The following is an 87,274-nucleotide window of genomic DNA, read 5'->3' as shown; positions in this document are numbered from 1 at the left end:
CATCCCACATCAAACATCTAACATATTACAGGTACTTCGTACTTCAAACTTCGTACTTGCTTTTTGGGGGTGTCCCCAAGCTGCGCAAGGGGTCGGGCTTTCCGCTCATACTCCGGCACAAAGCCCTGCTGCGATGGCCTCACCGGGGTAACCGCTTCAATCCCTCACCCGAAGACCAGTTGCAGGTTACCGGTTGCTGGTCGCCGGTCTGTTGAATTTTAAAAGGCTTATAATTTGGTTGAATGATGAAGTGCAGAAGCTCTTCAATACCCCCTACTGCCATTAAACTTTAAACAAATGAACATTGAACGGCAGATGTTGCCGGTTGCTGGTCTGTTGAACCGCTAACATGGAGCGTTGAACAAATGAACATTAAAAAGCAAAGCCTCGTAGAGGCGGCATGTCAGTAGATAAGAAAAGAGACGATTTGCAAGAGCACCGTAGGTGCGATATGTTCACAGGTTGTTTTTAATAAGGCTGTGTGCGTGCAAAAATTACCCGCTGGCTCATCAATGTTCATTATTTCTTGTTCTAAAGGGTTGCGTTGCAATGGTGCACCTATTGCTGCGCTCAACAGCCGGTACGCTTCCCAACCGGTTTTGTTTATCTTTATTTCCGGCACAAAACATGCAGTTGAAAAGCAGGCGGTTGCAAAATAGAATTGCTGGTGATTTTGTAATCCCTCTTTCGGCTCAATGCTTACAGCCTGTATGCTCCTCTTCACTTAAATTGCTCCATATGAAAAAGAACATCGGTTTGTTCATCATCCTTGTTTTACTGGTATCCTTTGCACATGCCCAGCCCGCCGTTTATGGCGCCTGGCACAAAAAAGAAGGAGATATAGAAAAAATAATCTGTGTATTGCCGGGTTATTTTTCTTATGCTGAATTTGATAAGGCTGCCAAAAAGTTTGTAAAGGCCTGGGGCGGTATTTGCGAGGCCGGCAATGAAAATCTTACTATTACCATTGAGTACAATACGCTGGAGAAAAATACCGGTAGCCAGAAAAAAATAGCTTATAAACCAGGCAAAGACCAACTTGCTACAAACGTGGATGGCATCAACGGCCAATGGAAAAAGCTGGATGATGCAGCAGCCGGGCTGGCTGGTGTTTGGCGCATTACCGCCCGTGAAAGCAACGGGGTGATGAGCCCTATGCAACGCACGGCAAGAAAAACAATTAAGATAATGTCGGGTACGCGGTTTCAGTGGGTGGCAATTAATACAGGTACAGGCGAGTTTTTTGGTACCGGTGGCGGTACTTACACTTTTAACAACGGCGTTTATACAGAGCATATTGAATTTTTTCCCCGCGATAACAGCCGCGTTGGTGCATCCCTGGAGTTTAAAGGAAAGGTAACCGGCAACCAGTGGGACCATAGCGGGCTAAGCTCCAAAGGCGAACCCATACATGAAACCTGGACAAAAGAATCTTACTGATTTACTGGACTTTGCACAAAAGCACCCGGTAGCCAATGTTTTCGCGGTTGCCGCAATTCCTTAAGCATTTCTTCACATTTTACGGTGCAACGTGGGCAGGGTAAAGCATGTCTTTACCCGCACAAGAGATTCATCATCCTTAAATGAGAATTTTGGAAAACACGCCAAACGCCGGGAAAGCTGCTTATTTGTTGCCCCATAAGTCACATGCCACCAGCCAGGGTTTCATATTCGTGAAATCTGAATACAAGCTTATTAAAACGAATATTGCGGATATACTGTATGCCGAAGGCATGAAGGATTACATCAAATTCCACCTGCAGGATGGCAGCTTTTACACTACCCTGCAAAGCCTTAATTATTATGAACAAAGATTACAGCATTCAGGGTTTTTCAGGGTTCACCGTTCGTTTTTAGTCAATATTTTCCATATCAGTTGTATCAGCAAGAATGAGGTACAAATAGGAAAGCTGTTCATACCCGTAGGCACAGCTTACCGCAAGCAATTTTTAGATGCCCTGGAAGGCTACCAGTAACTCCACTCTGCCAATCTCATATTAACGTGAGTTTAGTATATCGCATTTACCTGTATGGAATAACGTTATTTACTTTTTTGTCTTGACACAAAAAAGTAACAAAAAAAGTCAAGGAAGAAACGATATACAGCACGTTTCTTCCACTCGCCCTGATTAAGCTTTTGTACTACTGTGATTTCAGCAGCAGAATTTTCTTGTACAAGGTATACTAAGCTTGATGATATTAGTAAAATGAAGATCCTGTCTGATTTTATTTGTATATAGCTGAATATCATGTGAAAGATTCAAAACTCACGTTATATTACCTCTGGTTAAATTGTACAAGCTCTACCACCATTTTTTCAGGAGTTTAGTTGAAAAATCAGCCTGTGTCACCCCGCGCCAGGGATTGAAACGGATACCCCGCTGAAGGCTATGTGCCCGGCTTTGTGGCGGAGTAGCAGTGGAAAGCCCGGCCCGCCCTGTATTTTGGCGGGGGCGCCCTAACAATTCCCATTTGGATGGGGGAAGAAAAAAATAAATCCACAAAGTCTACTAATTTAATAGGTTTTATATACTTTTGCTGCAAATGCAACGCAACTTCAACAACACATCCATCTCAGTACTGTTCCAAAACAGTCATTCCGCCAGCCTGGCACAAGGCTGTACAGTTAAGCATTCCGGCACTCTTTCATGTGCCTGTTGCTGTCCCGCCGGGGCATAATATCTTTTACCGCGAACCAGCGCTTTTTGGCGCAACTACTTTATAACAATCATTAATTTTTTATCACAGCTATTTTACCACCATGATAGCAACAAGCACAATAGAAGCTTCACAGGAAGGCTTTCCTTATCAAAAAAAGCGGATTAACTACAGCATTATCAAGGCATTTTTTACAGCTACATTTTTATTGGTATCTATTCTCTTGTATTCCCAGGAAAGCCAGTTAATAGAAATTTCGGGCAAAGTACTTGACCAGGAAAAGAATGAGCCACTGCAGGGCGTAAGCATACAGATTGCCGGCACTGTTGCAGGCACCATCAGCAACAGCCAGGGTGAGTTTAAGCTTAAAACAAAATTGAAATTTCCTTTCACCCTGCATTTTTCTTCTGTAGGCTACCAACCGCAGGATTTTGAAGTGAAAGACCTTAACTCAAAGCCCAATATAGCCATGGTTACCCAAACCTTTCTGGGTAAAGAAGTGGTGGTAACCGCATCCCGTGTTGCCGAGAGCATACTTAAATCGCCGGTGGCTATTGAAAAACTGGACATCCGTGCCATTAAGGAATCGCCGGCGCCCAGTTTTTATGACGCCCTGGAAAACGTAAAAGGCGTACAGATGACAACCAGCAGCCTTACGTTTAAAGTGCCTAATACCCGCGGCTTCAACATACCCAACAACTTTCGTTTTATGCAATTGGTGGATGGTGTTGACATGCAGGCAGCCACGCTGGGCGTTCCGCTGGGTAACGCCATTGGCCCCACAGAGCTGGATATTGCCAGCGTGGAAATTACGCCTGGCGCTGCCTCAGCCTTGTACGGCATGAACGCCATTAACGGCATGGCCAATCTTATTACCAAAAGCCCGTTTTTGTACCAGGGTTTGAGCATTTATCAAAAAACAGGCCTTAACCATGTGGGTGGCACCGGCAGAGACCTCAGCAACCTTACAGAAACCGCCTTCCGTTACGCCAAGGCCTTTAATAACAAGTTCGCCTTTAAAATAAATGGCAGCTACATGCGGGGTACAGACTGGTTAAGCGATACCCGCAAAGACCAGAACCCCAATAACCTTAAAACTGCCAACCCCACTTTTCCGGAGCTGAATGGCGACAATAATATTGTTTACGACGGCTGGAACAAATACGGCGATGATGCCCTGGCTGGCAGCAACACAGTATCGCTTACCGGCCTTACCATTAATGGCCAGGGTAACCAAACACTTACCGTAGCCCGTACCGGCTATTGGGAAAAAGACCTGGTTAGCCCTACCGTTGACAACCTGAAATTTGATGCGGCCCTGCACTACAGGTTAACCGATCACCTGGAGGTTTCTTACGCTTACCGCTATGGCAAAATGGACGGCGTTTTTCAGCGCGGCAACAAAATACAGTTGGATAATGTAGTTGTACAAAACCATAAGATTGAGGTTAAGGGCAGCGAGTTTTCAGTGAAGGCTTATATATCAACAGAAAATACCGGCGATTCTTATAACGTAAAGCCCCTGGCCGACAATATGGATTTGTACAGCGGCGGCAGCGGCAGCGTATGGGGTGCCAAATACAAAAACGCACTGCTGGAATACGCGGCGGCAAATGGCGGCGAATTAAACTCAGCCAACCTGGCCGCAGCCAACCAATATGCCCGTGCCAGGGCTGATGCCGGCCGTGCAGAACCCGGTACTGCCCGTTTTGACTCCATAAAAAATGTTATCCGCGGCATTAATAACTGGGATATTAAATCAAACGCCATCCAGGATGCGCCGGTAACAGGTGGTGCGGCACTGGTACAAAAAAGCCGTATGTACCATGCGGAAGCCCAGTGGGACCTTTCCCGCCGCATAAAAATATTCGACCTGCTGGTTGGTGGCGATGCCCGTGTGTACGAAGTAATTCCCGATGGAAACAACTTTGTTGATTTTAGCCGCCCCATAGATGAGCGCAATAAGCCGGCAAAAGACGGCAGCTTTGGTAAAAACATCCACTACAAAAAATATGGCGGCTTTGTGCAGGCCACTAAAACTGTGCTGGATGACAGGCTGAAATTTTTCGCATCGCTACGCTACGATAATAACCCGGAGTTTGAAGGCAAATTCACCCCACGCCTTGCCGCCGTTTACACTTTTAAAAGAAACCACAACTTCAGGTTTACTTATCAGCAGGGTTACCGCTTTCCATCATTGTTCGAGGCATTGTCTTACGTAAACAACGGAAGGGTAAAGCGTGTGGGCAGCCTGTCGTACATAAACGAGGGCCTGGGTTATCTTGATAACAGCTACACACAGGCTTCGGTGGTAAACTTTAACGCCGCTGTTAAGGCCGCCGGCAACACCGATGCTGCCGCTTTGGCCAACCGCAGCCTGCTGCAGGTGGCCAACCTGCCCAAGGCAAGGCCGGAGCGTATACAGTCCTTTGAATTTGGTTATAAAAGTGTAGTTGCCAATAACAAGCTGGTGCTGGATATTGATGCTTATACCAATACATACGATGGCTTTTTAGGCCAGGTGCAGGTATTTGTGCCTAAGGGCGAAACCGTAGGCTCCGATGCCGCTGTAATTGCCATGATTGACCGCAACAGGGATGCACAACCCGCCAGCGGTGGCAATGCTGCCAGTAAGGGGCAGGATCGTTACCGGGTGTACACCAACGCCAAAAACAAGTACACCAATTATGGTTTCGCGTTTGGCGCCACTTACAACTTCTACAAAAAATTCACCATCGGCGGCAACGTAAGCCATAACAAAATAAAATCCAACGAGGTGAACGATATATTTGTTACCGGTTTTAATACGCCTGCATGGAACACCAATATATCTTTTGGTAATAGGGAAATTGTAAAGAACCTGGGCTTTAGTGTGGTATTTAAATGGCAGCAAAGCTTTTTGTGGGAGAGCCCGCTGGTTACCGCCCAGATACCGGCCTACAGTACGGTGGATGCGCAGGTTACCTACCGTGTTCCCGAAGCAAAGGCAAGTATTAAAATTGGCGGCGCCAACCTGTTTAACAAAAAATATTTGCAGTATGCAGGTGGCCCCACCATTGGCGGCCTGTATTATGCAACCATTACTTTTGACGGGTTGTTGGATAAGTAAGGAAATAAAACCGCTATTGTCCGGTCAAGGGGTTAGCAGTCTCGTTGAAACCGTTCAGCAACGGGGTTCTGGCCCCTCTCTTTCGGAGAGGGGTTGGGGTGAGGTAGGACAATACAGAAGCAAGAATACTTTTTTTGGGACGAGCAGTATTGCTGCTATGAGGCTTTGGTTGTGTCACTCACTTGTACTGCTGTAATTCTATTCAGCAGTTGCAGCAGTAGCCAGCCCTGAGCAAAGCGAAGGGTTCTGTTCTTTACGCAGCAATGTGCAGCAGGTCTCGAAGTCATTAAGTTAAGCTGTGAATGTCAGGTTGAGCTTGTCGAAACCGGGTTATGCAAGTCGTTTTTTCATGAATCCGCCTTCGACAGGCTCAGGCCGACAGCTTAACTTAATGACAATGTGCAGCAGGTTCGTAATAAACCATTCACTGCTGGTGTAGCAACCGGGCAGTATTTAATTTACATCCACCATAAAGAAAACCAAAAACATTGGGCACAGAAACCATAACAAAACCAGCCAGGGTTCTCCCGCTTTTCGTAAAGCTGGAGAACCTTCGCGTATTAATAGTGGGTGGCGGAGAAAGCAGTGCCCGGCGCCTGCAAAACCTGTTGCAGCTATCGCCCGGGGCCACAATAACAATAGTGTACCCCGTTATCAGCGAGCCTGTTAAGCAACTGGCGGCAGCAAATACGGGCGTTGAAATTAAGGAGAAGCCATACAGTTCATCAGACCTTCAGCAGGCTGATGTAGTAATCATTGCCGTACAGGATGCGGAACTTGCCGCGGCTATTGGCCGCGACGCTGTGCGCCATGGTATGTTGTTTCATGCCGGCGAGCAGGGCGGAAATGCTTTTTATACCACGGAAACCAGCGACAACCTTTTAACCGCTGCCGGAGGTAATGGCGGCAATGGTAAAAATTATACAGACATCAACGACAAGGAAGGTGAGAAGCGCTGGAAGAAAGTGGCGTCCTGGTTTGTATTTGCCTTCTTCTTTATGATTTTTGGCCACTGGCTGCTGAGTTATATTGAGTTTGACAGGTTCTGGATTACTATACTTGACGAACTGAAACAGTTAGACACCCGGTTTATGTGGATGATAGCCACCGGTTTTTTTGCGCAGTTGGTAGATGGCGCCCTTGGCATGGGGTATGGCGTAACCTGTACCACGGTGTTATTGTCGTTGGGCGTTAACCTGTCTGCCATCAGCGGCAGTATACATACCGCGGAAATGTTCAGCAGCGGCGCTTCCGGTTACAGCCATTACCGCTTTGGAAATGTAAATAAGAAACTGTTTAAAGTATTGTTGATACCAGGTATTGCCGGCGCGGTTATCGGCGCTGTGCTGCTCTCCAGGTTTGGCGACAAATATGCCGATTATGTAAGGCCACTGCTGGCAACTTATACGTTGATACTCGGCATCAGGATTATTGTAGTGGCCCTTCGTAAAAAAAGAAAACCGGGCAAGGTAAAGAATGCCGGCTGGCTGGCCGGGGCTGGCGGCTTCCTGGATTCGTTTGGCGGCGGTGGCTGGGGCCCACTGGTTACCAGCACCCTAATAGCCAAAGGGCGTACGCCGCGCTTTGTTATTGGCACCGTTAGCGTTACAGAGTTCTTTGTAACCTTTTCCGCGGCCTTAACTTTTTTTACCCAAATAGGCATTAGCCATTGGCAGGTAATAGCCGGCCTTATATTGGGCGGTTTAATAGCCGCCCCGCTGGCGGCCCGGCTATCGGGCAAATTACCGGTAAAAACATCATTTGTAGCGGTTGGGGCTATGGTCATTTTCTGGAGCTCCCGCATACTGGTAAAAGCTATTGCCGGGTTATTTTAGTTATTCGTCTTTGGCAAACCTTATTGCCAAAGACGTAAAATCACTGAGCCGATGCCGGCTACCGGATTGTTGCGCAAAAGAGCATTGATAGTTTTAGACGACTTACTGCAGGCGATAATCTTTAACAATGCCGCAGCCAACGAATCCTAAATTTAGAAATCCACGATCGCAAGTCCTTGCCACCTCCGCCAACATTGAACATTAAACAGACAAACATTAAACAATTACGCCCTTTCCTACAAGTGCAGTTTACCAGTTTCTCTCTCCAGAAACTCCGCAAAGCGTTGCCGCAGGTTTTTATGGTAGCTAATCAGTTGCCTGGCTTCATCAGTTATTACAGAGCCGCCACCTTTTTCGCCGCCGGTTTGCGTAATAACAAACGGCGCTGCTGCCTGGCTGTTTAAAGCATTAATCATTTCCCAGGCTTTTTTGTAAGACATGTTCATCAGCTTGGCGGCTTTATTTATAGAGCCTGTCTCATCAATCCTTTGTAAAAGCTCAACCCTGCCCAGGCCAAAAAAACGTTCGCCTTCGCACTCAATCCACAAGCTGCCGTTTACCTTGTAGGAAGATTTTTTACTGAGTATTGATTTAACGGAGGCTGTAACCATATAGCGTATTTTGTGGTAAAGACAAATGTAAACAACAGCGGCAAGCCATAAAACGTGGAGCCTGTATTTATTGCTGTAAAAAAGCATTTTAATTTGGAATAAAAATCTTTTTGCAATTACCTTCGCCGCCGTAGATGCAAAACCTGCTCAACTATATCTGCGCTTCTTTATTGCTCGGTTTAATACTGCTTAAAACAATGGCTATGCCCATAGCCTGCCTGCAGTACAACATTAACCAGGAATACATTGCTGAAAACCTTTGCGAAAACAAAAGCAGGCCGGAGATGCATTGTAACGGCCAGTGCCAGCTAAAAAAACAACTGGACCATGCCAACGACAGTAATGAATCAACTGCTGAAAAAGGTATAGCTAAATCCGTTAGTGCAGAATATTTTGAACCTGTTGTTAGCCACAGCTTTGCTATTGAAACCCGCATACTAAACTTTAATTTACCCAGCAATATTCACAGTCAACTACTGGCGGGCCATAAAGAAAACATCTTTCATCCACCGCTCTGCTGCTGATATTCTTCTAATGCAAAACTCATCATTTCTTTACCTGGCTTTATGCTATATGCGTAAAGCGTAATGCGCTGCATACAATACAATCCATTTTTCTGTATCAACAATGCCGGTAATACCGCAGAGCTTAAGCCTGTGATAGTGTATCGTGTGTTGCTATCTGCCACTAAGTGCAGGTAACAACATTAAATGCTTTTGCCATCAGCATGTTGACGGACTGGAGTGATGGCGCAATCAGCCCGCTATTACACGCAATAGTCCGTACTCAAAAATTAAAAAGTAAACTGTTATGACTATCCACAAAATCATCATTATAGTACTATTCGTTGCACCTCTTTTTACTTCCTGCTCAAAAGATGCCCAGCCGCCTTCTTCAACAGAAGAACGGTCATCCCTGTCAATAGAATTTGACAATATTGTTGGCGGGCAAAACCTGCAACTGAATACAGGTTCTTATACCAATGCCGCAGGTGAAACTTTTTCGGTTGACAGGCTGCAGTATTTTGTAAGCAACATCAGCCTTAACAAAACAGACGGTACTGTGTACACCGTACCGCAGGACAGCAGTTATTTCCTTGTAAAAGAGGGCGAAGAAGATGCAGACCATGTAACGTTAAGTGTTCCCACAGGCGAGTACAGTTCCCTCTCTTTTGTATTAGGCGTTGACAGCCTGCGCAGTACCATGGACATTGCGAAACGTACCGGTGCGTTAGACCCCAGCGGCGGCATGGACGATGGCATGTACTGGGGCTGGAACAGCGGCTATATTTTCTTCAAAATGGAAGGCTTATCCCCTGAGGCGCCGGTTGACCCCACAGGTAAGCACAAGTTCCGTTACCATATAGGCGGCTTTGGCGGCTACTCAGCGCCTACCATCAACAACATTAAAACCGTAACGCTCAATCTTACGCCCGGTGGGGTTGCCAAAGTACGCCAGGGCCGCAACAGCAACATACACCTGATGGTGGATGTGCTAAAAGTTTTCAACGGCAGCACTACTGTTAGCCTGGCAGCCAACCCGCAGGTAATGTTCAGCGATTACAGCGTAAACATCGCCAACAATTATGCAACCATGTTCAGGCATGATCATACAGAAAATTAAGCTGCTATGCGCACCAGGATATATGTAATTGTAATGTTGATAACAGCGGCTTTTGCTGCCTGCCACAAAGAAGTGGCCTCGCTGTTCCGCGGTTTTGAAAAGCCCGCCAATTTTAACACACCTGCTTATAAGCTGGAGAACAACCCGGTTACCGAAGCCGGTTTTGTGCTGGGCAGAAAACTGTTTTACGAGCCCCGCCTTTCCAGGAACAACACCATTAGTTGTGGAAGCTGCCATATACAGTCTTCCGCGTTTACGCAGCATGGCCACGATGTAAGCCACGGTATTGATGACAGGCTGGGCAGCCGCAACTCGCCACCAATTATGAACCTGGCATGGAGCCCGTTACTCATGTGGGATGGCGGCGTGTTCGACCTGGACCTGCAGCCCATTGTGCCCATTACCAATCACGTAGAAATGGATGAAACGGTGGAGAATGTTATCAGCAAACTGCAGCAGCACCCGGATTATCCCGGCATGTTCCGGCAGGCTTTTGGCTCCCCGGAAATTACCACAGCCAGGCTTCTGAAAGCACTGTCCCAGTTTATGGTTATGTGCATCAGCAGCAATTCCAAATACGATAGTGTGGTGCGTGGCCAAGGCACAGTGTTTACCAGCGATGAACAGGCTGGTTACGAAATATTCAAAACCAAATGTTCAGCCTGCCATGCCGAGCCCTTGTTTACCGATAACAGTTTTCGCAACAATGGTTTAAGCATTGCCAACAACAATGACGAAGGCCGTTATACCGTAACGCTCAATGCGGCAGACCGCTACCGGTTTAAAGTGCCAAGCCTGCGCAACCTGGCCTATACCGCGCCTTATATGCACGATGGCCGTTTTTATACGCTGGATGCTGTATTTGACCATTACAGCAGGCAGGTAAAAAATACGCCTAACCTGGATGCTTTGTTGCAGCGTAACGGCGTTCTGGGCATTACGTTAACTACTGCAGAGCGGGTTCAATTACTTGCGTTTTTGCAAACACTTAACGACAGGCAGTTTATTACCGACCCGAGGTTTTCGGAACAGTAAACAAGAATAAAATTTATTGCGTAGACAGACAATCAGGAAAAGGCAGGAATAATATGTATGATACCGGCGATATCATTTCATGGCATCGGCTGTTGCGTCGCAATCACTTTATCGTTCTGTTCTCTGGGCGGCTTTTCAGACCCGGATGGGCTCCCGTCTCTGCCGCAGGCGGCAGAGACATTAACAAAAATCCATAGTATAGAAAGCATATAAATTCTATCATCAAAGCATACAATCAAGATGAAAAAACTATTAGTGGCAACCATTACTGTATTGGTTACATTTTCCGCAACAGCTTGCGATATCTGCGGTTGCGGGGTAGGCAGCTACTATATTGGCATACTGCCCGATTTTAACCAAAAGATATTGGGCTTGCGCTACCGCTACAACACCCTGCGTACACACATAGGCGCCGGCGGTACCACCACCTATCTTACAACAGAAGAAACCTACCGCACCGCCGAACTCTGGGGCGGCTGGACAATCCATCAGAAATTCCGCATAATGGGTTACCTGCCGGTTAACTTTAACCAAAAGCATAACCAGGGTACAACCTATAACAAAAGCGGTATTGGCGATGCAGGCGTTCAGGGTTTTTACCAGTTGCTCAACACAAGAAAAACTGTCGGCCATAAACTGGTAGTGCAATCCCTGTGGGTGGGGGCGGGTGTAAAGCTGCCAACGGGCAGCTACGACAACCTTGAAAAAAGCGATACAGAAACCGCCAATACTTTTCAACTGGGTACCGGCAGTACAGATGTTACGTTAAACGCCATGTACGATTTGCGCATACAGGATGCCGGCATCAATACCTCCGCCAGTTACAAGGTTAATACAGCCAACAAATACGATTACCGTTATGGCAACAAACTAAGCTTTAACCTGCAGGCCTATTACAAGTTAAGGGTAAAAGATTTGTTTACCGTAGCACCCAATGCAGGGCTACAGTATGAAAAGGCCGCGCTGGATGATGATGCCGGCGTTAAAATGGATGTATCCGGCGGAAGGCTGTTGCTGGGCACACTGGGTGCGGAACTGTTGTTTAAGAAAGTAGCGGCCGGCGCTAATTTTCAAACGCCTTTATCGCAAAACCTGGCCAACGGCTTTGTAAAAGCCAATAACCGGGCCATGCTGCATGTATCGTTTGTATTGTAGTTTTTGTGCCGGTAAAAAAGTGAAATCATTACCAGGTGTTTGGCGGACATATACTGGCAAGGGTAAAACCGCATTGGCCTAAGGGCGTACCTTACAATACCCATGCGTGAAACCCGTTGATAGAGAACAAATGCCAAACATCCTGTTGGGGGCGAATAGATTGTATTTTCCCCAAAAACAGCGACTGGCAGTAAAATGGGGTAGTGTAAGTACATCCTGCAACCTGTGTTCCGGAGGAACACCTTGTGGGTAGAACATTACGGGATAGCACCTGCGTTCCAGGGGAACGCTTTGTGCATGCATCTACGGGAATAAGGACAAAATGTTCCTCCGGAACATAAAAGAACGTAAATGGCTATTCTACCCACAACATGTTCCGGAGGAACATAGTAAGTTCCTGTACTTATTTCACCCAATGATAAATAACGGAATGATATGTTCAATCTACCCCTTCACCCCAGGGATGTGTACTATGTGCGTGAGGGATTGAAACGGATACCCCGCTGAAGCTTTGTGTGCCTGCCCTGTGGCGGAGTAGCAGTGGAAAGCCCGGCCCCTTGCGCAGCTTGGGGACACGCCCTGAAACCCTTTCTCTGCAAATATCAAAACACCGTTTTTCGCTTTTTGTGCGAGAACCTTACATTTGCCAGCTATGACACAGGAACAAATTAAAGTTTTACGGGACCGCGTTAGTGTTCTAAGGAGGTTTCTTTGACTACGATAACCGTACGCAAAAAGTAGATAATGACCGCCAGCTTTCACTATCGCCCGGCTTTTGGGACGATAATGAACGGGCTACCGGCATTATGAAGGATATTAAAACCAACGAATACTGGCTGAAGCTGTACAAGCAGGTAGAAACTGCCGTTGAAGACTTTGCCGTGTTGTTTGAATTCTGGAAAGGCGGCGACGCTACGGAAGAAGAAACAAGGCAGGCCTACGAGGCTGCGCTGGCTGCCATTGAAGATGCGGAGTTTAAAAGCACCCTTAACCAGCCGGAAGATGAACTGCCTGCCGTATTGCAGATAAACCCGGGCGCTGGCGGCACCGAAAGCCAGGACTGGGCAGAAATGTTGCTGCGCATGTACCGCATGTATGGTGAAAAGCAAGGCATGAAAGTTACTGAGCTGGACTATCAGGAAGGTGATGGCGCCGGTATTAAAACCGCTACGCTTCAATTTGACGGGCCTTTTGCCTATGGCTTTCTGAAAGCCGAAAGCGGTGTGCACCGGCTGGTGCGCATTTCTCCGTTTGACAGCAATGCCCGGCGGCATACTTCTTTTGCCAGCGTATTTGTATATCCGCTGATTGATGACAGCATTGAAATTGAAGTAAACCCGGCCGACCTGGAATGGGAGTTTTACCGCAGCGGCGGCAAGGGTGGCCAAAACGTAAACAAGGTAGAAACGGCTGTGCGGCTTAAACATGCGCCCAGCGGTATTATTGTGGAATGCCAGCAAAGCCGTACCCAGGGCGAAAACCGTGAGCTGGCGCTGAAAATGCTGAAAAGCCGCCTGTACGAGGAAGAGCTGAGAAGAAGGGAAGAGGCAAAAAATGCCGCCAACGCCAGCAAGAAAAAAATTGAATGGGGCAGCCAGATACGCAGCTACGTGTTTCACCCCTACAAAATGATTAAAGACCACCGTACCGATTACGAGGTGGGCAATGTGCAGCCTGTTATGGATGGCGAACTGGATGGCTTTATAAAAGCTTACCTGATGATGGAAAAAGAGCAGGATGCATAGCCTGCTGCGGTAGCAAAAGAAAAATCTGTTGAATACTGTACAGGCCTGCTATATTTGTTTTATGCCTGTTAAACAGGCAGGCCTGCACTTTGAAACAAAACTAAAAACTACAAACTGTTTTTATGTCTTACAACTTACTAAAAGGAAAGAAAGGTATCATCTTTGGTGCGCTGGATGAAAAATCGCTTGCATGGAAAACTGCTTTGCGCTGCCATGAAGAAGGCGCCCAACTGGTGCTTACCAATGCGCCGGTAGCCCTGCGTATGGGCGAAATAAATAAACTGGCCGATGCCGTACAGGCCCCGGTAGTAGGCGCCGATGTTACCAACATGGACGACCTGAAGAAACTGTTTGAAGAAAGCCTGAAGCATTTTAATGGCGGTATTGATTTTATACTGCACTCAATAGGCATGAGCCTTAATGTGCGCAAGGGCAAGCATTATACAGAAATTGATTACGGATTTAACCAGAAAACGCTGGATATCTCGGCCATGAGCTTTCACCGGGTGCTGCGTACTGCCTGGGATATGGATGCTATTAATGAGTGGGGCAGCGTGGTAGGCCTTACCTACATCGCCGCTCAAAGGGTGTTTCCAGACTACAACGAAATGGCCGACGCCAAAGCCCTGCTGGAAAGCGTGGCACGCAGTTTCGGGTATCATTATGGTGTTCGTAAAAAAGTGCGGGTAAATACGGTATCTCAGTCGCCCACCCGCACAACGGCGGGCAGCGGCGTTAAAGGCTTTGATGGCTTTATAAGCTATGCTGAAAATATGAGCCCGCTGGGTAATGCCACACAGGAAGACTGCGCCAACTACTGCGTATCGCTGTTCAGCGATTTAACCCGGTACGTAACCATGCAAAACCTGTTTCACGATGGCGGCTTCAGCTTTACCGGCGTTACCGCTAAAGTAATAGAGCAAATGGAAAAATAAGTTTAGCTTACACGTAGTTATAAGGCCCCGGCAAAATAGCCGGGGTTTTTTATACACGGTTGCCCTGAGAAATAACATCCATTCGTAATTGCCTGTTGGCGATGATGATACCAGCATTCGCTATTTCATGGCATCGTCCCTTGCGTCGCAATCCGTTCATCGTTCGGTTCATTGGGCGGCTTTTCAGACCCGGGTAGTGCTGGTGCGTGAAGACACGCACCAGGGCGGCGTAGTGTCTGCCGCCTTTGGCGCCAGACACGTTGCATAAGAGGTAAGAGGTTCCAGCTAATCGAATATTTAAAATAGGGTTCTCTGTAACCGGCAGCACAATGTCATTAAGTTAAGAAGAAAGACTTTGTTCTTTGCGCGGTAGGTGCTACATGTTTGTAGAAATAGCATAAAACAAGGGAATTATGCCGCATAGCGGCTACCCTTAAGCGACGATTGGGTAGCCACTCTGTGGCATCCGTTCATGTAAATGATTTTGTTTCTACAAACAGCAAGCCCCGATGGGGCTTAACTTAATGACATTGACCGGCAGCACCCTGAAATTGTCAACTACATATAAAGCATTTTGCCGGAGCACAGTTGTATAATGCGCTTATTCCGCTGTTTCAGAAAAATAAATTTAAAAAACCTCCAAAATAATTGTCATTGTTACAATTCTTTTTTTACATTTGGTTCCTAACAGTTTTTGACTTGTCTTATGGAAGAAGCTTACGTAATAGGGGTTGACTACGGTTCAGACTCTGTCCGCTCAGTTATACTGGATGCCGCCAATGGCGCGGAAATAGCCGCCTCCGTGTTTTATTATCCCCGCTGGAAAGAAGGCCTTTATTGCGAACCGCAGAAAAACCAGTTCAGGCAACACCCGCTGGATTATACCGAAGGGCTTGAAGCCACCATAAAAGGCTGCCTTCAAAAAGCTGGTAAAACTGTGGCGGCAAAGGTTAAAGCCATTTCTATAGATACAACCGGCTCAACACCGGTGGCTGTTGACAAAACAGGAACCCCACTGGCTTTGTTACCCGCTTATGCAGAGAACCCCAATGCCATGTTTGTGCTGTGGAAAGACCACACCGCTACCAAAGAGGCGGCGGAAATAAATGCCCATGCCGAAAAGTTTGATGTTAACTACCTGCAGTTTGTGGGCGGCATCTACTCATCGGAATGGTTTTGGGCCAAGCTGCTGCGCATATTAAGGGCGGATGAAGGGGTAAGGAATGATTGTTACTCCTGGGTAGAACATTGCGACTGGATACCCTTTCTGCTTACCGGCGGCGCCGATGTAAGCCAGCTAAAAAGGGGCGTTTGCTCCGCAGGACATAAAGCATTATGGGCAAAAGAATACGACGGCCTGCCGCCCAATGATTTTTTTGCATCGCTTGACCCGCTGCTGGATGGCTTTACCTCAAAATTGTTTACTGAAACATATACGGCTGACAAAGCGGCCGGCAACCTTTGCCCGGAATGGGCTGAGCGTCTTGGCCTTTCCACAGAAGTTGCGGTAGGTGTTGGCGCTTTTGATGCGCACATGGGTGCTGTGGGTGGCCAGATTGAGCCTTATCATTTAAGCAAAGTAATGGGTACTTCCACCTGCGATATGCTGGTAGCGCCCATTGAAGAAGTGCAGGACAAACTGGTAAAAGGCATTTGCGGCCAGGTGCCAGGCTCTGTTATACCGGGCATGATGGGCCTTGAAGCCGGGCAAAGTGGTTTTGGAGATTGCTATGCCTGGTTTAAAAATATTATCTCCTGGCCGTTGAACAACCTGCTGAAAAACTCCGCTGTAATAGATGCAGCCACCGCGGATGCACTGAAAAAAGAAATTGGCGACAGTATAATAACTGAGCTTTCCAAAGAAGCGGCAAAACTGCCGCTGGATGAAAAAGACGAGTTGGCTATTGACTGGTTTAATGGCCGCAGAACGCCGGATGCCAACCAGTTGCTGAAGGGGGCACTTACAGGATTAAGCCTGGGCACGGATGCGCCCCGCATTTTTAAAGCCATTGTTGAAGCTACCTGTTTTGGTGCCAAAGCCATAGTTGACAGGTTTAACAACGAAGGTGTTGCGGTAAAAGGTTTGATAGGCCTGGGTGGTGTTGCACGTAAATCGCCCTACATTATGCAAATGATGGCCGATGTAATCAATATGCCCATACGCATCCATAAGTCAGAACAAACCTGTGCCGCCGGCGCCGCTATGTTTGCAGCTACCGCAGCGGGTTTATATGAAAAGGTGGAGGATGCTATGGCTGCTATGGGACAGGGTTTTGATATGGAGTATCATCCTGATGAAGAGAAAGCAGCGGTATATGCAAAACGCTATGAGCAGTATATGAAGCTCGGCGGATTTTTGGAAAAAACGGTAGATGAGTAAGGATGATGAATGGTGAATAGTCAATGGTGAATAGGGCAAAACGTATTCCAATCATTGGCCATTACCTATAGCCTATTCTTACATAGAAAAATACTAAGCTGGGCTATAAGAACCGCCAGGGTTAATAACTCAACTTTTTAACCACTTTCTGCCAAATGAAGCTGAAGTGTTGAAGCAACCATATTCACCATTCACCATTGACCATTCACTACATGAGCTATACACACATACAACAGGCGGCCTACGAAGCCAATATGCAGCTACCTAAGCTTGGCCTGGTATTATTCACATTTGGAAATGTAAGCGCTGCCGACAGGGGCCTTGGCGTATTTGCCATTAAGCCCAGCGGTGTGCCTTACGATGAATTGTCGCCGGATAAGATGGTGATTGTTGACTTTGACGGTAATACGGTACAGGGAAGCCTTAGGCCTTCATCTGATACCAAAACCCATGCTGTTTTGTACAAGTATTGGGAAGGTATTGGCGGCATTGTGCATAGCCATTCCACCTACGCAACCGCCTGGGCGCAGTCGCAAAGGGATATACCTATTTTCGGCACCACACATGCCGACCATAATACGGTTGATATACCCTGTGCCCCGCCTATGAGCGATGAAATGATTAAAGGGAATTATGAATATGAAACCGGTTTCCAGATAATGAACTGCTTTAATGAGCGTAAGCTGGATTACAGGGAAGTGGAGATGGTGCTGGTGGGCAATCATGCGCCATTTACCTGGGGCAAAACACCGGAAAAAGCAGTGTATAACAGCGCCGTGCTGGAATCGGTAGCGCAGATGGCCTACTTAACAGAACAGATAAATGGTAATGCGCCACGCTTAAAAGATGCATTGATAAAGAAGCATTATGAGCGTAAGCATGGGCCGGATAGCTATTATGGGCAGTAGGGGGGAGTGGTGAATGGTGAGTAGTGAGTGGTGAGTAGTGAGTGGTGAGTGGTGAGTGGTGAGTGGTGAGTAGGGGGAGCATTCCACTCTTTATTCAACATTCCTTGTTCCTTGTTCGGTAATTGTTTCGCAAGCGAACATGAGTAATCTTGAAACGCAAGTTGGCTTTCCTTATTCAACATTCCTTGTTCCTTGTTCGATATTCTCTACCCGGGTCTGAAAAGCTGCCCAATGAGCCGGACGATGAACGGATTGCGACGCAACAGGCGATGCCATGAAACTATGTAGCTGGTATCATAATAATTACGGGGGGCGTAGTAAATAGTGAGTTAGAGAAGTACATTTTAAATGAACTATTCGCCATTACCCATTCACTAAATCAGTTTAATTAAATAAATCAGAATAAAATCCCGGTCTTGGTATGAAACATATAATAACGTCCGCAGGAGCGGCGCTGGAAGTTTGGTTTGTAACGGGCAGCCAGCATTTGTACGGAGAGGAGACATTAAAACAGGTAGCGGAACATTCCAGGCAGATAGCCGCCTCTTTACACGAGGCAGCAGCTATACCCGTAAATGTGGTGTTTAAACCAACGGTAAAAACGCCGGATGAAATTTACCAGGTTTGTGTGGATGCCAATACAACCAAAAACTGCATAGGCGTTATCACCTGGATGCACACGTTTTCGCCTGCTAAAATGTGGATTGGCGGTTTGAAGGTTTTGCAGAAACCATTGTGCCATTTGCATACCCAGTTTAACAGGGATATACCCTGGGGCGATATTGACATGGATTTTATGAACCTGAACCAGAGCGCCCACGGCGACAGGGAATATGGTTTTATAATGAGCCGTATGCGCCTGCGCAGAAAAGTGGTGGTAGGCCACTGGCAGGATGAGCAGGTAGTGGCGGGCATTGCCTCGTGGGTACGGGCTGCGGCTGGCTGGAACGACTGGCAGGGCGCCCGGTTTGTACGCTTTGGCGATAACATGCGCCAGGTGGCTGTAACCGAAGGCGATAAGGTAGAAGCTGAACTGCAGTTTGGCTACTCCGTAAATACCCATGGCATTGGCGACCTGGTAAAAGTGATTAACGAGGTAACAGACGCTGACGTTGACAAGCTTTGCGCCAACTATGACGAACAATACAAACTGGTGGCCAGCCTTAAAAAAGGCGGCGATCAACATGAATCATTAAAAGATGCGGCAAGGATTGAGCTTGGCCTGCGCTACTTTCTGGAACAGGGTAACTTTAAAGGTTTTACCGATACGTTTGAAGACCTGCATGGCATGAAGCAACTGCCCGGCATTGCCACCCAACGGCTGATGGCCGATGGCTATGGCTTTGGCGGCGAGGGCGACTGGAAAACATCTGCCCTGGTACGTGCCATGAAAGTGATGGGCAGCGGCCTGCAGGGCGGCAACTCTTTTATGGAAGATTATACGTATCATTTTGAGCCGGGTAATAACCTGGTGCTGGGCTCGCACATGCTGGAGATATGCCCATCCATAGCGGATGGCAAACCTTCCTGCGAAATACACCCGCTGGGCATTGGAGGCAAAGCGGACCCGGTAAGGCTGGTGTTTAATGTAGCGGCCGGCCCTGCCATTAACGCTTCAGTTATTGATATGGGCAACCGTTTTCGCCTGCTGGTAAACGAGGTAGAAGCTGTGGCGCCCCTGCATGATTTGCCCAGGTTGCCTGTGGCAAGGGTATTGTGGAAACCACTGCCCGATATGCAAACGGCCCTGGCTGCATGGATATTGGCAGGTGGCGCACACCATACCGGCTACAGCCAAAACCTTACGGCCGAACACCTGGAAGACTTCGCCGATATCGCTAAGATTGAGTTTGTGCTGATAGGCAAAAACACCAATCTTTATCAACTGAAGAATGAGTTGAGGTGGAGCGAAATAGCTTATAAATAAGAAGACTGGTAAATAGGGAGTGGGTAGAGGGATAGATTGTATCCTGTTCACCATTCACTATTCACCACTCACCACAGTTATCCCCATTAAAAAGTTATATAACCTTCTTGCTTATGAATAAGAATCTTGCCTTTGCAGATTACGCGGTTTTTATCTTCTACTTTATTATTGTAGCGGGCTATGGGTACATTATCTACCACAAGCGAAAAAGGAATGAGCATGATGCCAAAGCCTTCTTTTTAGCCGAAGGAACCCTTACCTGGTGGGCTATAGGCGCTTCCTTAATCGCCTCGAATATTTCCGCTGAACAGTTTATAGGTATGAGTGGTGAAGGCTTTTTCCTGGGGGTTGCCGTTGCCGCTTACGAATGGATAGCCGCCATTGCACTGATTATTGTGGCCGTATGGTTTATACCGGTGTATCTCAAGAATAAGATATATACCATGCCACAATTCTTAAAAACCAGGTATAACGAAACTGTGGCATTAATCATGGCGGTATTCTGGTTGTTCCTTTATGTGTTTGTAAACCTTACTTCCATTTTATACCTGGGTGCGGTAGCCATCAATGGTATTTCGGGTGGCGAATATTTGCATGTTATCATGGTGGGGCTGGCAGTTTTTGCACTCTTTATATCGCTGGGCGGTATGAAAGTGGTGGCTTATACCGATGTTATACAGGTAGCTGTTTTAATAATCGGTGGTTTAATAACTACTTATATCGCACTTACCGTTGTAAGTGAAAAATTTGGTTTGGGTACCAATGCAATCGCAGGTTTTAAAGCCCTCATGCAAAATGCGCCTGAGCATTTCAAGGTAATTATCCCCAAGCCCAATGCGGCTTCCACACAAAACGATATTGACAAATACATCACTTTCCCTGGCCTGGCATCTTACCTGGCCGGTATATGGATCATCAATTTAAATTACTGGGGTTGCAACCAGTATATTACACAAAGGGCGCTGGGAGCAGATTTGCACACGGCACGTACGGGCATCCTGTTCGCCGGTTTGCTAAAGCTGCTTATGCCGCTGATTGTAATGCTGCCGGGTATAGCCGCTTTTGTGTTGTACACACATGGAGATTTGCCACAATTAATCGGCGGTAAAGACGGGGCTTATTCAGCCGTGCTTACATTTTTGCCCACTGGTCTCAAAGGGCTTTCTGTAGCGGCTTTAACGGCAGCCATTGTTGCATCGCTGGCGGGTAAAGTAAACAGTATCTCCACCATTTTTACGCTGGATATTTACAAAAAATATATTGGCAAAGAAGCTACCGAAAAGAAACAGGTTATTACCGGGCGTATAACAGTAATCGTATCGCTGATAGTAGCGGTTATTTTTACCTGGAGCGACATATTAGGCATCGGTGGCAAAGGTGGGTTTACGTTTATACAGCAGTACACCGGTTACATAAGTCCTGGTATATTGGCCATGTTCCTGTTAGGTATGTTCTGGAAAAGAACAACCGGTGCAGCGGCTGTAGCGGGTGTTATTACAGGGTTTGTGCTTTCCGTTTTGTTCAATGAGTTTGCACCACAGCTTTTCGGTAACGAAACATTCCTGTATACTGCTTATCATACCCTTAAAGATGGTAAGGATGTGTATGTTATACCTTTCCATATATGCATGGGGCTGTCCTTTATGTTTACTGTACTATTAATGGTGGTTATAAGCCTTGGCGGGCCAAAAATTAATCCAAAAGCGTTCGAGCTGGATAAATCCATGTTTAAAGTAGCGCCCTCTACCATGGCCTTAATCGTCCTTACATTATTGCTTATTTCGGCATTGTACGTTAAATTCTGGTAGTGTAGTCCTGAGTTTGGCTTTTTGGTGGCAGGCGCCCGGGTTACTATGGCATCGTCCACTGCTTTTTCTTTGTATGTGAGGCAAATTACTTGTAAATTGTACATTTATAGAGATTGCTTTTGCGCCATAACAAAACGTACCCGGAATAAAACAATTAAACATTTCAAATCCGGTTAAGTAAATGATAGAGAGCAGGCAATCCCAACTTAAGGTATCACTAATATCGGACGACATGAAAAGGTACACGCATCAGACCAGGTTTCTTTTCGCGGTGGATTGCATCATATTTGGTTTTGACGGGCAGGAATTAAAATTGCTGGTAATTCAAAGGGGTTTTGAACCGTTTAAAGGGCAGTGGAGCCTGGTGGGTGGTTTTGTGCAGGAAGAAGAAAGTGCGGAGGAAGCCGCCCAGCGTGTATTGAAAAAACTTACCGGCCTTGATGGAGTATACATGGATCAATTGCATGCCTTTACTGAAAAAGACCGCGATACTGTAGAGCGCACCGTTTCCATCGCCTATTCAGCTTTAATAGACATTCAAAAATACAAGCAACAGTTAAGTGATGATTATCACCCTGTTTGGTTTCCCATCAACCACCTGCCAGATCTCATCTTCGACCATAGCAGGATGGTAGAACTTGCCAAGGAAAAGCTGCGCTACAAAGCGGCCCTGCACCCCTTGCTTTTTGAATTATTGCCTGTAAAGTTTACCATTCCGCAGTTGCAAAGCCTGTACGAAAGCGTATATGATGTGGTGTTTGATAAAGGTAACTTCAGCAGGAAAGTATTATCAACCGGGCTGCTGGTAAAACAAAAAGACAAAGACAAGCTTAACTCAAAAAAAGGGGCATTTTATTTTAAGCTGGATGCCAAAAAGTACAATGCCAATTTTAATGCCTTCCTCAATTTTGTACCAAAGCCAGATGCTTTAAAGAGCGTTAAACAATAGAATACCCTGGGTAGCATAAGTGCTACCCGGCATGGAAAAACTTTTTAATTAATAATTGTTTTTATGACAATTAAAGAGTACTTTTATAGCCTTCAAAGCAGGGGTACGGGCAACCGTTAAAAGATTGCGCCTGGAAGAAACGCTGCAGCCATGTGAACAGAGATTGCATAACAATTCCACGGCCCCCGGGCTTTAAGTAATTGCCATTAAAAAGTCCTTGCCTTACGGGCAAAGGGTTCTTAAACGGAATATTATCTTTTATAACTATCAGCTATGCAAAAATTTGCCTTTTCTCTTTTGTTGCTCTGCAGCGTTAACTGCTTCAGCCAGAATGTAGCATCATTCAATGCGGCTCCCGCCAAACCGGTTAAGATAAGCAGGCATATTTACGGCCATTTTGCCGAACACCTGGGGCGCTGTATTTATGGTGGCTTTTACGTAGGCGATACCTCCAAAGTGCCTAATACCAATGGTGTGCGCAACGATGTGGTGGATGCGTTGAAAAAATTGAAAGTACCCAACCTGCGCTGGCCGGGTGGTTGCTTTGCCGATACTTACCACTGGAAAGATGGTATTGGGCCAAAAGACAAAAGGCCGGCAATCGTTAACAGCTGGTGGGGCGGCGTTACCGAAGATAACAGCTTTGGAACGCACGACTTTTTAAATATGTGTGAGCTGATTGGCACCGAACCGTACCTGGCCGGTAATGTGGGCAGCGGTACCGTGCAGGAGCTTGCCGACTGGGTGCAGTACGTAAATTTTGATGGTAAAAGCCCTATGAGCGACCTGCGCCGCAACAATGGCCGCGAAAAATCCTGGGGCGTGAAGTTCTGGGGTGTGGGCAATGAAGCATGGGGCTGTGGCGGCAATATGCGGCCCGAATACTATGCTGATGTGTACCGCAAGTACAGCACCTTCATGAGCGACTGGACAAATGGCAACCTGATGCGTATAGCTTCTGGCGCCAGCTCTGACGATTATAAATGGACTGAAACACTAATGAAAAATATCCCGCTTGGCTTGCTGGGTGGTGTAGCCCTGCACCACTACACAGTTATTGACTGGAGCAAAAAAGGCCCTTCGGTTGATTTTCTGGAGGATCATTATGTAAAATCCATGAAGGCCGCGTTGCAGATGGATTCCTTGATTATTAAGCATTCAGCCATCATGGACAAATACGACCCCAAAAACAGGGTTGCTCTTGTTGTTGATGAATGGGGCGGCTGGTACGATGTAGAGCCCGGCACAAACCCCGGTTTTCTTTTCCAGCAAAACACCATGAGGGATGCGATGATTGCCGGTGTTACACTTAATATCTTTAACAACCATGCCAATCGTGTGCGCATGGCCAACCTTGCACAGGCTATTAATGTATTGCAGGCTGTAATACTTACAGACGGTCCGCAAATGATTTTAACGCCCACTTACCATGTTATGGAAATGTACAATGTGCACCAGGACGCTACCCTGTTACCGCTGAAGCTGAAAACTAATAATTATGTATCCGAAGGCATCAAACTGCCGGCTGTGTCCGCTTCTGCTTCAAAAGATTCAACCGGTACAGTGCATGTGTCACTGGTAAATATTGATTTGCATAAAGAGCAGAAGATTGAAGTAAACCTTACGGGTGCAAACTTTACTTCCGCTTCAGGCAGGATCATCAGTTCCCCAAAAATTAATGATTACAACAGTTTCGATAATCCTTCCAAAGTACAACCGGCGGCATTTGATGGCGCCTCCGTTAAAGGCAATTCGTTGTCTGTTACACTGCCGCCCTTTTCAGTTGTGGTACTTACGCTGAAATAGTTCGTCAACAATTTTAGGCCTGAAATTATTTGTATACGCATACAGGTATTACAGCGTCTGTGTTCTTACATTATTTTGGGGGTGCCCCCAAGCTGCGCAAGGGGTCGGGCTTTCCGCTATTACTCCGGCACAACGCCCGGCTGCGAAGGCTTCACCGGGGTAACCGCTTCAATCCCTCACCCGGTGGTGTAACCTGTTACTTTTTTCGCAGGCATGCCACTGTTTAAAAATACTGGCCTGATGCACAGGAATGTGCGTTTCAAACTGAACCAATAGGCAGCAGCAATTAGATTGATTGACCTTACATATCTCTAACAATGAAGAAAAGCACACTTGTTACTTATGCTTTTGCAGCGGGTTTGTTTTGTTCGTCCGCTATGGCGCAGAAAGTATTAACGGTTAAAGCCAATGAGCCCAAAGCAGGTATACAGCCTACCATGTGGGGTGTATTTTTTGAAGACATCAATTTTGGCGCTGACGGTGGCCTTTACGCGGAGATGATAAAGAACCGTTCTTTTGAATTCGCGAAACCATTAATGGGCTGGACGGTACAGCACAAAAAATTTAAAGAAGGCGTAGTGCTGGTGCTTAACCGCAAAGAAGAGAATTCTGCCAATCCCCGGTTTATAAGGGTTACGGCTGATAAAGTTGCTAAAGGCGATCTGGGGCTTACCAATGCCGGCTTCAGGGGTATGGGTATAAAGAAAGGATTGCGTTATGATTTTTCCGTTATGTACCGCCAGCAATCCGCAGGGCTGCAGTTGCATGTGGAGTTGGTTGACTCAACAGGCAAAAACCTGGGGGGCGCTACCCTTTCTCCTGCTGAAGCTGGTAATGGCTGGCACAAGCAGCAGGTAAGTTTTACAGCTAACGAAACAGCACCCAATGGCAAGTTGAATATATGGTTTGAAGGCAATGGTGTTATAGACCTGGATATGATTTCCCTTTTTCCCGGCGATACGTGGAAAAACAGACCCGGGGGCATGCGTGCTGATATGGTACAAATGCTGGCCGATATGAAGCCGGGTTTTGTACGTTTTCCCGGCGGCTGTATTGTAGAGGGCTCTGAATTAGCAACCCGCTATCAATGGAAAAAAACCATTGGCCCGCTGGAAGAACGCCAGTTGATTATTAACCGCTGGAATTATGAATACGCTAACCGCCCCTTCCCGGATTATTTTCAGTCTTTCGGGCTGGGCTTCTTTGAATATTTTCAGCTTTGTGAGGATATAGGAGCTGAGCCGGTTCCGATATTGAACTGCGGGATGGCCTGCCAGTTTAACAGCAGTGAAGTGGCGCAACTCAGCGAACTGGACCCCTATGTGCAGGATGCACTGGACCTGGTAGAATTCGCCAATGGCCCCGTAACCAGCAAATGGGGTAAAGTACGTGCCGATATGGGCCACCCTGCTCCGTTTAACCTTAAAATGATGGGCATTGGCAATGAAAACTGGGGGCCTCAATACATTGAACGTTTACAGGTTTTCACCAAAGCCATTAAGGCTAAATATCCTGACGTTAAAATTGTAAACAGCTCCGGCACTGACCCTGATTCGGAGAGGTACCATTACCTGGATGATGAACTGCGTAAAATGAACGCTGATATTATTGATGAGCATTACTACCGGCCGCCATCCTGGTTTTTGAGCAACGCTAAACGTTACGATACTTTTCCCCGCAACAATGTAAAGGTATTTGCCGGCGAGTATGCTGCGCATGTTGACTGGAGCATCAGGGGCGAAAAAAGGAACAACCTGCAGGGCGCCATTGCTGAAGCTGCTTATATGACTGGCCTGGAGCGCAATGCCGATGTGGTTACCATGGCCTCTTATGCGCCCTTATTCGCCCATATTGATGCCTGGCAATGGACACCGGACCTTATCTGGACCAGCAACCTGAACATATACGGCTCCCCGAGTTACTATGTACAGAAATTATACTCTCTTAACAAGGGCACCCATACAGTACCCATTACATTAAATAATGAAGTGGTTGCGGGGCAGGATAGCCTTTACGCTTCAGCAGCCATTGATAAAAACAGCAATGAGTTGATTGTAAAAATTGTAAATGCGTCAGACAAAGCACAAACCAATACCCTTCAGTTGGACGGCATTAAAAAGCTGGCTAAACAGGCTTCGCTTATCGTATTAAGCGGTGCTGAACTGACCGCATCCAATTCTTTTGCAGAACCCTTGAGTGTAGCCCCTAAAGAATCTGTTATTGACTTAAAGGGAAAGAAGGTAGAGATTGCATCCGCCCCCTATTCATTTACCGTTGTAAGGGTGAAAATGATGTAGTGAGCAGGGGCTGATAAGTGTGAATCAATGTTGTTTTAGTTTAGGATGTCAGCCTGAATTCCGGTACTTTGGAATCGAAGGCGGATGTATGAAAAGCAAAGGGAATAAAAAAGTTTCTATACGCTTAACGTAACATTGGTTTCTAAACTAAGCAACATTGAATACGCAATGCCCAGCCACGATGTAGCCAAAATACAGTCTTTTACATATCAGCAGACCGGTAACCTGCAACTTGTAAATCTGCAGCCGTCTTTCGGGTGAGGGATTGAAGAGGCTACCCCGATGAGGCCATCGTGGTTGGGCCTTGTGCCGGAGTAGTAGCACAAGCGGGGAAAAGCAACTGAATGTTGCTTTGACGAAGGTTGCGAACGCAGTTCTGCCCGACCCTTGCGCTGCTTAGGGGCACCCCCTGAAAAATGTCAGATGTATGATGGGGTATGTACGATGTAAACAAGAACCTTTATTTATCAGACATTAGATGACTTTATGTCTCCATGCCTTACTGACTTTATCTCTCCACACCCTTACCACTTGCTCTAAAGACTTCATACCTTCCTTACTTTTCTTTGCCATATCCATAATTTCTGTATTTTCAGCCGCCGCAAAGGCATAACCTCCAATTATAAACGAAAATCTGCTGTACATGAACCAAGCCTCCGTACAAAAGGGCCATCCCAAAGGTTTGTATATACTGTTCGCGACTGAAATGTGGGAACGGTTTAACTATTATGGCATGAGGGCCATACTGATATTGTTTATGACCAAGGCCCTGCTGTTCGATACTGTTTTCGCCTCTAACCTCTACGGCAGTTATATCAGCCTTATCTATCTTTCGGGCCTGGTGGGCGGGTACGTGGCAGACCGTTACTGGGGCTGCCAGCGGTCTATAATTGCGGGTGGTATTGTAATGGCCATATCGGAGTTTATTTTATTTTTCTGCGGTTCCCTGTACCAAACTGCGCCGGATGTTTCTGCTTTGCTGTTTTATACCGGCCTGGGGCTAATGATTACTGGCAATGGTTTTTTTAAGCCCAATATATCTTCCATGGTAGGCCATTTGTACCCGGCCCACGATAACAGGAAAGATGCGGCATACACCATTTTTTACATGGGCATAAATACCGGCGGTGCATTGGGGCCGCTTGTTTGCGGCCTGGTGGGCGATACCGGTAACCCGGCTGACTTTAAATGGGCTTTCCTGGCAGCGGGCATAGGTATGATTATCAGCGTAATTGTGCAGGTGGTGTTTCACAAAAAATACGTGGTAAACCCGGAAAATAAAGTGCTGGGTATGATACCGGATAACAGCCCCAAACAGGCGCTGTCGCCGGCGGTAACCATTGGCGGGCTGCTGGCCCTTTCTGTTGTTACCATCGGCCTGTTTTACATTGATGCCAAAGTATTCAGCTACCTGTTTTACCTGTTGCTGGCCTGTTTTGTAATTATTCCTGCCATTATTTATACAGACAAATCTTTAACCGGCCCCGAAAAAAGTAAAGTGGCTGTAATTATCATCGTTTGCTTTTTCGTTATTTTCTTCTGGAGCGCCTTTGAACAAACAGGCGCTTCGTTAACCCTGTTTGCCGATAAACAAACAGACAGGAAGCTGGATTTAAAAGTGCCTGTCTGGTTAATCACTGCACTGTCTGCGGCGCTGGTTTACTATACCATTACGCTATATAAAAAAACCGCTAAAGGCCTTGCATCCGCCTACCATAACCAGCTAAGGGGTACTGTATATTTCCTGCTTTTTTTGCTGGCAGCCTCTCTTGCAGGTGCTAATATTTACTTATATGCCACCGGTAAAAGCCAGGTATTGCTGTATGAAGTGCCTACAAGCTGGTTTCAATCACTCAACTCTACTTTTATTATTTTGTTTGCTCCCTTCTTTGCCTGGTTTTGGCTGCAGTTAAAAAAGCATGAGCCATCTTCTCCCACCAAAATGGCTATTGGCTTGTTAGTGGTTGGCCTGGGGTATTTATGGATAGCCTGGGGCGTAAGCAGCGGGTCATCGGGCGGCAAAGCAAGTATGATGTGGCTGGTTATTCTGTACGCCTTACATACCTGTGGCGAGTTATGCCTGTCGCCCATCGGGCTTTCACTGGTCAATAAGTTGTCTCCCATAAAATTCGCTTCGCTGTTAATGGCGGTGTGGTTTACTGCCAATGCTTTTGGCAATAAAGTAGCAGGCTCTCTCAGCGCTCTTTACCCCGATGGCAGAACCACCAACTTTTTGGGCTATCAAATGGCAAACCTGTACGACTTCTTTATGCTGTTTGTATTCATGTGCGGCATAGCGGCGCTGATATTGTTCTTACTTACAAAAAAGTTGCAGCGCATGATGGTGTAAGGCGCTAAGTTCGGTCACTGTGTTTCCTGATAACGGTAAATCGTATAACTCACATAATTACATTGTACATAACACATCAAACATCTTACATTTTCTTTACATCGTACATCCCACATCGTACATCTAACATATTTAAGTGCTTCATACTTCTTGCTTCGTACTTGGGGGTGCCCCCAAGCTGCGCAAGGGGTCGGGCTTTCCGCTATTACTCCGGCACAAAGCCCGGCTGCCCAGGCCTCACCGGGGTAACCGCTGCAATCCCTCACCCTTAGGTGAAACAGGCTGTTTTATTTGCAGGCTGGTTGTATGTTTAAATGCAAAGAGATGCGATGGATCGCATCTCTTTGCCTCATGGTTGTTTAGAAGTTTACTTCTTACAAAATCACTGTCATTAATTATTCCCGTAGGCTTTATCAAGAAAAATATAGCGGGCTTCGTTAGCAGCCTTTACTGCTTTGGATTGTGTGTCTATTACCATTATATAGGGGCTGGCATCACCTTTTGCCGCGGCAGGCCACTCAGCCAGGTTTTTGCCATTGGGGTTGCCTGTTTTAGTAAAGTTGGCAAAGTAATCCTGCATGGTGGCTGAAACTTTGTAGTCCTCATCCGTCCAGGCGTAATCTTTAACAAGGTACAGGTTGCCCATGCAATATTCTATTTCACAGGCGTGCGGTGCACCTACCGGCTCAGGCATTTTAATAGCGTTGGCTTCCTTTTTTACAGTGCCCCCTGCAAGACCGGGTGCCAGGCTGTTATCCGCAAGTGGTGGCCTTAGTTTAGAGTAGAGATAACGATACACAGGCTGGCTGCTGTGCTGCCGCTGAAGGTCGAACCACTTCCAGGTGCTGTAAGCAATAAACCTGTCTGATGCAAGCGCCGTTGCGGATAATTCAATTTCTTTAGCATTGCTGTGGGGGTAAAGTTTAAACACTTCTTCAAAATCTTTGGGATAAGCTTCCTTAACCTTTTTGGTATATGCTTCTTCTGAATAGGGCCCCTGTGTAAACGCCATGCCCGGTATTTCTGCCGAGTTCCAACCCAACAGCAATGGCACCTGCGCCTGTTCACCAGCCTTAAAAGTTTCGGGGATGGTTTTGGTGTAGAAATAACCATCTATTACTGCAGGAAAGCCAAAGCGTTTAGAAGCAGTATAATACTCATATATCTCCTGGGTGGTCATCGTCCTAAGCTGTGCCAGGGTGGATGCATTGATTTTTGTAGCAAAATCAAGCCCCTCTTTCTCTGCCTGTGCCAGCGGTACAGGTGAAAGCGTAGGGTTTATACCTGCGCCGCTTTCGCCAATGGCGCCAGCAATAAGCCCTTTGGACAATGGGGAAGCCATTTGGGCACTAACCGAGATGGAGCCTGCGGATTCCCCGGCAATGGTTACTTTTTTCGGGTCGCCTCCAAATGCTGCAATATTTTTTTGCACCCATATAAGGGCTGCATGCTGGTCTAACAGGCCGTAGTTGCCCGAACCTTTGTAAGAAGCTTCTTTACTAAGTTCAGGATGCGCAAAAAAGCCAAAAATATTAAGCCGGTAGTTAACGGTAACTACCACGATATCTTTTTTTGCCATGCTGGCGCCATCATAGCGTGGTTCGGATGCGTCGCCTGCTACAAAGCCGCCGCCATAAAAGTATACCAGCACCGGAAGATTTTTAGCGTCGTGCCGTGCAGGCGCCCATACATTCAGGTACAGGCAATCTTCGCTAAGGCCTGCGGAGCGGGAACTCATGTCGCCAAACACAATGCTTTGTATAGGGCGTGGGGCAAATTTTTTTGTAGCTAATACACCTGTCCAGTTGTCTGCCGGCTGCGGGGCTTTCCATCTTAAATCGCCAACAGGTGGTTTGGCGAAAGGTATACCAAAGAACAGGCGCAGGTTTTGTTTGGTATCGTAGTTGCCTTCAATAATGCCGTTTTCAATTTTTACCTGTACGGGAAAATTATAGTCAGTTTGGGCTATGGCTATCAGGCCGGCGCATAGTCCGCAGAGTAGCATGGCAATCTTTTTCATGTGCAGTGGTGTTTATTGTCTCAAAGTGAGACAATAATAAAACTTTTTTTTAAATCCTGCTTTTTTATTTTTGAAACAGAAAACAACAGGCATGGCTACAACAAAAAAGAATGTGGCGGAAGATACCAGTGGGGATGGGTACCTTACGCATATTGCTTACGACTCGGTAGTATTTGGTTTTAGCGGGGAGAAGCTTAAGATATTGCTGATGGAATACCATAACACTGGCTTTTTTGCACTGCCGGGCGGTTTTGTGATGCAGGAAGAAAATTTAAACGATGCGGTACGCCGTGGTTTAAAGGAGCGTACCGGGCTTGACAATATTTACCTGGAACAATGTTATGTATTTGGAGATGTAAGCCGGTTTAAACCGGAAGTGATGAAAACCATTCTGTATGCCAATGGCCATAATGTACCGGATAACCACTGGCTGCTGGGCAGGTTTATAACCATAGCCTATTATGCGCTTATTAATTATGAGCACGTTAAACCAACACCTGATGCCCTATCAGACTCCTGCACCTGGTACGATGTAGATGATCTGCCTGCGCTGATGCTTGACCACAAAGACATTGTTACCAAAGCATTACAAACCCTGCAGGCCAACCTTGACAGGAAGCTGGTGGGTATGAATCTTCTGCCGGCCCGCTTTACTATGAAGGCATTGCAGCAGGTATATGAAGCCATACTGGGAGAGCCGATACGCCGCACCACATTCCAGCGCAAAATGCTAAGCCTGGGCATATTAAAAAGGCATGGAAAACATTTTTCCGGCAGCGCCAACAAAGCGCCGTATTTGTATAGTTTTAAGAAGTAATGCTTGTTGTGTAAACTTTAGTTTTGCAAATAAGTTATGAAAACCTTATCACGTGAAATAACTTTGCGAATATTGGAGGCTTTAAAAGTAAGCCCTGATGTATTTTTAAATGGAGCCAGGCAGGAAAAAGTACATTAGTTCAACATCTCTCGCCCGAACTTACGAATAACAATCAGCCGGCAAGATATATTTCTTTTGACCGTCCAACTCAAATGGCGGCTGCCTCTACATGGCCAGAAACATTCCTTACTTCTTACGGGGGAGCTTAATAGTAGATGAAGTACGAGAGGCTACAAATAAAAAAGGTCACTCAAAATTGAGCAACCTTTTAAAAAATGCGTGATTTTACGCCATGTGCCCCAGGCGGGAGTTGAACCCGCACGGCCATTGCTGACCACAGGATTTTAAGTCCTGCGTGTCTACCAGTTCCACCACCAGGGCCTGTTCTTTTGCTTCGGGAACAACCGAAAAAAAATGCCGCTTACGCGGCATCTTTTTGAGCGGAAGACCGGGCTCGAACCGGCCACCCCGACCTTGGCAAGGTCGTGCTCTACCAAATGAGCTACTTCCGCATTATTTATAAGAACTTGTTGTTTTTATTTTGGGAGTGCAAAAATAGTAATCCGGCGCAAACCACAAAATTTTTACCCAAAAATTTATTTGTACTTGGGCGTGTACAAAGTGCTTTCCTGTATTTCAACGTCAGGCTTGCCTTTGTAGCGTTGCTGAAACAGGCGGTAACATGCGCCAAACAAAAAAGCTGCAATACAAAATACCTGTACATAAAAAAGAAAACGGGAAGAACTTACCCAGTCGTAACCGAAATCTTTTTCTTTCAGGTTGTCTGTTTCTTGTATTTCCTGTGTCATAGTTTCTGTTGTTGCGATTGCAAAAATAAGGGTATGAAATATATAATTACCGCTTCTTTCCAACAATTTCAGAAAACAAAGTCTTCTTTCCGGCAAAATAAGCCCATACCACAGAGTGCTGATGCACGCCGGTTAAGGCTTTCATGCCCATGCGTCTGTAGGGATATTTTTTCTTTCTGCGCAGCCACCACAGCACCAGGCTAACGTAAGCCTTCAGCACCGCGGTAAACGATTTAGGGTATCCTGTAAACAAATTTTTTAAAGCAAACAGTACATCCAGCAAAAAACGAAAAGGCAGTTTCCACAACCTTTCCTGTACCGTTAAGTTCTTACTCAGCATAACCAGGTTGTTGCGGAAATTAAGGTACACTTTACGCTCATTGCCTTTGGGCAAAGTGCCGCCACCCACATGATATACGGTAGATGCCGGACAACTCATAATCTTATAACCCAGCAGTTGCATGCGCCAGCAAAGGTCAATCTCTTCCATGTGGGCAAAAAACCAGCCGTCAAACCCGTTGCATGCATTAAAAACAGCAGGCCTTACAAACATGGCCGCCCCCGATGCCCAAAAAACTGCCTCCGGGTTGTTATACTGGCCCTTATCCGCCTCGCACACTTCAAAAATGCGGCCGCGGGAAAAAGGGTAACCCAGGTAATCAATCCAGCCGCCGGCGCCACCGGAATATTCAAATAACTCTTTCTGGTGGTAGCTCAACAGTTTTGGCTGGCAGGCGGCAATAAGCGGGTCAGTTTCCATCAGTGCAATTACCGGTTCTATCCATCCCGGCGTTACTTCCACGTCAGAATTTAGCAGTATAAAATAGTCCGCCTGCACCTGTTGTAAAGCCATGTTGTAACCGCCTGCAAAACCGTAATTGCGTGGCAGCAGTATGCGTTCAACTGTAGTAAATTCATTTTGCAGCAGTTCCAGCGAGCCATCGGTAGAAGCATTATCAGCCACAATAACCCGTTTGTTGCCGTAACCGCAATTAAGCACGGAAGGGAGAAACTGCCTCAGGTAATTAATTCCGTTATAATTTAAAATAACAATGGCTACAGATGGCTGGCTCAAAAAATTCATTTGGCCAAAAATAATGCAGCGGGGCAGAATTTAGCCGCATATAATTTTTTTGTGATTTTGTTGCAGGGCGTGCCCCCAAGCTATCGCAAGGGGTCGGGCAGAACTGCGTTCGCAACCTTCGTCAAAGCAACATTCAGTTGCTTTTCCTCGCTTGTGCTGCTACTCCGGCACAGAGGCCCTGCTGCGATGGCCTCACCGGGGTATCCGCTTCAATCCCTCACGCTAAAGACGGTTACCAGTTACCAGTTGCAGGTCACCGGTCTGTTGATGGGTAACTGGTTGAAGTTACTTTGAAGTGATGAAGCGCTGTTACCGAGGAGCGCCAGAGCAGCAAACATTGAACTTTGAACAAAAGAACATTGAACAACCAGAGCCCCATAGGGGCGACATGTTAGTAGATAAGAAAAAGACGATTTGCAAAGAGCGCCGTAGGTGCGATATGTTAAGCAGGGTTATGCGTAATGGTAAGAGGCTGCTTAACATGCCCCTCTACGAGGCTTTACAAACAGGCCGTGACTGAATGCCTGCTACTAACACATCGCTCCTGCGGAGCTTTGCGATTGGTGGCGGGAGATTAATTATAAGGTTACCCGAAAGTCAGGTACCGGTTGCTGGTTACAAGTCACCGGTCTGTTGATTGTTGAGCCACATTCAATATTCAAAACTCCTTGTTCCTTGTTCGCTATTTCTCCCGTCCCCTTGGTGCGTGTCTTCACGCACCAACACTACCCGGGCTGAAAAGATGCCCAATGAACCAAACGACGAAAGGATTGCGACGCAACGAAGTCCCCACAAGGTTATGTCGCTGGTATCAAAAAAAGCCTTTCTGAAAAAATTTTTATCATCCATAGGGGTTTGGTATTTCATACCTGTCATACCAATACATAAGACGAAAGATTTACCTTGACGACTGTTACAGAAACCGGCACAATGAAACAAGGCGATGTGTACGCTGCTGACCTGTCATCTATGCGTGATGAGCAGGTATTTGAACAGGTTTTTAAAACCAATTTTAAAAACCTGCATGCCTATGCATGCACCATACTGAAAAATGAAGCTGCCGCGGAGGAAATGGTACAACAGGTGTTTTATAAGATATGGGAGAAAAAGGACGAATTAACCATCCATGTATCAGTAAAGGCTTATTTGTACCGCTCTGTGCATAACCTGTGCCTTAACCAGCTTACGCACCAGCAGGTAAAAGCCAGCCATCAATCTTATACCATGCAGCAGGCAAAACATTATGAAGAAGACAGCGCCTCGGCACGAGTGCGGCAAGCTGAGCTGGAGAGTAACATACGCAAAGCGCTGAATGAATTGCCGGAGCAGTGCAGGACCATCTTCCAGATGAGCCGTTTTGAAGATTTGAAATACCATGAAATAGCCAAAGCGCTGGGTATTTCAATTAAAACGGTAGAAAACCAGATGGGCAAGGCCCTGAAGCTGATGCGGCTTAAGCTGGTGGAATTTTTACCATTATTGATAATACTGTTTCGCTTATAGCACATGAGAGAGCATATACACGATATGAATGATGACCTGCTGGTTAAGTACTTGCTGGAGGAGGCATCTGCCGATGAACAAAGCCTGGTTAAAAGCTGGCTGGCAGAGGGTGGAGATAACCCCAAATATTTTGAACAGTTGCGCCGTATATGGCAGGAAAGCCTTAAGCTGGCCGCGGAAAGCAAAGTAGATGAAAATGAAGCCTGGCAAAGGTTTAAGGCTGGCCTTAGGCAAACTGCAGAAGAAATACCTGTTGTACCAATGCGGCCTGAAAAACTGGGCTGGCTGCGTGTGGCTGCTGCGGTTTTTGTAGTTATCATGGCAGGCATGGCCGCCTATTTTTACCTGGGTAAAGGCGATGCCGGCCAACCTGTTTTGGTGCAGTCATTTAACCGTGTTATTAACGATACCCTGCCGGATGGTTCGGTGGTAACGCTTAATAAAAATTCTTCGCTGGCGTATAACAGTAAACTAACGGGCGATACCAGGTCTGTTACGTTGCAGGGGGAAGCATTTTTTAATGTAACCCCGGATAAAAGCAAACCTTTTGTGATTGCCGTAAACAACGTTACCGTTACTGTAGTAGGCACATCTTTTAACGTAAAAAGCAATAGCAGCAATACTGAAGTGATTGTGGAAACCGGTATAGTGGAAGTAGCAAAGCAACAAAAAGCGGTAAGGCTTAAGCCAAAGGAAAAGGTGGTGGTGCCTAATGTTGCGGAAGAACTGGTAAAGCAAAAGAGCACGGATGAATTGTATAATTATTATCGTACAGGCATGTTTACATGCGATGATACCCCGTTGCCCAGGGTTGTTGAAGTATTAAACGAAGTATTTGGCAGCCGTGTAGTAATAGACAGTGAAAGATTGAAAAAAGAAAGGTTAAACACAACCCTGCCTTATAACCTGGAAGAGGCGTTAAAGCTGATAGCAGAAACTTTAAAGGCACGGATAGAGAAGCAGGGAAATCATATTCTGATAAAATAAGGAGGAGTAATTGCTTTTCATCCTTTTTGATTGCCGGACAAATAATGCAACATATATACACCCTCAAACTACAGTTACCTTAGCGCCCTTTGTAAGGCAAATACTCTATGCGGTTAACAACGTTTGAAAAGTTCAAAAATATTATTGCCACCATAACGGAGGACAACAGCAGGCTGTTGATAAAAGCAGCGGTAACCGGACTATGCCTTTTATTAACATACAACCGCAGTTTTGCCCAAAACAAATTAAACCTGCTTGTTACAGTCAGGGAAGAAAATAAAGCGGTAAAAGAGATATTGCAGTCTGTTTCTGCCCAGGGTAAATTTTACTTTTCTTATAGCAGCCATATCTTAAAAGGCGATAGCGTGGTGAGCATTAACCTGTCAGCCAAAACGGTTAGGGAAGTGCTGGATAACTTGCTTGGCCAGGGCTATCAATATAAAGAAACCGGCAACTACATCATTATACAGCGGGGGCAGGTAAATAACTATTATACCATTAGCGGCTATGTAGTTGATAAACGAACCGGAGAAAAAATAGGTGATGCCAGTGTGTATGAAAAAAGCCAGCTTATATCCACGTTTACAAACGAAGATGGTTTTTTCAGGTTAAGGTTAAGAGACAGGCACCCTGCTTTTGCGCTTAGTGTAAGTAAAGTGGCGTATGCAGATACTTCTGTAACTATCCAGCCCGGCTACGATCAGCAGCTATCCGTAGCCATAACCCCCACCAATACAGAGTTGGCGCCGGTATTGGTTTCCACAAAGGTAGAACGCACCTGGCTGGGCAGGCTTTTTGTGCCATTGCGGCAAAAAAGGCAAAGCCTTAATATCGGCAGGTTTTTCGCGGATAAACCCTTCCAGGTATCGCTGGTGCCTGGGCTGGCATCGCATGGGTTAAATACGCAGGTTATTAATAAACTTTCCATCAACATATTGGGCGGCTATGCGGCTGGCGCTAACGGCCTTGAAATAGCAGGCATATTTAACATAGATAAGGGTAGGGTAAACGGTGTACAAATGGGTGGCGTATTTAATATTGTGGGTGGCAAGGTTGGTGGTGTGCAATTGGCCGGCATTCATAACAATGTCTTTGATTCTTTAAGCGGGGTGCAGTTGTCTGGCTTTAGCAACCTTGTAAAAGGTGCTGTAAAAGGTGTGCAGTTAAGTGGCAGTTACAATGTGATATGGGGCAGTTTAAATGGTGTACAGGGTACAAGTACGGTTAACCTGGTTAAAGATAAAGCAAGCGGCGTGCAACTGGCCGGCATTGGCAATATTAGCCGCGATGAGATGCGTGGTGTACAGATTGCAGGCTTGTTCAATTACACAAAGCACTCCAAAGGGGTGCAGATTGCGCTGATCAACATAGCAGATACCTCTTCCGGTTACAGTATCGGGTTGATAAACATTGTAAAAAAAGGGTATCAAAAGCTTTCTGTATATGCCAATGAGGTTACCAATTTTAACCTCGCTTACAAATCCGGCAACAGAAAATTGTATAGCATATTGTTAGCGGGCATGAATATTTCTGCCGGTAACAAAGCCTATACCTTTGGCTATGGTATCGGCAATGAGTCAATCATCAGCCCCCGTATCAGCATTACAACAGAGCTTACCAGCCAAAACCTGCATTTGGGCGACTGGAATACCCTGCCTGACCTATACCGTGTGCAGCCGGCGCTGAATATTAGAATAAGCAAAAAGGCTGCATTCTTTGGGGGGCCGACTTTTTCCATCTTTCATTCAACGCAAAAGCATACAGTGGCGGGATACAAAGCGGCCCCCGCAGTAGGTTATCCCGGCTTTAACATTGGTGCAGATGCACGTGGCTGGTTTGGCTGGCATGCCGGCATTAATTTTTTCTGATACCAGCTACATAGCCCTGTGGCATCTTCGTTGCAAATATGATTTTGTTATTAAATGGTCTTTCAGTGAAAGAGCATTTAATAATCAATCACTTCATCGTCCCGTTTTTCATGGCAACTTTTCAGCCCTTGTAGTATTGCATTATCTCTTCAATCTGATATTATAAAATAATTTAAAAAAGTACGCGGCGGATAGGGGTAAACATTCCGTGCATTGTCTATTGTAAAAACTAATTATGAGCAAGAGCTTAAAGAATACCCATATCAAGCGCCACACGCTGCTTTATTCATCGGCTTTGGCAGCCCGCATTAAATACGCTGCGATGCTGGTTATTGTACATGTATGGCATGCAACAATCATAGGGATAAAATCAATCAATAAATGGTAATGCGCCTGCAAGCCTGCATGCAAAACTACCTGGTGGGAACAGCCGCCCAAAGAACAAAAAGATGAAAGGATTGCGACGCAACGATGATGCCATGAAATAATGTCGCCGGTACCAAAAAATAAAAAAATCAGATCATGTGTAAAAGAGAATTAATCAAACGCTATTCAATTAATCAAGCTATAAAACCGCTGGCAAAATTTAGCATATTGCTTTTAGCCTGCTGTTTTAATCTTGCCAGTATGGCGCAGGACACCAAAAAGAGCAATGTGCATATTGGCTTTATCTATCCTATCAGCAGCAATGGCTCCAAAGCCGGAGAGTATACCAACAAGTTTTCCTTACACGCTATAGCAGGGCTTTCAAAAAACGAAACCGGCGTAGCGCTTGCAGGTTTTTCCAATATAATTAAAGACAGTGCCAAAGGTTTTCAGGCAGCAGGTTTTAGTAACCATATACGCAATGCTTCCCGCGGGGTGCAACTGGCTGGTTTCTTTAACCATGTTAAGAACAATGTGCAGGGTTTCCAGGGGGCAGGCTATCTTAACATCAGCGGCAGTGCAACAGGCGTACAATCAGCGGGGTTTGCCAACATCGTTAAAGGCAATGCCGGCAGTTTGCAGATTGCAGGTTTTTTGAATAAATCGGCAAATGTAAACACACAAATTGTCGGCTTTTTAAACATTGCCAAAAAAGTGAGGGGAGTGCAGGTGTCGGGTTTTATGAATATTGCAGACAGCAGCGAGTATCCTATCGGTATCATTAATATCATCAAAAACGGCGAACAAACTATCAGCATAAGTGTTGATGAAACCTTAACCACATTGGTGTCGTTCAGGTCGGGCAGTAAGAAAATGTATGGCATATTGGGCATAGGGTATAACCTTAACTACAGCAAACAACATTTGTATGCGTTGGAAATGGGTATTGGCGCACATTTCAGGTTTTCAAAACAATTGCGTATAAATACGGAGCTAACCGGCATGCACCTGGATGATTTTAAGGATGGCGATTACTTCAGAGGTTCATTGCGCATTATGCCCGCTGTTAAGATGGGTGCGATAGAGTTGTTTGCCGGGCCTACATTTAATTATGTAAACATTAGCGAAGGCAAAGCCAACAACCTTACCAAACACTACGTATGGGATAAAACAAGCGGCAACAATTTCTACGGCCTGTATTTCGGCTTTACAGGCGGCATACAGGTAAACCTTAAGGGAACAAAAAACACTTCTGCTAAATAACAATTACAAAACTATTATGAGCAACACGGTTAAAACATGGCTATTCTTTTTATTGCTGCTGGGCGTCACGGTGCAGCAGGCAACAGCGCAAACACGATATACAATCAGCGGCTCTGTACGTTCAAAAAAATCCGGAGAAAGCTTGATTGGTGCATCAATCACCGTGCAGGGTAAAGGTGCAGGCGTAACCAGTAACGATTATGGATTTTACTCTATTAGCCTGCCGGCAGGTAAGTACACTTTACTTGCTTCTGCGGTAGGCCTTGAACCGCAAACGATAGAACTGCAACTGGACAAAAACATTACGCTGAACATATTACTGGAAGAAGAGATTAAAGAACTGGAAGATGTAACGGTAACCTCATCTGCAAAAGGCAGAAGCCTTAGCAGCCCTCAAATGGGTGCTGAGCGGCTTACCATAAATGAAACAAAAACTATCCCTGTGTTGTTTGGCGAAAGAGATGTGCTTAAAACCATCCAGTTGCTGCCGGGCATTAAATCAGCAGGAGATGGTAACAGCGGCTTTTTTGTACGTGGCGGGGCCGCGGATCAAAACCTGATATTGCTGGATGAAGCACCCGTGTATAACGCATCACACCTGTTGGGTTTCTTTTCTACTTTCAACTCTGACGCTATTAAAGATGTAATGATATATAAAGGTGGTATGCCGGCACAATACGGTGGCAGGTTATCATCTGTACTTGACATAAAAATGAATGATGGCAATAACCAGGATTATGCGGTTAGTGGCGGCATAGGCGCTATATCAGCCAAGCTGAATGTAGAGGGCCCTATACAAAAAGATAAATCATCCTTCCTGGTATCTGGCAGAAGAACCTATGTGGATGCATTCTTAAAATTATCCAGCGATAGTACCATCAATAATAACTCTCTTTATTTCTACGATCTTAATGCCAAGCTAAATTACCAGTTAGGTAAAAAAGACAGGCTCTTTCTTTCCGGTTATTTCGGGCGTGACCAGTTGGGGGTAGGAGAGACCTTCAAACTTAACTGGGGCAATGCTACAGGTACCTTACGCTGGAACCATATTTTTAGTGATAAGTTGTTCTCTAATACTTCTCTTATATACAGCAATTACGATTATAAAATAACAATTAAGAGCGCTGCCAACGATTTTAAAGTTTTCTCGCAAATAAAGGACTGGAACCTTAAGCAGGAGTTTCAATGGTTCCTGAGTTCCCGTAACAATATCAGGTTTGGGGTAAACGCCATCCACCATACCATGCGGCCGGGTGAAATTTCTTCATCTGACAGTTCCAGCTTTAATGACAAAGCTTTACAGAAACGCTACTCGCTGGAGAATGCTGTTTATGCAGCCAACAACTGGAAACTCTCAGACAACTTCAACCTTTCTTATGGTGCAAGGTTATCAGCGTTCAGCATACTAGGTCAAGGAGATTTTTATACGCTTGATACCGACGGAAAAGTAATTGATACCACCAGTTACAAAAAAGGTGAAGTGGTTAAAACTTATGTAAATATAGAGCCACGTGTATCGGCCAGTTATACGCTTAATAATTCGTCTTCGGTAAAAGCTTCTTACGTTCGTAACGTGCAAAACCTTCACCTGATATCCAACTCCACAACTTCTACGCCTACGGATAAATGGATAGCCAGCACAAACATCATCAAACCTGAAATATCAGACCAGGTTTCTGTTGGCTATTATAAAAATTTGGCTGGCAACAAGTATGAGTTAACCGTAGAAGCTTATTACAAAACCATGCAGAACCAGATTGACTATCGCGATGGTGCTGATGTATTCAGCAACGATGTAATAGAATCCCAGTTGCTGTTTGGTAAGGGCAGGGCTTATGGTATTGAATGGCTCATGAAAAAGAAAGTGGGCAGGCTTTCCGGCTGGGTTAGCTATACCCTGTCAAAAACTGAGCGTAAGATCAATGGAATAAACAACAACGAATGGTATAACGCCCGTCAGGACAGAACCCACGATATCGCCATTGTTGCCACTTACCAGCTTAATAAAAAGTGGACGCTGTCTGCCAACTGGATATTCTATACCGGCGATGCCGTTAGTTTCCCCAGTGGTAAATACAGGCTTGATGACCGCATGGTTTATTATTATACCGAAAGAAACGGCTATCGCATGCCTAACTACCACCGGCTTGATCTTGGCGCGGTGTTACAGCTTAAAAAGAAAAAGAAATTTTCATCGGAGCTGGCTTTCAGCTTGTATAACGCTTACGGCAGAGAGAACGCCTATATCATAGAGTTTAGGAATAGCAAAGACAATCCTAACAAAACTGAAGCTGTACGCACAGCATTGTTCAAATTCATTCCATCGGTTTCTTACAACTTCAAATTCTAACTTATGCGAATCATACAAAATATATCGTTCCTCCTCATCTTACTGGTTACCGCCGCCTCGTGCAGAAAAGTAATTGATATTGACCTCAACTCCGCCGATCCCAAATATGTCATCGAAGGCATTATTACCAACCAGCAGGATTCCTGTAAAGTGCTCATCAGTAAAACGGTTAATTTCAGCGACGATAACAATGTTCCTTCTGTAAGCGGCGCCACAGTTACAGTAACAGATGAAGCCGGTACTGTAACCACATTACAGGAAACAAATCCGGGAACTTACCGCACCGCATCCTTCCAGGCACAGCAGGGAAAAACATATAAGCTATCTGTAAAAATTGAAGGCGAAGAATTCACTGCTTCGTCCACTATGCCTTTGCTGGTAAGCTATGATAGTTTATACGTTACAGAAACCCAGTTATTTGATGGTAAGGAAAAAGTGGCTACGGTGCAGTTTAAAGACCCACCGGGAAAAGGAAATGCTTACCGCTATGTGCAATACCTGAATGGAAAAAGGGAAAAAACAATTTTTGTAGAAAATGATGAGCTTACCGATGGCAGGACGATTAATACCGAGTTGCTGATTTTTGATGACGATGATGAAGAAGATGAAAACGGAGAAAAGAAAAATAAAATAAGGAGCGGCGATACATTGCGGGTTGATATGATGTGTATAGAATATCCCATGTTTACCTACTGGTTCAGCCTGCTCAATGCCTCCACCGGCGAAAACCAGAATGCCACACCCGCTAACCCGGTTACCAATATACGTGGGGGTGCTTTGGGTTATTTCAGTGCCCATACGTACCAGACAAAAACCATCAAAGTACCTTAGCTTGTAATATCGCATTGTTAAGTAGATTAATGCCGGTTTCCTAAACATAGTAGGGAACCGGCATTTTGGTTTTATTCACCATCCACCATTGACTATTCACAATTTGGTTACCAGCTATATATCCCTGTGGCGACTTCGTTGCGTCGCAATCACTTCATCGTCCAGTTCTTTGTGCGACTTTTCAGCCCCGGGTAGAACTGGTGCGTTGAGACACGCACCAGGAGAAAGAATATTGAACAAGAAACAAGGAATGATGAACGTTGGATGCCCCCTACTCACTATTCACCATTCACCACTCACTACTCGCCACTCACCAAAGAAAATCCCCCCTTGCACCCTCCCTGCACTTCCCTACCTTTGCGGCGAAAATTAACATTAGGTGGGCTGGCTTCATTCATGTTCTGCAGATGAAAGGATTGCGACGCAAGGGACGATTCCATAAAATACTGAAGCTGGTATCCAAAAAAATATACAACGCAAGTCAATGGAAATTACCGCACAAACCGCGAAAGAGTTACGCCTTACAGAAGAAGAGTTTGAACTGATTAAACAGAAACTGGGCCGCACACCCAATTTTACCGAGCTGTGCAGTTTCAGCGCCATGTGGAGCGAACATTGCAGCTACAAAAATTCCATCAAATGGCTGAAGACGCTGCCCCGGGAAGGTGGCCGCATGCTGGTAGCCGCCGGAGAAGAAAATGCGGGCCTGATGGATATGGGTAACGGTTACGGTGTAGTTTTTAAAATTGAGAGCCATAACCACCCCAGCGCAATTGAACCCTTCCAGGGTGCGGCAACGGGTGTGGGTGGTATTCAGCGTGATATTTTTACCATGGGCGCCAGGCCAATCGCTTCACTCAACAGCCTGCGTTTTGGCAACCTGAAAGATAAAAAAACACAACGCCTGCTGGCCGGTGTGGTGCATGGCATTGGCCATTATGGCAACTGCTTTGGCGTACCAACCGTTGGCGGTGAAGTATATTTTGAAGATTGTTACCATACCAACCCATTGGTAAACGCCATGAGTGTTGGTATTGTAAAAGTGGGCAAAACCATCAGCGCTACAGCAGAGGGCATTGGCAACCCGGTGTTCTTTGTGGGCAGTGCAACGGGTAAAGACGGTATAGGCGGCGCTTCGTTTGCATCAGCAAATATTACCGAAGAAAGTACGGAAGAATTGCCAGCCGTTCAGGTAGGCGACCCCTTCCAGGAAAAGAAGTTACTGGAAGCTTGTTTGGAAGTAATTGATACCGGCGCCGTAGTAGGCATGCAGGATATGGGTGCGGCGGGCATTATTTGCTCTACCGCAGAAATGAGCGCAAAAGGTGGTGTGGGTATGCGCATTGATCTTGACAAGGTACCTACCCGCCAGCAAAACATGAAAGCGTGGGAGCTGCTGTTAAGTGAAAGCCAGGAACGCATGCTGATCGTGGTGGAAAAAGGCAAAGAAGAGGCCGTGTTGAAAGTGTTTGAGAAGTGGGACCTCTCCGCCAGCAACATTGGTGAAGTTACCGGTGATGGTCTGTTGAAATTTTATATGCATGGGGAACTGGAAGCTGAAATTCCTGCATATGAACTGGTGCTGGGGGGCGGCGCCCCGCAATATACCCGTGAGTATAAAGAGCCGGCCTACCTGGAAAAAATTAAAGCCTTTGATGCTAACAGCATAAAAGATATTGATGCCGCCGATTTAAAAGGCGTTGCAGAACAGATTATTCAGATACCGAATATCGCCAGCAAGCGTTGGGTATATGTTCAGTACGATAGCATGGTGGGGGCGGCCAATACCAGCACCAATGCACCAAGTGATGCGGCCGTGATACTGGCCAAAGGTACCGGTAAAGCTTTGACTGTAACGGTGGATTGCAACAGCCGCTATGTGCATGCAGAACCTTATACCGGTGGCATGATTGCCGTTGCAGAAGCTGCCCGCAACATTGTTTGCAGTGGCGGCGAACCTTTAGGCGTTACCAACTGCCTCAACTTTGGAAATCCTTACGATCCGGAAGTTTACTACCAGTTTGTAAAAGCGGTTACCGGTATGGGTGATGCCTGCCGTAAATTCAATACGCCTGTAACCGGCGGGAATGTTAGCTTCTATAACCAAAATCCCGATGGCCCTGTGTATCCTACACCAACCATTGGTATGGTGGGTGTAATTGACGAGTTTACCAACCGCATGACCATGGATTACAAAGAAGCAGGTGACGTAATTGTATTGATCGGTGAGCAACAGGATGATATTGCTTCCAGCGAGTACCTGCATAAGGTAAAAGGTGTGGAATATTCACCTGCTCCGCATTTTGATATTGATGAAGAATTTGGGGTACAAAAATTCGTTGCTTCCATCATTAAAGACAAGCTGGTAAAAAGTGCACATGATATTAGTGAAGGTGGACTGTTGGTTACGTTACTAGAGAAAGGCTTTAACCGCAATCTCGGTTTTGAAGTAAAGGCTGATTCTGATATTAGGACCGATGCATATTGGTTTGGCGAAGCGCAGAGCCGTGTGGTAGTTACCGTTTCAAAAGACAAAGCGGAAGAGTTGCAACACAAAGCTGCTGCTGCTGGTATTCCTGCTACAATACTTGGCAGTGTAAGTAACGGGTCTATAAAAGTAAATGGCACAGACTGGGGCAGCATTGAAGCATGGAAGGAGAAATATGATACGGCTATTGAGAAAATTATCTCCGCTAACTAAAGCTGTGTTTTGGTAATTAGCTATCCCGGACGTCCGGGGCTACTATTGAGCATTCGTTGTGTCACTCACTTGTACGCCTTGTTCGCTACGCGGCAACATGAAACAGCTTTTATTTGGCGTTTCTGATCCTTCGCGTGAAACCAATTACTTGCAAAAAATCTTGGTAACTTTGGAAAAAGGGCTTTATGATTACGATAAACAAGAAAATAAAGATTGTAGAAGATAATCAGCAAGTCAGTATTGATTTGCCTGCCAACCTTCCAAAGGGAGAGTATGAAGTGAAGCTTGAAATAGAAACTGAGGTTGAAAAAAAAGATGTTTTTTTAAAAAGCTTGGAAGAATGGCATAAGACCGGTTTAAAACTGGACTCCGCACCAACATTCAGAAGAGAAGATATGTATGGCGATGATGGCAGATAAAGCAATTGTTATTGATACCAATATTGTTTCTTATCTGCGTAACAATACGCCTGGATATACTGATAAAGCAATTGAACGGATTAGGGATTTGATGGAAAATGGCTGTTCAGTTTGTGTTACAGAACAGATTTTAAGAGAGTTCCTGGTAACACAGTCCAATCTTCAGAAGATTTACAATAAGGTTGATTACAACCAACTTCAGGCCGATGTTGATTATATTAAGAGTCAATTCCCACTTTATTACCCTTCTGGCCAAAGTGTTCAGTTATTGTCGGATTACGTGTATCGTTACCAGCTAAAAGCAAAAAAAATCCACGATGCCAATATTGTTGCAGTAGCGGCAGCTAATAACATCAAATCTATTTTCACCAATAACCCGTCTGATTTTTCCTTTGCCCTTAACGAGGGTTTTGAAATCATAACTTTATAACATGAACAATACATCTTCCATTATTGTAACTGGCGCAGCCGGCTTTATCGGTAGCTGCATGGTGCAATACCTGAATGAGAAAGGTTTTGAAAATTTGATATTAGTAGATGATTTTGGTGAAGAATCCAAACGTGTTAACTGGGAAAGCAAAAAATTCTCGCAGATTGTAGAACGCTACAACCTGTTCGACTGGCTGGAGGCAAATGACCCGAAAGTGGATTACGTAATTCACATGGGTGCAAGAACCGATACTACAGAATTTAATTATGCCATACACGAAGAGCTGAATGTAGAATATTCAAAAAGCCTTTGGAGGTATTGTACCGCCAGGCAGGTGCCTTTAATTTATGCATCATCAGCAGCAACCTATGGCGCCGGTGAATTGGGCTATGATGATGACCATAACATTGTTGACAAGCTGCACCCGCTAAATCCCTATGGCGTTAGCAAAAACGAGTTTGACAAAATTGCGTTGCACCAGGTTTATACGCCGCCCTACTGGGCCGGCCTTAAATTCTTTAACGTATATGGGCCCAATGAATACCACAAGGGGCGTATGGCCAGTGTGATATTTCATTCCGTCAACCAGATTAAAAAAGATGGTTTTGTGAAATTATTCAGAAGCCATAAGAAAGAATTCAAAGATGGGGAGCAGTTACGTGATTTTATTTACGTAAAGGATGTAGTAAAAATAGTTTACTGGATGATGCTGGAAAGCGAGAAAGAAACAGAAAAAAAGCATCCTACTGGCGCCGGCATTTTTACATCTTATACCCGGGCATTGCCATGCGGCATTTATAACCTGGGTACGGGTTCAGCCAGAAGCTTTAACGACCTGGTAAAGGCAACTTTTCATGGCCTTGACCTGCAGCCACGCATTGAATACATTGACATGCCGGAGGATATCCGCGACAAATACCAATACTTTACTGAGGCTAACATGCATAAGCTAAAAGAGGCCGGTTATGAAGAGCCATTCTATTCACTGGAAGAAGGTGTTGACGACTATGTACGCAACTACCTGGGCGGAGGAAAAATTTGGTAAATTTGGAAAAATTTGAAGTATGAGTGTAGCTGAAATGAAAGAAATGATAAAACTGAAAGTGGATACACTTTCCGATGATGTTTTTGAAAAAGCATTTCCTAAGATTGTTGATGCCATTGAAAACGCTGAAAATAAAAAGCTTGACCTTGGCAAATTTGCGCCAGGAATTTTTGAAAAATATGATGAGTTAATGAAAAAGCTTGCCTGATGTTTAGTCTTGAAGATGTAATCCTGTACCATGACAAAGCAATTGAACTTTACGGCGGCTCCAGGGGAATAAGAGATTATGGCTTGCTTGATGCCGCTTTGCACCGTCCATGGCAAACTTTTGGCGGTGAAGATTTATACCCCGGCTGCTTTGAAAAAGCAGCGGCAATAGCGGAAAGTGTCATCCTCAATCACCCATTTATTGACGGAAATAAAAGAACCGCCTTTCTTCTTTGTGAAGCATTACTCGAAAACAGTAACTATACAATTAATGAAGAAACTGATGTTATTTACGATTTCCTCATCGGATATCTATGGGAGAATTAAAGTTTGAAGAGATTGTTGAGTGGTTAAATCTTCACTCAACAATAATTTGATTTCATCAGAATACCAGCACATAATGTCAAAAAAAATAGCCATCATCGGCGGTGGAAACTTAGGAACTGCCATAGCGGAAGGGTTAATTAACAGCGGGTTTGTATTACCCCAGCACATCATTATTACCAAAAGAAATATTGCCACGCTTAAGCCGCTGGAAGAAAAAGGCGTCCTTATCAGCAACGATAATACGGAGGCGGTAAAATTCGCCGACTGGGTTATACTCGCAGTAAAACCTTTCCAGGTAAAAGATATCCTGGAAAACCTGTTGCCCCATCTTGATGCGCAGCGCCATGCCCTTATCAGCGTTATTACAGGCATCTGGATAAAAGACATTCAAAGTGTAATTGGTGACAACTTTACTTTGTTTCGTGCCATGCCCAACACCGCAATTGCCATACAGCAAAGTATTACCTGCATTTGCAAATACAAAGCCAGTGAAGAGCAAACCCAATATGTTGCCGACGCCTTTAACCAGTTGGGTAAAACCGTTTTTATAGAAGAAAAACTGATGGATGCAGCCACCGTTCTCGGTGCCTGTGGTACTGCCTATGCCATGCGTTACATCCGTGCTAACATACAAGGTGGTATTGAAATAGGTTTCGATGCTGCCACAGCTTCTTTAATTGCCGCGCAAACGGTAAAAGGCGCTGCGGAGTTATTGCTTACCAAACATACCCACCCGGAGCAGGAGATTGACAAAGTAACCACGCCCAAAGGCTGCACCATCGCCGGGCTTAACGAGATGGAGCACCAGGGTTTTAGTTCCTCCCTCATAAAAGGCATAGTTACCAGCTACCGTAAAATATTAAGCGATATGTAAATCGTAGTTGTAACAGCTTTTGCAGGCAGGCTAATTGTAAAACCCTGCTTTTACGTGTTTAAGCTACTGTACATAAAATAAAAATAATTCTACGCAATTACAGAATTTTACTTATTTTGTTCTTCCTAAGAGGCAGTTCTTCCATTTTTCCTTAACGTTTAAGCGTAAATGTTTATGGTTTTTTGGTTACTGGTTTTCTATAGGTTCTTATTGTTTATTTAATCTTTTGACATGAACATTTACGTTGGAAACCTGAACTGGAACATGACCAGTGATGATTTGTACAATTTATTCTCCCCTTACGGAGAAGTTGTTTCCGCAAAAATCATTACCGACAAATTCAATAACAACCGCAGCAAAGGCTTTGGTTTTGTTGAAATGGGGGATGATACCGCTGCTAAACAGGCAATTAGTGAACTGCACGAAACCGAAATTTCAGGCCGCAAAATCGTTGTAAACGAATCTGCGCCTAAGCAAGACAATGGCGGTGGCGGCGGCTTCAAGAAGAAAAGCTTCGGCGGCGGAGGTGGCGGTGGCTACAACCGTGGTGGCGGCGGAGGTGGTGGTTACAACCGCGGTGGCGGTGGTGGCGGCTACAACCGTAACCGTGGCGAAGGCGGCGGTGGATACAACAGGTACTAATTCATCACTTTTCCATACAAAATATTGTAAAGTCTGGCTTGCCAGACTTTTTTGTTTCGGGCCCCATCCAATACAACAGCCGTGGCTGGCCCATCCTAAAAAACAGAACCTACTTTACCTGCTAACTTTGTTATCCCAGGGGATGTATTGTGTAGTTATAATTTATCAGGGGGTGCCCCCAAGCTGCGCAAGGGGGCGGGCTTTCCGCTATTACTCCGCCACAAAGCCCGGCACAAAGCCTTCAGCGGGGTAACCGCTTCAATCCCTCACCCTAAGGTGCAGCCTGCTGCGGTTTTCGCAGACAGGGTTTATAGCCCATTGCAACCCCGGGCGATATGCAGGTTAGCAAGGTGGAATTACGTGAGGGAAAAACCTTGCAAAAGCAACACTGGATTTCTCGAAGAAAATAAATGCAGACCTTATCATGATCAACCCTATCAAAGATTTCTTTTTTGCCAGGCTGGTGGAACAGGGTAACACGAAAATTGCTCTCTTATACATCCAGCATTCCGGTTATTGCCGTTGAGCATAATGGGGTGATAGGTAGATAAACAAACATTGTGTATCTACAGTATTCTATGGTGTTGGTTACAGGGGCCAGTTCTGCTCCCGGATAAGTTGTTGCCCATTGCTATGCAGATGAAAGGATTGCGACGCAACCAGGTCGCCATGAAATACCGGACGCTGGTATCCAAATAAAGCCAATAAAAAACGGATGCCATTTTTAAAATGACATCCGTTGATAAAAAACAAATTGCTGGTTACTTTCCTTCAGCCATATCTGTGGTGCTTAACTTCCAGTCGCTGTCAAAAAAGCCTGCCAGCTTAATTTCTGAGGAGCCCTTTTTCAGCATATCCAGGCTGTAAATCATGAAATCGGGAAAACCGCTTGCGCCTGCAAAATACTGGTTGGCGTTGGCAGCATTCATACCTTTCAACCCTGTGCCGGCAACAACCCCTACGCTGGTAAAACCGGAGTTGGTGAGCGGCCAAACAAAATATGCACCCAGGTCATCACCTGTAAATGTTTTTTCGCCAGCATTAATGCTGTTCCTTTTTACCTGTATGGGGCAATTTGCCAGCAGTTGTTGCCATGCACTATTGGTTTCCGCATTGCCGAACAGGATAACACCACGGTCTTTGTACTGTCCAGCAACGAATACCTTGTCAGAAACAATGTCAACGGCGCCGTTACCGCGGTAATACCAGGTTTCAGCATCGTAAACAGCTTTGTTGTAGCTCCATTCGTTTTCTTCTTTGGTACCGGCAGTGCCGTACACAAAAATCATATTGTAGTTAAACGCATCTTTAAAAGTGCCATAACGCGTTGGGTTTTTCTGTTGCGGTGTGGGGGCATCAGCAATGCTCCATTTGTCGTTCTCTTTCTTGAGGATAATACTGTCATTTGCGCTGTTGGTATTGTATTGCAATGCCTGGCTGTCAAGTGTAATTTTAACAGCAGCATTGCTGCCAAATTCCTTCAGGTTAAACTGAAGCAGCTTTACATTATCAGCCGAGCCTGTTATGGATTTGGCGCTGTTGTTTCTTTTTAGCTGGATGCGGCTATACTCAAGCGGGTGTTGTTGCTGCAATATGCTTGCCCAGCGGTAAGAAGCGGAGATGCCGGGGCTCGCTGTCATAAAATCAATGGTGTTCACAGCGGTATCAACAGCAAGCTTATGCCATTTAAAGTAATCGAAAATATACTTCCAGTCAACGCTTTCATTGCCAAACCAATGTTCGCCGCCGGGGTATTCGTAGTAGCTGTAATCACCATGAAAATCAGCCAGTGCTTTTCTCATCTGGCGGGCATAGGTTACCGGCACCACCCTGTCCGCATCGCCGTGTAATACATATACGCCCAGTTGTTTGTAATTGGTGGCAAGCCTGGGCACATCGCTCTGGTTGCTGGAGCGGAGCAGCATTTGTTCTGTAACTGAGTTACTGCTGTCGGGTATCACACCATCGGCAGAGCCATAACCTTTTAAAGTAGGATAGCCTGCACAAGGTGCGATGGCTGCCCATTTATCAGGATAAGTTGCGCCGAGAAACCAGGTGCCGTGACCGCCCATAGAGTGACCGGTAAGATAGATGTGCTGCGGATGCGGCTGAAATTTTGCTTTGGCAAGTGAAAGTACTTCCAATGCATCAAGCCTTCCCCAATCCTCCCAATTAAAACCACGGGGGCGGCGATTGGTGGCGGCTACCAGTGTGCCCCAATCTTTAGACTGGTAAGCCCTTGCCTGGCCTAATGCTTCAACACCAGCGCCATGCACAGAAAGAAACAGGGCATTGCCTGAACTGTTACCGGCAGGCAGTTGTGGTGTTACGGCATAATACTGGAGGCTGCCGTCAATATTGCTGGTAAAAGTAACAGCGTATTTATCTGATGGTTCTGTAGATTCAATTTTTATGGTAGCTGTATCGGCAACCTTTTGCTGGTTAAGCAAAGTAACCAAACAATTATTCCAGCCTTTTGCAGTAACGCTGCTGCCATCAAAATCAAACCTTACTTTCCTGGTTGACATGGCAGGTATCGCCGGCACTGCTGTTGTTAATTCCTTACCACCAAGGCTGGTTTTAAACTGCACGTTCTTCAATTCTTTTGCGGAAGTGTTGATTACTACGATAGCCCCTTGCATGTTGCTGTTCGGCTGGCCGGTTACAATGGTTGGTAAGGTGAGGTCGTCTGTGCTTAACAGCACAGGCTTATCATTAAAAATCAGGTCGGCTGTAATGTTTGTACCACGCACATATAATTCATTCAGCCCCTTTTTTAGTTTAACCGGAACATACATGTAGCCGGAACTGTAAGGATCGCCCATGTGCGGAACCCCATTGAAGTAAATACCGCTGTTGCCTTTTACATTCAGTATGGCAGGCTGTTCTTTGGATGAGTTGTAGGTAAAATAGATATAGCCAGTGCCCCTGTCAACCCGGTTAGGATTGCCGAAAGTATTGCCCCTGGCAAGTGCCTGCCAGCGCCGGGTAAGAAAACGGTTAGCACTGTCTGCCTTAATAGGCTGCCAGGAAAGCGTGTCGCCTTTATCGGTAATATCCAGAATAGCGCCTTCGGTTGGTTTGCTAATATTGTTGTTGTACAGTTTCCACGCCAGCACATCTGTATAAATAGCTTCACGGCCATAGCGGCTGCCGGAACTGATGAGCAACCCTTCTGTAAAATGGTGGGTAGATTGGGCATAGGAGTGGAGCCCGGTAAAAACTAATGATGCCAGTAACAATTTGTTTTTGCGCATAGGTTTGCTTTAATGCTGAATGATTGCTTTATGTAAAACTTGTTGAACAATATAATTGCCGATTTGTGCGCCTTGTTTTTGTCCATTTTCTATAGCGGCACGGTAATGAATACCTCCGTATAACCTGGAAATAGCAGCTTCATTACAAGCCTGTGAAAATGAATTGAAATGTTTAGACGGAAGGCCAAACTCCACTTCTGTATAATCATCAAAGGCGATGTTATCGCCGTACAGAAAAATAAGTGCTTTTGAAGCCGCCGTAGATACCACACTATGCCCGCTGGTATATTCCGGGAAAGGGGGAGTTTGTAAAATGGGCCGCCAGGATTCATCTATGTACGCGTTGATGTAAGTCTCCGGCCTTATCACATTGCTGCGGTATTTTTCATCCCAGCAACTGATAAAGCCATCGAACAAAGCGATTGCAGTAAACGTGTAGGCCGCAGACGCCTTCATAATACCGGCATGTACGTTTTGGGATACGATGCCTGCGATGGACATCCAATGCCCGCCGGGAGAGATTTTCTTGGTAGCAAAATTCAGGTGGCCTTCCGTATTCAGAAAGAAAGGGTTACAATCCCAGAAATTTGCCACGGCCTTCTGTTCTTCCGTTAGTTTATTACCAGCTTCGTATACTTCGTACGCCTGGTTGTAAAAATCAGATCCTTTTTCCTTGCTGAATGTTAATGCAGCCACCGGGCGAAACTGGTTGCAGGAGTCCATTACCAGCGTTCTTATTTTATTCCAGTAAGGCTCTACGGCGTCAATATAGCCTGGGGGAGTGGGTATCCATTTGCCTTCCTGCTTACTGTAACGGTAGCGGCGCAGTTTTCGTGTTTCCCTGTACTGGTCTTTCATTACCCAGCTCATAATGGTATCTGCTACCTGTTGTCCATAGGCAAGGGAGGCACTGTACACAGTTTCACTCAGCCCTTTCGTTTTAAAATACGCTAATATGTTTTGCAGCGAATCTTCCAGCAGTGGCTCTGAAAATACCAGCCGCTTCCCGGTTATCATAAAAGCATATACAGCGGCGAGAGAAGAAGATACTGGCTTAACCGGCGCCGGGGTTTGTGGCATATCTTTCAGTAAGCCGTGCAGTGATTTATAGGAAGAAGACTGCTGTACCAGCACTTCATAAGCTGCAATATTCGCGTAGACATAAATTCTTGAAGCTACGGGCGGGGAAAAAATATCGTGGATGATCACGTCGGTTAATGCTTTTTGGGAGCGGTGCAGGGCTGTGGCATCTTCATCAGATAAATTATTGTTTTGTCCCTGGCACAAAATGATGTTACACAAGACCACCGCGATTAATAGAAATCTTTTCCTCATTTAGTTAGTTTTAAAACCTGAACGGCAGCATCATTCTTACCTATAATAATCAATGTATCTCCGGATTTATTTTTCAATGTATCCATAGCTCTTATGTCGCCATCTGCATAACAGCCGCTCAGGGTTGGGTCAACTGCGGTAAAAGTTTTGTCTCTATTACCCTTGAGCAACATGCCAAGGCCTGCATCACAGCGGCCGAGTTGCACACGGTAAGGAAAAAAGTTACCGCTGATTAAAATGTCTTTTATGCCGTCTTTGTCAAAATCATCAGCAACAGCACCATACACCCGGGAAAACTGGGCTTCAATAGGTAAAGCTGTAAAACTAAACTGCAGGTTGCCGTTATTGTACAAAATCCCTGAAGCCAGTTCGTTGCATTTGTATTGACGGGCATCGCTTATTTTAGTTGAAGGAAAAATCTTTTCTATCGTTGCATCAGCATAATCTTTATACTTCACAAACTTCTTTTTTAAAGGAACTACCTGGTCCAGCAATTCGTCCCTTGACGCCATTGGATAACTCTTGCCTTGTATGTAGTAACACATGATGGGGTCTATTGTACCATTATCATCAAAGTCATAAGCATATAAAGTAACAGGCTGCTCTTTACTTGCTTTAAACTGGTTGTTGTAGCCACAGTTGCCCAAAATAAAATCCGTATCGCCGTCTCCGTCTATATCCGTTGCTTTAATGGCAGACCACATGCCGCTCAAATGTTCAATGCCGGCCTTTTTAGAAATATCTTCTAACCTGCCTTTAGTATTCTTAAAAAGCAAGATGTTCATCCAGTCGCCGCCGATCAGCAGTTCTGGATAGTTGTCATTATCAAGGTCAACCCACTGAGCTATATTAACCATGCCTGCTTCACGCAGGTTATTGGTTATATCAGTGGTTACATCAGTAAAAGTTACGTTGCCGTCTTTACTGTCGTTGCGCAGCAGATAGCTTTTGGCCGCCAGTGGAAACGAGCCTGGTATACTTTGGCCCCCTACAAATAAGTCAAGGTCGCCGTCATTGTCAAAATCACCGGCTGCTACAGCTTTCTTGCTGCTTAACATATCGGGCAATGCGGTATTTGCCTTTTGAAAATTCCCTTTGCCATCGTTAAGATAAAGCCGGTCGGCATATTCCGGCGAGCCATCGCCATATTCGTTTCCGCCACTCACCACATAAAGGTCCTGGTCACCATCTTTATCCGCATCGAAGAATAAAGCATTTACATCCTCGTTCGCCGAATCAATTAGCCACGGGTTAGATGCAGCTATACGAAAATCGCCACCCTCGTTTTGCAGGAAAAGCATACCCGGCTGATTGATGGCGCCGCCAAAAAACAGGTCTTCCAGGCCATCCCCGTTAACGTCTGCCTTGGCCATTGCAGGGCCTTGTTTGGATAGCTGGTATGGCAGCAATACCTCATCTTTAAAATCAACAAAATCGTTTTCAGTATGCCTGAAATGCAGGCCGGATGCTGACGTTACATCCTGAAAAAACGGCTGGCTGGCCCGGGCTGTTGAAGTTGTTATTGAAGCCGTTGTTTGCTGTATGTTAAGAATCGTATCAACTTTAATGTTGGTTAGCAGCGTTTCCTTTTTGCCGGACCATACAATCTTTATTTGCTGCAGGGTTTGCTGGTTGCTTAAACCAAATAACAGTTCCGGTGCAACGGTTGACTGATAACCACGTACCGGGTACAATTCCTGGTATTGTGTTTTGCCATCTGATGTTGTTATGGTTACTGTTGCGCCAAAGGCTTTTGCGTTAGCTCCTTCGCCACTAAGGCGCAGTTTAACAAAGTGTACAGGCCTCGAAGTATTCGTGTTATTGCGATAGAGTAAAGCTGGTTCATTGTTATTACAAATTACAAGGTCAAGGTCACCATCATTGTCCAGGTCTGCATAGGCCGCGGCATTCGAAACACTGGGTTTTTCAAAGCCCCATTCCCTGGTCATATTGCTAAAACCAAGTTGGTGGTTATTCTGAAAAATATAATTGTTCAATTTGTTCGAGGGCATCTTTCTTACCAGGTCAAAAGTCTGGAAGTTTTGATGGCCTTCTTTCGCAGCGGCAATCTTTGCATCGGCTACGGTGTACTTTAAAAAATCCATATCTGTAAAATCCCGCAGGTAACCGTTGCTTATAAACAGGTCTTTCCAGCCATCGTTGTCAAAATCAGCAAACAAACCCGCCCAGCTCCAGTCTGTGTTAGATACGCCAGCCAATTGGCCAATCTCACTAAACCGGGTATTGCCCATCATATCCTGCCCTTCGTTCAATTGCAGCATGTTACGCATTTGCTGATGGTAATAACCACTATCCAGCAGCAGGTGATATTTATCGTATTCATCAGGGCCCTTCAATAACTTCTGGCGGTGGTTATCCTCCGGCAGCATATCCAGTGTAAATACATCCGGCCTGCCGTCGTTGTTATAGTCCGCTATATCGGCGCCCATGGAATACTTTGAAATATGGGTGAAAGATTTGCTTAATGATTCAGTAAAAGTTCCGTTGCGGTTATTAATGTAAAAGCAATCTCTTTCCGTATAATCGCTGGTGGTGTAAATATCCGGCCAGCCATCCCGGTTAACATCGCTTATAGTAACGCTAAGGCCAAAGTTGATGGCATTGTTGATAATGCCCGCCGCCAAAGTAACATCGGTAAAATGCATGTTTCCATTAGCGTCCCTGTCATTACGAAAGAGCCTGTTTCCGAAATTGAAATTGGGAGTTGCCCTTATTTTCCGCGTGTTAAGAAAAGGGTCAATAGAGTGATTAGAATGGTTTAGCAAAAACATATCCAGGTCGCCATCATTATCGTAATCAAAAAAAGCTGCCTGCGTAGATTGTGTACCTGGAGCATCTAATCCATAAGCGGCAGCCATTTCCTTAAATACAGGCACATTGTTTTGTACGCCCTGGTTAATATATAACTCGTTGCTTAATTGTTGCGGGTTATGGTAATAGCCGGAGTGGCAAACATAAATGTCCCATAAACCATCTCCGTTAACATCGGCAATGCTTACGCCGGTTGCCCAGGTGCCATTGCCTGCAACCTCGGCTTGTTTTGTAACATCTGTAAACTGAAAATTCTGTTTATTTAAGAAAAGCTTATTAGGCGTAGTAGTGCCCGAAAAAAAGATATCATTCCACCCGTCGTTATTAAAATCTGCAATGCCCACACCCGCGCCGTTGTAGAGGTACTCATAACGCATTACGTGCAGCGAGTCGTCTTCTTTAATTTCATTTAAAAACACAACTCCGGTTTGCTTTTCTTCCATTAAAGTAAAAAGCGGCGCCGTTTTTTGAGCTGTTACAAGCACAGCAATAAAGCAGGCTAATAAGCTAAAGGCTGTTTTAATCATTCGTGTTATTGGGGTTTAAGTTTGTTGAAGGGCTTTGGTTGACTTTCTGATGCCAGCTATGGCCTTCGTAGCATCGTTCCTTGCGTCGTCCCGAAACTTCGGGATTCATCTGTATATCAATGGGCATCGTTCCGCATCCTTTTTTGGCAGCCCGTTGTTCTTGTATGCTTTTTTATAGCAAGAGCTTAGAACAACAGGATAAGGCTTGTGCAGCGAACTGCAGATGCCATACTAACCAAACGATGAAGTGCTTGCGACGCAAGGAACGATGCCATGAAAGATAAAGCCCGTATCAAAAAAACTATTCCAGGCTTACTTTCTCATCCCCCTGTTTGTATGGCAAAAACACCATCATTAACGTTAGCATTTCGTTGGTTGACTGCATATCGCCAAACGACCATACTGTTTGCGGCGGGTTATGCGGATTGAATGGGTTGGACGCAGTATTGTCGTACAAACCTTCAATATGAATAACCGAGCCTTTGGGCGCCCTTACCAGTTTTGGAAAACGGTAGATTTCCTGCCAGCGAAAATCCCAGTCTGGTATATGCACCAACCTAACCGTATCGCCGCCGGGCTTGATGATATACGCCTTATATTCTTTGCCTATATAATGCATGTGCGGCCACACGTACATGATGGAAAAATCTTCACTGGGGTTCATAACATCCAGCGAGAAACTTTTCTTTTCATTGGCCTTAATAAAAAAAGTTGGCGTGATATCTTTTTCGCCAATGCCGCCAGAGCCAAAGCTGATAACCTTAACCTTGCGGGCAATGGGTGTTTTTTTGAAGAAAAGGTTTATGCCGTTAAGACTGTTTTGGTCTACGGTGCCTGGCGCAAAGTGAACAGTCATTAAAATAACACCACGCTTGGGCATAACCCAGCCAAAGTCCTTAGGATATGATTCGTAAGTGGTACCTGGTATCCATCCGCCATAGTACGTGATTGTTTTCCGGTAAGGTTGGTATTGGTCAAATTTTTTCCGGTCATCATCTGTGAGATTAATGAAGGCGTCGGTTTTGTACAGGTCAACAGCCGTATCGGGCACAGCATGCACCGCGTAGTTAACATGATGTACCAGTTTGCGGTTGTTGCTTAAAAATTCTATGGCTTCTACATTGGCAGTATCCGCCAATTCAAAAGGAATTTTGAATACGATGAACCTTTCACCACCATCACCTTTTACCAAAAAACTGTCAGTCATTTTAAGAACCATATCGGGCTGCCGGCTGTACTGGGTTCCTTCCAGCATAGGTTTTGATACTGCAGGCTTAGCAACTTGCTTGCCTTCTGGTGCTTTATTATTCACCCATTTCACAATTACATCAATTTCTTTTTGCGATAAAGAGCGGTCATTGGCAAAATGAACATACTTGTTATCGGCACGCCAAGGTGGCATGTAGCGGCTTTGAACAACATCCTTGATAAAGGAAGCCCGCCTGGCAACATCGTCATACGTAAGAAGCGAAAAAGGGCCTGCTTCGCCCGGGCGGTGGCAGGGGGCACATTTCCCTGCAATAATGGGCTGTACATCTTTGTAATAAGTAACCTCCTGCGCCAAAATACTTGTCGCACAAACCAGCAAAAAACTTATTACAAGTAGTTTCTTCATTTTAGTAGTTGTTTATTTTGCAGCCGGTGGCCTTGGTTCTTTTAATAGCCACCGGTTGGTGGCTGAGTGTTTGGGAAATAGCATTTTGCAGATAGTTTGCTGTTGCTTTAACCCGGCGTTTGCCAAGGCCTTCAAGCAGGTTATCTATCGCGCCTTTATATACGAGCTGTTGGTGATTGTTGAGCAGGATGGCTTCAGGTGTAACTGAAGCGTTTAGATATTTTGATAGCTGTTGTTGCTTATCAATAAGCAGGGGAAAGCTAAAATGGTATTGTTCTGCAAATGCTTTTACCTCAGCGGCTGAATAAGCCTTGCCAGGAACAATGCCATATACTGTCATTTTATCGCCATACTGTTGTTGCAGACTGTTCATAGTTGCAGAGTAATCCTTGCATAAAGGGCACTCAGGCGAAAGAAAAAAGAATAATGTTAAGGGGGTAGAAAATGCGTTTTGAAGTTGGATGTTTTTTTGCGGGCTGGTGTTGATGAGAGTAACAGCGGATATGGTTTTGGTATTAAAAACAGAATCGTTCTGTGCCGGGGACACCGTTTGGATAAGCGTTAAAAGAAAAAGGATAATATAACTTTTTTTACAGCACATGTTCGGTTTCAAATATCGCATAAGTTATGAAAAAATAAACTCCAGGCTAAAGGCAGCCTGGAGTTTATGAAGAAGAAACAAGAGATTATTTTTTATCCCACCAAACACGGCCGAAGAGGTCTGTTGGGCCAGAGCCAAAGTCGGCATCCTGCGCCATAGCGTCTAAAGCTGCCTGTTTGTTGGCGGCATTAAGATCCGTAGCTGCAGGGATAGAAAGAGCTGCACGGCGGGGTATTTGCCTTACGCTTGCATCTATAATCAGGTCAACATTGGCCAAAGCTGTGTTTTTGTTGGGTATGCCAGTACGTTTAAACAAAGCCCATGCTTCGTTAGGTTGCTTGTAAAAATTAATGTACTGTTGAATAGCTATTTGTTCAACAGCCTTGGCAGCATTAAATTTTACGTCGGCCGCATTTTTGTAGTTGTCAATTTCGTCGGCGCTTAACTGCCGGTAATTTGCCAACTTTGCTATAGAGCCTGCATTATCGAAAAAAGTGATGGAGGCTTCAATACCCTTATTATACCATTCTTCGGCATTGCCTGAGGCTAAGCCCCGGGCCGCAATTTCTGCTCTCATAAAGCAATAATCTGCATAGGTAATCAAAGGAAGTGTAACTACACCATCCCCGCCATTATTAGCCGGTTGCCACATGCGGTAATTTAAAAAAGAAAGCGTATCAAGGCTAAGGCTGGCAGAAACTCTTTTTACAGTAAACCAGGATTGATAAGCTCCTGTGGCATCATCCGGGCTAATGGGAGCACCGACATATTGGTTAGGATTCCAGACAGCGTTTGCCGGATAAAGGCCAGAGTCTTTGGCTATTTCAAAGTTTTCTTCGGAATAGTTATTAGGCTGGTAATAGAGCCTAACCCTTGGGTCGCTATTTTTTAGCATAAAATCAACTGTCGGCTTGGGAGCCCTGAACGTAGTTATGTCCCAGTTACCGCCGGACGTAAACGTTTCATCAGCATACAACACCCAACCATCTGCATTGCTGGCCATCTGTTCGCCATCAGCCAGAACATCAGCGAAGATTGCTTTAGCTGTTGCTTCATCCCTTTTTAACAGTCGCATGGCGATTCTTAAGCGAAGGGCATTGGCAACCCGCACCCATTTTACAGCCTCACCCTTAAACCAGAGGTCGTTATTACCAAGTGATACCTGCGTTACCGGCTGAGTGGCCTTTAGTGTTGCAATGGATTCTTTTAACTTGGTTTCAAAAATTTGGAAAAGCTCCTGTTGCGATTCGTATTTTGGAGTGAGTGTTCCTCCGTAGCGGCCCTGGAAAGCTTCGCTGTAAGCCAGGCTACCGTTTATGTCAGAAACGTAAAACCCATAGTAGCTTTTTACTATTTCCGCAATTGCTGCCATGTGAACATAAGCAGGACGTTCAGATTCAGGCTTTAGAGCGATGAGTGCATTTAAGTCTGCTATTTGCGCTCCCAAGGTAGGGTAGAAGATACCATAACGGGAATTAAAGTTACCTACATCATTTAGAAAGGTTTTGGCATTTCCGTTTTGAGCAGTGTTCATTTGCATCCACGGCATTATTCTGCGGTAGGAATCATAGAAAGCCTCGAAGTCTTGGCCGTGTATCTGGATAGCCGTATTTAAAAACTGTTCCTGTGGCTCTATTCCGTACAATATGTTAGGATTAGTATTGTCCTCTACAAAATCAGCTTTTTTACAACTGTTCCCAAGTAGCAGGAACATTGCACCATATATGAGATATTTTTTCTTTTTCATGCAAATCAGTTAAATAGGTAAGTAATTAGAATCCGGCATTTACTGTAAAGCCATAGCTTCTGATAAACGGAAGACCACCGTATTCCGCAAATGCGCCTGCCCTGCTGCTGAATATGCTTTCGGGGTTGATGTTGTCTTTCGCATTGTTGTACAGGTAAACAAGGTTGCGGCCAACCAGGCTAACCCTTAAACTCGAAAACTTAATTTTTGAAGTGAACTTTTTGGGCAAATTATAGCCAACAGAAACTTCCCTCAATGATACCCATGAGTTTTCGAAAACAGAGTATTCCCGGATACCTGTACCCCAGCTTGCAATACCATCATAGTAAGCTGCTGCGGACATAGGTTTTGTTAAACCTTTGGATACGGCTTCGGCATAGCTCATGCCGCTTACGTCAACGCCGTTTAATTGAATACCATCAGAGAAAACACCGTCAGGTATGATGCCATCGTTACGGGTCCTTCCTTCATCATCTACCCATTCAACACCGCCGTGTGCTGCATCCCTGCCAAATAATGTGCTTTTAAAGCTGCCATACTGAGAACCATATTGGTGTGTGGCTGAAGCCATCATGCCGCCAACTTTGGCGTCTGCTTGTACAAATAAGCTAAAGTCTTTGTAGCGAAATTCATGAATATTTGTCATCAGGAATTTTTCCATCATGCTGCCGATTTCTCTCTGGCCCTGGCCAATATCCTGAGACCTCCAGAATACACCATTTTGTTTAAGAAGTTTCTTGCCGTAATTAGGAGAACCTTTGTCCTGTACTAGAGCATAAGCATAACCACTCACAATTGTACCATAATCTTTGCCTACAATAGCTTGAGATTGTACATCTGCACCAAATGCAAGATCAAGTGTGTAAGTATTTACCCCATATTCCTTTCCAATATCAATAATTTTATTCCTGTTCCTGGTAAAGTTAACAGTGGTGTTCCACTGGAAATTCTTTGACCTCACCGGGCTGCCGGTTAAGCTGATTTCAATGCCTTGATTTTGGATATTGCCCGCATTCAAAACGATACTGCTTAAACCGCTTTCTGAGGGAGCAGGAAGGCCAATTACCTGGTTGAAAGTGTTCTTCTTATACCAGGCAATATCAATGCCCAGCCTGTTGTTCAGGAATTTCATTTCAGCGCCGAATTCAAGCTCTCTTGTTCTTTGTGGTTTTAAGTTTTGGTTACCAAGGTTAAGGCTGCTCAATCCATACCGGGGAACCAACGAACCATCAGGATTTGTGTAGTTGCCATTTAGTGTATAACCAAAGCCATCGCTCGTTTTATAAATATCGGGGCCGCTTCCGGTGTATCCCAGGCTACCGCGAAGTTTACCATAAGAAAGAAAACCAAAAGCTGAAGACTTCTTAAGGCTTTCACTGAATATGTAAGACAAACCAACTGATGGATAGATATAGCTAAAATCTCCATGGCCATCAGGGTAAACAAGATTAGAGTTCCAGTCATTACGAAGGCTAAAGCTCATAGTAACAAGGTCTCTCCAAGTGGCGTCGCCATACATGTAAACCGCGTCCAGGCGGCTAACAGCATTTCTGCCTGCATCGCCGGAAGCAGCATTAACAGAGTTGGAAATAGCATAGATATCTGCTATCTTAAAACCGCCATTAGTGTTAGAGTTGGAATAGTATCCTCCCAGGTTGCGGTTGGTCTCACCTCCGATAGAAAGGCTGCCATCTATATCATTTGTAATTTCTTTACTTGCAGATAATACTGCTTGCAACCTTCCTGTTTTTGAGCTGCTTTGCGCTAACCGGTAATAGCCGCCAACACGAAACGCTCTTCCATCACCCCTGTTTTTTGTTTCATCAGTAGTGTTAATGGTGTTTACGTTACCTCTAACCAACAAACTTAACCATGGGGTAATAGTTGCTGTAATGTCAAGGTTGGCCCTTAAATTATCTTCTCTGCGCGACACATTGTTTTGATAATAGCTCCAAAAAACACCTGTCATAGAGCCTCTTAAATAAGGGCTGGGGTTGGCAACCGTTGTGCCCCATCTGCCACCATTTATTGTATCAATGTAATTTGTGCTGTTGTATCCAATATCGTAGTGGCGGGAGTTTGAATATGCCAATCTAAACAGGGGATTTGAATTACCGCCTTGCAATATTGGGTTTAACGAGTAGGAAGTAGCGTAAGATGCAGAGGCATCAAGGTTTAGAAAACTACTTAGTTTTTGTGTTGCCCTTAACGTGAAGACGTCTCTCTTAAACGAGTTATTCGGCATTACGCTGTTATTCTTTGTGTTGGTATAGGCAAAGCGGAAAGTAGTCCTTTCACTGCCGCCTTCTACTGCTACATTGGTATTATAAAACTTGCCGGTCTGGAAAAGATCCAACAGGTTATTGGCTTTCCAGGGTATTAACCTGCCATCCGCGTCACGAACAGTGCTTCCATCGAATTTTGGCCCAAAGCTGTAATAGGGTCCGAGTGAAGGCTCCACTTCATTCATGCCATCAGCGCCTTTTACAAAAAATGGGTCATAGCCACCGCCATATTCATTCTGAAAGTCTGGAAGCCTGTAAGCTTTTTCAAAAGTTTGTGAATGAGAAAAAGTAACACCAACACCCTTACGAACTTTACCCTTTTTGGTAGTAATTAATACAACGCCATATTGACCATCAGAGCCATAAAGTGCTGTTGCTGCAGAGCCTTTTAAAACGGTCAAGCTTTCGTAATCATCGGGGTTTAAATTTTTCAGCTCGTTACCAAAGTCTCTCGCATCACCCCAGGAATCTGCACCGGAAACGCCTGGCCTTATCAAAACGCCATCTATTACAAAAAGCGGCTGCGTGTTATTAGAAATAATGGAAGTATTACCTCTAATCCTTATCCTGGAACTTGAAGAAGGACCACCAGCGCCCTGGTTAATCATTACACCGGCAACCTTGCCCTGCAATGCATTAACTATGTTTGGGGTGTTTGTTCTTGAAAGGTCTTCTCCTTTCACTTCTGTAACCGCGTAAGTAATTTTCCTGGTACTTTTTCTGGCGCCAAAACCAGTAACCACAACTTCATTTAGTTCTGTTGTAGAACCAACAAGCGTTACTGCCAGAAAATCATCTGAGTTTACTTCTACTTCCTGTGCCTGGAAACCGATGCTGGAGAAAACCAATACCGGGTTAGAAAGCGGGGCTACAATCTTAAAATTGCCTTGCCCGTCTGATGTGCCTGAAACCTTGGTTCCTTTTACGGTAATGGTTACGCCCGGAACGCCATTACCAGTGCTGTCTCTTACAGCTCCTAATACAGTTCTTTTGCCTTGCCCAAATGCAAATATGCTTCCAATGCATAATAGCAGAAGAAGCATTAAGCCTTTTGTTTTCTTCATAGCAGTTTGTTTAAGTTTGAAAATTGATAAATAGCCGGTTAAGCCTTGGATGATTGGAGAATAACATCACATAAGCCAGAGGAGGTGTAAATTCTTCAGGGTTATGCTGTAATTCGGGTGTTAAGATAATTAACTTTTTAAAAAAATTATGAAAGTTTTTTATTTTTTTGTAGAACTAACAAATTTATCCAACATATTATTCAATTGTTAGCTTCCGTTTTTGTAAAACGAAGCCATGTTATAAATGCGTAAAATCTCACTGGTTTCAACTGCATAATAATAATTGCATCGGTCATAAATCGGTATCTCTTCGGCAGATCCTCCTTTCCGTATCGTTTTTTCATGCTGGGTTTTGTGTGCAAACTAATTTCCTGTCACCTACGCTAAAACCTATTAAATCTTTATTTTTGCCCGATAACTGAATACCCGTCTCAAAAAAGGTTATGAAGAAAATAGAACTGGAAATAGTTGCGTTGTCGCATAGTATTACGCAAACGCATTCTTATGCGGTTGTTTTGGGAGAAGTGAACGGTCTTCGTCGCCTGCCAATTGTTATCGGCGGTTTTGAGGCGCAGGCCATTGCAGTGGCCCTGGAGCGTATGCAGCCCAGCAGGCCGCTTACCCACGACCTGATGAAAAACTTTATGAATGCCTTTAATGTAGAGTTGATGGAAATTATAATCAACGACCTGCAGGAAGGTATTTTCTACTCCAAACTGGTTTGCATCAGCGAGCACGATACCATTGAAATAGATAGCCGCACCAGCGACGCACTTGCGTTGGCGGTACGTTTCGGTTGCCCCATTTTTACCTACGACCATATCCTGGAAAGTGCAGGTATTCTTATGGAAGACACGGGTAAAAAGAAAAAAACCGAAGTGCCTGTCAGCAGCGAATCGCCGGTAAGTTCCTCCGGCCGGGAAGACCTTTCAAAACTTAGCCTTGACGAGCTGAATACCCTGCTTAACGATGTGCTGGACCAGGAAGACTACATCCGCGCCATTGCTATAAGGGATGAAATTAACAAACGAAAGTAAAACGGAAAAGATGTGAGACGTTGCAGTAATTCACCATTCACCACTCACTACTCACCATCTCGATACCAGCTTCGGCTTTCATGGCATCGTCCCTTGCGTCGCAAGCACTTCATCTTCAAATCAATGGGCATCGTCCCGTTTCCGGTGCAGGCAGTAAGCTGGTTTTCCGGGTTGCCGGTTCAATAAAGATTCTTTGATGAGTGGGTTTGGTGCTGCCCGTCCGCGCCAGGGATAGGAGTGGATACCCCGCTGAGGCTCATGCCGCAAGGGGCTGTGGCGGAGTAGTAACGGATAGCCCGGTGCTTTAGCAGGCGCCCAAACTATCGTTCCAATATTTATACAACCATACAACCGAAATCTTTTGATTTATTTCCCCGGCTGCAAAATCAATCTCGGCCTTAATATAATAAGTAAACGTAACGATGGTTACCATAACCTGGAAACGGTTTTTTATCCATTGCCCCTGAAAGATGCGGTAGAGATAATTAGGTCAGCCGATGCACCGCCGGAAAAGGATGTGGAATTTACAACTTCCGGGTTGGCCATACGCGGCGGTGAAAGTGATAACCTTTGCATTAGGGCATATACTATAATAAAGAAGGATTTTCCCGGGCTGCCTAAGATAAAAATGCACCTGCACAAGAATATACCTATGGGCGCAGGCCTGGGTGGGGGCAGCGCCGATGGGGCTTTTGTATTAAAACTGTTGAATGATAAGTTTAAACTCGGCCTTTCTGAAGAAAAGCTTATGGCATATGCGTTGCAACTGGGCAGCGATTGCCCATTCTTCATCAACAACCGGCCGGCTTATGCGGAGGGGCGGGGTGATCTGTTGCAGCCATTGCCGTTAGATTTGTCCGGCTACAGGTTTGTGCTCGTAAACCCAGGCATTCATGTAAAAACATCTGAAGCTTTTGCGGCTGTAAAGCCCGGAAAACCTTCTGTTAACGTAAGGGAAGTGGTAAGCCAGCCAGTAGCAACCTGGCGAAACCTGTTGAAAAACGATTTTGAAGCCGGGGTGGCTGCTTTGCATCCTGAAATTGCTGACATTAAAGAAATTCTATATAAGTCCGGGGCTGTGTATGCATCTATGACGGGTAGCGGCAGTACTGTTTTCGGCATTTTTCCCTTTGGTTTTAACCAGGCATTTCTGTTCCCCGGGCACTATATTGTAGTTGTTCTTTAAAATCTAAACACTGAAATACAGCCGGTTATATTTTGCTGTTAGATTATTTTTATCTTTTTGCAGGGTTCTTTGCAATAAATTCAAGGTTATAAAGCTTCCCTTAAAAAATATTTAGCGCCTATTTTATTAAATTTTCGTAATTTTATTCGCCTGCCATAATTTTTATCCAAACAAAATCATCGTTTGCCTATGCCTGTACAAAACAGACATGAGGGATTGTATGACCCCTCCTTTGAGCGTGACGCCTGTGGAATTGGTTTTGTAGCCAACATTAGAGGCAACAAATCTCACCAGATTATTTCTGACGCGTTAACCGTGTTGGAAAATATGGAGCACCGCGGCGCTTGTGGATGTGAGAATAATTCCGGTGATGGCGCCGGCATTATGATACAGACACCACATGAATTCTTCTTCGATGAATGCCTTAAGCTGGGTGTGCACCTGCCGGCTTTTGGTAAGTATGGCGTGGGTGTAATGTTCTTTCCCAAAGAAATACGACTGAGGGAAGAATGCCGTGACATATTTAACCGCTGCGCAGAAAAACTTGGGCTGGAAGTGCTGGCCTACCGCCGTGTTCCGGTTAACCAAACCGATATTGGCCCAACGGCGCTTTCAGTAGAGCCGGAGATGGAACAGGTTTTTATAGCCTGCCCAGACCATATCAGCAACCCGCAGGAGTTTGAGCGAAAGTTATTTGTGCTGCGCAATTATGCTTCCCACACTGTAAATAATACGGTACGTAAAGATGAGATTGGCTTTTACATAGCCTCTCTCTCTTATAAAACTGTAGTATATAAAGGCCAGCTAATCAGCAGCCAGGTACGTCCTTATTTTCCTGATTTAAATAATAAGCGCCTGGTTAGCGCATTCGGGCTGGTACACTCCCGTTTTGCCACCAATACTTTCCCTAGCTGGAAGCTGGCACAACCTTTCCGTTTTATAGCCCACAATGGTGAGATAAATACCTTGCAGGGTAATCTTAACTGGTTAAAAACCAGTGAGAAGGGTTTTGAAACACCACTCTTTACCAAAGAAGAGATGGATTTGCTGTTGCCCATCGTGTCATCTAACCAAAGCGATAGCGCCTGCCTGGATAATATGGTGGAAATGCTAACGCTTAGCGGCCGCCCGCTGGCACATGTAATGATGATGCTGATACCCGAAGCCTGGGATGGCAACGAGCACATGAACCCCATTAAAAAGGCCTTTTACGAATACCATGCAGCCTTGATGGAGCCCTGGGATGGCCCGGCTTCTATTTCTTTTACGGATGGCAAAATAATTGGCGCCACGCTAGACAGGAATGGCCTTCGCCCTTCCCGCTACTGCGTAACAACTGATGACCGTGTAATAATGGCTTCAGAAACCGGCGCATTACCTGTTGACCCTGCCACCATTAAAGAAAAGGGCCGCCTGCAACCCGGCAAAATGTTCGTGGTGGATATGGAGCAGGGCCGTATCATCAGTGACGAAGAATTAAAACACGATATCTGTTCATCCAAACCTTATGCGGAATGGCTGAATAAATATAAAATAAGGCTGGAAGAATTGCCAGAGCCGAGGGTGCTGTTTACACACCTGGAAACTGACCAGATATTTAAATACCAGAAAGCATTTGGTTACTCCACCGAGGACCTTGAAACCATTATTGCCCCAATGGCCATTGATGGTAAAGAGCCTGTAGGCTCCATGGGTACGGATGTGCCGCTAGCTGTACTAAGCGACCAGCCGCAACACCTGAGCAGCTACTTTAAACAGTTGTTTGCCCAGGTAACCAACCCACCTATTGACCCCATCCGGGAAAGGATGGTAATGTCACTGGCTACTTTTGTAGGCAACAACGGTAACCTTTTAATAGAAGACCCGCTAAGCTGCCACTGTGTAGCGCTTAAGCAACCGGTTTTAAATAACCACGAGCTGGAAAAGCTCCGCAGCATAGATACCGGCATCTTCCAGGCTAAAACGCTGCAAACCTACTTTAGGGCAGATGGTAAGCCGGGTTCTTTAAAAGCCGGTCTTGACAGGCTTTGCCGCTATGCGGTAGATGCTGCCAACGATGGTTTTGAAGTGCTGATTTTATCAGACAGGGCCATAGACAGCGATCATGCGCCCATACCATCCCTGCTGGCGCTTTCAGCCGTGCACCATCACCTTATCCGCAAAGGGCTGCGTGGCCAGGTTGGCCTGGTGGTTGAGGCCGGCGACGTTTGGGAAGTACACCATTTTGCCTGTTTGATAGGTTTTGGCGCCACTGCCATAAACCCTTACCTGGCACTGTCTTCCATAAGGGATATGCGGCTGAATAACAAGCTGGAAACGCAGCTTGACCCCGAGCAACTGAAGAAGAACTATGTGAAAGCCGTTTGTGACGGCCTTTTGAAAGTATTCTCGAAAATGGGTATTTCCACTTTCCAGAGCTACCAGGGTGCGCAGATATTTGAGATAATCGGTATTAATAAATCTGTAGTAGATACTTACTTCACCGGCGCCACATCCCGCATACAGGGCATGGGCCTGGATGAAATCGCCAAAGAAACCCTGAGCAAGCATTTTCTTGGCTTTAGCAGAAAGGATATTCCTGTTGACCGCCTGCCTGTGGGTGGTTTGTACCAGTGGAAGCGTAAAGGCGAGTTTCACCTGTTTAACCCGCAAACCATTCACCTGTTGCAGTATTCCACCAGGATGAATGACTACAGTATTTTTAAGAAATACACCAAACTGGTAAACGACCAGGGCGAAAAAGCCGCTACACTGCGCAGCCTCTTCAAGTTTAAGAAAAACAGGCCTGCAGTGCCCATCGAAGAGGTGGAAGCAGCGGAAAATATTTACAAGCGTTTCGCTACCGGCGCAATGAGTTTTGGCTCTATTTCCTGGGAGGCGCATACCACGCTGGCCATTGCCATGAACCGCCTGGGCGGTAAAAGCAATACCGGTGAAGGTGGCGAAGATGAAGTGCGCTATACAAAACTGCCCAATGGCGATTCTATGCGTTCTGCCATTAAGCAGGTAGCATCCGCACGTTTTGGGGTAACCAGCTATTACCTTACTGAAGCTGATGAATTACAGATTAAAATGGCCCAGGGTGCTAAACCGGGCGAGGGTGGCCAGTTGCCCGGCCATAAGGTAGACGACTGGATTGGGCGTACAAGGCACTCCACACCTGGCGTAGGCTTGATTTCTCCGCCGCCGCACCACGATATTTATTCCATTGAAGATTTGGCGCAGTTGATATTTGACCTGAAGAATGCCAACCGGGCAGCCCGTATAAATGTTAAGCTGGTTTCCAAAGCCGGTGTGGGCACTATTGCCGCGGGTGTTGCAAAAGCCAAGGCCGATGTTATATTGATTGCCGGTAACGATGGTGGTACCGGGGCATCGCCAATAAGTTCCATTAAACATGCGGGTTTGCCGTGGGAGCTTGGTTTGGCCGAAACACACCAAACACTGGTACGCAACAAATTGCGCAGCAGGGTAGTGGTACAAACAGACGGCCAGTTAAAAACAGGCCGGGACGTTGCTATTGCTGCGTTGCTGGGGGCCGAAGAGTGGGGTATTGCAACGGCTGCACTGGTAGTTGAAGGTTGCATTATGATGCGTAAATGCCATTTGAATACCTGCCCCGTGGGTGTTGCCACACAAGACCCGGAACTGCGCAAACGCTTTACCGGCAATGCCGACCATGTGGTAAACTTCTTTAAGTTTATTACCCAGGAGCTAAGGGAAATAATGGCGGAACTGGGCTTTAGGACAGTGAACGAAATGATTGGCCAGGTAGATACGCTGGAGCCAAGGGAAAACATAACGCATTGGAAATACAGCAAGCTGGATATATCCGCCATCCTGTACAAAGAGCCGGCAACAGAATATGTTGGCCTGTACAACCAGGAAGAGCAGGATCATGGCCTAGCCAACGTGCTGGACTGGAAGCTGCTGAAAGCCGCGGAACCAGCCTTGAAAAACAAGGAAAAAGTAACCGGGGAATTTACCATCATTAATACAGACAGGACTGCCGGTACCATTCTTTCCAACGAGATCAGCAAGATTTACAAAGCGGATGGCCTGCCGGATGATACCATACATTACAAACTTACCGGTACCGCTGGCCAAAGCTTTGCCGCTTTTAATACTAAGGGGGTAACCTTTGAACTGGAAGGCGATGCCAATGACTATTTCGGTAAAGGCTTAAGCGGCGCAAGGCTGGTAATATACCCACCTAAGCAGGCTACTTTTGTACCGGAAGAAAACAGCATTATCGGCAATGTGGCTTTCTATGGCGCCACATCCGGCGAGGCGTTTATACGGGGTAAAGCCGGGGAACGCTTTTGTGTACGTAACTCCGGCGCCAAAGTAGTGGTTGAGGGCGTGGGCGACCATGGTTGTGAATATATGACCGGTGGCACAGCCATCATCCTGGGTGCTACGGGCCGCAACTTTGCCGCGGGCATGAGTGGCGGGATTGCTTATGTATACGATGTGCAGGGTAAATTCGCCTCCATGTGCAACATGGAAATGGTTGACCTTGACCCCGTAGGCGAAGAAGATGCTAAACTGCTGCAGGATATGATAAGTAAGCATTACGAATATACTGCCAGCACCGTGGCCCGTTTTGTACTGGATGATTTTGAAAACCAGCTTAGGAATTTTGTAAAAGTGTTCCCGCGGGATTACAAGAAAGCATTGCTGGAGAAGAAGCATAAGATGGAGCTTAGCAAATAGTGCATTCGCGGAATATGCCCAAGGCGTGTTGTATCATTTCATGTTACGCAGGTGATTGATGCCAGTGTTACTGCAGATGAAAGGATTGCGACGCAACAGGCGATGCCACGAAGCGCTTTAGCTGGTATCATAAAAAAGTAAAGGGAGCATACAAATGGCCATGTAGCTGTGGCCGGTATCATCCCTAACAACCGATTAATCAAAACAAATCAGAAACTGAGATATGGGTAAACCAACCGGGTTTATTGAGTTTACAAGAGAATTGCCGGCCAAACGCCCCGTACAGGAACGCCTGAACGATTACAACGAGTTTATAGAAAAGTATTCTTCCGATAAACTTAACCAGCAGGCCGCCCGTTGCATGAATTGCGGCATACCATTCTGCCACAGCGGTTGCCCGCTGGGTAATGTAATTCCGGAGTTTAATGATGCCATCTACCGTAAAAACTGGAAAGAGGCTTACGATATTTTAAGCTCTACCAACAATTTTCCTGAGTTTACAGGCCGTATTTGTCCTGCGCCTTGCGAAAGCGCCTGTGTACTGGGCATAAACCAGCCGCCCGTTGCTATTGAAGAAATAGAAAGGCATATTATAGAAATAGCTTTTGAAAACGGGCTGGTAAAAGCCAAAAAACCCAATGTACGCACAGGCAAAAAAATAGCTGTGGTAGGTTCTGGTCCTGCGGGCCTGGCTGCCGCTGCGCAGCTTAATTATGCCGGGCATTCTGTTACCGTTTTTGAGCGGGATGATGCACCGGGTGGTCTGCTGCGTTACGGCATACCCGATTTTAAGCTGGAAAAATGGGTGATAGACAGACGGGTGGCTGTAATGGAAGAAGAAGGCGTAGTATTTAAGTGCAATGCCAACGTGGGTGTAAATGTGCCGCTGAATGATATACTGCGGGAGTACCATGCGGTTGTGCTGGCTGGCGGTTCTACCGTACCCCGCAACCTGGATATTCCAGGCCGCAACCTGAAAGGTGTTTATTATGCTATGCAGTTTCTGAAACAACAAAATAAGAGAGTTGCAGGTAAAGACCCCCTTAGCAATGCCCATATAGAAAGCAATATTTGGTTTGAAGAGCTTAGGGCCGATGGTAAGAATGTTGTAGTAATTGGCGGAGGCGATACCGGCAGCGATTGCGTGGGTACATCCAACAGGCATGGCGCTACATCTGTAACACAGTTTGAGTTAATGCCCCAGCCTCCTGCCAGCCGTACCACTTTTATGCCCTGGCCAACTTACCCAATGGTGCTTAAAACATCCTCATCGCATGAAGAGGGGGCCAACAGGCACTGGGCTATTACCACCAAGGAATTTATTGGCGACGAAAAGGGTAACCTTAAAGCATTGAAAATAGCCGACCTGGAGTGGAAGGTGAGTGAAGACGGCCGGCCGGCGCAGTTCCAGGAAATTGCGGGCAGCGAAAGAACCATTCCCTGCGAGCTGGCGTTGCTTGCTATGGGCTTTGTGTACCCACAAAAAGAGGGTATGCTGAATGATTTGGACGTAGAACTGGACGACAGGGGCAACGTAAAAGCAACTGAAAAAGAGTATCAAACCAACATTTCCAGGATATTCACCTGTGGCGATATGCGCCGGGGACAATCCCTTGTAGTATGGGCCATCAGCGAGGGCCGGGAATGCGCCAGGAAAGTAGACGAGTTTTTGATGGGGTATTCTTTACTGGAAAGTAAAGATGCGGCATGGGTTACAAAAATTTAGTAATATATTGTAATTAAAAAGGCAGGAATTATGAGCCCGGCTGTACAAACTACTATTAAACTTCCGTTGCGTCGCACTCTTGTACGACAGGAATATAACCCGGCACTGGTAAAAAGGCTCCTAACAATCTTAGTGTCAAATTGTTCTGGTGGATAGTTTTTCGGAAAACCACAATTCATTTTCAACAAATTAAAATAAAAAACCCTGTATAGGATGAAACTTATACAGGGTTTTCTTTTGAATATACACATTATAAATTATTATATATAAAATTATTTTACATTTTAATCATTTTTTGAATTATTTTTACGAAAGTCATTCACACATTGAAAATTTTTTAATGTCAAAATGCAAATCTTAACAGCATGAGCAAACTAACAACCAAACAGGTAGCCCCTTTTCTCATTCTCATCCTGGTGGCTATCGCGGCAATTTTCATTCCTTCATTGCCAGCCTATGACGGCGCCAAAGAGTACAACAGTGCAGATATAGCCTGGATTATCGTGGCTGCTGCGCTTGTTTTTTTAATGACCCCCGGCCTCGCATTTTTTTACGGCGGCATGGTACACCGTAAAAACGTTATCTCTACCATGATCAAAAGCGTTGTTGCAGCGGGTGTTGTAAGCGTTTTATGGGTGGTAGTAGGTTTCAGCCTTGCCTTTGGTAAATCCATCGGCGGTGTAATTGGAGACCCTTCCACTTTTCTTTTCTTTAAAGATGTGGTTTCCGGCGCACCGTGGCCCGGCGCACCAACCATCCCCTTGTTGCTGTTTTCTGTATTTCAATTAATGTTCGCTATTATCACACCAGGTCTTGTAGTAGGTGCCGTGGCAGAGCGCATCCGCTTTACTTCCTATGTGTTATTTATAGTATTGTTTGGCCTGTTGGTATATGCGCCTTTGGCACATTGGTCCTGGCATCCTGATGGGTTCCTGTTTAAAATGGGCGCCCTTGATTTTGCCGGTGGTACTGTAGTGCATATTTCTGCCGGTTGCGCAGCCCTGGCAGGCGCAATGGTGCTTAAAAGAAGAAAAGCGCACCTTGACCACCAGGAGATACCTCCCGCTAACGTGCCTTACGTACTGATAGGTACCGGTTTACTGTGGTTTGGCTGGTTTGGCTTTAACGCCGGTTCTGCGTTGGGCGCCAACTCACTTTCAGTATCAGCTTTCGCTACTACCAATACAGCCGCTGCGGCAGCAGGTCTTTCCTGGATGTTTTTTGATGTAATGAAAGGAAAAAAACCTTCTGTGCTTGGCTTTTGTATCGGTGCGGTAGTTGGCCTGGTTGCCATAACGCCTGCAGCAGGTTTCGTGGCTATCCCTCAAAGTATCTTCATCGGCGTTATAGCCGCAATCATATCTAACGTAGCTGTTTACTACAAACAAAAATCTACGCTGGATGATACACTGGACGTATTCCCATGCCACGGTATAGGTGGTATGGTGGGTATGTTGCTTACAGGTATTTTTGCAACAAAAACCGTAAACAGTGCCGGTAACGATGGCCTTTTCTATGGCAATGCCGCATTCTTCTTTACACAGGTAAAAGCCCTGGGTATAGTAGTGGCTTACAGTTTCGCGGTTTCTTACGGCATATTCAAATTCATCAATTTCATCTTGCCATTACGCGTAACTTCTGAAGAAGAAGAGCTTGGCCTGGATGCTACACAGCACAACGAGAAATACTTACAGGGCACTTTACTGGTGCAGAATAAAACCAACGGCGCATACACTGAAACAGAAGCCGAAAAGGTACAATTTGTTTAAACAAACGACGTACAGGCAGAGAGGGCTGCCATTCAATGCTCTTCTCTGTTAAAACGTTCTGGCTACAATAATGCGCATTGGCCGGTTAGCCCGGCGACAACTGGACATGTTAAGGGTAATTTTCAGATATCTCTTGTTTGAAAAAGGCCGGTGCGCATTATGCTTCTAAAGAATGGCTTGAGAAAATAAAACTAATAAAGGAAACACAACACTTAAAGGAAAAAGAAAAGGTACAGCTTGCATTGAATCTGAACTTCTGGACAAAGTTCGGAATGCGATAGCTATACCCTTTCAATTTAACACTTAAAACTTGACTGCAATGTTACGAAAAATTTTCACTGCATGCTTCGCTATGTCTTCATTTGTCGCGGCTAACGCCCAGGATTCAGCAACTGCCGCCGAACCCCCAAAGCCCACTATTACCGGCTCTTTGGATGTGTATTACAGGTATAATTTTCAGGACCCTAAATCTGGCAGTTTTAATAACTGGACAAGTTTCACCAATTCTCAAAATTCGTTTGAGTTGGGTATGGCCAGTATAAGGGCAGATCACAGCTTCGGTAAGGCCAGTGCAACCATTGATCTTGGTTTTGGCAGAAGGGCTGAAGAGTTTTCATACACCGATGGCGAGGCCAGCTCTGATAAGAATGGCTTCTTTTCACTTGCTAACGTTAAACAGGCTTATTTGAGCTACGCCGTTTCTGACAAGTTTAAATTAACGATGGGTAAATTTGCCACACACGTTGGTTACGAACTGGTAGATGCTTACTTAAACAGGAACTATAGCATGAGCTACATGTTCTCTTACGGCCCCTTCTTTCACACAGGCTTAAAAGCTGATATATCTTTGGGTGGTACCAGCGCATTGATGGTTGGTGTTTCTAACCCCACAGACTTTTCTGCAATGCCCTTCCCCAGTACAGCTAAATTCGTTATTGCACAGTTTAGCACCGGCACTTCTAACGGTAAGTTAAAAGCATTCCTGAACTACCAGGGCGGTAAATACAACATTGGCTCTACGTTAAACCAGGTAGACCTTGTTGTTACCGGCGCGGTATCAGATAAATTCAGCATTGGTTACAACGGTACTGTACAGTCACGCAAACCTGCTGGCGGCTCAAGCGATAGCTGGTGGGGTTCTGCCCTCTATTTCAACTTTGATCCGGTAAGCACATTTGGCTTAACACTGCGTACGGAATATGTAGATGACAAGAAAGATGTTCTTGGTTATTTTAACAGCTCTGTTTTTGCAACAACGCTATCTGGCAACATCAAAGCAGGTAACCTTACTATCATACCGGAATTAAGGTTAGATAGCGCCAACGAAGAAATATTTGAAAAGTCCGGCGGCGAAGGTACCAAGAGTGCATTTACAGCATTACTGGCTGCTACTTACCGCTTCTAACTGCCTTACAAAATAGTCATTCACACGCTGAACCTGGCAGGCCGTACGGTGCCAAACACACCCAAAAGCCTGTCAGGTTGTTGTGAAACAGGGGCCCGCAACCAAACAACTACTGCTGCTACTCTCTGCTATATTACTATCACCCCAAATAATAGTTTATGAAGACTTCTACCAGTCCCATACCATTTATCCTGATGGCAATTTTTGCCCTCATTGGAATTTTTACACCCCTGGTTACGGACTTTGATGGTTCCCAGGTGTACAACACCGGCGATATTGCCTGGTTGCTTGTTTCTACTGCATTGGTTTTATTAATGACTCCCGGCCTTTCGTTTTTCTACGCCGGTATGGTGGGTAAAAAGAATGTGATCTCCACCATGTTCCAGAGCTTTATAGCCACGGGCCTCATAAGCGTGCTGTGGCTGGTAGTAGGGTTTGGCCTTGCCTTTGGCCCCTCTATCGGCGGCTTTATTGGCAACCCTGCCGGCCTCTTTATGATGAAGGGTATTAATGGCATGGCCCCATGGAGCCTGGCGCCAACTATACCGCTGTTATTGTTCGCTTTGTTTCAAATGAAATTCGCTATCATAACTCCGGCGCTGGTAGTAGGCGCTACTGCTGAACGTATACGCTTTACCGGCTATGTACTTTTCATGGTGCTCTTCAGCCTGATTATTTATGCCCCGCTGGCGCACTGGACATGGCACCCGGATGGCCTGCTGTTTAAAATGGGCGTTCTTGACTTTGCCGGTGGTACTGTGGTACACATTTCTGCTGGTTGCGCAGCCCTAATGGGCGCCATTGTACTTAAAAGGCGTAAGGTGCATATTGAAAAAGAAGAAGTAAAACCTGCCCGCATTCCTTATGTGCTGCTGGGTACCGGCTTACTGTGGTTTGGCTGGTTTGGTTTTAATGCGGGTTCTGCCGTTGGCTCAGGAAGCCTGGCTGTAAACGCTTTTGCCAATACCAATACAGCTTCTGCCGCTGCAGGCCTCGGTTGGATATTTTTCGATTCGCTGCGCGGCCGCAAACCGTCTGCATTGGGCTTTTGTATCGGCGCCGTAGTTGGCCTTGTGGCCATTACGCCTGCCGCTGGTTTTGTTGGGCTGCCACAAAGCATCTTCATTGGCATGTTTGGCGCTGTTTGTTCTAACCTGGCTGTTTACTGGAAGGGGAAAACAACTATTGATGATACGCTTGATGTGTTCCCTTGCCATGGTGTTGGTGGTATAGTAGGTATGATATTAACTGGTGTGTTTTCCAGTAAGAAAATAAATGCCGCCGGTACTGATGGACTATTGTACGGAGGTACTGAGTTCTTTCTTAAGCAACTTGCCGGTTGCGCCATAGTGGTTGCTTTTGCAATGATTATGGGCTTCATACTGTTTAAGCTGGTTGATATGATTATTCCTTTGCGTGTATCTGCCGAAGAAGAGGCTATTGGTCTTGACATTACCCAGCATGGGGAATCTTTATAAGAATTTTTAACTGTGTATATCCAAATCAAGAGTCGGAATTAACAAGCCTTCTCGATTTTTACAGCACTGTTTGCCAACTCCGTATCCTTTGCCCGCCGTTGCTAATGGACCAAGGAGTTTGGGAAAAAAATACCGGCATGCGTGTAATGCGCATGCCGGTTTGTATTATACCTATACCGGTAGAGACGCGATGCATCGCGTCTCTACATACCCTATCCGGGGCTGAAAAGATGCCCAATGTACAGAACGATGAACGTAGTGCGACGCAACGATGCCTCCACAAAGCGCCGGACGCCGGGTTCCAAAATATTCTGCACCCGCTACTCTACTTCGATGGTTTCGCCAATGCCGGGCAACAGTAATTTTTTGCCTTGGGCTTCAAAATCTTTAACTGCTTGCTGTGTATCAATTTCAATAAGGCCAAAAGTGTTGTAGTGCACGCCCACAACGGTTGCGCATTCGGCAAAATCGGCGGCACGTATGGCATCTGCAACATCCATGGTAAAGTTGCCGCCTATAGGCAGTACGGCAAAGTTTAGCTTAGCCCACATGGGTATCAGTTGCATATCAAGTGTAAGGGCGGTATCGCCGGCAAAATAAAAATCACCTTCGCCTGTATTAAACACGAAGCCCAGCGGGTTGCCTGCATAGCTGCCGTCTGGCAAAGAAGAGGAGTGAATGGCATTTACGCCACGTGCCTTGCCAAAATCAAATGTAACCGGGCCGCCATGATTGATAGGTCTCACATTTTTAATGCCCTGTTTTTCTGAAAGCCAGTCAGCAATTTCCGCGGCGGCAATACATAATGCGCCGGTTCTTTTGGCTATGGCCACCAGGTCGAGTGTATGGTCGGTATGGCCGTGGGATATAAAAATATAATCGGCTTCTATAGTATTGATGTCAATATGTTTGGCTAAGGGGTTGCCTGATATAAACGGATCGAACAGGATTTTTTTGCCGCCTGCTGTAACTGAAAAGCAAGACTGGCCATAATAGGTTAATAGCATACTGATAATTTTTGTAAAGTAAAATAATGAACCGCAGCTATACTTTAAGCTGAGATAAAATAATTGTTATAACCACCAGCAAAAACAAAGCCTGTTAGGGATAAACAATAAGGAAAATAAAAGCCATCAGGTTCACCAACAGTACTACACCATACACCATATTTGTTCTGCCCCGGGCAAGGGACAGCATTACTGTGAAAACGGAAAGTGCCAGGAGGATGGTTGATTTAACATCCAGCCCGAGAATAACGTTAATGTTAAGCATGCTGCTTACCACCGCTACACAGGGAATTGTAAGGCCAATGCTTGCCAGCGCCGAACCCAGTGCCAGGTTAAGGCTGGTTTGCAGCTTATTGTTTTTGGCGGCTATTATAGCCGCAATGCCTTCTGGCAACAGAATTACAGCAGCAATAATTACGCCTACCAAAGTTTTTGGAAGGTTGTTGCTGATTACTATTTTTTCAATGGTAGGCGACAGCGTTTTTGCCAGCAATACAACTATGCCCAGGCCAAGCAGCAGAAAAACCAGGCTGCTTACCAGGGATGCGTTGGAAACCTTTATGGCATGGGTTTCACTGTCATCCTCGCCGGATAAGAAATATTCACGGTGCCGTTTTGTTTGGGCCAGCAGAAAGAAAGAATAAATAGTGAGGCAGGCAATTGCCACAAAGATGAGCTGCGGAGTAGAGTAATATGGCCCTTTTACACTGGTTGTATAGGAGGGAAATATTAAAGTAAGGATAATAATGGCTACAAGCGAAACAAGGGCTATTGTGGCGGAATGTTGCGAGAAGCTTTGCTCCTTATACTTAAGCCCGCCCAGGAAAAGACAGAGACCTGTAATACCGTTAAGGATAAGCATAATGGCAGAAAAAATGGTATCCCTTGCCAGCGATTCAGCTTCCGGGCCGCCCGCCACCATCAGGGAAATAATGATGGAAACCTCAATAATAGTAACCGCCACAGCCAGTATGATGGTACCATACGGTTCCCCAACGCGGTGGGCAATAATTTCAGAATGATGAACAGCCGCGATCACACTTAGAATAAGCAAGGCGGCGGCTGCTACCTGGTAAATGCTTCCTTCGGTTATCAAACCTGAGAAGTACAGCACCCAGGCTGCTATGGGTATAATGGTTGTCCATTTTAGCAACAATTTCATGGTATAGCTTTTACATGATAGGTTAACATATATTTTTATGGCGATGCAGTGCATAACCGCAAAAAGTACGTGTGGTTATGCACTATGCAGGCAAACTACTAAAAAATTCCCCGCCAGGACTAACGGGGACTTTTTGCTTGTTTAAGCCCCCAGTTTTTTCAACTGCTTTATATTAGAGCGTTTATGCATAAACCTGTACACTGCAGCATATATCAATGGCAATATCAGCAAGGTTAGGAAGGTTGATGTTACCAACCCACCTATAACCACCGTGGCCAGTGGCTTTTGCGATTCACTGCCAACACCGGTGGATATGGCCGCCGGCAGCAAACCAATCGCTGCCATCAACGCCGTCATCACCACCGGCCGCACACGGCTGATCACCCCGGTCCTCAATGCTTCAGCCAGTGGCATCTTAGCTTCAAGGTTTTTGCGGAAAACACTGATAAGTATTACGCCGTTCTGTATACAGATGCCAAACAATGCGATAAAACCAATGCCTGCGCTTATGCTGAAATTCATGCCCCGCAAGTGCAAAGCGAGAATGCCGCCGATTAGCGCAAAAGGCACATTAAGAATGGTGAGTATGGCATCTTTAATATTGCCAAACATCACAAAAAGTATCAGGAAAATAGCCAGCAGGCAAAGCGGCACTACATTGCTTAATGTTGCAGATGCACGTTGCTGGTTTTCAAATTCGCCGTTCCACGTAAGCGTGTAGCCATCGGGAATGGTAACTGCTTCGCTTACCTTTTGCTGCGCTTCCAGTATGGTACTGCCAAGGTCACGGCCACGTATGGAAAACTTAACCGGTATATACCTGGCATTATTATCCCTGTAAACAAAAGCGGGCCCGGTAAGCGTTTTAATGGCCGCTATTTCTTTGATGGGCACTTTTGCGCCATCCTGCGTTGGCACCATCAGCCGCTCTACTTTTTCGCGGGTATCGCGAAAGTCTTTTTGATAACGTATCCGTATGTCAAACTTTCTTTCGCCTTCATATAACTGGGTAGCTGCTTTGCCACCCAATGCCATTTCAATTACAGCCTGCGCATCCGCTGTGCTGATGCCATACATAGCCATCTTTTGTTGGTTTAATTCTATGCGGAATTCCGGCTGGCCCAGGTTTCTTAAAACACCCAGGTCTTCCACGCCTTCCACATTGGCTAATGTTGCTTTTACTTTGTTGGCCAGCGAATCAAGCGTATAAAAATCTGGTCCGAAAATTTTTACCGCCAGCGATGCCGGTACGCCTGCAACCGCTTCTTCCACATTATCGCGTATGGGTTGAGAATAGTTAAGCAGCAGCCCCGGTATTTTACTCAGTTGTTGGTTAATACTATCAACCAGCAACTCGGTGGTAAGACCTTTGCGCCACTCCTTCTTTGGCTTCAGGTCAACCGCTATTTCCACGTTAAAGAAACCTTTAGGGTCGGTACCATCATTGGTACGGCCAATCTGCGCCAGTGTATGCCGCACTTCAGGAAAGCGGCGTATTTCTGCCGTCATTTTATCAGATATTTCCTTTGACTGGTTAAGTGATGCACTCATCGGCAACTGGGATTTTACCCATAAAGCGCCTTCATCCAGCTCGGGCAAAAATTCTGTGCCTAAAAACCTGGCTGAAAAAAAAGTGATGGCCATAAAACCCAGCGCCAGCAGCATGCTGGTGCGTGGAAAGCGGTATGCCTTTGCAAAGAGCCCGCCAATACTTTTTTCAAAAAATCGAACTACAGGATTATGTTTTTCCCTTACATTTTTGCGTAACAAAATGCTTGATAATGCAGGCACCAGTGTTAATGTAAATATCAAAGCGCCCAGCAGCGCAAAACCTAATGTCCAGGCAAGTGGTGAAAACATTTTTCCTTCCACTTTTTGAAACGCGAAGATGGGTATCAAACAGGTGATGATGATGAGTTTGGAGAAGAAGATGGCTTTGCCCATTTCCGCGCCTACCTGTTTAAACAACCCCAGCTTTGCCAGTTTGTTGAACTTTTCCATCCCTACTTCTTTGGCACGGTGGTCAAGCGCAACAAACAACCCTTCCACCATTACTACAGCGCCGTCTATGATGATACCAAAATCCACGGCGCCCATGGAAAGCAGGTTGGCCGTCATTCCCTTTAAACGCATACACATAAAGGCGAACAGCAAAGCCAGTGGTATGATGATGCTCACGGTAACGGTGGTGCGCCAGTCGGCCATAAACAGCAACACAATACAGGTTACCAGCACAATGCCCTCAATAAGGTTGTGTATTACGGTTTCCGTTGCATAGTCCATCAGGTCTGTACGGTCGTAAAAGGTATCCAGCTTAACATCTTTAGGCAGTATGTGTTTGTTCAGTTCATCTACTTTGGCGTGTATGCGGTTTAGCACTTCGGCGGCATTTTCTCCTTTACGCATTACAACAATGCCTTCTATTACATCTTCAGTTGTGTCTTTAGAAACAAGGCCAAGCCTGGGCTTTCCGGTTTCTTTTACCTCGGCCACATTGCGTACAAGTATAGGTACGCCATTTATTTTGGTAACGATGATGTTGTTGATCTCGTCAATGTTGTTCAGCAATCCTATGCCACGTACAATGTAGGCCTGCCCGTTGCGTTCAATGATATCGCCGCCTACATTTACGTTGCTTTTCGAAACGGCATCATATACATCCAGCGATGTCAACCCGTACTTCAAAAGGTAGTCAGGGTTTACACTTATTTCAAAGCTTCTTTCTTCGCCACCAAAACTGTTCACATCTGCTACACCGGCAACAGATTTAAACTGCCTGTCCAGTACCCAGTCCTGTATAGTGTACAGGTCTCTGATGTTCCTTATTTTGCTGCGCAGCGTATAACGGAAAACTTCGCCGGTAGGGCCGTAGGGCGGTTGCACATCGGGCTTTATACCATCGGGCAGTTCCACGTTCATAATACGGCTTATTACCTGCTGGCGTGCAAAAGCATCGTCCACATCGTCGTCAAAAATCAGTCGTACATAACTTAGCCCAAAAGATGAAGTGGTGCGCAGGTTTATCTTTTTCTGCACAGAGTTAAGCACGGTTTCCAGCGGTATGGTTACAAATTTTTCCACCTCTTCGGCGCTTCTGCCGGGCCATTGCGTGATGATAATGATTTGCGTATTGGTAACGTCAGGAAACGTTTCTATAGGCGTATTACGGTAACTGATAAACCCCGCCACAGCCAATACGGCAGTAAGAAAGAAAATGAACAGCCGGTGCCTTAGCGAAAAATGTATAATGTTTTTAATAAACTTGTTCATGGTAGTTTTTTTGTGCCGGTTTTTTGTGGGACCGGCTATGGTATTTCATGGTGACTTCGTTGTGTCACTCACTTGTACTTTCTGTTTTTCATGGCGACATTTAAGCGGGTATTAACAGCCCGGATAGAATCTTAGTAAACAAAGTGCTTCGCCATTAATTTTGAAGCTTGTAAACGAAACTGCAGCCGCCATAATAACCAAACGGTGAAGTGCTTGATTATTATTTAGTCTTTCAATGAAAGACTAAATAGTAACAAAACCCTGTTTGCAACGTAGTCCCCATGAAATACAATTGCTGGTATTAAAACCGTGAATGGTGAATCAATGTCGTTTATTTAAGAAACCAATGTCAGGTTGAGCTTGTCGAAACCGTTTTATGTCCCATGCTTTTTTTAATAGTTCAACAATTCCTGGAAAACCAGCAATTCATTTTGCGTTATCACTTTGTCACCATCTTTCAAACCACGCAGCACATACACTTTATCAGCAACGGGTTTTTGCACCTCAACTTCAGTAATACGCATATCGCAATTGCTGTTGTACACTACCACGAATGTTTTTCCGTTCTGGTCAATCAATGCTTTTTTGGAAACGCATATCTCTTTTTTATCGGTGGCTTTTTTCTGAATGATTACTTTGGTAAACATGGCAGGCTTTAACAACAACTCCGGGTTTTGAAGGCGTATGCGTACACGCATAGCCTTGTTTTCAGGGTCAAGCACTTCGCTAACTTTATCTATTAAACCGGTGAATATTTTACCGGGATAAGCCAGTGTTGATACGGTGGCTTTATCGCCTTCATTTATTTTGGGGATATCTGCTTCAAACACGTTGCCCCAAACCCAAACATCCTGCATGTTAGAGATGGTAAACAGGCTTTCATCCATATCAGGCCGGATGAAATTGCCGGTATTTATTTTTTTCTCAACCACATAACCGCTTACCGGCGCGGTTAGGTAATAAAGGCCATTGTTGTCGCTTTTGCCACCACTGTTAATGTGAAGTGCAGCGTTTATTTTTCTTTTCACGGCCAGTGCCTTTTCGTAATTCTGCCTGGCTTCCGTTAACTCTCTTTCGCTGGCAATGCCGCTATTGTATAGCGATTCGGTATTGTCAACTTCTCTTTTGGCAACAGCCAGGTCTGCATCGGCGGATGACAGGTCTGCATAACTTCCTGCTACATCCGCGCTGCGTATAACGGCCAGTACCTGCCCCTGGGTAACTCTGTCGCCGAGTGTTACTTTGCTTTCAATAACTTGCCCACTGCTGCGGGCATATACTTTTCCCACTTTGTTTTCATTAAAGCTTACCTCGCCGCTTAACTGTATTTCTTCTACCAGGTCTCCATAACGGGCAGTATCTATGGCAATAAGTCCAATGGTTGAATCATCCAGGCAATAGCTGACAGGCTTTGGGGCTGGGGACGCTTTTTTTTCCGTGCAGGCCAGTAAAGCACCACTGGCTATAATAATTATGATAATAGGTTTCATGTAATCTGTTATTTGTTGATGATATCGGCGCCGGCATGATAGTTAAGTTCCTCCGCTGCCAGTTGCCAGTTTAATTGCAGTTGAATGCGTCTTATTTCGGTGTCTTTGTATGTGTTGAAAAAATCCATCAACTCCAGCAGGTTTATTTTGCGTTCACGGTAGCTGTTAACCATGTTCGTAAACATTTTTTCAAGCCTTTCGTGGAACTGGCTTTGTGATACGCTTGTTTGTTGGCTGTACATCATTAGCTTGTTTAAAGCATTGCTGATGTTATTCCGTAGCTCTGTTTCCGCCTGGGTAACCATTACCTGTTGCTGCTTTACCGCGAATTGCGCTGCTTTAATATTGCCCTGGTTCCTGTTGAAGAGCGGCAACGGCAGAGAGACACCGAAGCCGACATAATTTGGGGCGTAGTTGCTGTTGTGATCATAGGCTGTACCAAGCCTTATGTCAGGTGTTCTTAATGCTTTCTGGTAAGACAGGTTTTGCTCTTCGTACAACACCTGTGTTTGCTGCAACAGGAAGCCGCTGTTGTTTTGCCGTGCCATATAGAAAATATTGCCGGCTGTTTCATGAACATCTGAACTACTGAAATCGTCAACGGGCAGTATAAACAGATTGCCGGTAATACGCAGCAGGGTTTTTATGCCGGTTTGAGCATCTGACAATATGTTGCCTGTTTCCAGCAAGTCTTGCTGAATGCGGGTTGCTTCCGCCTGCAGGCGCAACAGTTCTTTTTCTGATGTGTTACCCAGTTTTAATTGCGCTTCCTGTGCTTTTAGCAGCAATGCTAACTGCCCCGCAGCAGTGTTGATAATGTTCCTGCTTTTTAACTGGTGCAATACAGTAAAGTAATCCTGGCGTAATTGCAGGCGCAATGTTCGCATCACTTCCTGCAACTGCAGCTCGCTGATGCGTACGTTGGTAGAAGCCATGCTGACGAGCTTGTTTCTTTTGCCCGCTGTTTTTACCAGTTGCTGCACCTGGATAAAATATTGGCCTGTGGGCTGGCCGGTAACACGGTCTTTACCATGCTGAAAAAATCTGCCATCGGCATAGATATTCTGGTCTGTTTCCAGCTCGGGATTATCCCAAAGGCGTGCCTGCTGTACAAGCGCTTTTCCGGCATCTACATTATAATGCGCTGCCAGCAGTAACAGGTTGCTATCCAGGAAAAGTTTTTCTGTTTCTTTTAATGTAAGACGAAGCGTATCGCTTTGGGCATTGCTTTTAAAAACAAATAGAAGTATGCCTGCGCATAGCGCCAGCCTGTACAACAATATATTCATGATTGTACCTGGTTAATAAGGTGTAGCTGCAACATGCGTGTAGATGAGCAGCGTAATGATGAAAATTGTATAGTTGGCCACGCAGGGTGGTTATTGCGTATGCACAACCAGGAAAGAAAATTGTTAGCTATTCATGCTTATACGCCTGAACCGGGTGCAGTAACCTGCATGAGCTGCGGCATGCCTAAGACATGTTGATACCGATGCTGTAATTGCATGATAGCAGCGTGCATACATTCTGAGAGCTTAACAATTGCCGGATGATGCAGCGGGAGGGCGGTTGAACTTCTTATAGAACAGGTAGGAGTAGTTTATGGCAGGGTGATTGTTTTGTTCAACGTCGCTCACAGGTTGTAGCAGCAGGCTGCCCGTTTCATCGGGCGGGAAAAATTTAACCTGGAAGTCTTTATTAACCTGGCTTTGTTTATTCTTATCCTCGCCACCGTTTTTGTCGAGATTTTTTTCAGCTACATTTTCCGCAATCAACTCCACAAATGAATCTGTTTCATCAAAACCGGTTGTTGTAGTATTGGTAACAGGCAATGGCTCAAATTCGCTGTTATAGATGCTCAGGTTTAGTATCTGCAGTGCAACTATAACGGTAAAGATTTTTGATATGATGAGCCTTATATTCATTAAGCAGGTGAGAAACGTGCTAAAGGGTTTTAAGCTGCAAGGATAGGAAGGGATGCTTAAACATGACGGTAAAGAGTTGTTAAAAGACAATAAGCATCTATATCTA

At 45.5% G+C, this 87,274-nt stretch carries 60 protein-coding genes and 2 tRNA genes (1 of these 62 running past the window's edge); 41 read left to right on the top strand and 21 right to left on the bottom strand.

The window, feature by feature from the left end:
• Nucleotides 1–738: 738 nt before the first annotated feature.
• The 4 genes from F0364_RS21825 to F0364_RS21810 all read left to right on the top strand — a co-directional run bounded on the left by F0364_RS21825 (nucleotide 739) and on the right by F0364_RS21810 (nucleotide 7,602).
• Entirely contained in the window at nucleotides 739–1,440 is a 702-nt protein-coding gene (locus tag F0364_RS21825; protein ID WP_153799941.1) for a membrane or secreted protein, read from the top strand.
• Nucleotides 1,441–1,592: 152 nt separating this feature from the next.
• The gene (locus F0364_RS21820) at nucleotides 1,593–1,976 is read left to right on the top strand and encodes a LytR/AlgR family response regulator transcription factor (protein ID WP_207632822.1); all 384 of its coding nucleotides are present in this window, start codon (nucleotides 1,593–1,595) and stop codon (nucleotides 1,974–1,976) included.
• 785 nt (nucleotides 1,977–2,761) lie between these two features.
• Nucleotides 2,762–5,767 (top strand): TonB-dependent receptor, encoded by a 3,006-nt coding sequence (locus F0364_RS21815; RefSeq protein WP_153799939.1) that lies wholly within the window; start codon nucleotides 2,762–2,764, stop codon nucleotides 5,765–5,767.
• 488 nt (nucleotides 5,768–6,255) lie between these two features.
• Nucleotides 6,256–7,602: a TSUP family transporter gene (locus F0364_RS21810; RefSeq protein ID WP_153799938.1), complete on the top strand. Its 1,347-nt coding sequence runs from the start codon at nucleotides 6,256–6,258 to the stop codon at nucleotides 7,600–7,602.
• Between the two features lie 236 nt (nucleotides 7,603–7,838).
• Here the strand turns inward: F0364_RS21810 and F0364_RS21805 are convergent, their stop codons facing one another.
• Nucleotides 7,839–8,213, bottom strand: coding sequence for a winged helix-turn-helix domain-containing protein (locus F0364_RS21805; RefSeq protein WP_153799937.1), 375 nt, complete (start codon nucleotides 8,211–8,213; stop codon nucleotides 7,839–7,841).
• 134 nt (nucleotides 8,214–8,347) lie between these two features.
• On the opposite strand from F0364_RS21805, the gene F0364_RS21800 reads away from it, so the two are divergent.
• The 6 genes from F0364_RS21800 to F0364_RS21775 all read left to right on the top strand — a co-directional run bounded on the left by F0364_RS21800 (nucleotide 8,348) and on the right by F0364_RS21775 (nucleotide 14,706).
• Nucleotides 8,348–8,737, top strand: a complete 390-nt coding sequence (locus F0364_RS21800) for a hypothetical protein (RefSeq protein ID WP_153799936.1) — start codon at nucleotides 8,348–8,350, stop codon at nucleotides 8,735–8,737.
• A 286-nt stretch (nucleotides 8,738–9,023) separates the two neighbouring features.
• On the top strand, nucleotides 9,024–9,836 hold the full coding sequence (locus tag F0364_RS21795; protein ID WP_153799935.1) for an MbnP family protein: 813 nt from the start codon (nucleotides 9,024–9,026) through the stop codon (nucleotides 9,834–9,836).
• Nucleotides 9,837–9,842: 6 nt separating this feature from the next.
• On the top strand, nucleotides 9,843–10,871 hold the full coding sequence (locus F0364_RS21790; protein ID WP_153799934.1) for a cytochrome-c peroxidase: 1,029 nt from the start codon (nucleotides 9,843–9,845) through the stop codon (nucleotides 10,869–10,871).
• Between the two features lie 240 nt (nucleotides 10,872–11,111).
• Nucleotides 11,112–12,026 (top strand): transporter, encoded by a 915-nt coding sequence (locus F0364_RS21785; protein WP_153799933.1) that lies wholly within the window; start codon nucleotides 11,112–11,114, stop codon nucleotides 12,024–12,026.
• 652 nt (nucleotides 12,027–12,678) lie between these two features.
• Nucleotides 12,679–13,771, top strand: a protein-coding gene (gene prfB, locus F0364_RS21780; RefSeq protein WP_153799932.1) for a peptide chain release factor 2 whose coding sequence is annotated in 2 segments (ribosomal slippage) — nucleotides 12,679–12,726 and nucleotides 12,728–13,771 — 1,092 coding nt in all. Because the reading frame shifts where the segments join, the coding sequence is not laid out codon by codon here.
• A gap of 122 nt (nucleotides 13,772–13,893) precedes the next feature.
• Nucleotides 13,894–14,706 (top strand): enoyl-ACP reductase FabI, encoded by an 813-nt coding sequence (locus F0364_RS21775; protein ID WP_153799931.1) that lies wholly within the window; start codon nucleotides 13,894–13,896, stop codon nucleotides 14,704–14,706.
• A 49-nt stretch (nucleotides 14,707–14,755) separates the two neighbouring features.
• Here F0364_RS21775 and F0364_RS29340 read toward each other — a convergent pair whose 3' ends face one another.
• Entirely contained in the window at nucleotides 14,756–14,878 is a 123-nt protein-coding gene (locus F0364_RS29340; protein WP_262885413.1) for a hypothetical protein, read from the bottom strand.
• Between the two features lie 534 nt (nucleotides 14,879–15,412).
• Between F0364_RS29340 and F0364_RS21770 the strand changes: the two genes are divergently transcribed.
• From F0364_RS21770 to F0364_RS21735, 8 genes are all read left to right on the top strand, one after another.
• Complete coding sequence (locus F0364_RS21770) at nucleotides 15,413–17,086, top strand: ribulokinase (RefSeq protein WP_153799930.1); 1,674 nt, start codon at nucleotides 15,413–15,415, stop codon at nucleotides 17,084–17,086.
• Between the two features lie 212 nt (nucleotides 17,087–17,298).
• A complete protein-coding gene (locus F0364_RS21765) occupies nucleotides 17,299–17,994 on the top strand; it encodes an L-ribulose-5-phosphate 4-epimerase (RefSeq protein WP_153799929.1) in 696 nt (231 codons plus the stop codon).
• Nucleotides 17,995–18,415: 421 nt separating this feature from the next.
• A complete protein-coding gene (gene araA / locus F0364_RS21760; protein WP_153799928.1) occupies nucleotides 18,416–19,921 on the top strand; it encodes an L-arabinose isomerase in 1,506 nt (501 codons plus the stop codon).
• 113 nt (nucleotides 19,922–20,034) lie between these two features.
• A complete protein-coding gene (locus F0364_RS21755; RefSeq protein WP_153799927.1) occupies nucleotides 20,035–21,729 on the top strand; it encodes a sodium:solute symporter family transporter in 1,695 nt (564 codons plus the stop codon).
• Between the two features lie 232 nt (nucleotides 21,730–21,961).
• Complete coding sequence (locus F0364_RS21750) at nucleotides 21,962–22,678, top strand: NUDIX hydrolase (RefSeq protein ID WP_153799926.1); 717 nt, start codon at nucleotides 21,962–21,964, stop codon at nucleotides 22,676–22,678.
• Nucleotides 22,679–22,951: 273 nt separating this feature from the next.
• Nucleotides 22,952–24,484, top strand: a complete 1,533-nt coding sequence (locus F0364_RS21745) for an alpha-N-arabinofuranosidase (protein ID WP_153799925.1) — start codon at nucleotides 22,952–22,954, stop codon at nucleotides 24,482–24,484.
• Between the two features lie 317 nt (nucleotides 24,485–24,801).
• Nucleotides 24,802–26,781: an alpha-L-arabinofuranosidase family protein gene (locus F0364_RS21740; RefSeq protein WP_153799924.1), complete on the top strand. Its 1,980-nt coding sequence runs from the start codon at nucleotides 24,802–24,804 to the stop codon at nucleotides 26,779–26,781.
• A 643-nt stretch (nucleotides 26,782–27,424) separates the two neighbouring features.
• Nucleotides 27,425–29,131 (top strand): peptide MFS transporter, encoded by a 1,707-nt coding sequence (locus F0364_RS21735; RefSeq protein ID WP_153799923.1) that lies wholly within the window; start codon nucleotides 27,425–27,427, stop codon nucleotides 29,129–29,131.
• A 391-nt stretch (nucleotides 29,132–29,522) separates the two neighbouring features.
• On the opposite strand, the gene F0364_RS21730 is transcribed toward F0364_RS21735, so the two are convergent.
• Complete coding sequence (locus F0364_RS21730) at nucleotides 29,523–31,151, bottom strand: carboxylesterase/lipase family protein (protein WP_153799922.1); 1,629 nt, start codon at nucleotides 31,149–31,151, stop codon at nucleotides 29,523–29,525.
• 91 nt (nucleotides 31,152–31,242) lie between these two features.
• On the opposite strand from F0364_RS21730, the gene F0364_RS21725 reads away from it, so the two are divergent.
• Nucleotides 31,243–31,968 carry an NUDIX hydrolase gene (locus tag F0364_RS21725; RefSeq protein ID WP_153799921.1) on the top strand — a complete coding sequence of 242 codons (726 nt, stop codon included), beginning with the start codon at nucleotides 31,243–31,245 and terminating at the stop codon, nucleotides 31,966–31,968.
• A 355-nt stretch (nucleotides 31,969–32,323) separates the two neighbouring features.
• Here F0364_RS21725 and F0364_RS21720 read toward each other — a convergent pair.
• The 4 genes from F0364_RS21720 to F0364_RS21705 all read right to left on the bottom strand — a co-directional run bounded on the left by F0364_RS21720 (nucleotide 32,324) and on the right by F0364_RS21705 (nucleotide 33,921).
• Nucleotides 32,324–32,409, bottom strand: a tRNA-Leu gene (locus tag F0364_RS21720).
• A gap of 58 nt (nucleotides 32,410–32,467) precedes the next feature.
• A tRNA-Gly gene (locus tag F0364_RS21715) sits at nucleotides 32,468–32,540 on the bottom strand.
• A gap of 84 nt (nucleotides 32,541–32,624) precedes the next feature.
• Entirely contained in the window at nucleotides 32,625–32,837 is a 213-nt protein-coding gene (locus tag F0364_RS21710) for a hypothetical protein (protein ID WP_153799920.1), read from the bottom strand.
• A gap of 46 nt (nucleotides 32,838–32,883) precedes the next feature.
• Complete coding sequence (locus tag F0364_RS21705; RefSeq protein ID WP_153799919.1) at nucleotides 32,884–33,921, bottom strand: glycosyltransferase family 2 protein; 1,038 nt, start codon at nucleotides 33,919–33,921, stop codon at nucleotides 32,884–32,886.
• A 930-nt stretch (nucleotides 33,922–34,851) separates the two neighbouring features.
• Between F0364_RS21705 and F0364_RS21700 the strand changes: the two genes are divergently transcribed.
• The 15 genes from F0364_RS21700 to rbp all read left to right on the top strand — a co-directional run bounded on the left by F0364_RS21700 (nucleotide 34,852) and on the right by rbp (nucleotide 49,734).
• Nucleotides 34,852–35,424 carry an RNA polymerase sigma-70 factor gene (locus F0364_RS21700; protein WP_153799918.1) on the top strand — a complete coding sequence of 191 codons (573 nt, stop codon included), beginning with the start codon at nucleotides 34,852–34,854 and terminating at the stop codon, nucleotides 35,422–35,424.
• A 3-nt stretch (nucleotides 35,425–35,427) separates the two neighbouring features.
• Nucleotides 35,428–36,411, top strand: a complete 984-nt coding sequence (locus tag F0364_RS21695; protein WP_153799917.1) for a FecR domain-containing protein — start codon at nucleotides 35,428–35,430, stop codon at nucleotides 36,409–36,411.
• A 107-nt stretch (nucleotides 36,412–36,518) separates the two neighbouring features.
• Complete coding sequence (locus tag F0364_RS21690; protein ID WP_153799916.1) at nucleotides 36,519–38,279, top strand: STN and carboxypeptidase regulatory-like domain-containing protein; 1,761 nt, start codon at nucleotides 36,519–36,521, stop codon at nucleotides 38,277–38,279.
• 235 nt (nucleotides 38,280–38,514) lie between these two features.
• Nucleotides 38,515–38,667 (top strand): hypothetical protein, encoded by a 153-nt coding sequence (locus tag F0364_RS21685; protein WP_153799915.1) that lies wholly within the window; start codon nucleotides 38,515–38,517, stop codon nucleotides 38,665–38,667.
• Between the two features lie 239 nt (nucleotides 38,668–38,906).
• Nucleotides 38,907–39,908, top strand: a complete 1,002-nt coding sequence (locus tag F0364_RS21680; protein WP_153799914.1) for a hypothetical protein — start codon at nucleotides 38,907–38,909, stop codon at nucleotides 39,906–39,908.
• A gap of 16 nt (nucleotides 39,909–39,924) precedes the next feature.
• Nucleotides 39,925–42,258: a TonB-dependent receptor gene (locus F0364_RS21675; RefSeq protein ID WP_153799913.1), complete on the top strand. Its 2,334-nt coding sequence runs from the start codon at nucleotides 39,925–39,927 to the stop codon at nucleotides 42,256–42,258.
• A gap of 3 nt (nucleotides 42,259–42,261) precedes the next feature.
• Nucleotides 42,262–43,089: a DUF4249 domain-containing protein gene (locus F0364_RS21670; RefSeq protein ID WP_153799912.1), complete on the top strand. Its 828-nt coding sequence runs from the start codon at nucleotides 42,262–42,264 to the stop codon at nucleotides 43,087–43,089.
• A 484-nt stretch (nucleotides 43,090–43,573) separates the two neighbouring features.
• Nucleotides 43,574–45,790, top strand: a complete 2,217-nt coding sequence (gene purL / locus F0364_RS21665; RefSeq protein ID WP_153799911.1) for a phosphoribosylformylglycinamidine synthase subunit PurL — start codon at nucleotides 43,574–43,576, stop codon at nucleotides 45,788–45,790.
• Nucleotides 45,791–45,975: 185 nt separating this feature from the next.
• Nucleotides 45,976–46,209 (top strand): hypothetical protein, encoded by a 234-nt coding sequence (locus F0364_RS21660; RefSeq protein ID WP_153799910.1) that lies wholly within the window; start codon nucleotides 45,976–45,978, stop codon nucleotides 46,207–46,209.
• Nucleotides 46,196–46,639, top strand: coding sequence for a PIN domain-containing protein (locus tag F0364_RS21655; protein ID WP_207632821.1), 444 nt, complete (start codon nucleotides 46,196–46,198; stop codon nucleotides 46,637–46,639). The genes F0364_RS21660 and F0364_RS21655 overlap by 14 nt, the downstream gene beginning before the upstream one ends.
• A gap of 1 nt (nucleotide 46,640) precedes the next feature.
• On the top strand, nucleotides 46,641–47,684 hold the full coding sequence (locus F0364_RS21650; RefSeq protein ID WP_153799908.1) for an ADP-glyceromanno-heptose 6-epimerase: 1,044 nt from the start codon (nucleotides 46,641–46,643) through the stop codon (nucleotides 47,682–47,684).
• Nucleotides 47,685–47,703: 19 nt separating this feature from the next.
• A complete protein-coding gene (locus F0364_RS21645; protein WP_153799907.1) occupies nucleotides 47,704–47,892 on the top strand; it encodes a hypothetical protein in 189 nt (62 codons plus the stop codon).
• Complete coding sequence (locus tag F0364_RS21640) at nucleotides 47,892–48,218, top strand: type II toxin-antitoxin system death-on-curing family toxin (RefSeq protein WP_153799906.1); 327 nt, start codon at nucleotides 47,892–47,894, stop codon at nucleotides 48,216–48,218. Before F0364_RS21645 ends, F0364_RS21640 begins: the two co-directional genes overlap by 1 nt.
• Nucleotides 48,219–48,291: 73 nt before the next feature.
• Nucleotides 48,292–49,092, top strand: a complete 801-nt coding sequence (gene proC, locus F0364_RS21635) for a pyrroline-5-carboxylate reductase (protein WP_153799905.1) — start codon at nucleotides 48,292–48,294, stop codon at nucleotides 49,090–49,092.
• Between the two features lie 231 nt (nucleotides 49,093–49,323).
• The gene (gene rbp, locus F0364_RS21630; protein ID WP_153799904.1) at nucleotides 49,324–49,734 is read left to right on the top strand and encodes an RNA-binding regulator; all 411 of its coding nucleotides are present in this window, start codon (nucleotides 49,324–49,326) and stop codon (nucleotides 49,732–49,734) included.
• Between the two features lie 761 nt (nucleotides 49,735–50,495).
• On the opposite strand, the gene F0364_RS21625 is transcribed toward rbp, so the two are convergent.
• The 7 genes from F0364_RS21625 to F0364_RS21595 form a co-directional block, all read right to left on the bottom strand.
• Nucleotides 50,496–52,991 (bottom strand): carboxylesterase family protein, encoded by a 2,496-nt coding sequence (locus F0364_RS21625; RefSeq protein ID WP_153799903.1) that lies wholly within the window; start codon nucleotides 52,989–52,991, stop codon nucleotides 50,496–50,498.
• Between the two features lie 9 nt (nucleotides 52,992–53,000).
• Complete coding sequence (locus tag F0364_RS21620; RefSeq protein WP_153799902.1) at nucleotides 53,001–54,326, bottom strand: vanadium-dependent haloperoxidase; 1,326 nt, start codon at nucleotides 54,324–54,326, stop codon at nucleotides 53,001–53,003.
• Entirely contained in the window at nucleotides 54,323–57,685 is a 3,363-nt protein-coding gene (locus F0364_RS21615) for a VCBS repeat-containing protein (RefSeq protein ID WP_153799901.1), read from the bottom strand. The genes F0364_RS21620 and F0364_RS21615 overlap by 4 nt, the downstream gene beginning before the upstream one ends.
• 301 nt (nucleotides 57,686–57,986) lie before the next feature.
• The gene (locus tag F0364_RS21610) at nucleotides 57,987–59,300 is read right to left on the bottom strand and encodes a c-type cytochrome (RefSeq protein ID WP_153799900.1); all 1,314 of its coding nucleotides are present in this window, start codon (nucleotides 59,298–59,300) and stop codon (nucleotides 57,987–57,989) included.
• Nucleotide 59,301: 1 nt separating this feature from the next.
• Nucleotides 59,302–59,901 carry a redoxin domain-containing protein gene (locus F0364_RS21605; RefSeq protein WP_235921197.1) on the bottom strand — a complete coding sequence of 200 codons (600 nt, stop codon included), beginning with the start codon at nucleotides 59,899–59,901 and terminating at the stop codon, nucleotides 59,302–59,304.
• A gap of 85 nt (nucleotides 59,902–59,986) precedes the next feature.
• Nucleotides 59,987–61,648 (bottom strand): SusD/RagB family nutrient-binding outer membrane lipoprotein, encoded by a 1,662-nt coding sequence (locus F0364_RS21600; protein ID WP_153799898.1) that lies wholly within the window; start codon nucleotides 61,646–61,648, stop codon nucleotides 59,987–59,989.
• A gap of 25 nt (nucleotides 61,649–61,673) precedes the next feature.
• Nucleotides 61,674–64,997 carry a SusC/RagA family TonB-linked outer membrane protein gene (locus F0364_RS21595; protein ID WP_153799897.1) on the bottom strand — a complete coding sequence of 1,108 codons (3,324 nt, stop codon included), beginning with the start codon at nucleotides 64,995–64,997 and terminating at the stop codon, nucleotides 61,674–61,676.
• 443 nt (nucleotides 64,998–65,440) lie between these two features.
• Between F0364_RS21595 and F0364_RS21590 the strand changes: the two genes are divergently transcribed.
• The 7 genes from F0364_RS21590 to F0364_RS21560 all read left to right on the top strand — a co-directional run bounded on the left by F0364_RS21590 (nucleotide 65,441) and on the right by F0364_RS21560 (nucleotide 78,314).
• A complete protein-coding gene (locus F0364_RS21590) occupies nucleotides 65,441–66,034 on the top strand; it encodes a bifunctional nuclease family protein (RefSeq protein WP_153799896.1) in 594 nt (197 codons plus the stop codon).
• A 361-nt stretch (nucleotides 66,035–66,395) separates the two neighbouring features.
• Nucleotides 66,396–67,220 (top strand): 4-(cytidine 5'-diphospho)-2-C-methyl-D-erythritol kinase, encoded by an 825-nt coding sequence (gene ispE, locus F0364_RS21585; RefSeq protein WP_153799895.1) that lies wholly within the window; start codon nucleotides 66,396–66,398, stop codon nucleotides 67,218–67,220.
• A gap of 189 nt (nucleotides 67,221–67,409) precedes the next feature.
• Nucleotides 67,410–71,936, top strand: a complete 4,527-nt coding sequence (gltB, locus tag F0364_RS21580) for a glutamate synthase large subunit (protein ID WP_153799894.1) — start codon at nucleotides 67,410–67,412, stop codon at nucleotides 71,934–71,936.
• Between the two features lie 223 nt (nucleotides 71,937–72,159).
• A complete protein-coding gene (locus tag F0364_RS21575) occupies nucleotides 72,160–73,662 on the top strand; it encodes a glutamate synthase subunit beta (protein ID WP_153799893.1) in 1,503 nt (500 codons plus the stop codon).
• A 365-nt stretch (nucleotides 73,663–74,027) separates the two neighbouring features.
• Nucleotides 74,028–75,431 (top strand): ammonium transporter, encoded by a 1,404-nt coding sequence (locus tag F0364_RS21570; protein WP_153799892.1) that lies wholly within the window; start codon nucleotides 74,028–74,030, stop codon nucleotides 75,429–75,431.
• 319 nt (nucleotides 75,432–75,750) lie between these two features.
• Entirely contained in the window at nucleotides 75,751–76,836 is a 1,086-nt protein-coding gene (locus F0364_RS21565) for an outer membrane beta-barrel protein (protein ID WP_153799891.1), read from the top strand.
• Nucleotides 76,837–76,994: 158 nt separating this feature from the next.
• Nucleotides 76,995–78,314 (top strand): ammonium transporter, encoded by a 1,320-nt coding sequence (locus F0364_RS21560; protein ID WP_153799890.1) that lies wholly within the window; start codon nucleotides 76,995–76,997, stop codon nucleotides 78,312–78,314.
• A 320-nt stretch (nucleotides 78,315–78,634) separates the two neighbouring features.
• On the opposite strand, the gene F0364_RS21555 is transcribed toward F0364_RS21560, so the two are convergent.
• The 7 genes from F0364_RS21555 to F0364_RS21525 form a co-directional block, all read right to left on the bottom strand.
• Nucleotides 78,635–79,321: a metal-dependent hydrolase gene (locus F0364_RS21555; protein ID WP_153799889.1), complete on the bottom strand. Its 687-nt coding sequence runs from the start codon at nucleotides 79,319–79,321 to the stop codon at nucleotides 78,635–78,637.
• A 94-nt stretch (nucleotides 79,322–79,415) separates the two neighbouring features.
• A complete protein-coding gene (locus F0364_RS21550; RefSeq protein ID WP_153799888.1) occupies nucleotides 79,416–80,483 on the bottom strand; it encodes a calcium:cation antiporter in 1,068 nt (355 codons plus the stop codon).
• 141 nt (nucleotides 80,484–80,624) lie between these two features.
• On the bottom strand, nucleotides 80,625–83,753 hold the full coding sequence (locus F0364_RS21545) for an efflux RND transporter permease subunit (protein WP_153799887.1): 3,129 nt from the start codon (nucleotides 83,751–83,753) through the stop codon (nucleotides 80,625–80,627).
• A 392-nt stretch (nucleotides 83,754–84,145) separates the two neighbouring features.
• On the bottom strand, nucleotides 84,146–85,243 hold the full coding sequence (locus F0364_RS21540) for an efflux RND transporter periplasmic adaptor subunit (protein WP_153799886.1): 1,098 nt from the start codon (nucleotides 85,241–85,243) through the stop codon (nucleotides 84,146–84,148).
• 8 nt (nucleotides 85,244–85,251) lie between these two features.
• Complete coding sequence (locus F0364_RS21535) at nucleotides 85,252–86,532, bottom strand: TolC family protein (RefSeq protein WP_153799885.1); 1,281 nt, start codon at nucleotides 86,530–86,532, stop codon at nucleotides 85,252–85,254.
• A gap of 246 nt (nucleotides 86,533–86,778) precedes the next feature.
• Nucleotides 86,779–87,168 carry a hypothetical protein gene (locus F0364_RS21530; protein ID WP_153799884.1) on the bottom strand — a complete coding sequence of 130 codons (390 nt, stop codon included), beginning with the start codon at nucleotides 87,166–87,168 and terminating at the stop codon, nucleotides 86,779–86,781.
• Nucleotides 87,169–87,271: 103 nt separating this feature from the next.
• A protein-coding gene (locus F0364_RS21525; protein WP_153799883.1) for a DUF2306 domain-containing protein crosses the window boundary here: on the bottom strand, nucleotides 87,272–87,274 show its 3' portion. The gene runs 615 nt beyond the window's last position; the window shows 3 of its 618 coding nt (coding positions 616–618); the start codon falls outside the window, past its right edge — the gene reads right to left on this strand; the stop codon is at nucleotides 87,272–87,274.

Origin of the sequence: Foetidibacter luteolus, assembly GCF_009650435.1 — a bacterium.
GTDB classification, from domain to species: domain Bacteria; phylum Bacteroidota; class Bacteroidia; order Chitinophagales; family Chitinophagaceae; genus Foetidibacter; species Foetidibacter luteolus.
Note: the sequence above shows the minus strand (reverse complement) of the source record. Positions and strands in the feature narration are given on the sequence as shown.

Excerpts from the sequence above, each read along its gene's own strand:
- F0364_RS21825 (WP_153799941.1), top strand. The coding sequence starts at position 739 with ATGAAAAAGAACATCGGTTTGTTCATCATCCTTGTTTTACTGGTATCC.
- F0364_RS21815 (WP_153799939.1), top strand. The coding sequence starts at position 2,762 with ATGATAGCAACAAGCACAATAGAAGCTTCACAGGAAGGCTTTCCTTAT.
- F0364_RS21805 (WP_153799937.1), bottom strand. The coding sequence starts at position 8,213 with ATGGTTACAGCCTCCGTTAAATCAATACTCAGTAAAAAATCTTCCTAC.
- F0364_RS21800 (WP_153799936.1), top strand. The coding sequence starts at position 8,348 with ATGCAAAACCTGCTCAACTATATCTGCGCTTCTTTATTGCTCGGTTTA.
- F0364_RS21795 (WP_153799935.1), top strand. The coding sequence starts at position 9,024 with ATGACTATCCACAAAATCATCATTATAGTACTATTCGTTGCACCTCTT.
- F0364_RS21790 (WP_153799934.1), top strand. The coding sequence starts at position 9,843 with ATGCGCACCAGGATATATGTAATTGTAATGTTGATAACAGCGGCTTTT.
- F0364_RS21785 (WP_153799933.1), top strand. The coding sequence starts at position 11,112 with ATGAAAAAACTATTAGTGGCAACCATTACTGTATTGGTTACATTTTCC.
- F0364_RS21775 (WP_153799931.1), top strand. The coding sequence starts at position 13,894 with ATGTCTTACAACTTACTAAAAGGAAAGAAAGGTATCATCTTTGGTGCG.
- F0364_RS29340 (WP_262885413.1), bottom strand. The coding sequence starts at position 14,878 with ATGAACCGAACGATGAACGGATTGCGACGCAAGGGACGATGCCATGAA.
- F0364_RS21770 (WP_153799930.1), top strand. The coding sequence starts at position 15,413 with ATGGAAGAAGCTTACGTAATAGGGGTTGACTACGGTTCAGACTCTGTC.
- F0364_RS21765 (WP_153799929.1), top strand. The coding sequence starts at position 17,299 with ATGAGCTATACACACATACAACAGGCGGCCTACGAAGCCAATATGCAG.
- araA (WP_153799928.1), top strand. The coding sequence starts at position 18,416 with ATGAAACATATAATAACGTCCGCAGGAGCGGCGCTGGAAGTTTGGTTT.
- F0364_RS21755 (WP_153799927.1), top strand. The coding sequence starts at position 20,035 with ATGAATAAGAATCTTGCCTTTGCAGATTACGCGGTTTTTATCTTCTAC.
- F0364_RS21750 (WP_153799926.1), top strand. The coding sequence starts at position 21,962 with ATGAAAAGGTACACGCATCAGACCAGGTTTCTTTTCGCGGTGGATTGC.
- F0364_RS21745 (WP_153799925.1), top strand. The coding sequence starts at position 22,952 with ATGCAAAAATTTGCCTTTTCTCTTTTGTTGCTCTGCAGCGTTAACTGC.
- F0364_RS21740 (WP_153799924.1), top strand. The coding sequence starts at position 24,802 with ATGAAGAAAAGCACACTTGTTACTTATGCTTTTGCAGCGGGTTTGTTT.
- F0364_RS21735 (WP_153799923.1), top strand. The coding sequence starts at position 27,425 with ATGAACCAAGCCTCCGTACAAAAGGGCCATCCCAAAGGTTTGTATATA.
- F0364_RS21730 (WP_153799922.1), bottom strand. The coding sequence starts at position 31,151 with ATGAAAAAGATTGCCATGCTACTCTGCGGACTATGCGCCGGCCTGATA.
- F0364_RS21725 (WP_153799921.1), top strand. The coding sequence starts at position 31,243 with ATGGCTACAACAAAAAAGAATGTGGCGGAAGATACCAGTGGGGATGGG.
- F0364_RS21710 (WP_153799920.1), bottom strand. The coding sequence starts at position 32,837 with ATGACACAGGAAATACAAGAAACAGACAACCTGAAAGAAAAAGATTTC.
- F0364_RS21705 (WP_153799919.1), bottom strand. The coding sequence starts at position 33,921 with ATGAATTTTTTGAGCCAGCCATCTGTAGCCATTGTTATTTTAAATTAT.
- F0364_RS21700 (WP_153799918.1), top strand. The coding sequence starts at position 34,852 with ATGAAACAAGGCGATGTGTACGCTGCTGACCTGTCATCTATGCGTGAT.
- F0364_RS21695 (WP_153799917.1), top strand. The coding sequence starts at position 35,428 with ATGAGAGAGCATATACACGATATGAATGATGACCTGCTGGTTAAGTAC.
- F0364_RS21690 (WP_153799916.1), top strand. The coding sequence starts at position 36,519 with ATGCGGTTAACAACGTTTGAAAAGTTCAAAAATATTATTGCCACCATA.
- F0364_RS21685 (WP_153799915.1), top strand. The coding sequence starts at position 38,515 with ATGAGCAAGAGCTTAAAGAATACCCATATCAAGCGCCACACGCTGCTT.
- F0364_RS21680 (WP_153799914.1), top strand. The coding sequence starts at position 38,907 with ATGGCGCAGGACACCAAAAAGAGCAATGTGCATATTGGCTTTATCTAT.
- F0364_RS21675 (WP_153799913.1), top strand. The coding sequence starts at position 39,925 with ATGAGCAACACGGTTAAAACATGGCTATTCTTTTTATTGCTGCTGGGC.
- F0364_RS21670 (WP_153799912.1), top strand. The coding sequence starts at position 42,262 with ATGCGAATCATACAAAATATATCGTTCCTCCTCATCTTACTGGTTACC.
- purL (WP_153799911.1), top strand. The coding sequence starts at position 43,574 with ATGGAAATTACCGCACAAACCGCGAAAGAGTTACGCCTTACAGAAGAA.
- F0364_RS21660 (WP_153799910.1), top strand. The coding sequence starts at position 45,976 with ATGATTACGATAAACAAGAAAATAAAGATTGTAGAAGATAATCAGCAA.
- F0364_RS21655 (WP_207632821.1), top strand. The coding sequence starts at position 46,196 with ATGATGGCAGATAAAGCAATTGTTATTGATACCAATATTGTTTCTTAT.
- F0364_RS21650 (WP_153799908.1), top strand. The coding sequence starts at position 46,641 with ATGAACAATACATCTTCCATTATTGTAACTGGCGCAGCCGGCTTTATC.
- F0364_RS21645 (WP_153799907.1), top strand. The coding sequence starts at position 47,704 with ATGAGTGTAGCTGAAATGAAAGAAATGATAAAACTGAAAGTGGATACA.
- F0364_RS21640 (WP_153799906.1), top strand. The coding sequence starts at position 47,892 with ATGTTTAGTCTTGAAGATGTAATCCTGTACCATGACAAAGCAATTGAA.
- proC (WP_153799905.1), top strand. The coding sequence starts at position 48,292 with ATGTCAAAAAAAATAGCCATCATCGGCGGTGGAAACTTAGGAACTGCC.
- rbp (WP_153799904.1), top strand. The coding sequence starts at position 49,324 with ATGAACATTTACGTTGGAAACCTGAACTGGAACATGACCAGTGATGAT.
- F0364_RS21625 (WP_153799903.1), bottom strand. The coding sequence starts at position 52,991 with ATGCGCAAAAACAAATTGTTACTGGCATCATTAGTTTTTACCGGGCTC.
- F0364_RS21620 (WP_153799902.1), bottom strand. The coding sequence starts at position 54,326 with ATGAGGAAAAGATTTCTATTAATCGCGGTGGTCTTGTGTAACATCATT.
- F0364_RS21615 (WP_153799901.1), bottom strand. The coding sequence starts at position 57,685 with ATGATTAAAACAGCCTTTAGCTTATTAGCCTGCTTTATTGCTGTGCTT.
- F0364_RS21610 (WP_153799900.1), bottom strand. The coding sequence starts at position 59,300 with ATGAAGAAACTACTTGTAATAAGTTTTTTGCTGGTTTGTGCGACAAGT.
- F0364_RS21605 (WP_235921197.1), bottom strand. The coding sequence starts at position 59,901 with ATGTGCTGTAAAAAAAGTTATATTATCCTTTTTCTTTTAACGCTTATC.
- F0364_RS21600 (WP_153799898.1), bottom strand. The coding sequence starts at position 61,648 with ATGAAAAAGAAAAAATATCTCATATATGGTGCAATGTTCCTGCTACTT.
- F0364_RS21595 (WP_153799897.1), bottom strand. The coding sequence starts at position 64,997 with ATGAAGAAAACAAAAGGCTTAATGCTTCTTCTGCTATTATGCATTGGA.
- F0364_RS21590 (WP_153799896.1), top strand. The coding sequence starts at position 65,441 with ATGAAGAAAATAGAACTGGAAATAGTTGCGTTGTCGCATAGTATTACG.
- gltB (WP_153799894.1), top strand. The coding sequence starts at position 67,410 with ATGCCTGTACAAAACAGACATGAGGGATTGTATGACCCCTCCTTTGAG.
- F0364_RS21575 (WP_153799893.1), top strand. The coding sequence starts at position 72,160 with ATGGGTAAACCAACCGGGTTTATTGAGTTTACAAGAGAATTGCCGGCC.
- F0364_RS21570 (WP_153799892.1), top strand. The coding sequence starts at position 74,028 with ATGAGCAAACTAACAACCAAACAGGTAGCCCCTTTTCTCATTCTCATC.
- F0364_RS21565 (WP_153799891.1), top strand. The coding sequence starts at position 75,751 with ATGTTACGAAAAATTTTCACTGCATGCTTCGCTATGTCTTCATTTGTC.
- F0364_RS21560 (WP_153799890.1), top strand. The coding sequence starts at position 76,995 with ATGAAGACTTCTACCAGTCCCATACCATTTATCCTGATGGCAATTTTT.
- F0364_RS21555 (WP_153799889.1), bottom strand. The coding sequence starts at position 79,321 with ATGCTATTAACCTATTATGGCCAGTCTTGCTTTTCAGTTACAGCAGGC.
- F0364_RS21550 (WP_153799888.1), bottom strand. The coding sequence starts at position 80,483 with ATGAAATTGTTGCTAAAATGGACAACCATTATACCCATAGCAGCCTGG.
- F0364_RS21545 (WP_153799887.1), bottom strand. The coding sequence starts at position 83,753 with ATGAACAAGTTTATTAAAAACATTATACATTTTTCGCTAAGGCACCGG.
- F0364_RS21540 (WP_153799886.1), bottom strand. The coding sequence starts at position 85,243 with ATGAAACCTATTATCATAATTATTATAGCCAGTGGTGCTTTACTGGCC.
- F0364_RS21535 (WP_153799885.1), bottom strand. The coding sequence starts at position 86,532 with ATGAATATATTGTTGTACAGGCTGGCGCTATGCGCAGGCATACTTCTA.
- F0364_RS21530 (WP_153799884.1), bottom strand. The coding sequence starts at position 87,168 with ATGAATATAAGGCTCATCATATCAAAAATCTTTACCGTTATAGTTGCA.